The organism is Nocardia sp. IFM 10818 (assembly GCF_054655275.1).
In genome coordinates, this window is sequence record NZ_BAAHJH010000001.1 from 3,114,403 (window position 1) to 3,229,745 (window position 115,343).

Annotated in this window: 98 protein-coding genes, 1 tRNA gene and 3 pseudogenes (1 of these 102 running past the window's edge); 57 read left to right on the forward strand and 45 right to left on the reverse strand. The window is 68.8% G+C overall.

All coding sequences use genetic code 11. The features are described 5' to 3' along the window. From ACYQ5L_RS14450 to ACYQ5L_RS14460, 3 genes are all read left to right on the forward strand, one after another. Positions 1–1,824 carry the 3' portion of a non-ribosomal peptide synthetase gene (locus tag ACYQ5L_RS14450; RefSeq protein WP_459957851.1) on the forward strand. It extends 1,251 nt beyond the left edge of the window, so 1,824 of the gene's 3,075 nt are visible here — the last part of the coding sequence; its start codon lies off the left edge, out of view; it ends in the stop codon at positions 1,822–1,824. Then, positions 1,824–2,516, forward strand: a complete 693-nt coding sequence (locus tag ACYQ5L_RS14455; RefSeq protein WP_459957852.1) for a formyltransferase family protein — start codon at positions 1,824–1,826, stop codon at positions 2,514–2,516. The genes ACYQ5L_RS14450 and ACYQ5L_RS14455 overlap by 1 nt, the downstream gene beginning before the upstream one ends. A gap of 98 nt (positions 2,517–2,614) precedes the next feature. Then, positions 2,615–2,686 (forward strand) — tRNA-Val (locus ACYQ5L_RS14460). 125 nt (positions 2,687–2,811) lie between these two features. Here ACYQ5L_RS14460 and ACYQ5L_RS14465 read toward each other — a convergent pair. Continuing rightward, positions 2,812–3,606, reverse strand: a pseudogene (locus ACYQ5L_RS14465) (LysR family transcriptional regulator); the annotation flags it as partial. A gap of 81 nt (positions 3,607–3,687) precedes the next feature. Between ACYQ5L_RS14465 and ACYQ5L_RS14470 the strand changes: the two are divergent. Beyond that, on the forward strand, positions 3,688–4,413 hold the full coding sequence (locus ACYQ5L_RS14470) for an SDR family oxidoreductase (protein WP_459957853.1): 726 nt from the start codon (positions 3,688–3,690) through the stop codon (positions 4,411–4,413). A gap of 477 nt (positions 4,414–4,890) precedes the next feature. Here the strand turns inward: ACYQ5L_RS14470 and ACYQ5L_RS14475 are convergent, their stop codons facing one another. From ACYQ5L_RS14475 to ACYQ5L_RS14490, 4 genes are all read right to left on the reverse strand, one after another. Continuing rightward, positions 4,891–5,157, reverse strand: coding sequence for a DUF4235 domain-containing protein (locus tag ACYQ5L_RS14475; RefSeq protein WP_459957854.1), 267 nt, complete (start codon positions 5,155–5,157; stop codon positions 4,891–4,893). Between the two features lie 4 nt (positions 5,158–5,161). Beyond that, the gene (locus tag ACYQ5L_RS14480; RefSeq protein ID WP_459957855.1) at positions 5,162–5,557 is read right to left on the reverse strand and encodes a DUF3618 domain-containing protein; all 396 of its coding nucleotides are present in this window, start codon (positions 5,555–5,557) and stop codon (positions 5,162–5,164) included. Next, a complete protein-coding gene (locus ACYQ5L_RS14485; protein ID WP_459957856.1) occupies positions 5,554–5,991 on the reverse strand; it encodes a phage holin family protein in 438 nt (145 codons plus the stop codon). The genes ACYQ5L_RS14480 and ACYQ5L_RS14485 overlap by 4 nt, the downstream gene beginning before the upstream one ends. Before the next feature lie 268 nt (positions 5,992–6,259). Beyond that, positions 6,260–6,577, reverse strand: coding sequence for a DUF1330 domain-containing protein (locus ACYQ5L_RS14490; protein WP_459957857.1), 318 nt, complete (start codon positions 6,575–6,577; stop codon positions 6,260–6,262). A 155-nt stretch (positions 6,578–6,732) separates the two neighbouring features. On the opposite strand from ACYQ5L_RS14490, the gene ACYQ5L_RS14495 reads away from it, so the two are divergent. Continuing rightward, positions 6,733–7,635, forward strand: a complete 903-nt coding sequence (locus tag ACYQ5L_RS14495) for a LysR family transcriptional regulator (RefSeq protein ID WP_459957858.1) — start codon at positions 6,733–6,735, stop codon at positions 7,633–7,635. A 496-nt stretch (positions 7,636–8,131) separates the two neighbouring features. After that, positions 8,132–8,431, forward strand: coding sequence for a helix-turn-helix domain-containing protein (locus tag ACYQ5L_RS14500; protein ID WP_459957859.1), 300 nt, complete (start codon positions 8,132–8,134; stop codon positions 8,429–8,431). Between the two features lie 49 nt (positions 8,432–8,480). On the opposite strand, the gene ACYQ5L_RS14505 is transcribed toward ACYQ5L_RS14500, so the two are convergent. Further along, a complete protein-coding gene (locus ACYQ5L_RS14505; RefSeq protein WP_459957860.1) occupies positions 8,481–9,440 on the reverse strand; it encodes an alpha/beta fold hydrolase in 960 nt (319 codons plus the stop codon). Positions 9,441–9,620: 180 nt separating this feature from the next. On the opposite strand from ACYQ5L_RS14505, the gene ACYQ5L_RS14510 reads away from it, so the two are divergent. Both ACYQ5L_RS14510 and ACYQ5L_RS14515 read left to right on the forward strand, forming a co-directional pair. Beyond that, positions 9,621–10,598, forward strand: coding sequence for a LysR family transcriptional regulator (locus ACYQ5L_RS14510; protein ID WP_459957861.1), 978 nt, complete (start codon positions 9,621–9,623; stop codon positions 10,596–10,598). 168 nt (positions 10,599–10,766) lie between these two features. After that, positions 10,767–11,495, forward strand: a complete 729-nt coding sequence (locus ACYQ5L_RS14515; RefSeq protein ID WP_459957862.1) for a DUF3592 domain-containing protein — start codon at positions 10,767–10,769, stop codon at positions 11,493–11,495. Here the strand turns inward: ACYQ5L_RS14515 and ACYQ5L_RS14520 are convergent. Next, complete coding sequence (locus tag ACYQ5L_RS14520) at positions 11,483–12,004, reverse strand: winged helix-turn-helix transcriptional regulator (RefSeq protein WP_459957863.1); 522 nt, start codon at positions 12,002–12,004, stop codon at positions 11,483–11,485. The two genes, ACYQ5L_RS14515 and ACYQ5L_RS14520, sit on opposite strands and share 13 nt — an antisense overlap. Next, complete coding sequence (locus ACYQ5L_RS14525; RefSeq protein WP_459957864.1) at positions 12,001–14,250, reverse strand: molybdopterin-dependent oxidoreductase; 2,250 nt, start codon at positions 14,248–14,250, stop codon at positions 12,001–12,003. Before ACYQ5L_RS14525 ends, ACYQ5L_RS14520 begins: the two co-directional genes overlap by 4 nt. 66 nt (positions 14,251–14,316) lie before the next feature. On the opposite strand from ACYQ5L_RS14525, the gene ACYQ5L_RS14530 reads away from it, so the two are divergent. After that, positions 14,317–15,144, forward strand: coding sequence for a helix-turn-helix domain-containing protein (locus ACYQ5L_RS14530; RefSeq protein ID WP_459957865.1), 828 nt, complete (start codon positions 14,317–14,319; stop codon positions 15,142–15,144). 56 nt (positions 15,145–15,200) lie between these two features. Continuing rightward, positions 15,201–15,581, forward strand: coding sequence for a hypothetical protein (locus ACYQ5L_RS14535; protein ID WP_459957866.1), 381 nt, complete (start codon positions 15,201–15,203; stop codon positions 15,579–15,581). 282 nt (positions 15,582–15,863) lie between these two features. Here ACYQ5L_RS14535 and ACYQ5L_RS14540 read toward each other — a convergent pair whose 3' ends face one another. From ACYQ5L_RS14540 to ACYQ5L_RS14550, 3 genes are all read right to left on the reverse strand, one after another. Continuing rightward, entirely contained in the window at positions 15,864–17,816 is a 1,953-nt protein-coding gene (locus ACYQ5L_RS14540) for an aconitate hydratase (protein WP_459957867.1), read from the reverse strand. 28 nt (positions 17,817–17,844) lie between these two features. After that, entirely contained in the window at positions 17,845–19,347 is a 1,503-nt protein-coding gene (locus tag ACYQ5L_RS14545) for a xylulokinase (protein ID WP_459957868.1), read from the reverse strand. A 79-nt stretch (positions 19,348–19,426) separates the two neighbouring features. Continuing rightward, positions 19,427–20,056, reverse strand: coding sequence for a TetR/AcrR family transcriptional regulator (locus ACYQ5L_RS14550; protein ID WP_459963432.1), 630 nt, complete (start codon positions 20,054–20,056; stop codon positions 19,427–19,429). Positions 20,057–20,195: 139 nt separating this feature from the next. Here ACYQ5L_RS14550 and ACYQ5L_RS14555 point away from each other — a divergent pair, with 139 nt between their 5' ends. After that, entirely contained in the window at positions 20,196–21,086 is an 891-nt protein-coding gene (locus ACYQ5L_RS14555; protein WP_459957869.1) for an oxygenase MpaB family protein, read from the forward strand. A gap of 46 nt (positions 21,087–21,132) precedes the next feature. Next, positions 21,133–22,029, forward strand: a complete 897-nt coding sequence (locus ACYQ5L_RS14560; protein ID WP_459957870.1) for an alpha/beta fold hydrolase — start codon at positions 21,133–21,135, stop codon at positions 22,027–22,029. Here ACYQ5L_RS14560 and ACYQ5L_RS14565 read toward each other — a convergent pair whose 3' ends face one another. Further along, positions 22,030–22,413 carry a hypothetical protein gene (locus ACYQ5L_RS14565; protein ID WP_459957871.1) on the reverse strand — a complete coding sequence of 128 codons (384 nt, stop codon included), beginning with the start codon at positions 22,411–22,413 and terminating at the stop codon, positions 22,030–22,032. It abuts the gene before it with no gap. Between the two features lie 346 nt (positions 22,414–22,759). Between ACYQ5L_RS14565 and ACYQ5L_RS14570 the strand changes: the two genes are divergently transcribed. Beyond that, positions 22,760–24,421: a bifunctional 3'-5' exonuclease/DNA polymerase gene (locus ACYQ5L_RS14570; protein WP_459957872.1), complete on the forward strand. Its 1,662-nt coding sequence runs from the start codon at positions 22,760–22,762 to the stop codon at positions 24,419–24,421. A gap of 11 nt (positions 24,422–24,432) precedes the next feature. On the opposite strand, the gene ACYQ5L_RS14575 is transcribed toward ACYQ5L_RS14570, so the two are convergent. Together ACYQ5L_RS14575 and ACYQ5L_RS14580 are read right to left on the reverse strand one after the other, a co-directional pair. Next, positions 24,433–25,380, reverse strand: coding sequence for an alpha/beta fold hydrolase (locus ACYQ5L_RS14575; protein ID WP_459957873.1), 948 nt, complete (start codon positions 25,378–25,380; stop codon positions 24,433–24,435). A 140-nt stretch (positions 25,381–25,520) separates the two neighbouring features. Then, on the reverse strand, positions 25,521–26,147 hold the full coding sequence (locus tag ACYQ5L_RS14580) for a glyoxalase (protein WP_459957874.1): 627 nt from the start codon (positions 26,145–26,147) through the stop codon (positions 25,521–25,523). Between the two features lie 164 nt (positions 26,148–26,311). Here ACYQ5L_RS14580 and ACYQ5L_RS14585 point away from each other — a divergent pair, with 164 nt between their 5' ends. From ACYQ5L_RS14585 to ACYQ5L_RS14600, 4 genes are all read left to right on the forward strand, one after another. Then, a complete protein-coding gene (locus ACYQ5L_RS14585) occupies positions 26,312–26,542 on the forward strand; it encodes a hypothetical protein (protein WP_459957875.1) in 231 nt (76 codons plus the stop codon). A 75-nt stretch (positions 26,543–26,617) separates the two neighbouring features. After that, positions 26,618–27,058: a MarR family winged helix-turn-helix transcriptional regulator gene (locus ACYQ5L_RS14590; protein WP_459957876.1), complete on the forward strand. Its 441-nt coding sequence runs from the start codon at positions 26,618–26,620 to the stop codon at positions 27,056–27,058. Next, complete coding sequence (locus ACYQ5L_RS14595) at positions 27,059–27,481, forward strand: organic hydroperoxide resistance protein (protein ID WP_459957877.1); 423 nt, start codon at positions 27,059–27,061, stop codon at positions 27,479–27,481. It abuts the gene before it with no gap. Positions 27,482–27,497: 16 nt separating this feature from the next. After that, on the forward strand, positions 27,498–28,484 hold the full coding sequence (locus tag ACYQ5L_RS14600) for a zinc-binding dehydrogenase (protein WP_459957878.1): 987 nt from the start codon (positions 27,498–27,500) through the stop codon (positions 28,482–28,484). 12 nt (positions 28,485–28,496) lie between these two features. Here ACYQ5L_RS14600 and ACYQ5L_RS14605 read toward each other — a convergent pair. The 8 genes and pseudogenes from ACYQ5L_RS14605 to ACYQ5L_RS14640 all read right to left on the reverse strand — a co-directional run. After that, positions 28,497–28,643 (reverse strand): annotated as a pseudogene (locus ACYQ5L_RS14605) (hemerythrin domain-containing protein); the annotation flags it as partial. A gap of 204 nt (positions 28,644–28,847) precedes the next feature. Next, positions 28,848–29,663, reverse strand: a complete 816-nt coding sequence (locus ACYQ5L_RS14610; RefSeq protein ID WP_459957879.1) for a DUF72 domain-containing protein — start codon at positions 29,661–29,663, stop codon at positions 28,848–28,850. A 148-nt stretch (positions 29,664–29,811) separates the two neighbouring features. Beyond that, entirely contained in the window at positions 29,812–31,152 is a 1,341-nt protein-coding gene (locus ACYQ5L_RS14615) for an alpha/beta fold hydrolase (RefSeq protein WP_459957880.1), read from the reverse strand. 22 nt (positions 31,153–31,174) lie between these two features. After that, complete coding sequence (locus ACYQ5L_RS14620; protein ID WP_459957881.1) at positions 31,175–32,998, reverse strand: S8 family peptidase; 1,824 nt, start codon at positions 32,996–32,998, stop codon at positions 31,175–31,177. Positions 32,999–33,016: 18 nt separating this feature from the next. Continuing rightward, positions 33,017–33,934 carry a hypothetical protein gene (locus ACYQ5L_RS14625; protein ID WP_459957882.1) on the reverse strand — a complete coding sequence of 306 codons (918 nt, stop codon included), beginning with the start codon at positions 33,932–33,934 and terminating at the stop codon, positions 33,017–33,019. Positions 33,935–33,966: 32 nt separating this feature from the next. Next, positions 33,967–38,541, reverse strand: coding sequence for a hypothetical protein (locus ACYQ5L_RS14630; protein ID WP_459957883.1), 4,575 nt, complete (start codon positions 38,539–38,541; stop codon positions 33,967–33,969). Position 38,542: 1 nt separating this feature from the next. Beyond that, a complete protein-coding gene (locus ACYQ5L_RS14635; protein ID WP_459957884.1) occupies positions 38,543–42,361 on the reverse strand; it encodes a LysM peptidoglycan-binding domain-containing protein in 3,819 nt (1,272 codons plus the stop codon). A gap of 115 nt (positions 42,362–42,476) precedes the next feature. Then, on the reverse strand, positions 42,477–42,863 hold the full coding sequence (locus ACYQ5L_RS14640) for a hypothetical protein (RefSeq protein ID WP_459957885.1): 387 nt from the start codon (positions 42,861–42,863) through the stop codon (positions 42,477–42,479). Positions 42,864–43,129: 266 nt separating this feature from the next. Here ACYQ5L_RS14640 and ACYQ5L_RS14645 point away from each other — a divergent pair, with 266 nt between their 5' ends. Continuing rightward, complete coding sequence (locus ACYQ5L_RS14645; protein WP_379194982.1) at positions 43,130–43,744, forward strand: cutinase family protein; 615 nt, start codon at positions 43,130–43,132, stop codon at positions 43,742–43,744. Between the two features lie 18 nt (positions 43,745–43,762). Here the strand turns inward: ACYQ5L_RS14645 and ACYQ5L_RS14650 are convergent, their stop codons facing one another. Then, the gene (locus tag ACYQ5L_RS14650; RefSeq protein WP_459957886.1) at positions 43,763–44,308 is read right to left on the reverse strand and encodes a hypothetical protein; all 546 of its coding nucleotides are present in this window, start codon (positions 44,306–44,308) and stop codon (positions 43,763–43,765) included. Positions 44,309–44,606: 298 nt separating this feature from the next. Between ACYQ5L_RS14650 and ACYQ5L_RS14655 the strand changes: the two are divergent. Together ACYQ5L_RS14655 and ligD are read left to right on the forward strand one after the other, a co-directional pair. Continuing rightward, a pseudogene (locus ACYQ5L_RS14655) lies at positions 44,607–45,353 on the forward strand (M23 family metallopeptidase); the annotation flags it as partial. A gap of 44 nt (positions 45,354–45,397) precedes the next feature. Further along, positions 45,398–46,363, forward strand: coding sequence for a non-homologous end-joining DNA ligase (gene ligD, locus ACYQ5L_RS14660; protein WP_459957887.1), 966 nt, complete (start codon positions 45,398–45,400; stop codon positions 46,361–46,363). A 6-nt stretch (positions 46,364–46,369) separates the two neighbouring features. On the opposite strand, the gene ACYQ5L_RS14665 is transcribed toward ligD, so the two are convergent. Further along, complete coding sequence (locus ACYQ5L_RS14665) at positions 46,370–47,566, reverse strand: L,D-transpeptidase (RefSeq protein WP_459957888.1); 1,197 nt, start codon at positions 47,564–47,566, stop codon at positions 46,370–46,372. A 240-nt stretch (positions 47,567–47,806) separates the two neighbouring features. Here ACYQ5L_RS14665 and ACYQ5L_RS14670 point away from each other — a divergent pair, with 240 nt between their 5' ends. Continuing rightward, a complete protein-coding gene (locus ACYQ5L_RS14670; RefSeq protein ID WP_459957889.1) occupies positions 47,807–48,625 on the forward strand; it encodes an SGNH/GDSL hydrolase family protein in 819 nt (272 codons plus the stop codon). A gap of 48 nt (positions 48,626–48,673) precedes the next feature. Here ACYQ5L_RS14670 and ACYQ5L_RS14675 read toward each other — a convergent pair whose 3' ends face one another. Further along, positions 48,674–49,141: a MarR family winged helix-turn-helix transcriptional regulator gene (locus ACYQ5L_RS14675; RefSeq protein ID WP_459957890.1), complete on the reverse strand. Its 468-nt coding sequence runs from the start codon at positions 49,139–49,141 to the stop codon at positions 48,674–48,676. An 86-nt stretch (positions 49,142–49,227) separates the two neighbouring features. Between ACYQ5L_RS14675 and ACYQ5L_RS14680 the strand changes: the two genes are divergently transcribed. Together ACYQ5L_RS14680 and ACYQ5L_RS14685 are read left to right on the forward strand one after the other, a co-directional pair. Then, positions 49,228–50,007, forward strand: coding sequence for a dioxygenase family protein (locus tag ACYQ5L_RS14680; protein ID WP_459957891.1), 780 nt, complete (start codon positions 49,228–49,230; stop codon positions 50,005–50,007). A gap of 26 nt (positions 50,008–50,033) precedes the next feature. Next, complete coding sequence (locus ACYQ5L_RS14685) at positions 50,034–50,570, forward strand: DoxX family protein (protein ID WP_459957892.1); 537 nt, start codon at positions 50,034–50,036, stop codon at positions 50,568–50,570. 34 nt (positions 50,571–50,604) lie between these two features. Here the strand turns inward: ACYQ5L_RS14685 and ACYQ5L_RS14690 are convergent, their stop codons facing one another. After that, positions 50,605–51,255, reverse strand: a complete 651-nt coding sequence (locus ACYQ5L_RS14690; protein ID WP_459957893.1) for an HAD-IA family hydrolase — start codon at positions 51,253–51,255, stop codon at positions 50,605–50,607. Positions 51,256–51,482: 227 nt separating this feature from the next. Here ACYQ5L_RS14690 and ACYQ5L_RS14695 point away from each other — a divergent pair, with 227 nt between their 5' ends. The 3 genes from ACYQ5L_RS14695 to ACYQ5L_RS14705 are packed head-to-tail and all read left to right on the forward strand — an operon-like array spanning position 51,483 to position 57,135. Next, positions 51,483–55,430, forward strand: a complete 3,948-nt coding sequence (locus ACYQ5L_RS14695; RefSeq protein ID WP_459957894.1) for an amino acid adenylation domain-containing protein — start codon at positions 51,483–51,485, stop codon at positions 55,428–55,430. After that, the gene (locus ACYQ5L_RS14700) at positions 55,427–56,125 is read left to right on the forward strand and encodes a DUF6875 domain-containing protein (protein ID WP_459957895.1); all 699 of its coding nucleotides are present in this window, start codon (positions 55,427–55,429) and stop codon (positions 56,123–56,125) included. Before ACYQ5L_RS14695 ends, ACYQ5L_RS14700 begins: the two co-directional genes overlap by 4 nt. A 38-nt stretch (positions 56,126–56,163) precedes the next feature. After that, positions 56,164–57,135, forward strand: coding sequence for an alpha/beta hydrolase (locus ACYQ5L_RS14705; protein WP_459957896.1), 972 nt, complete (start codon positions 56,164–56,166; stop codon positions 57,133–57,135). Between the two features lie 4 nt (positions 57,136–57,139). Here ACYQ5L_RS14705 and ACYQ5L_RS14710 read toward each other — a convergent pair whose 3' ends face one another. Next, positions 57,140–58,471 carry an MFS transporter gene (locus ACYQ5L_RS14710; RefSeq protein ID WP_459957897.1) on the reverse strand — a complete coding sequence of 444 codons (1,332 nt, stop codon included), beginning with the start codon at positions 58,469–58,471 and terminating at the stop codon, positions 57,140–57,142. A 308-nt stretch (positions 58,472–58,779) separates the two neighbouring features. On the opposite strand from ACYQ5L_RS14710, the gene ACYQ5L_RS14715 reads away from it, so the two are divergent. Then, positions 58,780–59,076 (forward strand): hypothetical protein, encoded by a 297-nt coding sequence (locus tag ACYQ5L_RS14715; RefSeq protein WP_459957898.1) that lies wholly within the window; start codon positions 58,780–58,782, stop codon positions 59,074–59,076. Positions 59,077–59,090: 14 nt separating this feature from the next. Here ACYQ5L_RS14715 and ACYQ5L_RS14720 read toward each other — a convergent pair whose 3' ends face one another. Then, positions 59,091–60,278 (reverse strand): NAD(P)/FAD-dependent oxidoreductase, encoded by a 1,188-nt coding sequence (locus tag ACYQ5L_RS14720; RefSeq protein WP_459957899.1) that lies wholly within the window; start codon positions 60,276–60,278, stop codon positions 59,091–59,093. An 80-nt stretch (positions 60,279–60,358) separates the two neighbouring features. Continuing rightward, positions 60,359–61,303: an RNA polymerase sigma-70 factor gene (locus ACYQ5L_RS14725; RefSeq protein ID WP_459957900.1), complete on the reverse strand. Its 945-nt coding sequence runs from the start codon at positions 61,301–61,303 to the stop codon at positions 60,359–60,361. A 296-nt stretch (positions 61,304–61,599) separates the two neighbouring features. Between ACYQ5L_RS14725 and ACYQ5L_RS14730 the strand changes: the two genes are divergently transcribed. From ACYQ5L_RS14730 to ACYQ5L_RS14750, 5 genes are all read left to right on the forward strand, one after another. Then, positions 61,600–63,249: an ABC-F family ATP-binding cassette domain-containing protein gene (locus ACYQ5L_RS14730; protein WP_459957901.1), complete on the forward strand. Its 1,650-nt coding sequence runs from the start codon at positions 61,600–61,602 to the stop codon at positions 63,247–63,249. 89 nt (positions 63,250–63,338) lie between these two features. Further along, a complete protein-coding gene (locus ACYQ5L_RS14735; RefSeq protein WP_459957902.1) occupies positions 63,339–63,752 on the forward strand; it encodes an MTB12 C-terminal domain-containing protein in 414 nt (137 codons plus the stop codon). Between the two features lie 379 nt (positions 63,753–64,131). Then, the gene (locus ACYQ5L_RS14740) at positions 64,132–69,609 is read left to right on the forward strand and encodes an ATP-binding protein (RefSeq protein ID WP_459957903.1); all 5,478 of its coding nucleotides are present in this window, start codon (positions 64,132–64,134) and stop codon (positions 69,607–69,609) included. Between the two features lie 281 nt (positions 69,610–69,890). Further along, positions 69,891–70,457: a hemerythrin domain-containing protein gene (locus ACYQ5L_RS14745; RefSeq protein ID WP_459957904.1), complete on the forward strand. Its 567-nt coding sequence runs from the start codon at positions 69,891–69,893 to the stop codon at positions 70,455–70,457. Positions 70,458–70,462: 5 nt separating this feature from the next. Continuing rightward, positions 70,463–72,571: a catalase gene (locus tag ACYQ5L_RS14750; protein WP_459957905.1), complete on the forward strand. Its 2,109-nt coding sequence runs from the start codon at positions 70,463–70,465 to the stop codon at positions 72,569–72,571. A gap of 11 nt (positions 72,572–72,582) precedes the next feature. On the opposite strand, the gene ACYQ5L_RS14755 is transcribed toward ACYQ5L_RS14750, so the two are convergent. The 3 genes from ACYQ5L_RS14755 to pruA form a co-directional block, all read right to left on the reverse strand. After that, entirely contained in the window at positions 72,583–74,019 is a 1,437-nt protein-coding gene (locus ACYQ5L_RS14755; RefSeq protein WP_459957906.1) for an amino acid permease, read from the reverse strand. A 67-nt stretch (positions 74,020–74,086) separates the two neighbouring features. Continuing rightward, positions 74,087–75,052 carry a proline dehydrogenase family protein gene (locus tag ACYQ5L_RS14760; RefSeq protein WP_459957907.1) on the reverse strand — a complete coding sequence of 322 codons (966 nt, stop codon included), beginning with the start codon at positions 75,050–75,052 and terminating at the stop codon, positions 74,087–74,089. Next, entirely contained in the window at positions 75,049–76,701 is a 1,653-nt protein-coding gene (gene pruA, locus ACYQ5L_RS14765) for an L-glutamate gamma-semialdehyde dehydrogenase (protein WP_459957908.1), read from the reverse strand. Before pruA ends, ACYQ5L_RS14760 begins: the two co-directional genes overlap by 4 nt. A gap of 149 nt (positions 76,702–76,850) precedes the next feature. Here pruA and ACYQ5L_RS14770 point away from each other — a divergent pair, with 149 nt between their 5' ends. From ACYQ5L_RS14770 to ACYQ5L_RS14780, 3 genes are all read left to right on the forward strand, one after another. Beyond that, on the forward strand, positions 76,851–78,077 hold the full coding sequence (locus ACYQ5L_RS14770; protein WP_459957909.1) for a PucR family transcriptional regulator: 1,227 nt from the start codon (positions 76,851–76,853) through the stop codon (positions 78,075–78,077). 223 nt (positions 78,078–78,300) lie between these two features. Then, positions 78,301–79,125, forward strand: coding sequence for a hypothetical protein (locus tag ACYQ5L_RS14775; protein ID WP_459957910.1), 825 nt, complete (start codon positions 78,301–78,303; stop codon positions 79,123–79,125). Next, positions 79,122–79,559: a hypothetical protein gene (locus ACYQ5L_RS14780; protein WP_459957911.1), complete on the forward strand. Its 438-nt coding sequence runs from the start codon at positions 79,122–79,124 to the stop codon at positions 79,557–79,559. Before ACYQ5L_RS14775 ends, ACYQ5L_RS14780 begins: the two co-directional genes overlap by 4 nt. Before the next feature lie 170 nt (positions 79,560–79,729). On the opposite strand, the gene ACYQ5L_RS14785 is transcribed toward ACYQ5L_RS14780, so the two are convergent. Continuing rightward, complete coding sequence (locus ACYQ5L_RS14785; protein WP_459957912.1) at positions 79,730–80,167, reverse strand: hypothetical protein; 438 nt, start codon at positions 80,165–80,167, stop codon at positions 79,730–79,732. 372 nt (positions 80,168–80,539) lie between these two features. Between ACYQ5L_RS14785 and ACYQ5L_RS14790 the strand changes: the two genes are divergently transcribed. From ACYQ5L_RS14790 to ACYQ5L_RS14840, 11 genes are all read left to right on the forward strand, one after another. Beyond that, positions 80,540–82,753, forward strand: a complete 2,214-nt coding sequence (locus ACYQ5L_RS14790) for a SulP family inorganic anion transporter (RefSeq protein ID WP_459957913.1) — start codon at positions 80,540–80,542, stop codon at positions 82,751–82,753. Between the two features lie 244 nt (positions 82,754–82,997). After that, on the forward strand, positions 82,998–85,211 hold the full coding sequence (locus ACYQ5L_RS14795; protein WP_459957914.1) for a SulP family inorganic anion transporter: 2,214 nt from the start codon (positions 82,998–83,000) through the stop codon (positions 85,209–85,211). 162 nt (positions 85,212–85,373) lie between these two features. Next, a complete protein-coding gene (locus tag ACYQ5L_RS14800) occupies positions 85,374–85,835 on the forward strand; it encodes a TIGR02611 family protein (RefSeq protein ID WP_459957915.1) in 462 nt (153 codons plus the stop codon). Then, positions 85,832–86,539, forward strand: a complete 708-nt coding sequence (locus ACYQ5L_RS14805) for a (2Fe-2S)-binding protein (protein WP_459957916.1) — start codon at positions 85,832–85,834, stop codon at positions 86,537–86,539. The genes ACYQ5L_RS14800 and ACYQ5L_RS14805 overlap by 4 nt, the downstream gene beginning before the upstream one ends. A 194-nt stretch (positions 86,540–86,733) precedes the next feature. After that, entirely contained in the window at positions 86,734–88,791 is a 2,058-nt protein-coding gene (thrS, locus tag ACYQ5L_RS14810; protein ID WP_459957917.1) for a threonine--tRNA ligase, read from the forward strand. A gap of 70 nt (positions 88,792–88,861) precedes the next feature. Further along, a complete protein-coding gene (locus ACYQ5L_RS14815; RefSeq protein WP_459957918.1) occupies positions 88,862–89,488 on the forward strand; it encodes an ATP adenylyltransferase in 627 nt (208 codons plus the stop codon). Between the two features lies 1 nt (position 89,489). After that, on the forward strand, positions 89,490–90,161 hold the full coding sequence (gene pgsA / locus ACYQ5L_RS14820; protein ID WP_379195061.1) for a phosphatidylinositol phosphate synthase: 672 nt from the start codon (positions 89,490–89,492) through the stop codon (positions 90,159–90,161). Continuing rightward, positions 90,158–91,165 (forward strand): phosphatidylinositol mannoside acyltransferase, encoded by a 1,008-nt coding sequence (locus tag ACYQ5L_RS14825; protein ID WP_459957919.1) that lies wholly within the window; start codon positions 90,158–90,160, stop codon positions 91,163–91,165. Before pgsA ends, ACYQ5L_RS14825 begins: the two co-directional genes overlap by 4 nt. Beyond that, on the forward strand, positions 91,162–92,286 hold the full coding sequence (locus ACYQ5L_RS14830) for a glycosyltransferase family 4 protein (RefSeq protein ID WP_459957920.1): 1,125 nt from the start codon (positions 91,162–91,164) through the stop codon (positions 92,284–92,286). The genes ACYQ5L_RS14825 and ACYQ5L_RS14830 overlap by 4 nt, the downstream gene beginning before the upstream one ends. Then, positions 92,286–93,329: an NUDIX hydrolase gene (locus ACYQ5L_RS14835; RefSeq protein ID WP_459963433.1), complete on the forward strand. Its 1,044-nt coding sequence runs from the start codon at positions 92,286–92,288 to the stop codon at positions 93,327–93,329. The genes ACYQ5L_RS14830 and ACYQ5L_RS14835 overlap by 1 nt, the downstream gene beginning before the upstream one ends. Before the next feature lie 381 nt (positions 93,330–93,710). Further along, complete coding sequence (locus ACYQ5L_RS14840) at positions 93,711–94,379, forward strand: hypothetical protein (RefSeq protein WP_459957921.1); 669 nt, start codon at positions 93,711–93,713, stop codon at positions 94,377–94,379. A gap of 48 nt (positions 94,380–94,427) precedes the next feature. Here the strand turns inward: ACYQ5L_RS14840 and trpA are convergent, their stop codons facing one another. The 5 genes from trpA to ACYQ5L_RS14865 form a co-directional block, all read right to left on the reverse strand. After that, positions 94,428–95,243, reverse strand: a complete 816-nt coding sequence (gene trpA, locus ACYQ5L_RS14845; RefSeq protein ID WP_459957922.1) for a tryptophan synthase subunit alpha — start codon at positions 95,241–95,243, stop codon at positions 94,428–94,430. Next, positions 95,240–96,493, reverse strand: a complete 1,254-nt coding sequence (trpB, locus tag ACYQ5L_RS14850; RefSeq protein WP_459957923.1) for a tryptophan synthase subunit beta — start codon at positions 96,491–96,493, stop codon at positions 95,240–95,242. The genes trpA and trpB overlap by 4 nt, the downstream gene beginning before the upstream one ends. A gap of 151 nt (positions 96,494–96,644) precedes the next feature. Next, positions 96,645–96,860, reverse strand: coding sequence for a tryptophan biosynthesis modulator TrpM (gene trpM, locus ACYQ5L_RS14855; RefSeq protein ID WP_459957924.1), 216 nt, complete (start codon positions 96,858–96,860; stop codon positions 96,645–96,647). Positions 96,861–97,069: 209 nt separating this feature from the next. Continuing rightward, positions 97,070–98,203 carry an acyl-CoA dehydrogenase family protein gene (locus ACYQ5L_RS14860; RefSeq protein WP_459957925.1) on the reverse strand — a complete coding sequence of 378 codons (1,134 nt, stop codon included), beginning with the start codon at positions 98,201–98,203 and terminating at the stop codon, positions 97,070–97,072. A 67-nt stretch (positions 98,204–98,270) separates the two neighbouring features. Beyond that, a complete protein-coding gene (locus ACYQ5L_RS14865; RefSeq protein WP_459957926.1) occupies positions 98,271–98,483 on the reverse strand; it encodes a WLR motif membrane protein in 213 nt (70 codons plus the stop codon). 242 nt (positions 98,484–98,725) lie between these two features. Between ACYQ5L_RS14865 and pdxS the strand changes: the two genes are divergently transcribed. Beyond that, positions 98,726–99,646 (forward strand): pyridoxal 5'-phosphate synthase lyase subunit PdxS, encoded by a 921-nt coding sequence (pdxS, locus tag ACYQ5L_RS14870; RefSeq protein WP_379195080.1) that lies wholly within the window; start codon positions 98,726–98,728, stop codon positions 99,644–99,646. 173 nt (positions 99,647–99,819) lie between these two features. Here pdxS and ACYQ5L_RS14875 read toward each other — a convergent pair whose 3' ends face one another. Next, complete coding sequence (locus ACYQ5L_RS14875) at positions 99,820–100,572, reverse strand: MerR family transcriptional regulator (protein WP_459957927.1); 753 nt, start codon at positions 100,570–100,572, stop codon at positions 99,820–99,822. Positions 100,573–100,635: 63 nt separating this feature from the next. Between ACYQ5L_RS14875 and ACYQ5L_RS14880 the strand changes: the two genes are divergently transcribed. The 3 genes from ACYQ5L_RS14880 (at position 100,636) to ACYQ5L_RS14890 (ending at position 103,496) form a co-directional block, all read left to right on the forward strand. Beyond that, entirely contained in the window at positions 100,636–101,115 is a 480-nt protein-coding gene (locus ACYQ5L_RS14880; protein WP_459957928.1) for a DUF6194 family protein, read from the forward strand. 67 nt (positions 101,116–101,182) lie between these two features. Further along, positions 101,183–102,367 carry a metal-dependent hydrolase family protein gene (locus ACYQ5L_RS14885; RefSeq protein ID WP_459957929.1) on the forward strand — a complete coding sequence of 395 codons (1,185 nt, stop codon included), beginning with the start codon at positions 101,183–101,185 and terminating at the stop codon, positions 102,365–102,367. A gap of 274 nt (positions 102,368–102,641) precedes the next feature. Next, a complete protein-coding gene (locus ACYQ5L_RS14890) occupies positions 102,642–103,496 on the forward strand; it encodes an MHYT domain-containing protein (RefSeq protein WP_459957930.1) in 855 nt (284 codons plus the stop codon). 3 nt (positions 103,497–103,499) lie between these two features. Here the strand turns inward: ACYQ5L_RS14890 and ACYQ5L_RS14895 are convergent, their stop codons facing one another. Further along, positions 103,500–104,330 (reverse strand): helix-turn-helix domain-containing protein, encoded by an 831-nt coding sequence (locus tag ACYQ5L_RS14895; protein ID WP_459957931.1) that lies wholly within the window; start codon positions 104,328–104,330, stop codon positions 103,500–103,502. Between the two features lie 87 nt (positions 104,331–104,417). Between ACYQ5L_RS14895 and ACYQ5L_RS14900 the strand changes: the two genes are divergently transcribed. Continuing rightward, positions 104,418–104,831 carry an SgcJ/EcaC family oxidoreductase gene (locus ACYQ5L_RS14900; RefSeq protein WP_459957933.1) on the forward strand — a complete coding sequence of 138 codons (414 nt, stop codon included), beginning with the start codon at positions 104,418–104,420 and terminating at the stop codon, positions 104,829–104,831. A 197-nt stretch (positions 104,832–105,028) separates the two neighbouring features. Further along, on the forward strand, positions 105,029–105,238 hold the full coding sequence (locus ACYQ5L_RS14905; protein WP_459957934.1) for a hypothetical protein: 210 nt from the start codon (positions 105,029–105,031) through the stop codon (positions 105,236–105,238). Here the strand turns inward: ACYQ5L_RS14905 and ACYQ5L_RS14910 are convergent. Beyond that, on the reverse strand, positions 105,225–106,166 hold the full coding sequence (locus ACYQ5L_RS14910; RefSeq protein ID WP_459957936.1) for an alpha/beta hydrolase: 942 nt from the start codon (positions 106,164–106,166) through the stop codon (positions 105,225–105,227). The genes ACYQ5L_RS14905 and ACYQ5L_RS14910 overlap by 14 nt on opposite strands. Before the next feature lie 148 nt (positions 106,167–106,314). Between ACYQ5L_RS14910 and ACYQ5L_RS14915 the strand changes: the two genes are divergently transcribed. Genes ACYQ5L_RS14915 through ACYQ5L_RS14925 form a run of 3 tightly spaced genes read left to right on the forward strand, consistent with a single transcriptional unit; the run spans position 106,315 to position 108,877 of the window. Beyond that, entirely contained in the window at positions 106,315–106,974 is a 660-nt protein-coding gene (locus ACYQ5L_RS14915) for a hypothetical protein (RefSeq protein WP_459957937.1), read from the forward strand. After that, positions 106,971–107,972 carry a nucleotidyl transferase AbiEii/AbiGii toxin family protein gene (locus tag ACYQ5L_RS14920; RefSeq protein WP_459957938.1) on the forward strand — a complete coding sequence of 334 codons (1,002 nt, stop codon included), beginning with the start codon at positions 106,971–106,973 and terminating at the stop codon, positions 107,970–107,972. Before ACYQ5L_RS14915 ends, ACYQ5L_RS14920 begins: the two co-directional genes overlap by 4 nt. After that, positions 107,969–108,877 carry a nucleotidyl transferase AbiEii/AbiGii toxin family protein gene (locus tag ACYQ5L_RS14925; RefSeq protein ID WP_459957939.1) on the forward strand — a complete coding sequence of 303 codons (909 nt, stop codon included), beginning with the start codon at positions 107,969–107,971 and terminating at the stop codon, positions 108,875–108,877. The genes ACYQ5L_RS14920 and ACYQ5L_RS14925 overlap by 4 nt, the downstream gene beginning before the upstream one ends. A gap of 9 nt (positions 108,878–108,886) precedes the next feature. Here ACYQ5L_RS14925 and ACYQ5L_RS14930 read toward each other — a convergent pair whose 3' ends face one another. The 3 genes from ACYQ5L_RS14930 to ACYQ5L_RS14940 all read right to left on the reverse strand — a co-directional run bounded on the left by ACYQ5L_RS14930 (position 108,887) and on the right by ACYQ5L_RS14940 (position 111,336). After that, complete coding sequence (locus ACYQ5L_RS14930) at positions 108,887–109,750, reverse strand: P1 family peptidase (RefSeq protein WP_459957940.1); 864 nt, start codon at positions 109,748–109,750, stop codon at positions 108,887–108,889. A 166-nt stretch (positions 109,751–109,916) separates the two neighbouring features. Further along, a complete protein-coding gene (locus ACYQ5L_RS14935) occupies positions 109,917–110,474 on the reverse strand; it encodes a DUF1990 family protein (protein ID WP_459957942.1) in 558 nt (185 codons plus the stop codon). A 253-nt stretch (positions 110,475–110,727) separates the two neighbouring features. Continuing rightward, a complete protein-coding gene (locus ACYQ5L_RS14940) occupies positions 110,728–111,336 on the reverse strand; it encodes a nucleoside/nucleotide kinase family protein (protein WP_459957943.1) in 609 nt (202 codons plus the stop codon). Positions 111,337–111,452: 116 nt separating this feature from the next. Here ACYQ5L_RS14940 and ACYQ5L_RS14945 point away from each other — a divergent pair, with 116 nt between their 5' ends. Further along, positions 111,453–112,304: an acyl-CoA thioesterase gene (locus ACYQ5L_RS14945; protein WP_459957945.1), complete on the forward strand. Its 852-nt coding sequence runs from the start codon at positions 111,453–111,455 to the stop codon at positions 112,302–112,304. A gap of 165 nt (positions 112,305–112,469) precedes the next feature. Here ACYQ5L_RS14945 and ACYQ5L_RS14950 read toward each other — a convergent pair whose 3' ends face one another. Next, complete coding sequence (locus ACYQ5L_RS14950) at positions 112,470–114,161, reverse strand: APC family permease (RefSeq protein ID WP_459963434.1); 1,692 nt, start codon at positions 114,159–114,161, stop codon at positions 112,470–112,472. A gap of 473 nt (positions 114,162–114,634) precedes the next feature. Here ACYQ5L_RS14950 and pdxT point away from each other — a divergent pair, with 473 nt between their 5' ends. Next, complete coding sequence (gene pdxT, locus ACYQ5L_RS14955) at positions 114,635–115,258, forward strand: pyridoxal 5'-phosphate synthase glutaminase subunit PdxT (RefSeq protein ID WP_459957946.1); 624 nt, start codon at positions 114,635–114,637, stop codon at positions 115,256–115,258. The last annotated feature ends 85 nt before the right edge of the window (positions 115,259–115,343 follow it).

Below are 115,343 nucleotides of genomic sequence, written 5' to 3' on the forward strand. Positions count from 1 at the left end.
GTCGCCGAGCCGGAGTTCTCGCAGCTACCCGCGACCCTGGTGGGCGTCCTGCGCGAACAGGTCACGACGCGGCCGGACGCGGTCGCGATCACCGGACCGGACGGGTCCCTGACCTACGGCCGGCTGGGTGAGCGTTCCGCCGCGATCGCCGCCGTGCTGCGCGAGCACGGCGTCCGCCGGGGCGATATCGTGGCCGTTCTCGCGGGCCGGACCCTGGCGGGCCAGGCCGGACAGTGGGGCATTCTGGAAGCCGGTGCGGCCTTCCTTCCGCTGGATCCCAAGCATCCCCGGGATCGGATCAGCGAGACCCTGCGCGATTCCGGCGCACGCCTGTGCCTGGTCGAACGCCGCTACGCCGATATCGCCGGCGACGCCCTGCCCACGCTCGTGCTCGACGACCTGCCCGACAACGGTTTCGAGCCCGTCGACGCCGGAGTCACGCCCGCCGATATCGCCTACGTGACCTACACCTCCGGTTCCACCGGACGACCCAAGGGCGTGCGGGTCACCCACGACGGTGTCGTGCACTATCTGCGGGCCGCCCTGGACTGGTATCGCCTCACCCCGGCCACCCGGTACGCCCACTATCACACTCCCGCAGCCGATATGGCGTGCATGGCCATGGTCTCCCCGGCCGCCGCGGGCGGCACGCTGCTGCTCGTGCCGGGGGAGATGAACCATCTCAGCCTGTCGGCCATGCTGGGCGAGAACGGCGCGGACACCCTGTTCTTCACGCCCAGCCTCGCGGAAGTCGCACTGCGCCAGGGTATTCGGCCGGTCGGCATGCGCACCGTGGTACTCGGCGGTGAGCAGCTCAGCCGCGACCTGGCCGACCGGGTGCGCGAATTCTTCGGTCCGGCAGTGCGATTGGTCAACAGCTACGGTCCCACCGAGGTGAGCCTCGTGTGCACCTCGCACCTGCTCGCCGACGCGCTCCCGGCGGGCGCGGCCTCGGTCCCGATCGGCCTGCCGTCACCGGGCGCCACCGTGCACCTCCTGGACCCCGCCGGGCTGCCGGTGCCCGACGGCGAGGCGGGCGAATTGTATGTCGGCGGACCGCAAGTCGCCGCCGGCTACCTCGACCGGCCCGAGCTCACCGCCGAGCGGTTCGTCACCGTGCACGGCGAGCGCACCTACCGGACCGGCGATCTGGTGCGCCGCCTGCCCGGCGGCGCCCTCGAATTCGTCGGCCGCGTCGACCACCAGGTCAAGATTCGCGGCAATCGCGTGGAACCCGACGAGGTCGCGTGCGTGCTGGAAGCGCATCCCGATATCGCCGCCGCTGCCGTCGTGGGCCGCCGCCGCGAGGAACACAGCGACCACGTCCTGGACGCCTTCGTGGTGCCCGCGCCCACCGCGCCCGCGGGGCAGCCGGACGATCGGGCGCTGCGCGATTTCCTCGCCGACCGGCTACCGGTCTACATGATCCCCAACGCTTTCCATCGGCTCGCCGAACTGCCACTGACCAGCAATGGGAAGACCGACCGCACCGCACTCGCGGCGATGTACGCCGCACCGGAGCCGGATTCGAACCCGCTGCCCGCCATCGGCGAGGAGCCCGTCGGCGACATTCAGAGCCAGGTGGCCGAAATCTGGGCCCGCATCCTGCGCTGCGACTCCACGGACCTGGCCGCCGATTCCGACTTCTTCGCCTTGGGCGGCGATTCGCTCGCCACGGTGGAAATGCTCGCGCAGGTCTCCCGGCAGATCGTCGGCACCGCAGCCGAACAAGCCTTCGTGGCCCAGGTGGAGGGCCTCATCCACCACCTGACCCTGAACCGTGTGTGCGAGGCCGTGACCGCGGCGAACGGAGGAGCCAACTGATGATCTTCATCGGAAGCGGTTCCCTGCTCTGGCGCGCGGTCGACTTCACCACCGCCGCAGGACATCCCGTCGACCTTGTCGTAGTCCCCGCAGGCCAGGAAGCAACGGCCGCCCACCGCACGGTGCCAATCCTCGCCACCACCGATGTGAACACCGCAGCCGACCACGTGGCCGCCGCCTGCACCGACAACATCGTGTTCTCCATCAACAACGCCACCATCCTGCGAGACCCCTTGCTGGGCAAAGGCTTGCGCATCTACAACATCCACAACGGCCTGCTACCCCGCCACCGCGGCCTCCCCGAAGCCGCCATCGCCCACGCCATCCTCAACGGCGACCCCGCCTACGGCGCCACCCTCCACGAAATCGACGCCGGCGTGGACACCGGCGCCATCCTCGACACCGAACAATTCCCCATCACCCCCACCGACGGCTTCCAAGACATCATGCTCGAGGGCCTCCGCGCCTGCACCCTCCTCTTCGAACGCAACCTCACCCCCATCGCCGCCAACCGCGCCACCCCCCGCCCCCAACCCACCGAGGGCGGCAACTACTACGGCCGCAAATCCCTGCAATCCCTCCGTGACCTCACCGCCCACCCCGCCTTCCCCCGAGCCACCGACCTGGGCATCTTCTCGGCCTTCTACCCCGAACTAGCCGCCGCAACCCGCACCCCCGCACCCCACCCATAGCGGCAATTAGTCATTGGCGCGGATGTGGTGCTAATGTTCTCCCTCGTCCGGAACAGCCGAACAGCCGCCCGGACAGCCGCTTTCGAGCGGCGAGCTACGGTTCTATAGCTCAGCGGGAGAGCACTCGCTTCACACGCGAGGGGTCGCTGGTTCGATCCCAGCTAGAACCACTTGGAAGCAAGCCCGCAGGCCATCGGCCTGCGGGCTTGTTTGCGTTCGTGATGGGCCAGAGGCGTGTCGCCGTGCGGACGAGGTCGGCGACGGCTTTGGATCTGCTGTGTGGGGGCCAGGCGATGACGGTCGTGACGGCCGGCGCGTCCGGCACCGGCACGATGGCGTGGTCGTCGCGGAGGTGGGCTCGGAGTGATTCGGGCATGATCGCGCAGGCTCGTCCGAGTGCGATCAGTTGGGTCAGTTGGGTGTGGTCGCGAACCTGTGGGCCGGGGCCGTCCGGATAACTTCCATCCGGCCGCGGCCAGCGTGGCTGGGGTAGGTTCGGCAGGGCGTTGACCTCGGCCATCGACAGGTGGGGGCGGTCGGCGAGGTGGTGGCCTGCGGGCAGGACGACGATCTGCTGTTCGGTGTGCAGGTCCTCGGTGTCGAATCCGGCTGTCGTGTCGTAGGGGCGGTGGAGCAGGGCGGCGTCGGCAATTCCGTTGCGTAGCAGGGTTTCTGGTTCGCCGGGCCCGCACAGCACCACCTCGACCGCGACGGCGCCGGGTTCGGCGGCGTAGGCGTCCAGCAGTTTCGACAACAGTTCTCTGGATGCTCCTGCCTTGATGGCCAGCACCACACCGGGCCGTTCGGCGGCGGCGCGGCGGGTGCGGCGTTCGGCGGCGGCGACCGCTTCGAGGGCGAGGCGGGCCTCGCACAGCAGCACCGATCCGGCTTCGGTCAAGGTGATCGCGCGCGAACCGCGGTGCAGGAGAACGACTCCGAGTCGCCGTTCCAGCTGCTGGATCGCCCGCGACAGCGGTGGTTGCGCCATCGAGAGCCGTTGTGCCGCCCGCCCGAAGTGCAACTCCTCGGCGACGGCGACGAAGTATCGCAACTCCCGCGTTTCCACCACGGCATCGTATCCGGCGCTCACCGCGACCGATACCCGTGCGGTATCGCTGCTGACCTGATCGGTCTTGGACGCCGCACCCGGAACCGCAGCACGATCGGCGGTGTGAGTGAACAGGCGATCGCGCTGGTGACCGGCGCGAACAAGGGAATCGGATACGAGATCGCCGCCGGCCTGGGGGCTCTCGGCTGGCGAATCGGGGTGGGTGCGCGGGATCGGCAACGCCGCGACGCCGCGGTGGAGAAGCTGCGCGCCACCGGGGCCGATGCGTTCGGTGTGCCGCTCGACGTGACCGACGACGCAAGCGTGGCCGCGGCAGCCGAATTGATCGCCGACCACGCCGGAGGGCTCGATGTGCTGATCAACAATGCCGCGATCACCGGCGGCTCGCCGCAGACACCGACCACGCTCGATCCCGCGACCGTGCGAACTGTGGTGGAAACCAACGTGATCGGGATCCTCCGCGTCACCAATGCGATGCTGCCGATGCTGCGCGCCTCGGCCGCACCGCGAATCGTCAATATGTCCAGCAGCGTCGGCTCGCTCGGCCTGCAAACCACACCCGGCATCGATATGGGCCCGGTCCCGGCCGCCTACCTGGCGTCGAAGACCTTCCTCAACGCCATCACCATTCAATACGTCAAGGAACTGGGCGACACCAACATCCTGATCAACTCCGGCTGCCCCGGTTTCACCGCCACCGACCTCAACGGCTTCCGCGGCGTTCGCACACCACAACAGGGCGCCGCGATAGCGATTCGCCTCGCAACCCTGCCCGACGACGGACCCACCGGCGGATTCTTCGACGACGCCGGAACCGTGCCCTGGTGAGGGGAACCAAGAATCCCAAAAGCAGTCAGGTACAACGAATTCGGCGGAATCGACGTCCTGCCGATCGACGAGGTCACCCGGCCCGGCCCGAGGACAGGCAGCTCCTCGCGCACGTGGAAGCGACGGGCATCAACACCGGTGAGGCGGCCATCCGCACCGGCGCGATGGCGGACCTCTTTCCTTCGATCTTTCCGTCCGGGCAGGGCAGCGAGCTCGCCGGAGTTAAGAATGTCGCTTGGGGAGTGGCCGACGCCTGTACGTCGCCGGCATGACCGCATGAACCCGTACATCTGAAGCAAGGCGAGAGCGTCGTAGTCTCCGGAGCAGCCGGAGGAGTCGGCTCGCTCGCCGTTCAGCTTGCGTGCCGCACCAGCCATCGACTGGGCTCCGACCGGCCCGAGCCGACCGGTAAGCGGCTAGAGCCAGGGCCTGGCCTTGAAGTGGTTGTTGGAATTGCGTTTACGGCGCGTCGGCGTGTCAGCTGGGCCAGGTGCCGGTCAGGCGGCGGGTTGCGGTGGCGCCGGCGCGGTCGACGGCGGCTTTCACTCCGGCGAAGATCGCGCCCTGGACAACGGCGGCGAGAAGTACTTCCTGCCAGCTCCGGTCCTCGTCGGTGGCTGCCGGTACGTGCTCGTCGTGGCCCAGCATCTTCCAGGTCTGCTTGAATACCGCCCCGGCGAGCAGGCCGCTGATCGCGCCCAGGATGAGACCGACCGGCTTGTAGGCAATCGTGATTGGTTTCACCTGCTCATCCGTTTCGTCGCCGGCGGACCGCCCACACCGTGATCACCGCGCCAGCCGCACCCGCGAGCACGAGGCCGGGGTGACTGCGGGCCTGGTCGGCGAGCTGGGCGGTCCTGTGCTGCACCGGTTTCGGTGTCTTGGCCTGCAATGTGTGGCCGACCTGCACGGTTCGGGCGCGAGCCTGCTCGGCGACGTCGGTGGTTCTCTCCTTCAGCTGCTCGACCTTGGCGGCGGCCTGTTGTCCGGCCGCCTCGGCCTTGTCCTGTGCGCGTGCTTTGACGTCGGCCTTGGCCGAGAGCGCTTCGACGGTCTGCGCGAGTTCTTCGCGGGTGTGCTCGACCTGCTCACGCAGCTCGTCGACGGCGGCCGTGGTCTTCTTCTCCGGGTCCGGCTGATTCATCGGTGTGAGCTTTCCTTGATCTGAGCGATATCGGCTTTGACGGTTTCGATGGTTTGCTCGGGGGTCGGCGGGGTGGCCTGACCGACTTCCTTGCGGCCGATCAGCGCCAACACCGCGGTGATCACGGCGAGCACCGCCGTGACGATCAGCGCCGACGCCCACACCGGCAAGGCCACGGCCAACGCCGCGATCATGGTGAAGACCAAGGCCTGCAAGGTCAGGAATCCGGCGACGCCGGCGCCGCCGAACAGCCCGCCGCTGATCCCGTACCGTTTGCCCTTCTCCCTCATCTCCGCCTGTGCCAGCCTCAGCTCCCCACGCACCAGCTCGGTCAGCTGCCGCGAGGCTTGCTGCACCAGCTCACCCACCGTCTCCTGGCTCGGGTCGCGGGTAGCCGGCCCGGGTCCGATGTGCTGCGATTGCGCACTCGACACGACAATCACCTCCGCATTCACTGTCGCTCAACGGTCGTCACGTCCGGGCAGCCCCGAACGCCTCTGTCAACCGCCTACCCAAACCCGTGCGTCTGACACCGCAATAACGACCTGTTCGCGAGCGGCCCTGAATACCCGGAACTCGGCAGGTGCGGGCGTATCGATCGCATCCAGCTGTGAAACACCGTCCACCGGGAACTGGTGGCGGACCCTTCTCGGCGTTTGCCGCCACCAGTTCCCGGTCGACGTCGTTTCACATGCCGGAGGACTACTGCGCGGGCCCGCCGGTCAGGCCTATGCCTTCGACAATGCGGAAGTCGCGCTGGACGTCGTCGGGAAGGGCCACCAGTGCCTTCTGGTATGCCTCGCTCTCGTAGGCCGCGACGGCCTGTTCGAAGCTGTCGAACTCGATCAGGATGACGCGCTGCGGGATTCCGGCCTCGTGGGCGACGACTCGGCTACCGACATGGGACAAGAGGCGCCCGCCCCCGGCCTGGACGGCCGGACCCGCCAGCTTGTTGTAGGCACTCAGCCTCTCAGGGGCGGAAATGGCGGGGTAGACACTCACCCAGTAGCCCTTAGGCATGAAAACCTCCTGTGGTCGGACGGACACGTTCGACGTCGGGTACTGCGGTCGGTTGAATCGTCATATGCGCAGGTTAGGGCTTGGTGTGCCGTCGAGGGAAAGACCGATGCGCGATAGGCTCAGAACGGATCGTTATCAATCGGCAGGGAGGGCATGTGGCGCCGGATACGGTGAGCCTGCGGTACTTTCTGGTGCTGGCGCAGGAGTTGAACTTCACCCGCGCGGCCGCACGGATCGGTATCGCACAGCCCGCACTCAGCGCCCGGATGCGCCGATTGGAGGCGGAGCTGGGTACGGCCCTGCTGGTCCGCAACACGCGTAGCGTCGTATTGACCACGGCCGGTGCGGCTTTGGCGGAGTCCGCGCCGCCCGCGCTGGCGGCGCTGGACCGGGCATGGGAGACCGCCCGGAGCGCGGCGGCCGGTGAACTGGGCACGCTCCGCATCGGATACAGCCTCAGCGCCGGCGCCGAGACGGCACCGGCCCTGGTGGACAGGCTGATTCGCAGCAGCCCGGGACTCCAGGTCGGCGCAGCCCCGATGCCGACACCGGAAATTTCCCCCGCGGTCGCCGACGGCCGCCTCGATGCGGGTATCACCCGCGGTGAACAGCCGGGCCGTGGCGTGCGCCGGTACCTGCTGCGGCGTGCGCGCGTCGGAGTCCAACTGGCGCAGCATCATCCGCTGGCCGAACACCCGGAGATCGAGATCGCCGACGCCGCCGCCTATCCGCTGCGGCTCCCGGACCGTGCGGCCAACCCCGTGATCCACGATCAGCTGTCCGCACTGTTCCGCAACACCCAACCACACCCCCGATTCCACACGCCCGCAGTCTCTTTCGACATGACTCAGCACGACCTGCGCGACGGCCTCACCCTAGCCCCGGCCAGTGAAGCCGCGGTAACGACACTATCGGCCGGTCTCACCTGGCGACCGCTGCGAGGCGCACCCAGCCTGACACTCCACCTGGTACTCCCGCGCGAGCAGTCACCAGTCCACCGCCGCATCCGTGCCGTCGCCAAAACCCTGGCGCACGAACTGCACTGGCTGCCGAACTGACGCGCAAAAGGTCGAGCGAGCCGCACATCTGTGGTGGCGAGGCCGAAGACCTTGCGCCCGGCAGACTTCGCGGTGACGACGACGGTGGTCTCGCTGTATGTTCCGACACGACCTCGCTAAGCCGACGGCTCAGCATCCGATGATGACCCCTGCGATCCGCTTGCCTGGCGGTCGGGTCGCTGCGTCCTGTATTCGAATATCGATCGCATCCAGCTGTGAAACACCATCGACCGGGAACTGGTGGCGGCCCCTTCTCGGGCTTTGCCGCCACCAGCTCCCGGTCGACGTCGTTTCACATGCCGGAGGGGATTATCACGCGTTCGGGTCACAGGGCTGATCACCCGGACCCGCTCGTGCGTGGCTGATTCGGTCAGCGCGATATGCGGCAGTAGCGGAGGTGCCGTGATCGGTGGTCGCAGCTGTCCTTGCCGTGAAGGTCTGGCGTTGTGGCGACTTGGACCGGTGGGTCGTCCACTGTCACAGCCTCTTTCGGGCGATGACGTGGCCGCCCGTCGCAACGTTTCCCCGAACCGTGGCCCGTCGCTTCACCGATCAGCTCGGAACCAGCCCGGGCGCTTGGCTCCTGCCCCGCCGCACAGCCGCCGCCCGCATCCTTCGCGAGGACACCGGCCTTACTGTCGAGGCGATCGCCACCCGGGTCGGCCTCGTCTCGGCGGTCAACCTCCGCCGCCGCGTCCGCACCCAGGTCGGGGCCACTCCCGGCGCTTGCCGCCGCGCATTCCCGCACGTGAGGTTCCGGTCGGCGAACGCTGTGTCTGCGGCTTTGCCGAGGTAGCGAATTGCGATGGGGCCCACTGTTTTCGCGGTGCCGGGCGCGGCGCCGGTCACGAGGTTCGCGCGAGGATGCGGAGGATCGTGCGGGTGAACTCCTTTGGGTTCTCCAGGAACGCGAAATGGCCCGCTCCGTGGAGCGTGTACACCTCCTTCATCGGAGCCGTGGCCTTGTCGGCGTACTCGGTGACGAGGGGCAGCGGGGTGACGCGGTCGTGTGTGCCCATGATGAAGAAGAGGGGTACTTCGAACGCCGCGGGGTCGGGTGCGGCCAGCTTCCAGAAGTTCTCGCCTTCGTTGCGGGCCAGGCTGTTCAGAGTGAACGACGCCCCTTTCGGGAAGTTCGCCATGTCCCGCAGCGAATACGTGCGGGACAGCAGCATGTCCCGCACGAGGCGGGATGGTCCGCGCCGTCCGCTGAGCATGTGACCGAACTTCCACATCCAGGAGTACTTGGCACCCAGGTCGTGCGCGGGCTGCGGGTAGGGCGGGTGGCCGATGCGCTCGAGCGCAGCGCGGGCGGCGGTCCGGTGGCGTCGCGCGGCCTCGTCGAGCAGGCGGTGGTGCGAGAGTGTTTCCTGCCGCAGCAGGTCGATCAGCTGGCCCGCGCCGATGTACGCATGGAGGTTCTCCGGGTGCCGCCTCGCCTCGGTCAGCCCGAGGTAGGCGCCCCACGAATGTCCCGCCAGGTAGATCTTCTCCGCACCGAACCGCTTGCGCAGCAACAACACCAGTTCGTGGGTGTCCGCTTCGAACTGCGCGACGGTGATGGACCCGCTCGGAGTGCCGGGGAACGATTTGCCGCTGCCCCGCTGGTCCCACTGAACCACCACGAAATGCTCCTCCAGCTCCTGCTGGAAGCAACGCGCGAAGCCCATGTAGGGACTGCCCGGGCCGCCGTGCAGGAACAGCAGCACCGGGTTGCGGCGATCCCGGCCCCGGATGAGCAGCCACTGCGTGGTTCCGCCCAATAGGACCGGTTCCACGAGCGCGATCCCTTGTCCGCCGGTCATCGACCCACCGTCCAGGAACGGTGGGAGTCGGCTCGGTGGCGGTGGACACCGAGCGCAACCCATTCTGCTGAGAAGTTGTCAACGCAGGTCATGGGTCCAGTGAACGGACCGGGCCGGAGCCCGTCCAACAACTGTTCCAGCCGGTTTGACAACCATTGGTTGTCACGCCAGGGTGGCCGCATGGACCTCGACACCGCCCTGCTCCGGGCGTTCGTGGCGACCGCCGAGGAAGGCCATTTCGGTCGGGCCGCCGGCCGACTGTTCGTCACGCAGCAGGCGCTGTCGAAACGGATCGCGCGGCTGGAGCAGCTCCTCGGCGCGCCTGTGCTGGAACGAAACACGCGGACGGTGCGGTTGACCGCCACCGGCGAACGGCTCCTGCCGTACGCCCGAGACGTGATCGAGGCCGTCGACGCCGCCGCGTCCGCCGCCGGGATCGGCGGTCCGGTGCGCGTGGACGTGATGGACCCGCACACCGCAGCCGCTGGCCTGATCCGGCGCGTGATCGACCAGGACCCGAACCTGAGCCTGCGGATCACCGCACGCGGCGCCCGCGGTACAGCGATCGACGCCTTGCGATCCGGAGACGTGGACGTCGCCTTCGGCCGAGCCTCGGCCGTACCGTGGCCCGCCGAGATCCGGCGCCGGTGCGCACTGATGGAACCCGTCGGCCTGCTGCTCAGCACCGGGCACGCGCTCGCGGCGTGTTCCCGGGTCGCCATGGCGAACCTGGCGCACCTCGCGCTGCGGTTCCCCATGCACGACGCCCCGCCGGACTGGGTGAACCTGGTCGACGAGTTGACGGCTACCCTCGGCATCGTGGTCGATCGTTCCGGGTCGAACCTGGGCTTCGACCATTTCCTGGACCAGACCGCCGACGATCCCACCACCGCGACGTTCTATGGGCTGCACATGCCGCCGCCGGACGATGACCGCCTGCGCCTCGTCCCGATCGTCGCGCCGACACCGGTGTTCGCCTGGGCGGTCATGTGGCGGCGACGCATCCCCGACTCCCTCGTCAACCGGCTGGCCCGCCCTGGATCGGCGACTCTTCCCGACGACGCCTGGCTACCCGCCGCCGACCGGGCCTGGCTCGCCCGCCGATCTATCGGCGTATCCGACCCCGTCGCAGTCCACACCTCAGACGACCACCTGTGACGCGAAGGTACTGACTCGCGCCGCCAGTGGACCCTTGACCCTGGAGCGATCGATGAGGCGGCGAAGGCGACGCCCGCAGTAGTCACCGCCAGGCGGTGGGGATGCGGAGGTTTTGTGGTTCGGTGGTTGCGGGTGCTGCGTTCGGGGTGGTGTGTGCGATAACTCGGTGTGGAGAAGTCACAGTTCGAGTCGGGGGCGTTCGGGGAGCGCGTTGGATTGGTTCCCAGGGCTCTGCCGGTGATGCGTAATTCGTTGTTCGCGGTTGGGGTGGGGGTGGTGATTGTGCTGCTCGGTGTTGGGTTGGGGCTGTGGAACAGTTCGCAGTTGGCGGGGAAGACGCGGACCGATGGGACGGTGGTGTCGGCGCCGGACAGCGATGGTGACGGCGGGGCGGTGCGGTTTACCGCTGCTGACGGGAGGGGGTATCTGGCTGAGATCACTTCGTGGAGTGTTTTGCACCAGTACTGGCGGGGCGATGTCGTGGCGGTCGCTTACGATCCGGATGATCCCAATGATGCTCGGGTGGCGGACTTTCATGAAACCTACAGTGGGACCGTGTTCATTGGCGGGTTCGGGGGGCTGATCATTCTTGCCGGGGGGTTCGGATTGGTGATGGCGCGGCGGCGGCGGCGACTGATGGCTTGGCTCGCCGAGCACGGTCGGGAATTGCATGTTCCGGTGCGGTCGGTTCGGGTGAAGGAGGGTGGGCGCGCGAGGAGGTCGGGGGAGGTGCTCAGCTATACGCTCGAAGCGAGCTGTGTCGATCCGGTCACCGGGCGCGGGTTCACGGCGAAAAGTGGAGCGTTCGAACAGCATCCGGGTTCTTATCTCGCTGCTCGTCAACATGTGCGGGTGCTCTACGACCCCGCCGATCCGCGCCGCAGTCAGTTGCTCTGAGCGCCGGTGTCGGGGTCGCCGTCGAAGCGGCCGGTTTCCAGTGCGGAACGGCGGTGTCGTTGCGGGAATCCCGGGCCCAGGCGGGCGGTGACATCGGGGTGGTGCAGCGGTTCGCGGCAGTGGGCGCAGACGACTTCGGCGTGGGTGTCGTGGTCGCAGGTGGTGTGGTGCAGGACGACGGGTGGGCCGTCGGGGGCGAGCCAGCGGTCGCCCCAGTGCATGATGGCGGCGATAACGGGGAAGAAGTCGCGGCCCTGGTCGGTGAGGCGGTATTCGTGGCGCGGTGGGCGGTCCTGGTAAGGGACCCGTTCCAGTAGGCCCTCGTCGACCAGGCGGGTCAGGCGCTGGGTGAGGACATTGCGGCTGAGGCCGAGCCCGCGCTCGAATTCGTCGAAACGCTTTGCGCCGTAGAAGGCTTCGCGCAGCACCAGCGGCGTCCACCAATCACCGATGAGGTCCACGGTGCGGGCCACGGTGCACGGCCAGTTCGCGAATGTCGTGCGTTTCATGCGTCCACGGTATCCAGGCGGGCGGGGACGTACTTGTGCCACGGGGTGCCGACCCATTCGTCCCGGGAGTCGAATGCGGTGAGTTCATTGGGCGCGACGCCCGTGGTGACCGGGACGCCGGTATCGTCGGCCACCGACAGGCCGAAGCCATTGGGCAGCGACAGGTGGCCGGGGCGCATGCGGTCGGTGGGCTCCACCGGGACCCGCACGCTGCCGCGGCGGGTGCTCACCCGGACGAGATCACCCGCGCGCAGGCCGAGGCGGTCGGCGTCGGTGGTGCTCATGCGGAGCGCGCCGCCGCGATCGCGGGTGCGCCACAGCGGATCTCGCACGATGGTGTTGGCGGTGAAGGCCCGGCGCTCACCGGCGGAGAGGATGAACGGCCAGGATCCCGCCTCGGGTTCGGGATCGGGCAGGGTGGCGATCACCCGCAGCAGCTCCGGGACGTTCAGCTGGACGGTGTTGTCGCGCAGCCGGTTCCAGGTCTCCTCGTAGTCGTCCTCGGTGATGACGATGCCGTGCTCGCCGGTGAGAATGGCCTCGAAGAGCCGTTCACCGGCTGCCGAACCCGTTCCGTATCCGGCGCGTTCGACGCTCTTCGGGAATTTGCGGGCACAGTTGTAGGCCGCCGCCCACAGCAGGGCTGCCGCGGCGGCTCCGCCGGGCAGGGTCGGGCCCAGGGTTCGATACAGCAGCACGGGTGCGAGTTTCGCCTTGCTCCGGTCGGCCAGAATGCCGAGAAAGGCCATGGCGAAGGCTTCCCGCCCCTGTGCGAGCGCGGCCCGCAGCGGAGCGTAATCGTCCTCGGACAATGCTCCGGCGGCCTCCACCAGCCGGGCGTGGATCTCCGGCTCGGCCAGCACCCCCTCGGGTGCGGACAGCACCGGATGCCGGAGGTGGAAGATATTGCGCGGAAAGTCGAAATTGAAGAACGTCGCCTCGTACTTCTCGAATTGCGTTGCCGCGGGCAGGATGTAGTGCGCCAGCCGGGCGGTCTCGGTCATGGCCACATCGACGGCCACCACCAGTTCGAGTGACTCCAGGGCCTCTCGCATGCGCGCCGAATCGGCCAGGGAGTGCACGGGATTGCTGCTCTCGATGAACATGGCGCGATACCGGGCGGGATGGTCGGTGAGGATCTCCTCGGTGATCACATTGCACGGCACCAGCCCGCCGATAATGGGCGCGCCCGCCACCGGGCTGGTCGGCCACTGACCCGCCGGATGCCCGCGATCGTGCCCGATGGCCGACATGCCGGTGAACGCGTACTGCGTTCCGGGCTTGCCCAGATTGCCGGTGAGCAGCCACACCAGCTTCTCCACATAGCTGACCACCGTGGAGTACCGGTTCATCTGCACGCCGAGATCCTCGAGCGCGGCTACCGAGGTCGCCGCGGCCAGCCGCCGCGTCGCCGCTTCCACCAGCTCGATATCCACATCGGCTATGGCGCAATACTTTTCGATGGGAACCTCGCGCAGCACCGCCACGACCTCGTCCAGTCCGTGCGCGTGGGCGGCCAGCCAGTCGGCGTCGATCAGATTGTCGCGCACCAGGATCGACGCCATGGCCGACAGCAGGTACACATCGGTGCCCGGCCGCAGCTGGAGATGGAAATCGGCGAGCTCGGCGGTCTCGGTGCGGACCGGATCCAGCACGATCATGGCGCGCCTCGGATCCTTGGCGATCTCCTTGAGCACCGCGCGCGCCCTCGGAAACCCGTGCGACTGATAGGGATTCTTCCCGACGAAGAACGCCACCTCGGCGTGCTCGACATCGGCGCGCACCGGATGCCCGAACATACGCGCCCCCACCCAGAAATCCCCCGTCTTCTCCTGCGCCAGCGCACTGGACCGATACCGCATCCCGAACGCCGCCATGGTCGCCGGCGCGTACGCCCCGCCCAGGTGATTCCCCTGCCCGCCCCCGCCGTAATAGAAGATCGACTCCCCGCCGTACCGCGACCCGATCTCCCGCAGCCGCGCGGCCACCTCGGAAATCGCCGTCTCCCAGTCGATCTCCTCGAACGACCCGTCCGGGCGGCGGCGCAGGGGCGTGGTGACGCGCCCCGTGCGCCCGTTCTGATAGTGATCGAGCCGCAGCGCCTTGTTGCAGGTGTAACCCGCCGAGGCCGGATGCAATTTGTCGCCCCGGATCTTCTCGAACGTCCGGCCGTCCGCCCCCACCAGTACTTGAACACCGCAATTGCACTCGCACAGGATGCACGCCGTGGGCCGCCACTCCGTCATGGCAGCAGTGTAGGCAAGTAAGTTCACTTGCGCTACTAACTCCGGCGGACACGTACTCTGGTCGAGGTGAGTGCTGATCGCCTTGCCGAATTGCGCGGGACCTTTCAGGTGGGTTCGCGGCATGTGGTGCACGGTGCGCCGGGGATGTTCCGGGGGCTCGAGGTGGTGCGGTGTTTCGGGTTCGACGTGTGGGAGCCCGAACCGGTGCGGCGCAGGAAGATTCCCGGCGGGACGGTGAAGATCGTGTTCGCGCTGGACGGGGTGTTCGACGGGCGGCGGGTCGAGCCCATGCCGTTGGTGGTGGGGCTCCATGATCGGGGTGGGACCGTTGCGCACTCCGGGCGGATGGTCAGTGTCCAGGTGCAGTTGGATCCGCTGACGGCGCGGCGCGCGCTCGGGGTGCCGCTGCACGAATTGCGGAACAGCGCGGTCGATCTGACGGATCTGATGGGGCCCTCGGCGCGGCAGCTCGCGCAGCGGCTGGCGGAGACGGAGGAGTGGGATACGCGGTTCCGGCTGGTGTCGGAGTTCTTGCGCGAGCGGGTCGACGCGACCGAGCGGGACGGCGAGATCTCCGATGCGATCCGGCGGCTGCGGCAGTCGCGGGGCGCGGTGCCGGTTTCCGCGCTTGCGGACGAGTATGGCTGGAGCAGAAGGCATTTCAGCCGGAGATTCACCGATCGGGTCGGGTTGTCGCCGAAGTCGTACGGTTCGCTGATGCGGTTCTCGGCGGCGCTGGCGGCGCTGACCACATCGGGTGCGCACGAGCTGAGCAGGGTCGCGAGCGAGCTCGGGTATTTCGATCAATCCCACCTCAACCGGGACTTCCAGCGGTTCGCGGCGACCACGCCCGGACGGCTGCTGTCGATGTCCCAATCGTCCAATACCGGGTAGGGCCGACGTCCTTAACGTTTCGGCTGTCCAGACCGGAATCGAAAGGACCGCCCACCATGCCGGGATCGCCGTTATCGGTCCGCGTGGCCGCCGCAGGCGTCGGTATCCACGCGATCAACCACCTCATCGTGATTCTCGTTCCGCCCGTGAGCTGGAATCCCGGAACGATCTACCACCTGATCAGCGCCCCGCTCTACGCCGCCCTCATCCTCCCGCTGCTGGGCGGCCGCAACTGGGCCAGGATCACCATCTCCATCCTGCTGGCCTGCCAGTTCGCCGGACGGTTCGTGGTCTGGGTGATGTTCCCATCGATCGGAGTCCACTACGCGCTGCTCGCCGGATGGGCCATCTCCCTGATCGTGCTGGCGGCCTTGTGGATTCCGCGATCCGCGCGCGATCACTTCCGGCGCGGGGGAGTGGTGGCGAGCCGGGCGTGACCGCCGGGTCGCGCATCTAGTTCGCGGTCTGCCTGGAGCGCAGGAAAGCCCGCCATCCCGTGGCTGCTCGACGGCGTCGCGGCGCGTCCCGCGCGCACGCTGCGCACGATCTTCGACTGGCTGCACTTCGACATCAACATCCCCTGCGCCTACCAGCAAGCCCTGTCGGCCCGACTACCCACCGGACCGCTGCCGCGTTCCGGCTGTTTGGACGCGCTGGTGAATTCTGTTGTGGTCGAGACGGTTTGGCGGTGGGACTGAATTGTCCCCGGTGGTCCGCCGTCAGCCGGTGGATTTCACCCAAGGGATCACGCCGCCGGCGAGGACCGCGTCGACCTGGTTGCGGGACAGTCTGTGCGTCATCTGGTACCGGTGGTCGCGAGTGGTGTTGTGCACCGCTACCTTTCCGTCGCTGCCGAGCTGGGTTCGGATGTCGGGCACGGTGAGTTCGTCGCCGGGCTCGATGCGGGCGTAGTCGTCGGGATCGGTGAATTCGAGGGGCACGATGCCGAAATTGGCGAGGTTCTGCCAGTGGATACGGGCGAACGAGCGGGCCAGGACCACGCGCAAACCCAGGAAACGCAGTGTGATGGCGGCGTGTTCGCGGGAGGAGCCTTGGCCGTAGTTGTCGCCCGCGACCACCAGGTGGGTGCGGCCGGGGACCTCGGCCGCTCGCCTCGGGTAGTCCTGGTCGATGCGGTCGAAGGTGAATTCCGCCAGTTTGGCCAGATTCGATCGGAAGGGCAGCGCGCGTGCGCCGGCGGGGGAGATCTCATCGGTGGAGATGTTGTCGCCGAGTACGAGAAGGACCGGGCCGGTGACGGTTTCGGGTAGCGGGTCGAAGTCCGGCAGGCCGGTGATATTCGGGCCGCGGATGATCTCCGCTCGTGCCGCTTGCTCTTCCGGGAGCGGTGGGACCAGCATGTCGGTGTTGACGCTGGATTGTTCCGGGATCCGGGGGTGCGCCTCGGAAATGCCCCAGCGGGAGGCCAATTCGCGGGGGTCGGTGATCTCGCCGGTCAATGCGGAGGCCGCGGCGGTCTCGGGGGAGCACAGCCATACCGAATCCTCCCGGGTTCCGGATCGGCCCGGGAAGTTGCGGGGGAAGGTGCGCAGCGAGTTGCGGCCGACCGCGGGGGCCTGGCCCATGCCGATGCAGCCGAGGCATCCGGTCTGGTGAATGCGGGCGCCCGCGTCGATGAGATCGGAGGTGATGCCCGCCTTGGTGAGGTCGGCGAAGATCTGGCGGGAACTGGGGTTCACGTCGAAGCTGACCGCATCGCTGGTCTGCCGGCCGCGCACCAACTCCGCGGCTATCGCGTAGTCGCGATAGCCGGGATTGGCCGACGAGCCGATCACCACCTGGCTGACCGGTTCCCCGGCGACTTCCTTGACGGGTACGACGTTTCCGGGTGAGGAGGGGCGCGCGATGAGCGGTTGGACCTCATCGAGGGCGATCTCCTCGGTGTGGTCGTAGTCCGCGTCGTCGTCGGCCAGCAGTTCGCGGAAGTCGCCCGCGCGCTGCTCGGCGCGCAAGAACTCCCGGACCGCGTCGTCGGCGGGGAAAACCGTTGTGGTGGCGCCGAGTTCGGCGCCCATATTGGCGATCACGTGCCGGTCCATCGCGGTGAGGGTGGCGAGGCCGGGACCGTGGTATTCGATAATGCGGTGCACGCCGCCCTTCACGCCGTGGCGGCGCAGCATCTCCAGAATGACGTCCTTGGCCGACACCCACGGCCGCAACCGCCCGGTCAGCCGCACGCCCCAGATCTCCGGCATGCGCAGCCGCAGCGGCTTGCCCGCCATTGCCAGCGCGACTTCCAGGCCCCCGACGCCGATGGCCAGCATGCCCAGCGATCCGGCCGCGCAGGTGTGCGAATCCGAACCCGCCAGGGTCGCGCCGGGAATTCCGAAGCGCTGCATATGCGTCGGATGCGACACCCCATTGCCGGCCTTGGAGAACCAGATGCCGTAGCGGCGGCAGGCGGTCCGCAGGTATTCGTGGTCCTCGGCATTGCGCTCGTCGGCTTGCAGCAGATTGTGGTCCACGTACTGCACACTCACCGGGACCTGCGTGCGCCGCAGCCCCAGCGCCTCCACCTCCTGCATGACCAGGGTGCCGGTGGCGTCCTGGGTGAGCGTCTGGTCGATCCGCAGCCCGATCTCCTCCCCGGCGACCATAGAGCCCGTCACGAGGTGATCACTGATCAGTTTTCGGGCGACGTTGTACCCCATGCGGGTGGCTTAGCCGTCCACGGCCCCTTCAAACGCCGGCGTGCCGGGACCGCCAGCCCTCCAGCTTCGAATGCACGTCGCGTAGCCGGCGGTAGGAGTCGCGGTACACCTCGAACAAGGGGTCCAGCAGCGCCGTACGGCCGGTGTCGGGTGTGAAGACGCGGTCGGCCGTCGTGGTCCCGGCGGTCGCGGCGGCGAGGTCGGCATGGATTCCGGCGCCGACACTGCCCAGCAGCGCCGCACCCAGAACCGCGCTGTAGTCGCGCGTCGCCAGCCGCTGCACCGGCCGCCCGAGCACATCGGCGAAGATCTGCGCCCACAGCTCGCTATTGGAGCCGCCGCCGGAGAAGGTGATCGATGCCAAGGGTTTTCCGCACGCCGACTCGACGGCCTCCAGCACCTGTCTGCCCGACATGGCGACGCCCTCCAGCACCGCCCGGCCCAGATCCGCGCGCGTGGTGGTGGTGCTCAGCCCGAGAAAACTCCCGCGCACCGCCGAATCCCACAGCGGCGCACGCTCACCCATGAGATGGGGCGTGAACACCACACCGGAGGCGCCCGGCGCCGCGACTGCCGCAGCGGCGAGCACCTCCGCGACAGTTGATCCGGAAGCCCGGCTCCACCACCGCAAAGCGTCACCGCCCGCTTGCGTCGGCCCGGCATGGATGGTCACACCCGCCGAGGGCGGAAACGTCACGATGCCAGCCGTCGGAACCGCCACCTCGGCCGACCCGGCGACGACAAGCGAAGTGCCACAAGAGATCATCCCCCGTCCCGGAACGGTGAGGCCACACGCGTACATCTCGCTCAGCGCATCCATGGTGCCGACCACCGCGACGGCTGCCTCGCGCCGGTCCAGCGCGGAAACGGTAACCGGCCCGAGCGGATCGGTGGCGGGCCGCAGCGGAGGCAGCCGGTCGCGAAGCCCCTCGACCAGCCCGACCGCACCCTCGAGATACCCGTCCCCGGCCGCATCGACGAGCCCGATCGAGGACATGCCGTCACTGGCGACCACCCCGGTGAGCAGCGCATTGACGTAATCCTTGGGACTGAGCACCCACCGCGTCTCCCGCCAGACCTCCGGTGCGTTCCGTGCCACCCACACCACCCGCGGTATCAACCCCGAAGCATCGAAATCATAAGAACGCCCCCAGATCTCGGCCCTCCGCACCGCCGCGACCTCACGATTCAACTCCCGAGCGGTCTCCGCACATCGCTGGTCCTGCCACGTGATCGCAGGCAGCAACGGCCGCAACCGCGCATCGACGAACACATGCGTATTGACCTGACTGGTGACCCCGACCGCACGCACCGTCTCCATCGCGGCATCCGCCGAGACCTCCTCGATCCCGCGCAGGCACCCCGCCCACCACTCCCGTGGATCCTGTTCGGCCCAATTCGGATGCCGCCGAATCATCTCGTGCCCGGTGGTGTGCGAACGAACGACCTTCCCGCCTTCACCGAACAATGCCACCTTGACCGCCGTCGTCCCGACGTCGATCCCGAGAACCGACCCGCCTGCACCACTCATCGCACCTCCCGCGAACCTTCAGCAATTCGGAACATATCGCATTCCCCGTGGACGAGGCCGTGGCCTCGGATGCCGCCTATCAGGTTCCGGCATCTCCGGTGAATGCGAGAGCAGCGAGCGGGGCGATGAAGCGATGGGCGTAGCGGCGGAGGGCGGCGTCGTCATCGAGGTCGATCACGCTCTCGCGGTTGAAGACGAAGGACATGGCCAGGCGCACAGCTGTTTCGGCCAGCTGCTCCCGGGCTTCGGGGGCGCTGCCGCCGGCCGGGGACGCGGCGGTGAGGCGCTGGACGAGATAGGTGCGGGCGATGGTGACGAGCGAGCCGCCGCGCACGGTGAGAAAGGGCAGCAGTTCCTCGCTGTCGGAGAGCAGCAATTCACTCAGGATCGGGCTGGCGCGGATGAAACGGACGGTGGTGACGAAGCCCTCGGCGGCTGCCGTGGCGGGGTCGGCGATGGTCGCGGTGGCCGATTCCAGCTCGGTGAGGAAGCGGTGCAGTTCGCGCGTGAGGACCGCGGAGATCAGATCGGATTTCTGGCGGAAGTAGCGGTACACGCTGGAGCGCGCCAGACCGGCCTCGGCTGCGACCGCGTCCATCGGGGTGCGGCGAATCCCGTTGCGGCCGAAGCAGGTCAGCGCGGCATCGAGAATGCGCTCGGCGGTGGCGTCGAGCGGGCCCGCGTAGGTGACGCCGAACGGGGGAGCCATGTTCGTCACGTCGACAGGCTAGCCGGTACCGGGCGGCAGGCCGATGACCTCGTCGATAAGACAAATCCTGTGATACTGTCCGATAGGACAGTGAGAGAAATATTGTCCTATTATCTCGTTCGATGGTGAGGTGGAAGCGATGACCAGCAGCTCGACGGCGAGCCTGGCGGGGAATTCCGGAGCGCTCGCTCCGCCGGTCGAGGATCGAACTCGCCCGCTCGATGCCGACACGATCGCCTTCCGCATCGTCGGCGACCTGCGGCTCGGGTTCATGCTGGGCAGCGGTCTGCTGATGCAGACCCTGCACCCCGTGGTGGGTGCCGGTGTCGCCGAGCATTCCATCTACGAGAGCCGGCCGTGGGAGCGGCTGTTCTCCTCGCTCATGCCGATCCTCGGCTGCGTCTACGACGGACTCGATGCCGCGGACACGGGCAAGCGAGTTCGCGCCGCGCACAAGAACATCAAGGGCGTGGACGCGCAGGGCCGCAAGTATCACGCCATGGACCCCGACGCCTACGGCTGGGTGTGGGCCACCATCTTCGACGCCGTGGTGCGCATGCGTGAAGTCTTCGCCGAGCCGCTGTCGCCATCCGAACAAACCGAGTTCTACTGGGAATGGCGGTATGTCGGCCTGACCATGGGACTGCGGCCACAGGACATGCCGCCGTCGCTCGACGCGTTCCGCGTCTACTACGAGCGCATGATCCACGAGCGACTCGAACACGGAGAGGTGCCCGATACCGTGCTCGCGATGATCGCCTCGGTGCCGCCGCCACCGTATTGGCCCTTGGGACAGACGATTTGGCGTGTCGTCCGCACGCCGGTGTGCCGGGCGATGGTCAACACCACGAAGGGCACCCTGCCCGAGGAGGTGCGGCGCGCCATCGGCATCGAATGGTCCGGCCGGGACATGCTCGAATTCGCGGTGTACGCGACCGTCATCCGCGCGGTGTTCGCCCTTCTGCCGCGGCGGATCTCCTACTTCCCGCGCGCGGCGCGGGGCAGACGGCAAGCGCGACTCCCACTTTGACCGCATTCCAGCGCATCGCCCGCGGGCCTGCTCGTATCCTGCGGTCGTGACTTCAGCGGCGCAATGGACGATGACACTGCGGGGTGCGGTGGTGGGTGGTACGGAGTGCGGGGACCGAGAGGGGTATCCGGTCCTGGCTTTTCACGGCGCTCCGGGTTCGCATGTCGAAGCTGCCGCCTTCGCCGAGACCGCGGCGGTGGGGGCGGGTTTGCGGCTCATCGCGATCGATCGGCCGGGTATCGGGCTGTCGGGCCTGTCCAGGCGGCGGCAGGTCGTCGACTGGGCCGATACCGTGGCCGAGGTGGCCGACGGGTTCGGGCTGGATCGGTTCGCGGTGCTCGGCGCTTCCGGGGGCGGCCCCTACGCGATGGCGTGCGCACACCGGATCCCCGACCGCGTCAGCAGTGCCGTCCTGGTGAGCTCGCCCGCCCCGTTCGACGACCGCACGAGCGATGCGAACCACGATGGCATCAAACGCGCGGGCGGCCTGATGATCTTGCGGCGCTGCCCATTCCTGGCCCGGCCGGTGTCGGCACGCATGGCCGCGGTGACCCGCAACCCCCGCGGCCTCATGGCGCTCATCGCGCGGATGTCGCCGACCGACCGCGCCCGCATTGCCGACGACGACGAACTGCTCGGCAGGATCGCCGACAATATCCACATGGCCTTCGCCCAGGGCAGCCGAGGCGTGGCCGCGGACCTGCAGGCCCTCTTCGCCCGCCCCTGGGGCTTCGACCCCGCCGACATCACTGTGCCGGTACATATTTGGCACGGCGAAGACGATGCGAACGTGCCCGTGGCCGACGCCCGCCGGCTCGCCGACGCCCTCCCGAATCACCGGCTCGAAATCATCCCGGGCACAGGCCATCTACTGTTCGTCGACCACGCGGCGGCGATTCTGGACTCGATCACCGTCGGCGGGCCGGAGCAAGCCCCGCACTGATCAGGTCGCGTCCAGGACGCTGGCGGGGACGCCGTAGGGGAGGAAGCGGACGCGGCGGCGTTCGTCGGTGTTGTCGCGGTGGGCGCGCAGGGCTTCGAGTTCGGTGGGGAAGACCTGGTCCACGCGGGCGGCGCCGGTGTCGTCGAGGGTGTAGATGGCCCAGACGCCGCTGCCGGTCTCGCCGGTGGTCTCGCCTTCGGATTTCGGGGGGCGGGTGCGTTCGGGCTGAACGAATTGGGCGAAGAGGGCGCCGAGGGGGTTGGCGCTGGTGCGGTCGATGTATTCGCCGGCCTTGGCGATCAGGTCGCGGACCTCGATGCCCGCCTCGCGCAGGGCTCGTTCGAATTCTTCCGGATCGATCCCGAACGGGCCGTTGGTTGCCATCGAATCTGCTCCTGGGGACGAAGTCGGCGCTACCTCCCTCAGTGTCCTCGCGGAACGCCGACTTCGCCAATGGCTCAGGGCACGGGCCCAGGACACCGGGGCTGCTTCGCCGATTCGGTCAGCCGCACGATGCACAGGCCGCTGCGCTCGGCTGTGACATCGGTGACCTCGAGCGGGTACGGCTGCGCAAGCCCCTTCGCGCAACTCGACGATATCGAGAACGCGCCCGCCGACTAGCGCGTCCGCCCCGCGCGGCCGGCGCGGAAGCGCTGATCGCGGCCGGTCCGCGGCCGGCCGCCGCCGTCGCTGTCCGAATTTGTCCGTGCCCGGTGCGAGACTCTGGGACATGCGATGGGCGGTGGCGGAAGCGAGCGACGGGGGTGTGCGGCTGTGCCCGCTCGATCAGGACGGCCGCCCCGCGGGCCCGGTGCTCCGCGAACCGTCGCTCGCCGACGCGGTGCGCGCCCGGCCCGAGGTGGAGCGCTGGGTCTGGCGCTCGACCGCCGAGATCCATCGGCGGCTGCTGGCCGCCGGTGTGCGGGTCGAGCGCTGCTATGACGTGGAGGCCGCGGAGGCGCTGCTGATCGGCCATGAGGAAGGACAATCCGGGCAGGCCCGCTCCCTGCCGGCCGCCTGGGCGCGCCTGCACGATCTGCCCGTCCCGCCCGACGCCCCCGTCCGGGCCGCCGACACCCAGCCATCCTTGTTCGAATCGGGCCCACCGCCGCTGCCGCCGGGCACCGACGAATTCACCGCGCTGCTGGAGGTCTACGCCGATCAGGTGGCCCGTACCGCGAGAACCGAGCACCCCGAGCGCATGCGGCTGCTGCTCGCCGCCGAATCGGCCGGCATGCTGGTCGCCACCGAAATGCATCGCGCCGGAATCCCTTGGCGCGCGGACGTTCACCGGGAGCTGCTGGACGGGATGCTCGGTGAGCGCATCGCGGGCGGGGAGCCGCGCCGGATGGCGGAGCTGGCCGAGGAGGTGTCGAAGGCATTCGGCGACGGTGTGCGCGTCCGTCCGGATCTCCCCAATGACATTGTCAAAGCCTTTGCCCGCGTGGGCATCTCGCTGTCCTCCACCCGGAAGTGGGAACTCCGGGAGATCGATCATCCCGCGATAGCCCCGCTGCTGGCCTACAAATCCCTCTACCGCCTCTACACCGCCCACGGCTGGTCCTGGCTCGAACAGTGGGTCCACGACGGCCGCTTCCGTCCCGAGTATCTGCCCGGCGGCACGGTCACCGGCCGCTGGACCACCAATGGCGGTGGCGCACTGCAGATCCCGAAGGTGGTTCGCCAGGCGATCCGCGCCGACCCGGGCTGGCGGCTGGTGGTCGCCGACGCCGACCAGATGGAACCCCGCATCCTCGCCGCCATCTCCCGCGATCCGGGACTGATGGAGGTGGCCGGCCGCGGTGAGGACCTCTACGCGGATCTCGCCGCCCGCGCCTTCGGCGGCGACCGCGCCCAAGCCAAAATCGCCATGCTGGGCGCCATTTACGGCCAGACCTCCGGTGACGCCCTCACCCATATGGCCGAACTGCGCCGTCGCTATCCGGCCGCGGTGGCCTATGTCGACGACGCCGCCCGCGCCGGGGAGGAGGGGCGCCTGGTGCGAACCTGGCTGGGCCGCACCTGCCCTCCGCTCTCCGCCGACCAGCCGGACCACGACGCGGAGAACTCCGGCGGATACGGCAGCACACCCAGAGCGCGCGCTCGCGGCCGCTTCACCCGCAATTTCGTCGTCCAGGGCAGCGCCGCCGACTGGGCGCTGCTGGTCCTGGCGGGCTTGCGCCACACCATGTCCCGCGCCGGTCTCCGCGCCGAACTGGTCTTCTTCCAGCACGACGAAGTGATCGTGCACTGCCCGGAGGAGGAGGCCGCCACCGTCGCCGAGGCGATCACCGACGCCGCGGACACGGCGGGCCGAATTGCCTTCGGCCCCATGCCGGTTCGCTTTCCCTTCACCACGGCGGTGGTGGAGTGTTATGGGGACGCCAAGTGAGAGTGCGGATCTCAGGCGATCCGCAGTAGCTCGCGCTCGGACGCGGCGTTCGCCCGCGTCAACAGCCGGACAACGGCCTGCGCCACGTGCTCCGGCTGCTCGAGGATCACCGAGTGACCGGCGCCCTCGACCAGCACGAGATCCGAGTAATCGATGCCCGCCGCCGTCGCGACCGAGTGCGAGGGCGGTGTCATCAGATCCGCCGAACCGCACAGGACCAGCGTCGGGATCCGCGACAGGACCGGCAGCGCATCGGTGCGGTCGAAGTCGATGAGGGCGCTCAGGAAGGTCGCCATCGTCAGGATCGGCGTCGCATTGTGCATGGCATTGAATAGGGCGACGATCCGGGGACTGACCTGCCGGTCGCCGAATTCGGCGATCCGGATGATCGGCGAGAAGACCTTGCAGGCCAGCAGTTTCGCATGACGCATGAGGGTGGGAGCGCGCCGGACAGCGGCCTGGAACAGCGACACCAGCGGATGGCGCAGCAACCGGCCGAAACCCGCGTCGGCGAGTCCGCTCGCGGCGGTGGCGATGAGCGCGACGCCGACAATGCGGGCGCCGATCTCGTGCGGGTTCTGATGGGCGTAGGTCAGCACGGTCATACCGCCCATCGAATGGCCGACGAGGACCACCGGTCCGGCGGGAGCCACGGCATCGAGCACCTCGCGCAGATCGCGGCCGAGCTGTTCGATGGTGTAGGTCCGCGGCAAGGCGGCGGCGGACTCGCCGTGGCCGCGATGGTCGTAGCAGACGATCCGGGCCCCGGAATACCGCCGCAGCAGCGCTTCGCGGATATCGGACCAGGATTCGGTGCGCATGCAGTGGCCGTGCACGAGCACCACGGTGAGGTCGGCATCGCGCGGGCCGGTGATGCGAACGGCAAGCGCCACACCATCCTTCGTCACGACCGTGGCTCGACGCTCGGTCGCGGCGGCGATCGTGCGGATGGTCGGCATGGCGGGCTCCGGGTTCGGTGGGCTGTGTCTTCCCACTGTCCGCCGGATCGTTCGCCGATATCAGGACCCCGAGTGCTGTGATCGCTCCCTCGAGGGTGAACGAATCACCACCTGGGTGGGGCCCCGATCCGCACGCGCGGTCAGGCCGCCTCCCAGGCGAACCCGTCCGGATCGGTGAAAGAACCACCGCGACCGCCGATGACGATCCGATGCGACCCGCTGCCCTCCGGCGCGACCCCGGCGTCCTTGGCCGCGGCACGGTGCCCGTACAGCGCCAGCTTGACCGCCGAGGACGGCGCGGCGAACTCGACGTACTTGCCGCCGAAGCTCTTCGCCACGGTCAGCCCATGGTCGATATAGAACTGCTTGGTCGCCTTCACATTGGCGACGCCGAGCAGCACCACGAAGTCGTCGATCTCACGAGTGGCCGGACCGGTGTCCTTCTTCGCCGAGGTCGCGATCTTCCAGATCGCCCCGTCCGGCGCCTGGATGACGCCGCCGTAGCCCCAGAAGCTCTTCTTGGCGGGCTTGAGCGCGGTCGCGCCCGCCTCGAGCGCGGTGCCGATGAGGCTGTCGACGGTGCTCGGCTGGGACACCACGAGCGAGAGGATGTAGCCGCGGAAACCGGTCGTGGGGGAGTCGGTGGCGCGGAAGCGCAGCTTGTCGCCGAGACCGAACGCGGCGTCGTAGAAGGCCGCGGCGGCCGCGGGATCGATCACCTCCAGGGTGACGGCGTCGATGGTGTTCTGATCAGCGGTGATGTTCATGAGAGCAACGCTATTCGCCGCCCGGCGCCCGGTGCTTCTCGATTCCTGACGGGTCCGAGCGCGCCGTCGCGCGCCGCCGGACCGGGCGCTCCCGCCGCGGGTGGGATGATCGAGGTAGCCGCCGAAAGGGCAGGGTCCGCCCGTTCGACCGGGACGTCCGCACCATGATCTACGAACGCGCCAAAGGCATTCACGGCGACCTGTCCTTCGGCACCGAACGCGATGTGGACCCGGCGCAGCTCACCCCGCACATGCTGCGCAAGCGCATCTCCACCACCGAGCAGCTCTCCTATGCCGAGCTCTACGACTGGCTGGAGCCCGGCCGGCTGCTGCAGGAACCACCGCCCGACTGGTCCGCAGCCGATGCCGACACCTTCCGCCCGCTCGTGCGGTGACGGTGTCGGAGCAGCGTGATAATCGACACGCACAATTAGATTGTGCACAACTAAATTGCTGTCTACAGTCTTGGTATGGCCGATCCGATGGCGCTCGAGCAGCAGGTGTGCTTCCCGCTCTACGAGGCGATGCGGGCCATGACCGCCGCCTATCGCCCGAAGCTGGAGGCGCTCGGGCTCACGTATCCGCAGTATCTGGTGATGCTGACGCTGTGGGAACGCGACGAGCGCACCGTCGGTGACCTGAGTGCGGCGCTGGCGCTGGACTCCGGCACGCTGTCGCCCTTGCTGAAACGGCTGGCGGCGGCGGGCCTGGTCGAGCGCAGGCGCTCGGCCGCCGACGAGCGGCGGGTCGAGATCCGGCTGACCGAACGCGGTCGTGAAATGCGCGATCGGGCCTGCGATATTCCCGCGCAGATGGCCGCGGCCACCGGGCTGTCGGTGGACGAACTCGTCGCCCTGCGCGACACCCTGCGCCGCATCACGCGGGCGCTGAACCATTCCGAGGAGAGCTGAATGAACGTCCTGTACACCGCCGAGGCGCTGGCCACCGGCGACGGCCGCAACGGCCGTACCCGCACCACCGACGGCAAGATCGACGCGCACCTGTCGACGCCGAAGGAATTGGGCGGCAATGGCGAGGGCACCAATCCCGAGCAGTTGTTCGCCGCCGGGTACGCGGCGTGCTTCCATTCCGCGCTGCGCCTGGTCGGCACCAAGGCCAAGGCCGATATGACCGATTCCGCCGTGGGTGCGAAGGTCGGCATCGGCCCCAATGACAAGGGCGGTTTCCAGCTGGCGGTGACGCTCGAGGTCTCGCTGCCGCATCTGCCCGTGGATCAGGCGCGGGCGCTGGCCGACGCGGCGCATCAGGTGTGCCCGTATTCCAATGCGGTGCACGGCAATATCGACGTCCAGGTCCTGGTCGCCGAAGACTGAGCAGAAGGAGCGGAGCATGCGTGCGGTAACCATCGAACAGTTCGGCGAGCCCAAGGACGTGCTGGTCGCGACCGAGCGGCCGATTCCCGAGCCCGGCCCGAACGAGGTGCGGATCGAGCTGATCCTCGCGCCGATCCACAATCACGATCTGGCCATTATTCGCGGCGTGTACGGCTATCGCCCGCCGCTGCCCGCCATCCCCGGCACCGAGGCCGTCGGCCGCATCCACGCCGTGGGTGCGGACGTCACGGGGCTGGAAATCGGTCAGCGCGTGACGGTTTCGGGTATCCAAGGCGCGTGGGCGGAGTACTTCCCGGCCCCGGCGGCGGCGGTGATCCCGGTGCCCGACACGGTATCCGACGCCACCGCGAGCCAGCTGCTGGCCATGCCGCTGAGCGCGCTCATGCTGCTGGAGGACTTGAATGTCGCTGCCGGCGAATGGATCACGGTCAATGCGGCCAATGGCGCCGTCGGCCGCCTGCTGAACGTGCTGTCCCGGCAACGCGGTATCAATGTACTCAACCTGGTCCGCAGCCCCGAGTCCCGGCAGACGTTGCAGGACTTGGGATTCACCCCGGCCTTCGACACCGAATCCGCCGGCTGGCTCGAGCAGGCCACCGCCGCCACCGCGGGCGCTCCCATCGCGCGCGCCGTGGACCAGGTCGGCGGCCGCGCGGCCGATGACCTGCTCGCCCTGCTGGGCCCGCGCGGCGAACTGATCTCCTTCGGCGCCCTGTCGGGCCGGCCGCTGCTGATCGACCCGGGCAAGATGATCTTCAAACAGGCTGTGGTCAAAGGCTTCTGGGGCTCCAAGCGGGCCGAGGAGATCGGCGGCGCCGACCGGCGCCGCCTGATCACCGAACTCGTCGAGCTGGCCGCCCGCGGCGTCCTGCGACTCGAGGTCGAGGAGACCTTCCCGCTGCGGGCCGCCGCCGACGCCGCAGCCGCGAGCGAACGCCCCGGCCGCAATGCCAAGATCGCGCTGTCCCCGGCCGAGCTCTGACGAGGCTTCCGATCACGACCGCGGTGTGCTGATGGCATCCCGGGCGCGGTCGAGCATGGCCGCGAACGGACCGACGAGCAGGTTCGCTCCGACCGATTCCACGCCCGCGTGCGGGCGGGTCGGCGCGAGCGCCTCGGCGATCTCCACGGCGCGGCGCATGCTGCAACTGCCGGTGCTGGCCCGACCGCCCTTGCGAGCCTGTTCCACCGTGTCCTCGCGATTGCCGAACTGTCCTGGATTGCTGCTGTCTGCCATCGGATCTCACTCCTCTGTACGGGCTGCTGTTCCGGCGCGATGCCGGTGTGCTCGCACTACCCCGAACGGATGGCGGAAATCATCGCCCGCCTGCGGAGTCCGGCCGTATCACGGCCAGGGCGTGTTCCACTCCCGGGACACCTCGGAGGGGTCGGCGACCCGTGCCGGGGGCTCGGGGGTGCGGGTGACCGGCCGGCCTGTGGCGCAGGCGAGTTCGGCGAAGCGAACGACATTGTGAACGGCCGCGCCGCCCGGGTCGTTGTTGAAGTAGACGTAGACGTCGCACTCCTTGTCCCAGGTGTCGTCGAGGCGGCGTACCCAGTCGGCGAGGACGTGGTCGTCGTAGCACGGCCACGGTGCGCCCGTGCCCTGGTGGAATCGCAGATAGCCCCAGTCGGCCGTCCGCCACAGCGGCGTGACGGGCCGGTCGAGCTTGTCGGCCCAGCACAGCGCGGCATTGTGGCGCTGCAGGATGTCGCGGACCTCGCCGGTCCACCAGGTGTCGTGCCGGGGTTCGACGGCCACCCGCAGATCGGCGGGGAGCAGCCGGAGCACGGCGTCGAGCCGGTCCGGCGCGACGGGCAGGGTGGGCGGCAATTGGATCAGCAGCGGCCCGAGTTTGCCGCCGAGCCCGCGCGCCGCGTCGATCATGCGCTCGAGCGGCGGATCCGGGTCGAGCAGCCGGCGGCGGTGGGTGAGCACGCGGCTCGCCTTGACCGCCATGACGAAGTCGGCGGGCGTGCGATCCCGCCAGCCTTCGAAGGTGGCGCGCGGCACCGGCCGGTAGAAGGAGGCGTTCAGCTCGACCGTGGCGAACGAGCGCGCATAGTGTTCCAGCCAGCGCCGCTGGGCCAGGCCGCGGGGATAGAGCACCGCGCGCCAGTCCGCGTACTGCCATCCCGAAGTGCCGGCGAGCATCGTCATATCCGCGGAGATTCCCGCGCACACGATCCGCAATCACGATTACGATCGGCCCGCGGGGCCGTGCGGGAATTCCCGATCCGAGGGAGAACGATGCGGACGATCGAAAGCCTCGATGAGCTCACCGGCTTCGTGGCCGGTGTGCACCGGGCTACGGCTGCGTGAGCCCGCCCGCGGCCGCGACCACCCAGGCGAGCTGGGTCTTGAAGATGTCGCTGTGCGCACCACTGGGCGGCCCGCCCTGATTGACCACCTCCGACGCGTCGAGGTTGAGGATGCGGTGGGGCTGGAACGGATAGGCGGTCCCGGCCGCGCCGAGAGGCCGGCGATCCGCTTCGAACGCGCCGTGCGACCCCATGGCGCGGAAGCGGAACAGCCTGTCGTCGGCGCCGCTGGAATCGTCCTTGGCGGCGAGCGAGGCGAGCGGGTACATGGTGCTCAGGGCCGAATCGTGACTCGAGTGGCAGACGGTTAGCGGGCCGTCGAGCCGGGTCAGGCGGCCCGCCAGCGCGCCGCCGCCGTCCCGGAAGGGCAGCCTGTCGGTGAAGGTGAAGCGCGAGAACGCGCCTTGCAGCAGGGTGATCGACTTGACCGGCGAGGGGCCCTCGGCGAGACCGTCGAGCGCGTAGGCCACGACGCGGGCGCCGAAGCTGTGGCCGACGAGGTGGATGCGCAGGCCGTTGTGCTCGGCGGCGAGTCGCGCGACCACCGGCCCGAGACCGGTGCGGCCGACGACGCCGGCGCGGTTCTTCATCTTCCAATAGCTGAGCTGGCGCAGCGCCTCCTTGGCGCCGTGCAGGGCCTTGTCCAGGAAGCTGCCCGCGGCGGCTTCGCCACCGCCGGACTCGAATTCGACGCCGGTCGTGGCCAGCGTGGCCGCGAACTTGTCGAACACCTCGGTCGGTGTGCGGTTGGTGTCGAGCATGCCGGGTTCGTCGGGGGCCTCGGCCTCGCCGTCGTCGAATCCCTGTCGCGTCGCCGCGTGGAACGAACGCAGTTGCGCGAACAGTTCATTGACGCTCTCCTGGCTGGGCGGTGCGGCGAGCAGTCCGGCGATCGCGTCGAGTTGCGTTGCGCCCGCGGGGAACATGGCCTTCAGGTCGGCGAGAATCGCGGGGTCGATGGTCGGAGCGCCGGCCGGCACCACCGGTCCCGCGTCCAGCGCGGCCGCGCCGCCGCCGTCGGCGTGCCGGGTGATGGTCTCGAAATCCGGGATCGGTTCGTCGCGCCAGAGCTGCGAGGGCCAGAACACGCCGACGAACCCCACCTTCCGGGCCGCGGCGATATGGGCGGCGAGCAATTCGAACCAGCGCTTGTAGAGCCGAATCGCGGTGTCCTCACCGTTGTTCCAGCCGTGCGAGAACAAGACGACATCGCTCACCCCGGACTGCCGGATCTCCGCGGTGAGGGTGGCGATGAGCTGCGGGTCCACATCGCCGTCGTCGTCGAACACCAGCCGCCAGAACGGGCGGCCGGCCACCGTATCGGTCATTGTCCTTGTCCTTTCCGGAAATTCACACCGATTGCAGAGCACGCATGAGATCGACCAGGCCGCCGCCCTGGAAGGCGGGGTCACGGCCGAGTGAAGTCGCCGACTCGACGAAGATGCGTTTGACGGCCTCCGGGTCGCCGATGAATTCGCGCTGTACCGACAGAAACGCCGCGATCGCGCCGGACACATGCGGGGCGGCCATGCTCGTTCCGCTGTCCTCGATATAGATCGCCATGTCCTCGGCTTTGTCTGCGCTCTCGCCCTCCAGCGTGCGCAGCACCGGCCGCAGCAATTCCCCGGCCGCCGCCGACGCGATCCGCTCACCGGGCGCGACGAGATCGGGTTTGCGGCGGCCGTCGGCGGTGGGGCCGCGCGACGAAAAATACGAGATGCCATAGGAATGCGGTGCGTCCTTGTGCGTCGATCCCACGGTGATCGCGCGTTCGGCATTGCCCGGATCATTGATGGTCATGGCGGCGCTGAACTGTGTCACATCCGACTTCTTCGCGACGACGGTGATGAACGCCGAATTGCCCGCCGCGACCACCACGACCACGCCGGTGCGCACCAGCTTGTCCACCTCGAGGCAGAGCGGGCTGCGCCCGCAGGCGAACCATTCCGGATTGAATCCGTAGCCCAGGCTCAGGTTCACTCCCTGGATGCGCGGCAATTTGCCGCTGGCGGCATTGATCTCGCGGACATAGGCCAGCGCCTCGATCACCCGGGTGGTGCGGGCCTCCTCGTCCCCGCCGCCGCCGAGCACCTTGAGGCTCACCAGTTTCGCCCGCGGCGCGATCCCGGCCAGGTCCTCCCGGCGCTCGAACGGCCGCGGCTTGACGATCGGCATCTCGGGTTCGGCGACATTGAACCGCCGCTCGGTGACCAGGATCTTTTCCGTCGGACCTTTCCAGAGTTCGAGCCCGCCGGCGATGATGCCCGCGACGTGGGTGCCGTGGCCCTTCTCGTCGATCAGTGCGGCATCGGGGCCCCTGCCGGCGCCGGTGAAGTCCTTGTGCAGCTCACGGACGCTGGGATCCTCCAGGGTCCGATAGCCGGCGAAGTGCGGATGCTTGCCATCGATACCGGAATCGATGACGGCCCAGACGATTCCGTCGCCGAAGCTGTTGAACGCGCGCTGCGCGGCCGTGGCCTTGATCGTCCGCGCCGACACGTCGATCTGCGGCTTGATCGGGAAGTCCGGCCAGATCCGGAAAATGGCGCGGGTCTCCCACTTGCCGTCGACCGCGTCCGCGGAGATCAGGCCCTCGATCTCGGTCGTGGTCAGCTCGCCCACCGCGTATTCGTCGGCCAGGTGCCGGGGCTTATCGGTTCTGCCGAGGTAGCGCCACAGTTCGGCGATCCGCTTCATGGCCTTGTTCGGACCCGTGCGATACCGCAGATTCAATTCGATCATGATCGGAATCGGCTCGGCGGAGCGCTCCGCCCCGACGCGCCTTTTCGCGAACTCCTCGCGCATCGGCGGCGTGAGCACGCCCGAGACCAGGATGTCCGCGCGCTGCGGCGTCTCCGGCGCGGCGGTGAGCTCCCGCTCCGGTACCGCGTGGGCGCGCTCGCACGCCTCGGCGAGCGTGCGCTCGCCTTCCTCGGTCAGGCTCAGATCGCGGACGAGCCCGCGTTCGGCAAGCGTTGTCAGCGCTGCCTTGACCTGATGCTGCCAGGCGGGCTTCTCATCTCTGTAGAGCCGATCCGTGGCATCGAATCGCGACGCGTACCGAGCGGCGACCATGATGAGCACAGACTTCTCGGTGCGCTTGATATAGCGCGTGGAGATCTCGCCCAGTGCGCAGTGCACGCGCGGAATCCACACGGTCTGGTCGTCGCTCATGATTCCGGCTCCCTCGGGCTACGGTGCGGGTAAAGGGGGAATCGCGGGCTCATTGCCATCGGAATTCACCTGGCGGAACCGATCGAAAAGAAATGCGACGATCTGCGCGATGGTGTTCGCGTTTCGCAGGGCCTCATCGAGATTGCTCACCGAGTTGTCGCCGATCCCGATCACATGGAAATACTCGTGCGTCATGACGTCCCGTTGCAGATCCGCCGGCGCCGCGAAGAACGGCGTGCACAGACTCACTTTGGGATCCGGATCCTCGGCCAGCGTGGCGGCGAAGGGCGGCGGGGTGGACGCGCACCTGCCGAGCACGCCCTCGTCGATGACCGTCACCGGTTGGGCGAGGTTCTGCCGGATCAGATTGATGACGGACGTGAGGCCCTGCCGCAGCAGCGCGTCGAGCGGGTCGGCGCTGACCACCAGCCGCCGCGCCAGCACCTGGAGGTCACGCGCGTGCGCGACGCCGATGATGCCGGCCTCGAAGGTCCGCGCCGGTTCCGGGAGCGCCGCGGCGATATCGATTTCGGTGCGCAGCCCCACCAATCGAGCGAGGACGGCTTCCTGCGACTCCCGGCTGCGCCGGTGTGCCTGCGACATCTGGGTGCCATGGGTGATGCCGCCGGCCGCGAGATCATCGTCCATGCTGCGAATCGTTCGTTTGCCGACAATATCGTCGGCGTCCTGTTGGATGGCAAAATTGATGATGCGCCGAATACGCTTGTAGTGCAATACCGCGGCGGCGGTCTCGGGACCGTACTTGAAATTGTCTTTCTCATCGCTGGGCAGCGTGATTCCTTCCAGCACTTCGAGAGCCAGTTGAATCTTGAGAACGTGCGCACCGGTCTGGCCGGGGGTCACATGTGCCGCGTCGTCGGTCAGGACGGCCTCGAGGCGGGCGTCACCGGCGAATTGGGGTGAGTTGAGAGGCATCGGAATCGTCCTTTGCTGTCGGGTGTGTGGAATCACAGGTACAGATGATCGGCGTAGACCAGTCGCGAAATCGTGGCCTTGCCTTCGGCTCCGGGTTCCGGATCGGTGGGCAGCAGCTCGAATTCCTCGATCAGGACGCGGAGTTCGGGTGCGGTGCCCGGGGTCCGGAGCGGGTGAGCCGGGTCGAGTTGCAGGACGCCGCTCCAGCTGGCAGCCAATTCGGTGATGCGCGAATCGCCGGGGTCGAGGTGCACGCGGACGCCTTCGACGGTGCAGTGCACCTGTTCGACCTTCGTCCACCCGAGGTCGCTGTCGGAGCCGGGATCCTTGGCCTGCAATGTCGCGACCACGCGGCGGCTGGTGGGCAGCGCCCAGGCGGCGAATTCGGCCGGATCCACCGGCTGCGGTGGGGGATTCGGCGCGTCGAAGAGGCCGGGGAGATTGGTGAACGCGGTGGAACCGGAGACGGTCACCCGGACCTGTCCGGCCTCGGGGCGGCTCAGGGTGGCAATACGTTCCGGCAGCAGCTGCACGAAATCGGTGGCAACCGTCGGGGAGAGGAAACAGCCCGCGACCGAATTCGGCTGGTAGCGGGCGAGAGTCAGCCGGACGAACGGCCAGGCGGTGTCGGCGGCGTCGAATACCACGTCGACGAACCGGCGCTTGCGGCCCGTGTGGTTCTCGGGGCGGAACAGGTACGCGCCGCGCTGGGCATCGAGTTGGACGTAGGACACCGGTCGTCCGGGTCGCTGCTGTGGATCCAGGCCGAGCTGGAGGGCGCGCTGTTGCCAGGCCGGAACGACCTGCAGATCGGTGGAATTGCGCAGGACCGGCGTCACGAACGCGGGATCGCGTCCCCACAGGCTGATGGCCTCCGTGGTGGGGGTATCGGTGGGCTTGTCGGGATCGCCCTTGCCCGGAACCGGGAAGTCGACCGCGCCGACGATGACCGCGAGCAGTTCGCCGTCGCCGCTGGAGAACCACGGTTTGTCGAGCCAGATCCGCACGCCGCTGCGGCGGGTGCGGCGGCGGGCGAACGGATGCTCCGGTTCGCTGTCCTCCTCCCACAGGAACATCGGCATGACATCGCGCACGCTCGGCGGCAGCGGCGGCGCGGAGTTCAAATGCGTGACCTGCCAGGTGTTTCCGGCCGAGGCCGCATCGTCGGGTGCCGGCAGGTCCGCGGCGTCGAAGAACTCGCGGTACCGCGAGGCGCCGTGCAGTCGATAGTCGACCTTGCGGTACTTGGTGTCGGGCAGGGTGTGCACGATGGGGCGCACCGGCACGCCGGGTGGGCGGGTGCCCGCCGGGGGAGCGCTCGTGGTGGTGATCAGCGATTCCTTCTCGTCCTGCCCGACGGGGAAGGCGGCGACGATTTCCCGATGTTCGACGGCTGCGGCATCGCCGGCGCTCTCGTCGTCCACCAGATCGGACCAGCTCGCCCGCAGCTCGGCGCGCTCGGTGCTGTCGCCGTGGATGTCCAGTGTGCCGACCAATTCCGCGGTGACGACGCCCTTTTGGCGGCCGAGGGCGGTGAGCGCGGTGATGGCGGGCGGGACGGCGGGACGCATGGTGGCGTGCACCAGGCGCAGGTCGATGCTCGGGGTCAGCCACCACAGCCAGCCGTCGAGGGCGGCCCGCTCGAGCAGCTGCCGATCGGACTCGGCGACATTCGGGTCGTGCACCGCGTGGAATCGCCACAGCCCCAGGCGATCCAGGTGCTCCTTGTCCAGGGTCGTGGAGACCGCGACGGCGATCTGCTCGCCGGGCGGAATGCCGACGTCGATCACGGACCCGTCCTGCTTCGCCCGCAACGCCGGTGCGCCGTGCACCACCAGGCGCAGCGGTTCGATGCTCGGCCATTGCCCCGCAAAGGGAATCACCACCGATTGCAGGATCTGAGCGGTGCGCAGGTGATGGCCCGCGCCCGCGCGGTAGAAGACCAGCGCGATGCCATGGGCCATGGAGTCCGGCAGATACGGCACCACCAGGTTGTCGACATCGTGGACGACGTACTGGCCCTCGGCGGGCTGCTTCTCCGGGTCGGCCTCGAGTTCCTCCAGGGTCACGAAGGCGCCCGGATCCGCTCCCGGGGAGGCGTGCAGCGAAACACCCGGCTGTGCAACGGTTCCCGCCGGATCGTCGAGATTCTGGATGCGAATGTCGAACAGGCTGCCGCGCTCCTTCAGCGCGATGGCGTAGCCGCGGCGGCGGTCGTCGAGATCGGCCGAACCCATGAGCGCGTCGAAGCGCCCGTCCAGCTCGGCGTCGAGCTGGGTCGACTTGGGTGGCACCAGGTGGCGCTGCGAGGTCACCGAGCCGTCCACGCTGTCGCGAATCACCAAGCGGTTCAGCGACTCTCCCGCGGTGTAGGGATGGCGCGGCACCACCGCCGGCGGCAGCACGGCCTCCCACCGCAGGAACAACCGCGGGGTGGTGACGATATTCGGGTCCTCGGCTTCGGCGGCGAACAGACCGGCGAACTGGACGGGCTCGACGTCGAATTGCGGCCGGGTGGTCAGCCGCGCGGCCTTGGCCTCGATGGCCGACACCGCGGTCTCGACCTGGGCGACCTGCTCGTTCGCGGGCGGCACGGCGATGGCGTCGCCGCGCTGCTGCTCGAGCAGCCCGGCGGCGTCGCGGGCGTCGGCATCGGCGCGCAGGGCCGCGATATGGGCGGTCGCGGTCGCGACCACGGCATCGCCCGCGGCCACCGAGCGCGTGGTCATGCTCCGTTCGACGCTATTGCCCGCCAGGTCGACACCGACGACCCGGAAGGCGTACCGGCGGCCGTAGCGCAGGGCGGGCAGGGTGCCCGTCGCGGCGACGCTGCGGATGCCGATGCCATCGGCGTCCGCTGTCGGGCGCTCCTGCTTGTCGGTGAGCATTTCCTTGCCCGGCTTCCCGCCCTGGCCGCTGTCGTGGACGATCTGGAGGCCGGGGCGCGGCGCGGCCAGACTCCAGCCGTCCCAGCCCGCGATCACTTCGTGCACGTAGTACGGGTTCGCCGGATCGCCCGGCGCCCGGCTCATGGGCGCGTTCTGCAGGTACCCGGTGTCGGGGACGTCCGAAAGTAGCTCCGTGCCACGGAAATCCGCGTGGACGCGCCGCCGGTGCAAACTGTGCCAGCCCTTGGTGACATCGTCCCAGACCTCCACGCGGTAGCCGCGGGCGAGGGAGTCGAAGCCGAAGCTCGGGCGCTCGCCGATGGGGGTCTGCCCGGCCGAGACCCGGGGCGTCATCTGCTCCGCGGCCTCGACCCGGGCCCGCAGCTCATCGGGCCGGTCGATGTGTGCCAGGGAGAACCCGGACGACCGCAGCGTGCCCGGAGCGAAAGTCGCCGGGTCGCCGTTCAATTCGGTCGCGGTGGCGCGCACGACGCCGCGCAGCAGCTGTTCGAGTTTGAGCCCGGAGGCGTCGGGATCGAGATCCATGACGCGGTAGCGATCGGGGCGGCCGATGGTGAGGAAGCCGTTGACCCACTTATCCGATTCTGGGGTCGCCAGGAACCGCTTGCCCGCCACGACGCACCGCGTGGCCGGTCCGATGAGCAGCTCCACACCCGGTGCGGTGACATCGCAGCAGATGAGCGTGGCGGTGGCGAGGGTCGCGAGGTCGGCGACCTTCAGATCCAGGACGAATCCCAGCTGCCGCGCCAGCACGGGCGTGCTGCCGATGGCGGCGGCGCGGGCGTGGAAATCGGGGACCACCGGCGTCGGCCGCGGCTCGTGCACCTTCTCGGTCGGCCGCGGCTGGTACGGGGTTTGCTCCTCGGCCCGGTGGTAGAAGCGCTGGGTGGCATGGGCATCCCGGACCATGGCGAAGGTCGGATCCTCCGGCGCGCTGTCCTGCAGCGAATTGTCGAGAAATTCGGTGACCTCCCGGTCGCAGTCGTCCAGCGGGGCCTCGATCGGGGAGCGCCACGGCTGTTCGCCACTCGCGAAGGTCAGGTTGACGTCGGGTCCGGCGGGGCCGGGCTCCGGTCCGGGTTCCGGCGCATCGGCCGGCGGATCCGGCAACTCGAACCGCACCGCCGCAGCGGCATTCGTGGTCGCGGAGTCCGCGAATCCGGCGCGCCGCCGCCGCTGCCTCTCGGCATAGGAGTCCAGCAGCGCCAGCGTCTCGCGCAGCTTCGGCGAATGACCGTCGCCGATCACCCGCTCGCGCAACAGATTCAGGACACCCTGCGCCAGCCGGTTCCCGGCCACGCCCGGCCTGGTGACCGGCGAGGAGAAGGCGGAGGAATAGTGCGCGGCCAGCGCGTGCTCGGGCAGGCGATTGGCCGGATAGGTCTTCCACGGCGCCTCGGAGGTCTTGGGCGATGGAAAACCGCGCACCGGCGTCGTGCCCGGAAACGCCGTCTGCCAGGCCGATTCGCTGAGCGGGCCGAACAGGGGCGTGCACGCGATCGTCCCGGCATCGGTGTGCAGGGTGATCCGCGCGCTCTTCAAGGTGGTCACCCAGTTGCCCATGGCCGTCAGATCGGCCAGGGTCTCCGTCGCGCCCGGCGTCAGCCGGTGGGTGAAGAACAGCGACACATGGAAATCGGCATTGGGATCCACCGAGTGCGGCAGCACCGTGGTCATCAATTGGACTGCGCCGGCCATGTCAGGCTCCCATCGCGAACGAGTCGAAGTACGAATTCCACGTCGACTGCCCGCCGGCATGCGGCGGCATGATGTCGAGCATCGAGGGATCGCCCTTGGATCCGGCCAGTTGACGTTCACAGGTGATCTCCACCGACGCGGAGAAGAACAGCACCTCGACCTCCACGGTGAGGCTGGCGCGGCCGATCATCTTGCCCGACTCGAAGTGATAGGTCAGCGACAACTCCAGCGTGATCGACGCCGAGATCAGGCCCAGCACATCCACTTCGCCGCGAATGCGGAAGTATCCGGTCAGCTGGCCCTTCTTGTCCTCGAGCCGCAGATAGACCCCGATGGACACCGACACCGACCCGGAGGCGACGCCGAGATCGACGCTCAGGCTCGCACAGGCTTCCAGGCCCATCTCGAGCACCACCATCTTGGCCGGGCTCAGCCGCAGCGCCACCCACCCGCCGCCGCCGATGCACATGACCGTCAACCGGAACGGGGATTCCTTGCTGCAGAAGCCGAATCCGACCGTCACGGCCTCCCCGAGGAACGGGATGCGGCAATCCGCGGCGAGGGCGATGTTCTCCAGGCTGAAGACACCCACGGCCACACTGGGCAGAGCCAGATCGAAACCGGCGGTGACGCCCTCGGTGGAGATGTCCACATAGGGAGGGTCGGCGAAACCGTCGAACGGGATGAGTTGGCGGATCTTCTCGATGAAGGTGAGCGGGCCGAGGAATTCGAGTTTGTCGAAGACGACGTCGATCTCCGGCTTGCGCCCGGTGGCGACCCGGAACCCCAAGCGGCCGAAGCGCATCGACACGAGCTGCTCGCCCGGCATGAGGATCAGCTCGAAGGCCCGCAATTGGGCGCTCACATCGACCTGCGGCTCGTCCTCCTCGGTGATGCGGACCTCGACTGCGATGGTGAGGCCGTCCTTGTCCGGCTTGAACACCGTGGGGCCGCCGGGGGGCCAATCCATGATCTCCGGCTGCCATTCGAAGCGCATGACATCGGACAATGTCGGCGCTTGCAGCGCGGCGAGCAGATTCGCGCCTTGTGCCACGGTGGCGATATTGCGCAACGCCGCCGCCGGCTTCTCCACCGCAGCGCGGACGGCGGCGGGCAGAATCGGGTCCGAGACGACCGCGTCGACACTCGCCAGCTTCCCGGCGAACGCCGTCGCCGCGCCGGCCGCATTGTGTGGTTGCCCGGCAAGCGCATCGGCGAGTGCGGCCTGGAGGTCGCCGGCCGCACCCGCCAGCGTGGTGCGGGCATTGTCGACCTTCCCCCGCAGCGCTTGCAGGCGCTGTCCGGCGGCGGCGCTGGCGGCATGGCCGATATCGTCGGCGAGATCGGTGCTCGCCGTGTCGAGCGCAGCCACCAGGCGGGCGAATTCCGAAGCAAGCGAACCGATCATGCCGAGTTGCTCGGTGATGAGATTCGGTGCGCGGTCCAGACCCGTCCTATTGATGATCTTCATGAGGTCGAAGAGACCGAACAACTTCGGCAGTGCTCCGGCCAGGAAGGCGGACGGATCGAAATCGCCACGGCGGAGCGCGCTTCCGGGATCGGCATTGGCATCACCGATCGCGCCCAGGGTCCGCGACAGAGCCGCGACGCCGACGCTCGGTTCGATGAAACCGCCACCCTGGTCACTGCCTTTGGCGAAGTCGAGCCGCTGCCGTTGCGTCAGGGTGAGGAAGACCTCGGCCTGGTCGCCGAGCTCGAAACCTTTATCCTTGTAGTTCTTTTCGTAGACGACCTCGACCGGTGCGCGCCCGCCGTTGATCGCGTTGAGCGCCGGGATCGCGATGAAGGCCCGCGCCATGGAAGGCGTGCTGGTGAGCTTACCGGGCTCGTAGGAGCCGTCCAGGTCGAGCTTGTGCACCTTGAAGGTCGTATCGCCCTTGGCCGTCGGCGGAGCCATGGCGACCTCGGCGTCGTTGACGTCGATCCGCCGCTGTTTCACCTCCCACTCCGTCCGGATTTCTTGAATGGTCGTGGGCTTGTCATCAGCCGTCAGTGTCACCAGGACGAGTGGAGCGAGCATGGTGATGGGCTGACCGGCGTGATCGACGCCGGTGACCTTCCAGCGGTAGGGCTCGCCATTGATCCTCGGAACGACCGGTTTCGAGGTATTGACGTCGATGAAGTCGAGGTCGGGGGTTACCGGCGGATCGATGGCGACGACGTCGAACGGAAGCGTGTGCAGCACGAGCCTGTTCTGGGGGTCACGGTAGGACCTGGTGCGCTCGCGTACCACGATGAACGACCGCTGCTTCAGGAATGCGACCGGGTTGTCGCCGACGCCGATGCGCCGTTCGGTGATGTTCACCAGGGTGACCCGATGGCCGAACGGAAACAGGAACGCCGGAACATCGACCCGGATGTAGGCGTCACGGCCCATCGGAGCCAGGTGGCGATATGCCTCGAGTATGGTGGTCGCGTCCTTGGGCGGGTAGGACTTCTCCGGCTTGTCCCACGTGACGTTCCAGTCCACCCAGGCGCCGACCGCGCTCAGATACAACCGCCGCACCTCGAGCGGTTCAGGCTGGAGCGGCGTGCCGTTCTCCCGGTGCCGCACCGTCCGGTCCGCGGTTTGACGCACGATCCCCCTGCGGAGCGGCTTGTCCAGCGACGCGCTGAGACCCTGGGGCGCCACGCCGCCTTCGTCGTCGTCGCGCGTCCATACCGCTCGCACAACGCGTTGTGTGGTGTCCTTCTCGTCGACCTCGGTGAACTTGCCGTCGACCACCTTGCGCACGCCGAGCCTGGTCGTCCACAACTCGGTCCGGGCCCGATCATCCGGAGCCGACGACAGCTCTGCACTGTGCGCGAATCCGCCGTGCGGGCTCGGCGACACGATCAAGCGGAACGGCGCTTCGATGGCCGTCTGGTCCGCCTGCGGCGGCGCGGGTGCGCTCGTCGTATCACCGGTCTCCCCGGCGGGCAGCGCCAGCTTGGACACCCGCAGCGGAAACGTGGTGAGCGCGGTGAGCACGCCGGCGATCGAGTAGTCGAACTCGCTGCCCTTGGCCACCGCGAACACCACCCGCGAATCGTGCGCCGCGAGTACCCGTGCCGGAGCGTTCGGCGCGACGTCGAACCGCTCCTCGAGCAGGTTCTGGCTGCCGAACCGCACGATGATGTGCGCGTCGTCGGTGACCGCGACCAGGCGCGACTGCCGGTCGCTCGGCGGGGCCGGCGGGCGCACGGCCGGAATGGTCAGCACCTGCCCGGGATGGATGACATTCGGGTCGGCCAGGTGGTTGGCGGCCGCGATGAGCGTGAACAGCGTCGGGTCGCCGTAGAACCGCGCCGCGAGGTCCCAGAGCGTATCGCCCGCGACCACGGTGTGAGTGGTGTCCGGCGCGGGTCCGGGGACGTCCGGGATGACGAGTACCTGCCCCGGGAAGATCAGGTTCGGGTCGGCGATGTGGTTGGCCGCCGCGATCAACGCGAACTCGGTGCCGTCGGTGTAGAAGCGCACCGCGAGGTCCCAGAGGGTGTCGCCCTCGACGACGACATGCGTCACCACATCCGGCTGCGGCGCCGGCGCGAACCGGAAACCGATTGCCTCGCAGCGCAGATCGACCAGATCGGCCGGGCGCAGCAGCCGGAAGGCGATTCTCTCGGGCGGTGGCGGGGGAGTGGGTTGCGGATCCGGCGCGGGGCCGGGCAGATCCGGGATCTGCAGAATATGGCCCGGATGAATCAAATGCGGGTTCGCTATTCCGTTGGCGGCCGCGATCACCGCGAATTTGGTGCCGTCGCCATAGAACCGGATTGCGATGGCCCACAACGTGTCACCGGATACCACTGTGTGCACGCGCGCCATCGGACTCTCCCGTCGCGTATCCCCGACCCCGATAGGACGAGATGACCGTACGGCCGCGCGGGGCCCGCGAGCACGAGTAGGGGACTACTCGTCTTTGCCCGCCGATTTACGCGGTGACCTGCGATTTTTTGGCCCCGCGCAGGAACATGGACAGGCCGGTTCCCAGCAGCGCCGCCAGCGGCAGCAGCGGAATGTAGGACACCCCGACAATGGGATCCGGCAGGGACAGGGCGACGATGGTCGCCAGGACGGTGACGATGAAGACGACGGCCGACCAGCGGTGGGTGCGCCGGATCCGGTCGGTGCGCGGCCTCGGGGTGCGCAGTAACAGGTACAGGCCGGCGAGGAAAAGCAGGGCGAGCGGGAACAGCGGTATATAGGACAGCCATTCCGGGCCGCCGGCCGTCAATCCGACGACGGTGATGACGACCGTCGCGGTGAATACGATCCCCAGCCATCGATGCCATTGCCGGATCGTCGTGTTCCAGTTCATCGAATCCTCCTTCGAAGGACGAGCAACCTGCCCGCCGCCGGTTCGTTCCGAGCGGGCGTCCATACGGAGAACGCTAGCCAGACCGCATCCGGCGGCGCTTCTCGATTCCTGACCGGCTGCGGGATCTGAAGCGCTACATTACGGCCTACGAATTCGGGGTCGAGGTAACTGTTTCGCCAGGAATCAAGAACGCCAGCAATTTCTGGGTACATGGTGCGCAAGCCGGGCCGGACCCGGAGATCCCATAAATGAAGAAAGTCACGACCATGCGTAGAGCAACGGCGCTCTTCGCCGCAGTAATGCTGGCCATCCTCCTTTCCATCACCATCGCGACGACTCCACGGGCCCAGGCCGATCCCTGCCTGGGTGACTGGGCCATCGGAATCGGCGGCCTGGGCGACAACACCTCCTCGGTGTTCACCGCCTTCGTGAATCAGCCCGTCGGGTACAACTCCGCCGATCCGATGTCGGGGTTGAACGAAATCGACCGGCTGTTCTGGTCGCATCGCAATCAATGCCCGGACGATCACATCAGGCTGATCGGGCACAGCGAGGGCGCGGCCCTCGTCCACGCGTGGGTCACCGCGCATCAGGACGTGGGCAATGCCAACGCCATTCTCCTGTCGGATCCCAAGCGGGCCGCAGGCCCCGGCGGACCCGGCCTGTCCGCGACTCCGGGCAACCATCTCATCGGATATCCGCTGGCCGGAGTCGATGATTGGTTCGGCGGTTTCCCGGTGCTGACCGTGTGCAACCACGACGACCAGATCTGCGACACCAACGCGGGCTGGTGGGGTTACTTCTTCGCGGGCGCGCACAGCCGATACGATTTCAACGTATGGAACTATGGCGCTTGGGATTCCGGGGTCTGGTACCGGTAATCGGTTGATTCGTGGGGATCAGTAGCCGTGCGGCACTGGTCCCCATTGGCTGAACCCGTGACCCATCGAGGTGCACACGGGAATGGCTTTGAAGGTGATTTGACACGTCGCCCCGGCATGGGTCACCGAGTACTGCGGATCGTGGTAGTTCACCGGTGTGATGCGGGGCAATGACGGATTTCCGCCCGGCAGTGTGTGACTGCCATTGGAGTTCCACTGGGGATGCGCCGGCCAGGTGGCCGAATCGATGACGATGGCGGGCACGTTCGGCAACGGCACCTGCATTCCGGCAATCAAAACATTCATGGACGCGGCCGGGACCACGAGATCGCAGCCCACCGTTCCGCCCGGATCGATCGAGCAGTTCCAGTCGCCCAGAGCGAAATACGCGGTGCCGTCCACGAGCACCGGACCGGGTGGGTCCTCCGCGTGCGCGGTGCTCACCCCGAACAGGCACAAGACAATCCCGAGAATTCCCCCGCAAACCCGTGCGGCGGTAAGTTTCACAGCCCTGGACACGGCATCTCCCTCGATGCACAGAGAGTTTTCGGTCGAATCGACCATAGAGAAAAACTATCACCATACGGAGAAAAGGCAAGATATTTGTCGAGGGGGCTAACGCAATTTCCGCGGCCCCGTCCGGGTGCTCGCAGCCGGATCCGGCGACGCGACAGCAGATTCGGATTCACAGGTTCGGGTGGTAGGGTCTCGCACCCGAGTCAGGGCGAGGCGCAGCCGATGCTGGATGAGTGGTGCGGCGCATGGGCGGCGCTCGCCGGAGCAGCGTGGGTTGGAGGGTGCAATTCTATTGCGGGGCAGTGCTTCCGGGGATTCCAATGGGGTGGCGGAGCGGGACGGGTGGAGTGATCCGCAGCGGGGCAGGCATCGGAAGCCCTCGGCCATCAAGGCTTTGCAGGGGCGCGCCGTGCTGGCGGCCATGGCACTGGGAGCCACGGTGTCGGCCGTGCAGGCGGGCATGCAGTCGGCGTCCGCGCACGAGACGGTCGAACTCCTGGCGCAGGGCATGCCGCACTCGAATGCCGGGGCCGCCGCCCAGCCGGCCGCCGGGCTCGCGGGCACGGATGCGCATTTCCCCGAAATCCTCAGCGCGGCACCCGTGGAGGATCCCGAGGAGATCCGGAACCTGTTGCGCAACGGCCGGCATTTCGCGGCCGATGACGAGGCGCGCGCCACCGCGAATCTGCGTCCGCTCTTCACGAAGTTCGCCGAGGGCGTGTTCACCTCGGGTTTCGGAGCACGCTGGGGCGTCACGCATTACGGGGTGGACGTCGCGGCGCCCATCGGAACCCCCATCGAGGCGGTCGAGGACGGCACCGTCATCAGCGCGGGCCCGGCCTCCGGCTTCGGCATGTGGGTGCGGCTGCTGCACGACGACGGCACCATCACCGTCTACGGTCATGTCGACACCACCACGGTCACGGTCGGCCAGCGGGTGCTGGCCGGCGATCAGATCGCCACGGTGGGCAATCGCGGCTTCTCCACCGGCCCGCACTGCCATTTCGAGGTGTGGCTCAATGGCACCGACAAGATCGACCCGCTGCCCTGGCTGGCCAGTCGGGGCATCTCGCTGGGACCGGAACGGGACTGAGCCGAACGGCACGAAAGATCGCGGTGCCCGCTATTGTCGGACGGGTGGCCAGTAAGTCGGCCTCGCCGGCCGTGGAACTGACGGTGGGCGAGCACACGGTGCGCGTCTCGAATCCGGATCGGGTGTATTTCCCCGAGACCGGGGCGACCAAATTCGACCTGGTGCAGTATTACCTGAGCGTCGGCGACGGCATCGTCAACGCGTTGCGCGACCGGCCGTGCATGCTGCATCGCTTCCCCAAAGGGCTGCCCGGCGGGAAGGTGCATCAGAAGCGGCTGCCCGGCGGCGCTCCGGACTGGATTCCCACCGTGGAATTGTATTTTCCGCGCTACGGGCGCACCGCCGACGAACTGTGCGTGGAGAAGCTCGCCGACGTCATCTGGGCGGTGCAGATGTCGACGGTGGAGTTCCATCCCTGGAATTCCCGCCGCTTCGACACCGAATTGCCCGACGAGTGGCGCATCGATCTGGATCCCATGCCCGACTGCCCGTGGTCGCGGGTGCAACGGGTGGCCGGCGTCGTGCACGAGGTGCTCGACGAGCTGGGCGCGGTCGGCTGGCCGAAAACCTCCGGCGGCACAGGGTTGCACGTCTATGTGCGCATCGACCCGCGCTTCGGCTTCCAGGAGGTGCGCCGCGCCGCCCTCGCCTTCGCCCGCGAGGTCGAGCGGCGCGCCCCCGACGACGTCACCACCGCCTGGTGGCGGCGCGACCGCGACCCGCGGCAGCTGTTCGTCGACTACAACCAGAACGCCCGCGACCACACCATCGCCGCCGCCTACTCGGTGCGCGGCATCCCGGAGGCCACCGTCTCCACTCCGGTCCGCTGGGACGAGATACCCGACGTGCATCCCCGCGACTTCACCATGACCACCGTGCCCGCCCGCTACGCCGAGCTCGGCGATCTGCACGCCGGGATCGACGACGCGGTCTTCGACCTCGAACCGCTGCTGGAATGGGCCGATCGCGACAAGGTCGACGTCGACCTGGATGCGGACACCGACGACTGAGCGGCCTCAGATGGCCGCGCCGCCGCGCAGCCAGTCCGGCCAGGGGATGGTCCAGTCGCCGTTCTGCCAGATGTCGAGCGGGTCGCCGCCGGTATTGCGCACCTCGACCACATCGCCGGGGATGACGAAGTCGTAGAACCAGGCGGCGTCGTCGGGGGAGAGGTTGAGGCAGCCGTGGGAGACATTCGTATTGCCTTGCGCCCACATGCTTTCCGCCAGGGCGTGGACGAAGATGCCGTCGTGGCTGATGCGCACGGCGTGGTCGATGACCGAGCGGTAGCCGAGACGGGAGTTGACCGGCAGGCCGTAGCTGGAGGAGTCCATGGTGACCGGGTGCTTGCGGTCCAGGACCGTGTAGACGCCGGGGCGGGTCCAGAACGACAGCACCTTGCCGCCGGCCACCGCGGTGCCGCCCATGCCCATGGAGGTGGGCATGCTGCGCACCAGGTTCCCGTTCTCGAACACGTCGATGTGCTTGGTGTTGTCGTCGGCGACGGCGATATGGGCGGGGCCGATGATCACCGAGACGCGTTGATCGCGCAGCCCGTAGGCGCCGGATCCGAGTGCGGCGCCGAAGAGTTCGGCCGTGACCGTGATGCGCGTGCCCGGCGCGTGATAGCGCTCCGGACGCCAGTGCGCGTTCTGATCGTCGAGCCAGTACCAGGCGCCGGTGACGGCGGGCTCGGTGACGACCTTCAGATGGGGTTCGACCGCCATCCGGTCGACGGGTTCGTCGAACCGCGCGACCAGGACGAAACCCACTCCGTACGTATCGTTTTCGGCGAGTTCCACGAGATTGCCGGAGCGCAGCGAGACGTCGACGAGCCGCTCGGGCCAGACCGTGGAGCACACCGTCGTCGCGGTGACCTCACCGGTTTCGCCCTGCGCCACGGCCTTCGCGGTATAGGTGTGGCCGTAGCCGAGCGGTTCGGAACTGATCCAGCCGCGATTATCGGGCGCCGGTGTTCCCGGCAAGGGTCTGCCCGTCTCGTCGAGCCATTCGACCGAGCGCAGCGTGCCGTCGGTCACCGTGACCCTGCCCGGCGTGCGCGGGTGGACGCCGTGCGAATCCGGCGGCGGATCGAAGCGGATGACCGCGGGCTTGGGTGGCGGCGGCGGTTGCCGTTCCCGTGCGCATCCCGCGAGAGCGAAGCCGCCCGCCCCCGCGAAGCCGATCAGCAGCTCACGACGTCGCACCGCCACCGTGTGTCTCCCTTCGCCGGGCCAACCCCCAGCAGCCCAGCACATCGGGGCGATCTCGGTCGCGGCGACGAGCGAACCTCCACCCTTCCGTCGCGGAACCGACACCGTTCCTTTGCCTGCTCCGCCGTGTCCCGTGCCGGTTGCGCCGGGCTCGCTACACCTCCGAACAATGTGATTCCCGGATCATTCGCACTACCGACGGTCGCGTAACCAGACGGTTGGTTGGCAAGATCGAACACCATGCCGGACATCGAACTACCGAAAGACATCGTGTCCTTCGTCGCTCTCGGCGACAGTTTCACCGAAGGCATGGACGATCCGTATCCCGACAGCGGGCAGACCCCCAACGGGCGGTACCGGGGCTGGGCGGACCGGGTCGCCGAACATCTGGCCGGGCACGTCGGCGAGGTCCGATACGCCAATCTCGCGGTGCGCGGCAAGCTGATTCGGCAGATCGTCGACGATCAACTCGCCCGCGCCGTCGAATTGCGACCGGACCTGGTGACCTTCTGCGCCGGCGGCAACGACCTCATCCGGCCCGGCGGCGATCCCGACGAGCTCGCCGAGATCTTCCGCGACGCCGTCGCCGAATTGCGCGGCACCGGAGCGACGGTGGTCGTGTTCACCGGATGGGATCCGGGATTCCAGCCGGTCATGCGCCATCTGCGCGGCAAGATCGCCACCTACAATATGAACCTGCGCGCCGTCGCCGACGAATTCGACTGCCCGGTGGTCGATCTGTGGGGCATGAAGCCGCTGCGCGACCACCGCGCCTGGAGCTGGGACCGGCTGCACCTGTCCGCCGAAGGCCACCGCCGCCTCGCCCTGCGCGTCTGCGAGGTGCTCGGCGCGCCCGTGGCCGAGGACTGGCGCGCCCCCTGGCCGGCCGAGGAGCCCATGCCCTGGCAGGCCGCCCGCCAGCAGGATCTGCACTGGGCCAAGGAATTCCTGCTGCCCTGGATCCACCGCCGCCTCACCGGCCGCTCCTCCGGCGACGGTCTCGACCCCAAACGGCCCGACCTGGAACCGGTCCCGGCCTGCGGCGGCGACATCGGGTAGCTCGGGCGGGCCACCTGCCCCGATCCGCACGCCCCGTCGTGCGGATCGCTACGCCGGGTCGCTGTCCCGGATCCTGCGGGCGACCTCGCCGAGACCGTCGGCGAGGGCGGTCCGCTGCGCGGGCGTGAGCACATCGATGAGCAGATCGCGGACCAGGGTGACGTGCCCGGGCGCGGCGTCCTCGAGCTTGCGGCGCCCGGCCGCGGTGAGCACGGCGGCAATGCCGCGGCTGTCGGTCGGCAGCGATTCGCGGCGGACGAGGCCCGCCTTCTCGAGCTGATCGACCTGGTAGGACAGCCGGCTCTTGGAGTTGATCAGGGAGTCGGCGAGCTCGGTCATCCGGATGCTGCCGTCCGGGGCCGCGGCCAATCGGACCAGCACCTCGTACTGGGTGTGCGAGAGACCCGCGTCACGCTTGAGCTGCCGCTCGATCTCCCGCTCCAAGAGCGCCCAGCCGGACAGCAGCGCCTTCCAGGCGCGCATTTCCTCGTCATCGAGCCACTGGGGTTCGGGCATGGGCCCAGCCTATCGGTGTTGTTCGAATTTGAACAATCACGTACGCTGTGGTTCTCGTTCAAATTTGAACAAGAGGAGATCCGGTCATGATCGAGGACGCGCACCGTATGCCCGTGCTGTACCTGTCGCACGGCGCACCGCCGCTGGCCGATGACCCGGTCTGGCCCGGACAGCTCGCGGCCTGGTCGGCGAGTCTGCCGAAACCCGAAGCGGTGCTGATGGTTTCGGCGCACTGGGAGGACGCGCCGGTGGCGCTCGGGGCGATCGCGACGGTGCCGCTGGTGTACGACTTCTGGGGATTCCCGCAGCGCTACTACGAGGTCCGCTATGCCGCGCCGGGCGCGCCCGCGCTGGCGGAGAAGGTGCGAAAGCTGTTGCGGGGTCCCGGGACCGCGGTGCAGGACGTGCCCGGGCGCGGACTGGATCACGGGGCCTACGTGCCGCTGGTGGAGATGTATCCGGACGCGGATGTGCCGGTGCTGCAGATGTCACTGCCCACCCTGGACCCGGGAGCGCTCCTCGACCTCGGGCGCAGACTCGCGCCGCTGCGCGAGGAGGGCGCGCTGATCGTCGGCAGCGGCTTCTTCACCCACAATCTGCGGGCGCTCACCGTCGACGGTTCGGTGCACCCCGTCATGGCCGAGTTCGACGAGTGGGGCCGCGAGGCGCTGGCCGCCGGCGATATCGATGCCCTCCTCGACTTCGAGAACAAAGCTCCCGCACCGCATCTGGCGCATCCGCGCACCGAACACTTCGCCCCGCTGTTCGTCGCGCTCGGCGCGGGCGAATCCGAGCCGGCCGGGCCGCGCACCGTCATCGACGACTTCTGGCGCGGCCTGGCCAAACGCTCCATCCAGCTCGGCTGATCACCCCATCCCCACAAGGAGTTCCAATGAGCACCACCACCCTGACCCGCACCGCCACCGCGACCGAGGGTTCCGGTCAACTCGGTTATGACGCAGGCTTATTGGTGCTGCGCCTGGCGCTGGGCCTCACCATCGCCGCACACGGCGCCCAGAAGCTGTTCGGCTGGTTCGGAGGCGGCGGCATCTCCGGAACGGGGAAATTCTTCACCGGCAGCGGCTATCCCGCCGGTGACGTCATGGCCGTCATCGCCGGTCTGAGCGAAACCCTCGGCGGCCTGGCGCTGGCCCTCGGCCTGTTCACCCCGCTGGCCGCGGCCGCCGTCCTGGGCACCATGATCAATGCCATCGCCGTGCACGGCACCGATTCCTTCTTCGCCCCCGAGGGCTTCGAATACGAACTCCTGCTCGCGCTGGGCGCCGCCGCCCTGGCGCTCGCCGGTCCGGGCCGCATTGCCGTCGACCACTACCTGCCCGCCCTGCGCAACCACCGCTTCGGCTGCGGCGCCGCCGCCATCGCGCTGGCCGTGATCGCCGCGGGCATCACCCTGCTGCTGCGGAGCTGACCGGCGTTCGATCTCGGGCGCGGGCCGGGGCGGCTCACTCGATGTGCAGCCCGATCCGGCCATCCGCCATGGCCTCCACCCGCACATGGGTGAGATCCGGCAGGTGGGCATCGGGTCCGAGGGCGGCCGCCCGCGGCCCGACGCCGATCACCCGCATGCCCGCCGCCCGGGCCGCCGCAACGCCCGCCGGGGAGTCCTCGAACGCCACGCACTCCTCGGGCGCGAAACCCAGCTCCGCCGCCCCCTTGAGGAAGCCCTCCGGTGCGGGCTTGCTGGCCCCCACGTGCTCCGCGGTCACTCTGACCTCGGGCACCGTCAGCCCGGCCGCCCCCATGCGAGCCTGGGTCAAGCCCTCGTCGGCCGATGTCACCAGGGCATGCGGCAACTCCGCGATGGCCCGCAGGAAGGCGGGCGCACCCGCGATCGGCACCACCCCGTCGACATCGGTGGTCTCCTCGGCCAGCAGTGCCGCATTCTCCGCGTAGTTCTCCGCCATCGGCCGATCCGGCAGCAATTCCGCCATGGTCGAATACCCCTGACGCCCGTGCGCCACCCGCAGGGTGTGTTCCGGATCCAGCCCGTGCTCGAGGGACCACCGCCGCCAGATGCGCTCCACCACCGCATCGGAGTTGACGAGTGTCCCGTCCATATCGAGCAGCAGGGCACGGGTGATCAGGACGGGCATGCGGAACTCCCTGGGACGTGTGTGCGCGGACGGCGGACCGATTGCCACGATACAAATTTCCGCGGCGGGCGGCCGGGGCGCTCGGGCCGATGGCCGCCCGGGCGGCCGATTCCCGCCGTATCAGTGCGGGGCGTGCACGGCGGTTCTTCCATGATCGACACGAGTGGATGCCGTAGGTTGCCAGCGGGACGGTTCGATCACTGGTGTTCGGGGCGTGAGGAGGCGCGTTGGCGCGAGCCGATGGGGACCTGGAGGTGTCACGATCCGGGGCGGCGGTCGCCGCCACGCCCGCGGGGCTTCCGCTGTCGGTGGCGCAACTGCGCTGGTGGGTGGCGCAGCAGCTGTATCCGGAGGTGCCGAATACCGTCGCCCTGTCGCTGGAGTTGTGCGGACCGGTGCGGGCCGAGCTGTTGCGGGAGTGCGCCGGGCGGGCCGCACGGGAGCTGCAGTCGCCGTGTGTGCGGTTCGGGCTCGACGGCGGTTATCCGAGGCAGTTCCTCGATCCCGGCGCGTTCGCGCCCATGGCCTACGCCGACCTCACCGACCGGCCCGACCCGGCGGCGGCCGCGCTGGAATGGATGGAGCGCGATCACGCCGCGCCGCTGGATCTGTGCGCCGATCGGCTGACCGTCGCGCGGTTGTTCCGCATCGACGCGGAGGTGCACCTGCTGTATCTGCGCAGCCATCACATCGTGCTGGACGGTCTGGGGGCGGCGGCGGTCTTGCAGCGGACCTTCGAGTTGTACACCGCCGCAACCGATTCGGTGAACGGATCGGCGGCGAACGGGGCGCGACCGCTCACGATCGCCGAACTGCTCGAGGAGGAAGGCGGCTATGCCGCCTCGGCGCGGGCGCGGGCCGATGGCGCCTATTGGTCCGAACAGCTGGCGGGCGCGGGCGAGCCGGCCCGCCTGGCCGGGCGTCCGGCTTCGCGGCCCCGGCCGCCGCACCGGGTCGCGGCGACCGTGCCCGCGGGCACCGCCGCGCGGCTGGCGGCGTGGCGGGAGCGCTGCGGGCACACCTTTCCCGAGCTGACCATCGCGGCCTTCGCCTGCTACCTGGCGGCCGCGACCGGTGCGGAGGAGATCCTGCTGTCCCTGCCGGTGGCGGCGCGCCCGACGGCGGCATTGCGGCGTTCGGCCGGGTCGGTGTCGAATGTGGTGCCCCTGCGGCTGTGCGATTTTCGCGGCGCCACGGTCGCCGAGACCGTCGAACTGGTGCGCGCCCGGCTCATCGGCGCGCTGCGGCATCAGCGCTACCGCTATGAGGACATCCAGCGGGATCGCGGCGAAAACCAGGCCGCGCGAGGCGGTTTCGGCCCGGTGGTGAACATGCTCGGCGCGGTGGAGCCGCTGCGGATGGGATCGTCCACCGCGCGGATCCGGTTGCTGGCGCTGGGGCCGGTGGAGGATCTGCTGGTCAACGGCTATCAGCTCGGGCCGGACGCGGATTCCATCACCATCGATATGCAGGCCAATCCGGAGTTGTACTCCGCGGCCGACATCGCCGCGCATCATCGGCGATTCCTGCGGTACCTCGACGAGTTCCTCGCCGAGCCGCAGCGGGTGGTGCGGACCTTGGATCCGGACCGCGCGATACCGGTCGCGGCAGCCGGGTCTGCCGATCGGCTGCTGCCGGATCTGCTGCGCACCAGGCTGATCGGCGCCGGTGATCGGGCGTGGGCGCCGGATCGGGTTGCGGTACAGGACGGTTCCCGCACGTGGACCTACCGTGAGCTGGACGAGCTGTCCTCGCGGTGGGCGCGCGAGCTGATCGAATCGGGCGCGGGTCCCGGCGATGTCGTGCTGGTGGCGGTGCCGCGTTCGGCCGAATCGGTACTGGCGCTGTGGGCGGTGGCGAAGACCGGGGCCGCCTTCGCACCGGTCGATCCCGGCGGCCCGGTCCGCCGATCGGCCGCCATCGTCGCCGATTCCGGCGCACGCCTCGGGCTGACCGTGGACTCCGCCCGGCCCGCGCTGCCCCCCGGACCCGCCTGGTTGTCGCTCGACGATCCGGGCACGCTGGCGCGGGTGCGGCAGCGGTCCGGCGAGCCCGTCGGCGATACCGAGCGCACCCGGCCGCTGCGGCCCGACAACCCGGCCTATCTGATCCACACCTCGGGCACCACGGGCGTGCCGAAAGGCGTGGCGGTCACGCACCGCGGGCTCGGCCCCCTGACCGATTACATCGTCGGACATTATGGCGTGGCACCGGATTCACGTGTTCTGCACGCGCACGCTCCCTCGTTCGACGCGCACCTGCTGGAACTGCTCGCCGCCTTCGCGGCGGGAGCCCGGCTGATCGTCGAACCGCCGTCGGTGATCGCCGGAGCGGACCTGGCCACCTTGTTGCGCACGGCCGCGATCACCCACTTCCTCACCACCCCGGCGGTACTGGCGACCCTGACCCCGGCGCAGGTTCCGGGATTGCGGGTCGCGGTGGTGGGCGGTGAAGCCTGTTCGGCCGACCTGATCGGCCGCTGGGCTCCGGCGCTGCGGCTGTTCAATGGCTACGGGCCCACCGAAACCACGGTCATGGCAACGCAATCCGATGCCCTGACAGCCGGCGACCCGGTGCCCATCGGCCCGCCGCTGCCCGGCGTGCGGGCGCTGCTGCTCGACGACCGGCTGCGTCCCGTCCCGCGCTGTGGCCGCGGCGAGCTGTACCTGGGCGGTCCCGGTGTGGCGCAAGGCTATCGGGGACGACCGGGTGCGACAGCCGAGCGTTTCGTCGCGGATCCGTCCGGTACCGGCGAACGCGTCTACCGCACCGGCGATCTCGTCCGCGCGGGCGCGGGCGGCGGGTTCGAATTCCTCGGCCGCGGCGACGACCAGCTGAGCGTGCGCGGCCGCCGCGCCGAACCGGCGGAGGTGGAGGCGGCGCTGACCGGACTGCCCGAGATCGCGCACGCCGTGGTCACCGCCCACACCGGGCCGCGCGGCCTGCGGCTGATCGGATATGTCGTTGCCGCGCAGGGGGTCCGGCTCGACCACGCCGATATCATCCGCCGCCTGCGCGACGTGCTGCCGGCCGCGCTGGTGCCCGCGCAGCTGGTCGACCTGGATCGGCTGCCGGTCACCGCGCACGGCAAGGTCGACCGCTCCGCACTGCCCGAGCCGCCGGCGGGGGAGCGGCCCTATCGTGCCCCCGAATCCGACCTGGAACGCCTGGTCGCGGAGCAGTTCGCCGCGATCACCGGCGCCGAGCGGGTCGGCCTCGACGACGATTTCTTCGAACTCGGCGGGAATTCCCTGCTGGGCGTGGCGCTTTCGGCCGAACTCGGCGCCGCCACCGCCCTGCCGGTGACGGTGCGCTGGCTCTACGCCGCCCCGACTGTGCGCGAGCTGGCGGCGCGCCTGGCCGCCGGCGACGACGCCCCCGGTGATGCGCTCGGCGTGGTGCTCACCCTGCGCCGCAATGGATCACGACCGCCCCTGTTCTGCGTGCACTCGGCCGTCCCGCTGGCCTGGTGCTATTCCGGCCTGGCGCGCCAGGTGACCGATCGCCCCGTGTACGGGCTGCAAGCCCTGACGCTCGAGGGCGCACCGCGCGCCGATGCCGGCATCGACGAGCTCGCCGACCTGTACGCCGACGAGATCGTGCGGGTGTGGCCGGACGGTCCCTACCATCTGCTGGGCTGGTCGCTGGGCGGGCAGATCGCGCACGCCATCGCCGTGCGATTGCGCGCCCGCGGCCACACCGTCGCCACCCTGGCCATGCTCGACAGCGTCATCTTCCCCGACGACATGCCGCCACCGCCGGTGCCGCGCATGCGCGATCTGCTCACCCATCTGCTCGGCGACGAACCCGAGGACGGCGATGCGCTCGCCGACCTCACCGCCGAGCAGGCCGCCGCCGAATTGGCCGCCGCCGCACCGTCGTTCGGCACCGGACTGACCGCCGACCAGCTGACCCGCCTGCATCGCGGCTACGCCGACGGCGTGCGCCTCTCACACGGATACCGGCCCGGCGTCTTCGACGGTGACCTGCTGTACTTCTCGGCCACCCGCGGGGTCACCGAACTGCTCGACGCGCAGATCTGGCGGCCCCATGTCACCGGTGTGCTCATCGAGCATCCGGTGGACGCCACCCACGCCCAGCTCTGCAATGCCGATGTGGTGGCGGTCATCGGCCCGCTGCTCGCCGCCCATCTGGACCGCGAGGACGCGCGATGAGGACCGGAGCGCGCTCGGGCGTGCGCTGGTGCAATGTGTACGCCGACCCGCAGGACTGGGTGCGGCAGGGACCGGCGGCCGCGGTGCTCACGCAGTGGATGGCGGACCATCTGCTGCAACCGCATCCGGACCTGGGCCGGCCGGGACCGGTGTGCCCGTTCATGCGGCACAGTGCCGCACGGGAACTCGTCTGGGCCGGATGCGCCGCCGGCGGCGACGCCCTGCCGATGGAGGGACTGCACGAGATCGTCGAGGACGCGGTCGAGGTGTACGGCGGCCTGCGGCGGGAGGATCCGGCGGGCGCGGCGCGGTCGACGCTCATCACCGCATTCCCGGAACTCACCCGCTACGACCTGATCGATGCCGTGCATCGGGCGCGCAAGACCGAGGTGGTCGCCCAGGGCTTGATGCTCGGGCAGTTCTATCCGGGCTGCGCGGTGCCGGGACTGTGGAATCGCGACTTCCATCCCCTGGACGCGCCGGTGCCGATGCTGGTGCTGCGCCCAATGATGACCACCGACTTCCCCTTCCTGGTGGGCCGTACCGACTGGCTGTTCGCGTACTTCACCCGGTTTGCGCCGGATCTGCCGCGCAGGCTGCGATGGGCTATTGCTGAGCGAATGCACGTCGAAGGTCCGGAAGCGGGGGAAATTACGGCGTTGCGCATACATTCCGCCGATGAACACGCCCGTTGATCACAGGAAATCACTCCTTCTCGCGCGATACTCCATTCATGCATCGGCTCGCGCGCTGCCTGATCGTCTTCGTTTCGGCATTCGCTGCCCTGTTGCCGCTACCGGCTGCTGCCGATCCCGGATCCGCGATTCTCGAAGTCCGCCCGCTCGGCGGCCGCCAGTTCGAGGTCGTCGTCTATTCGGCGGCCATGGGCCGGGCGATCCCGGTGTGGGTCTCGCATCCGGGCGGCCCCGCCCCCGCGCTGTATCTGCTCAATGCCGTCGACGGCGGCGAATCCGGCGGTCCCTGGACCAATCGCACCGATGCCGCCCGGTTCTTCGCCGACAAACCGGTCAATGTGATCCAGCCGATCGGCGGGCGCGCCTCGTTCTACACCGACTGGATGTCCGACGATCCGGTCCTGGGCCGCAACAAGTGGTCGGCCTTCCTGATCGACGAACTGCAGCCGCTGCTGGACTCGCATTTCGGCATGACCGGCCGCAATGCCGTTGCCGGAACGTCGATGTCGGCGACCTCGGCGCTGAATCTGGCCATCGAGGCCCCGGGCCGGTTCCAGGCGGTGGGCTCCTACAGCGGTTGCCCGCGCACCAGCGACCCGCTCGCCCGCTTCTACGTGCACTCGCAGCTGCAGCTGTTCGGCGCGAATGCCGACAATATGTGGGGCGCGGCCGACAATCCGGCCTGGAGCGCCCACGATCCGGTCCTCAATGCCGACCGGCTGCGCGGTGTGGCGCTGTACATTTCGGCGGGCAATGGCGCGCCGGGCGTGCACGACACCCTCGCCGCGCCCTCCATCGCGGGTGACGCCGCCCGGCTGGCGGACCGGATGGCGATCGGTGGCGTCATGGAAGCCGTTGTCCGGCAATGCACCGCATCGCTGACCGACCGGCTGGCGGCCCTCGGCATCCCGGCCACCGTGGTGCATCGCGACGGCACGCACGCCTGGCCGTACTGGGAGGACGATCTGCACAACTCCTGGCCGCTGTTCGCGGGCGCTCTCGGGGTGTAGCGAGTCAGCGCCGATCCGCCGGTTCGGGCAGGGCGAGGGTCAGGGCACCGGTGGCGATCGCCACCACCGCGATGGCCGCGAACATGGTGACGCTGCCGGACAGCGTGTGCGCCCGGAAGAACACCGCACTCAGCAGCGCCAGCCCCAGCGCGTTCCCGATCTGCTCGATGGTCGGCACCAGCCCCGAGGTGGCATCCAGCTGCCGCTGATCCAGGCCGGACAAAATGACCGGTTGCAAGGGCACGGAGAACAATCCGACCCCGAGCCCCGCCAGCACGACCGGACCGACCACCAGCGGCACCGATAGCGCGCCGCCGGTGAGGTGGAGGTATCCGGCCCCGATGGCGACCCAGGCGCCGAATCCGGCGATCCCCGCCGCCAGCACGCGAATTCCCCAGCGCCGCACCAGCATCGGTGAGGCGAGCGCGCCCGCACAGGCGCCGATCGCGAACGGGGTCATGAGCAATCCGGTCTGCCACGGCGAAAACCGCAGCACCTCTTGCAAAGTGATGGAGATGGCGAGCACGAACGCCGTGAACAAGCCGAAGAACACGGTGATCAGCACCGATCCCAGTGTGAAGCCACGGTCGCCGAAAACATCGAATCGCACCAGCGCGGCCCCGCCCCGCCGTGCGGCCTGCCGCTGCTGCGCCACGAACACCGCCGCTCCGGCCACCGCCACCGCGATCATCGCCAATGGCCCTGCCCGCCAGCCGTTCTGCTGGATATCGGTGAGCGCGACCAGCAAGGTGAACAGGCACGCTCCCGACAGCACGGCCCCGGGCAGATCCAGCCGCTCCCGCCGCTGCGGCCGCCCCAGGCGCAGATAGCGCAGCGCCAGCCCGAACGCGATCAGCCCGAGCGGCACATTGATCAGGAATATCGAATGCCATCCCAGCCCGAACACATTCGCCGTCACCAGCGCCCCACCCAGAATCGGCCCCACCATCCCCGCGAATCCGGCCACCGCCCCGTACATGGCGAACGCCTGCGCATGCCTGCTGCGCGGAAAGCTCGCTCCCACAATGGCAATGGTCTGCGCCGCCATGCCGCCCGCCGCCCCGCCCTGCACCACCCGCGCCGCCACCAGCTCGCCCGCGCTCCCCGCCATCCCGCACCACACCGACGCCGCGGTGAACCCCACCACCGACCCCAGAAACATGGCCCGCCGCCCCACCAGCTCCCCGAGCCGCGCCGCCGTGAGCAGCGTGCACGCGAACGCCAGCGCATACCCGGACACCACCAGCAACTGCGCCTGCGCCGACGCCCCCAGATCCGCGGTGATCCGCGGCAGCGCCGTGGTCACGATGGTCCCGTCGACCATCTGCATGAACACCGCTATCAGGCAACCCGCGAAGCACAGCCAGGCCGCAGTCCCGCCGCCCGGCCGAGCCTCGGCGGCGACCTCCCGGGAACTCTGCGGTGAGTCGATTTCGCCAGCTTAACGGCACTGGATACGGGCGCGGGTGATCTCCTGCGCGGGTCCTGATCCGGCCGCTGCCGCCCGCCTCGTCAATGCCGCTGGACTCGGACGAATGGACACCGGGGATTGACCTGCGCGGAGCGCCTTGGTGAGCTGTGGGGCGACGGTGTAGCAAACGGCACGGCCTGTTCGGTGTGCCGCCAGATGAGGGGATCACGGGTATGAGCGACGGCTTGCGGTTTGTGTCGACCACCGGCGAACTCGAGGAGTTGCCGTTGCTGTCGGTGATCATGGCGGCAAAACCGTCGCGGTCGGTTTTTCAGAAGTGGATCGACCGGCAGGGTGGGACGCCGACCTGGGTGCGCACCATGAGCGATGATCGCTACACCTCCGAGGAGCTGGCCGTCGGCCCGTTTCCACTATCGGCGCCCCAGCGATTCCGGTTCGTGGTGCTCTACGACCCGTCCCTGCACGGCCATCCGAACGAGTGGGAGAGCGAGCTGTCCGCCGCCGAGTGAGCGGCGCGAGCCCGTCACCCGGCGACGACAGTGGTCTGCGCTTCGCGCGCCGTCACGAGGTGGCGGCGACGGCTGGGCAGCATCAGGGTCGGGTGGTTGACGCTCCACACCGTCGACGCGCAGATGAGTTCCTTGATGCGCGCACCCATGCGGCCCGTGGTCACCTTGGTCGTGGGCTGATCCTCGGGTGTCACATGCTGGATGACGGCATCGCGGCGGCCCAGGCTGATGCACTGCTTGGCATAGCCGATCGGGGCATCGGGAACCTTGCGGCCGGTCAGGCGCGCGGCGAGGGCGTCGGCGCCCTGCCAGGCCATGGGAATCGCTGTGGCGCAGCCCATCCGGAGCGGCTTGCCGCCCTCCCCGATGACGAACGCGGAGTCGCCGAAGGCGTACACATCCGGATGCGAGACCGAGCGCAGCGTGGCGTCGACGACGATCCGCCCGTTTCCGGATACCTCCAGGGTGCTGGCGGCCGCGATCGGGTGCACCTCGAAACCCGCGGTCCATACGGTCAATTCGGCCGGAATCTCCCCGTCCGGAGTGACAACGCCGTTCGCTGCCACGCGAGTGACCTCGGTCTGCTCGTGGAGGGTGATGCCGAAGCGGTCGAAGGCGGCGCGCAGGTAGCGCTGCGCCTTCTCGTCCAGCCAATCGCCGAGACCGCCGCGGGCGGCGATCGCGACCTTCAGGTCCGGGCGCGACTCGGCGATCTCCGCGGACACCTCGAGGCCGGTCAGGCCGCCGCCCACGATCAGCACCCGCGCACCCGGCGCCAGCTCGTTCAGCCGTTCGCGCACCCGCAGCGCGGCCGCCTTGCTCGCGACATTGTGCGCGAACTCGGCGACACCGGGAACGCCGTAGTCGGCGATGGTGCTGCCCAGGGCGTACACGAGGGTGTCGTAGCCGAGGGTCTCGGCGCCGCGCTCACCGGTGAGCTCCACGGTCTTGCGGTCCGCGTCCACCGCGGTGACCCGCGCGATCCGGACCCGCACGCCGGTGCCCGCGTAGATCTCGCGCAACGGCCGCCGCGGCAGGTCCTGGCCGCTGGCGAGCTGATGCATGCGCACGCGTTCCACGAAGTCGGGATCGGCGTTCACGATGGTGATCTCGACGTCGTCGCGGTGCAGCCGCTTGGCGAGGCGGCCCGCGGTGATGGCTCCGGCGTACCCGGCTCCGAGGACGACGATGCGGTGCTTCATGGCTGGCTCCTATCGGGTTGGACTCACACCCTGAACCGGACAGCTGCCCGAACCCTGACAGGAAAGCGTTGTGATGTGGGTCACCACCCCGTGCGGTAGGGCCGCTGAGGCCCGGCGGCGGCCCACTGACGCTTGATGTGCACCAGCTTGTCCGGGTTGACCTGGATATGGATCGCCGCGACGCCGTCGGCGGTCGCGTCGATGCCGAAGACGCCGTACACCTGCCCGCCGATCTCGAGCAGCACGCCCGGCCCGCCGTTGATCTCGACGGCGTAGATGCTCGGGACGCCGTCGACCAGTGCCTGCTTGGCGGCGTTGGGATGGAACAGGTTGTGCAGGTAGCGGGCGACCCGGGCGACGCCCAGGACCGGGGTCCGGCGCGCGTGCACCTTGCCGCCGCCGTCGGCGATGCTGAACGCATTGTCGGTGAGCAGCCGGATCAGCGGCTCGGTATCGCCGCTGAGCGCCGCGGCCAGGAACTCCTCGACGATCTTGCGCGCGGCCTCGGCGTCGACCGTGGTGCGGGTGCGCTCGCTGCCGACATGCTGTTTGGCGCGGCGGTAGATCTGCTGGCAGTTCACCTCGGTGAGGTCCAGGATCTCGGCGATCTCGCGATGGGAGTGGCCGAACGCCTCGCGCAGCACGTACACCACGCGCTCATTGGGGGTGAGCCGCTCCATGACGGTGAGCATGGCCATGGAGACCGATTCGCGCTGCTCGGCGGTGTCGGCCGGGCCCAGCATCCGGTCACCGGCCAGCACCGGTTCGGGAAGCCATTGCCCCACATAGGTTTCCCGCCGGGCGCGCGCCGAGGTGAGCTGATTGAGGCAGATATTGGTGAGCACCTTCGTCAGCCACGCCGCGGGCGTCTCGATGAGCTCCCGGTCCGCGGCGTGCCAGCGCAGGTACGTGTCCTGCACCGCGTCCTCCGCATCGCTCGCCGAACCCAGCAGCCGATAGGCGATCGCCTCCAGGCGACCTCGGGAGGTCTCGAACAGATCGGCTTCGTACGTGCTGAGCGACATCTGCCCATGGTCGGCCACGGAGCCGGGCCGCGTCCACTCGCGCCCGGTCCGGAGCGGGGTGGCGGCGGTCACGGGAATATTCGCTGGCCGGTCACCGGCGACCCTTGTTAGGGTCGGTCCCGTGAGCTACCAGTTCTACCTCTGATTCCCTCGAGTCCCGCACCGCCTGAGCGAGCCGTGCGGGACCGTCTCGTGACGTCCTGACGCGCCGAGGTGCGCGCGACTCATCGAATCACGGCACGCCATTCTCTTTTTCGCGATTCTTCGCGGGGTACGGGCGTGCCCGGAGGAAGACCATGACCATCTGGACTCAGCCCGCCCGTGAGCGGGCGCAATTGACCTGTTCGGCTGTGCGCGTGGAGCGCGGCGGCCACCTCGTGCTCGACGGCGTCGACCTGAAGGTGTCGCCGCGCTCGCGCTGGGCGATCGTCGGCGAGAACGGCCGCGGCAAATCCACGCTGCTGCACGTGCTGGCCGGGGAGCTCGCCCCGGATTCCGGTGCGGTGCAGCGGATCGGCACGTTGGCGCTGGCGACGCAGGAGCTGCCCGATCACGACGAGCGCAGCATCGGCGATGTCATCGACGAACAGCTCGCCCCGGCGCGGGCCGCGCTGGAGCGGCTGGACGCGGCGACGGCGGCGCTCACCGCGGAGTGGCCGGGCGCGGACGAGGAATACAGTGCCGCACTGGATCTCGTACAACTGCTCGACGCCTGGGACGCCGACCGGCGGGTGGAAGTCGCGCTCGAAGGACTCGGCGCCGTCACCGACCGGCGGCGCCCGCTCGCGACGCTGTCGGTGGGACAGCGATATCGGGTGCGCCTGGCCGTAATGCTCGGCGCCGGACACGATTTCCTGCTCCTGGACGAGCCGACCAACCATCTCGACAGTGCCGCACTGGAATTCCTCACCGCGGCGCTGCGCGGCTTCGCCGGCGGCGTGGTGCTGGTGAGCCACGACCGGGCGCTGTTGTCCGATGTGGCGGAGACCATCATCGATCTCGATCCCACCCGCGACGGCCGCCCGCGCGTCTACGGCGGCGGCTATGCCGGATACCGGAAAGGCCGTGCGGCCGAACGGGAACGCTGGGAGCAGGAGTACAAGCAGCAGCGCACCGAGGCCGAGCGGCTCGCCCAGGATCTGACCGCGGCCCAGGACCGCCTGGTCACGGGCTGGCGGCCGGACAAGGGCACCGGGAAACACCAGCGCGCCACTCGCGCGGGCGCCCTCACCCGCGCGGTCCATCGCCGCCAGGACGCCCTGGACCGGCACAGCGTCGACGGACCGCCGCCGCCACGGCGATTCACCATGCCCGCCATGCCTTCCCGGCCCGGCGTGACCCTGATCCGCGCCGAGGAGGTGACGGTGGATCAGCGGCTGCGCGCACCGGTCGGCGTGACACTGGATTCCGGTGACCGGCTGGTGATCACGGGCGCCAATGGCGCGGGCAAGTCGACGTTGCTGGAGGTGCTCGCCGGGACGCTGGAACCCACCACCGGTTCCGTGCACCGGGCGCGCCGGGCGCGAATCCGGTTGCTGCGCCAGGAATCCGCGCAACAACCGCAACGCCGGGCCCGGGACGCCTACGCCGCGTTCACCGCCGGTCTGGTGTCGGGCGGCCTGCTCGCCGCCGACGAGGTCGTCGATCTCGCCGAACTCGGCGTGCTGTCGGGCGAAGACGCGAACAAGCGGCTGGGCGAGCTGTCCATGGGGCAGCAGCGCCGGCTCGACCTGGCGTGCGCGCTGGCCGCGCGCCCGCATCTGCTGCTGCTCGACGAGCCGACCAACCACCTGTCCATCGCGCTGGTGGACGAGCTCACCGAGGCGCTGCGGGCGAGTGCCGCGGCGGTGGTGGTGGCCACCCATGATCGGCAGTTGCGGCGCGATATCCGGCAGTGGCCGCACCTGCACCTGCCGGCCCGGCCCCCGGCCCCCGCGACTGCCTGATGCGTCACTTTTCGGGATTCGGGTGGTTGACCGGCCGCCGATATCGTGCAATATGCTTAGGCTTACCTACCTAAGAGGAGTTTTACCCCATGATCCGTTCACTCGTCGCGGCCTCGCTGGCGACCGCCGCCCTGCTGTCCCCGGTCGCCGCCGTCGTCGTCGTCACCGCTCCCGCCGCCGTCGCCGCTCCGGCCACGCCGAGCCCGGGTGAACTTCAGGGCAAGCTGCAGGCCGCGCTCAATGGCTCGGCCGCCGAGCTCGAGTCCGGCGATGCCGCGTCGATCGCGGTGGTCGGCCAGACCATCAACCGCATTCCCGGCTACTCCTGGGATGTTTCGGGCCCGGTCACCGTGGACGGCGATGTCCTCCATGCCACCCTGAACAGCCGTCTCGGCTCCTACACCTTCCCGATCCCGTTGACCTGGAAGAACATCGGCGGCACCTGGAAGCTGTCGCAGGAGAGCCAGGACACCCTGGTGAGCTACGCCAATATGGCCTGGTAGCGAACCGGACGGTGCGCCGAACTCTCCCCTCCTCCACGAGTTCGGTGCACCGGACCCCGCGGCGACGATGTGCGGACCGAAACGCGAATCCTGTCCGCGCTCGCGGCGCAGTGGTCGATATGACGGCCGTCCCGCGATAGGGGTCGGCCGATCGCGCGGTGAATTGATAATTCTCACCCCTGTTTCGGGATTTCCTCTCGTTGCTGGTCACGCAGGTGTATTGCGGCGCAACGGGGTTCGGATAGGGGTGGGGAGCAGCGGGTAGGGGTTGGCGAGCCGATCGCGGGAATGATATTTCTCGGTGGCCGCGGCGGCGTCGCCGATCGGAACTCTCTTTGTCGAAGTCGACGAAATCCCGCTCATTATTGGAGGAGTCTCCATGTTCACGCGTATCGCCATTGTCAATCGCGGTGAAGCAGCGCGACGGCTGATTCATGCGGTGCGCGAGTTCAATGCCGAGCACCGGGACCGGGAACCCTTGCGGACCATTGCCTTCTACACCGAGGGGGAGCGGCACGCCGGATTCGTGCGGGAGGCCGACGAGAGTCACTGCCTGGGACCGGCCGCCGCGCGGCCCTATCTCGACCTGGAGGTCCTGGAGCGGGCGCTGATCGCCACCGGGGCCGAGGCGGCTTGGCCCGGTTGGGGTTTCGTGGCCGAGGAGCCCGCGTTCGTGGAGGTGTGCGACCGCGCCGGGGTGACCTTCATCGGGCCCAGCGCCGCGGCCATGCGGGCGCTGGGCGACAAGATCGGGGCGAAACTGCTGGCCGAGGCGGCCGAGGTGCCGGTCGCGGCGTGGAGTCGCGGGCCGGTGGAGACCCTGGAGGCGGCCCTGGACGTGGCCGAGCAGGTGGGGTACCCGCTCATGCTGAAGGCGACCGCGGGCGGCGGCGGGCGCGGGATTCGCATCGTGACCACGCCCGCGGAGTTGCGGGAGGCCTACGCGCGCACCGGGGAGGAGGCGGCCCGCGCCTTCGGCAATCCGACGGTGTTCCTGGAGCGGCTGGTCACCGGTGCGCGTCATATCGAGGTGCAGGTGATCGCGGACGCGCACGGCGGGGCGTGGGCGCTGGGCGTGCGCGACTGCACGGTGCAGCGGCGCAATCAGAAGATCATCGAGGAGTCGGCGTCGCCGCTGCTGGACGCCGCCCAGATCGCGCAGCTCAAGGAATCGGCCGAGCGGCTGGTCGCCAAGGTCGGCTACTGCGGGGCCGCGACGGTGGAGTTCCTGTACCAGCCGCAGGAACGCCTGTTCGCCTTCCTGGAGGTGAACACCCGCCTGCAGGTCGAGCATCCGGTCACCGAGGTGACGTGCGGAATCGACCTGGTCAAGGCGCAATTGGAGGTGGCGGCGGGACTGCCGCTGACCGGGGAGCGACCGGTCGAGCGCGGGCACGCCGTCGAGGCGCGGCTCAATGCCGAGGATCCCGACCGCGACTTCGCGCCCGCGCCGGGGCGGATCGAACTGCTGCGCTGGCCGGCCGGACCGGGCATTCGCATCGACACCGGGGTCGTCGAGGGCGATGAGATCCCACCGGATTTCGACTCCATGATCGCGAAGATCATTGCCTACGGCCGGGATCGGGGCGAGGCGCTGGCGCGGCTGCGGCGCGCGGTGGCCGAGACCACCGTGGTCATCGAGGGCGGCGCGACCAACAAGAGCCTGCTCATGTCGCTGCTCGAGGCCCCCGAGGTGGTGGCGGCGACGGCGGACACCCGCTGGGTCGACCGGGCGCGCGGCGCGGGTGAGCTCATCGCGCCGCATCACACCGGCATCGCCCTGGCCGCCGCGGCCATCGCCGGCTACGAGGACGACGAGGCCGCGCGCCGGATCCGATTGTGGGAGACCGGGCGCGGCGGCCGACCGCAGCTGCTGGACGAACCGGTCCGCGCGGTCGAGGTGAAACTGGCCGGTCGCGGCCATCGCGTGACCGCGGAGCGGATCGGGCCCGCGCGATTCCGGATCGGCATCGACGGCGACGCGCGCTTCGATGTGGATTTCCTGCGGCGCGACCGGTATTCGAGCCGGTTGACCGTGGGGGAGCGCAGCTATCGGATCGTCACCGCCACACACGGAATCGTGCAGGTGGTCGAGGTGGACGGTGTCACCCACCGGGTCAGCCGCGACGAGGGCGGCGCGGTGCGCGCGCCGGCCCCGGCGCTGGTGGTGGCCACACCGGTGGCGGCGGGCGCCGAGATCGCCGCGGGCGCACCGGTACTGGTGCTGGAGAGCATGAAGATGGAGACCGTGATCCCGGCGCCCTTCGACGCCCGGGTGCGGGCGCTGCTGGTCTCGGTGGGCAGTCAGGTCGCCACCGGAACGCTGCTGGCGCAGCTGGAACCGCTGGGCGAGGCCGCCGACGCCGAGTCGGCCGAGCCCGTCGATCTGCTGCTGCCCGCGCTCCTCGAGCCGCCGCTGACCGCCGCGGCGCTGGCGACCCTCAGCGAAATCAACTGGACCGTCCTGGGTTTCGATCGCTCGACCGGCCCCGAGGGCGCGCTGGCGCAGTACCTGCGCGATCGCGCCGCGCTGGCCGCCGAGGCCGGCGAGGTGCACGCCGCCGAATGCGAGATCCTAGAATCGTTCTGCGATATCGCCGAACTGTGCGACTCCCGGCCCGAAGCCGACTCCCATCGCAGCCGCCGCGAACAGCTGCACATCTACCTGCAGAGCCTGGACGTGAACCGCGGCGCGCTGTCGGCCGGATTCCGGCAGGCGCTGACCAGCGCGCTGCACCGCTACGGGGTCGGCGGCTTCACCCGCACGCCCGAGCTCGAGCAGGCCGTGTACCGGATCGTGCTGGCCGCCAAGAACTTCGACGCCCATGTGCACACCGTGCAAGAACTGCTGAAGATGTGGCTGGGCGATCCGGCGCCCGCGAGCGAGCCCGTGCGCGCCACCTTGGAGCGGCTCATCACCGTGCTGGGCGGGCGCGCGCCGCTGCCCGCGGACCTGGCGCGCAGCGTCGTCTCCCGCTGGTACCTGCATCCGGAGGCCGAGGCGGCGCGCACCGCCCTGCTGGCCGCGGCCGCCGACGAATTGCGCGCCCTGGCCGCCATTCCGGCCTCCCGCGAGCGCGCCGAGCGCCTCGCCGCGCTCGCCGAGGTGCCCGAAACCCTCGACGGCATCGTGCTGGCGCGGCTGCGGCAGCAGGGTTTCGTGCCCGATCAGCCGCTGCTGGAGGTGCTGTGCCGCCGCCGCTACGGCGAGCAGCAGCTGGGTTCGGTGCGCACCCTGGTGGTCGGCGGGCGCGTCTTCGCGACCTGCGACTACCAGCTCGAGCTGCGGCCGCGTCACACGGTGCCCACCGTCTGCGTCGCCGGTATCGGCCGGATGGCGGATCTGCGCTCCGGTGACGACAGCTCACTGGTCGCCGGGGTGAACGCCATCCTGGCCGCCGGACCGGAGAATCACGTGCCGGTCGTCGACCTGCTGCTGGCCTGGCCCGATGGACCCGGCTCGGTGCCCGAGCGCGCGGAGGAACTGCTGAACGCCCTGCGCGCCACCGGGATAGCGCAGCAGGCGCGGCGCATCACCGTGGCGGTGCCGCCCGCCGAGGACGGGCCGGTGGAGCATTACACCTTCCGCCGCCGGGACGGAGAGCTGGTGGAGGACAGCGTGATCCGCGGCGTGCACCCGCTGGTCGCGCGACGCCTGCACCTGTGGCGGCTGCGCGAATTCCACCTGAACCGGCTGCCCGCCGCGGCGGATTCGATGCTGTATCACATCGAGGCGAAACAGAATTCGTCCGATCAGCGGCTCGTCGCCATGGCGCAGGTGCGGCGCTTCGAACCGGTTCGCGACGAGACCGGGGCGATCGTCGGCGTGCGCGGCGCGGAGGCCATCCTGGAAGGCTGCGCCGAGGCCATCGCGCGGGCGCGCCGCGAACTCGACCCCTCCGGCACCCGGCTCGAACCCAATTCCATCTGGCTCGATGTGCGCCCGGTCATCGAGGCCGAGCCCGAACTGCTGGCCGAGTGGTTGCGCACGGCCGCACCGCATATCGTGCGCGCGGGCCTCGGCGAGATCGTCGTGCACGGCCGGGTGCGCCGCGCCGACGGATCGCACGACCTGCGCATGGCGCGGCTGCGGTCCGCCCGCGACGGCGGCACCGAGGTCACGGTCGGCGCCCCGCCGGAGCAGCCGCTGCCGCCGCTGGACGACTACCACCGCAAGGTGCTGCGTACCCGCCGCCGCGGCGCGGTGTACCCCTACGAGCTGATCGACCTGCTGACCGGGCCCGACGGCAGCTACACCGAACTCGACCTGGCCGGGGACGCGCTGGCCGAGGTGGATCGGCCGCGCGGGCTCAACCGGGCCGGCATCGTGGTCGGCGCGGTCAGCACGCCCACCGCGCTGCATCCCGAGGGCATCCGGCGCATCGTGCTGCTCGGCGATCCGCACGCGGCGCTGGGCGCGGTGTCGGAACCGGAGTGCGCCCGCATCGTGGCCGCGCTGGATCTGGCCGAACAGCAAGGGATTCCGGTGGACTGGTACGCCATCTCGGCGGGCGCGCGCATCGCCATGGACTCCGGCACCGAGAACATGGACTGGGTGGCGCGGGCGCTGCGCCGCATCGTGCGGTTCACCCAGGCCGGCGGCGAGATCAATATCGTGGTGGCGGGCATCAATGTCGGCGCGCAGCCGTACTGGAACGCCGAGGCCACCATGCTCATGCACACCAAGGGCATTCTCGTCATGACGCCCGCCTCGGCCATGGTGCTCACCGGCAAGCAGTCCCTGGACTTCTCCGGCGGCGTCTCGGCCGAGGACAATTTCGGCATCGGCGGCTACGCCCGCGTCATGGGACCCAATGGCCAGGCCCAGTACTTCGCGCCGAATCTCGCCGCCGCACAGGACATCCTGATGGCCCACTATGCCCACACCTACGTGGCGGCGGGCGAATCCGGTCCCCGCCGCGCCCCCACCACCGACCCCGTCACCCGCGACGTCACCGTCTACCCCCACGAACACCCCGACAGCGAATTCACCACCGTCGGCGCCATCTTCTCCGCGACCGCGAACCCGGATCGCAAGAAGCCCTTCTCGATTCGCGCCGTCCTGCGCGCCGTCTCCGACCAGGACCACCCCCTGCTGGAACGCTGGGCCGATATGGCCGAGGCCGAAACCGCCGTGGTCGCCGACGCCCGCATCGACGGCCGCCCGGTCTGCCTGATCGGCATCGAATCCCGCCCGGTCGCCCGCCACGGCTTCCCGCCCGCCGACGGCCCCGAATCCTTCACCGGCGGAACCCTGTTCCCGCTGTCGTCGAAAAAGGTGGCTCGCGCCATCAACGCCGCCAGCGGCAACCGCCCCCTGGTCGTCCTGGCCAACCTCTCCGGCTTCGACGGCTCCCCGGAATCCATGCGCCGCATCCAGCTCGAATACGGCGCCGAAATAGGCCGCGCCGTAGTCAATTTCGAGGGCCCCATCGTCTTCACCGTCATCTCCCGCTATCACGGCGGCGCCTTCGTGGTCTTCTCCAAGGCCCTCAACCCCGCCATGACGGTCCTGGCCGTGGAAGGCTCCTACGCCTCGGTGATCGGCGGCGCCCCCGCGGCCGCGGTCGTCTTCTCCCGCACCGTGGACGCCCGCACCGCCGCCGACCCCCGCATCCGCACCCTCGAAGACCGCATCGCCACCACCGACACCCCCGAAAAACGCGCCGACCTCACCACCGAACTGGCCGATCTGCGCACCCAGGTCCGCGCCGAACACCTCTCCGCCCTCGCCACCGAATTCGACCGCATCCACAGCATCCAACGCGCCGTGGAAGTCGGCTCCGTGGACGCCGTCATCCCCGCCGCCGCCCTGCGCCCCCGCATAGCCGCGGCCATCGAGCGCACCCACGGGTGACGCCGCGACGGCCTCAACGGCAGAACTCGGCGACGAGGCCGGTCCAGGTCCTGATCTCGTCGCGCAGCGCCGGTGCGAGCGACTCGTCCGGGACATCCGGGGTGAAGTGGAACTGCGGTCATTGGCGTTCACTCCGCCCGTCCGACCGGCGATCCATACCCGTCAAGGGTGTGGATGATATCGGGGAAGAATTCCGGATTCACGTGTGAGTGGCCGAGGGGCGGGTATGGCGGCGGTGCGGAGACGGCCGCTTCGCACTGTCCGATCGGAGGAGGTTGGCCATGACCACAGCGCCGAAAGAGGATGTCGTCGTGTTGCTGCTGGAGCAGCACGAGCAGATCAAGGGGTTGATCCAGCAGGTGGAGAGTGCGGCGGGGGAGGCCAGGCGGGAGCCGTTCGAGGAGCTCGTGCGGTTGCTGGTGGTGCACGAGGCCGCGGAAGAGGAAGTGGTGCACCCGGTGTCGCGGCGGGCCGCCGTCGCCGACGCGGTGGTGGATCACCGGCTGGAGGAGGAGGGGCAGGCCAAGCAGATGCTGGTCGAGCTCTATGACATGGGGGTGCAGCACGAGCAGTTCGCGCAGCGATTCCACACCTTCGCCCTCGCGGTGGTCGAGCACGCCGAGATGGAGGAGAAGGAGGAGTTCGAGCAGCTGCGGCAGCGCCTGTCCGAGGAGGATCGCGGGCGGCTGGCGACCGCGGTGCGGGTGGCCGAGGCCGTCGCGCCCACCCGGCCGCATACGCAGGCGGGGGAGTCGATGGTCGGGAATATCGTCGCGGGGCCGCCGCTGGCGCTGTTCGACCGGATTCGCGATGCGCTGCGCGACTGGCGTCGCAAGACCGAAGGGTGACCGGCATGGAGAACGGAGCGAACGACAAACAGCGGCAGCTGGACGCGTACCGGGTCGATCGCGAGCAGGGCAAGCTGACCACGCAGCAGGGCGTGCGGGTGGACCACACCGACGACGCGCTGTCGGCGGGTGCGCGCGGGCCGACGCTGCTCGCGGATTTCCATGCGCGCGAGAAGATCACGCATTTCGATCACGAGCGCATTCCGGAGCGGGTGGTGCACGCGCGCGGCGCGGGCGCCTACGGAAGTTTCCAGCCCTACAGTGACTGGCTCGGCGAGTACACCACCGCGCATTTCCTGACCGATCCGAGCATGGAAACCCCGGTGTTCGTGCGGTTTTCGACGGTGGCCGGATCCCGCGGCTCCGCCGACACGGTGCGCGACGTGCGCGGCTTCGCGACCAAGTTCTATACCGACCAGGGCAATTACGATCTGGTCGGCAACAACTTCCCGGTCTTCTTCATTCAGGACGGCATCAAGTTCCCGGACTTCGTGCACGCGGTGAAACCCGAGCCGCACAACGAGATTCCGCAGGCCGCCTCCGCCCACGACACCCTGTGGGACTTCGTGGGCGAGCAACCCGAGACGCTGCACGCCATCATGTGGCTGATGTCGGATCGCGCACTGCCGCGCAGCTATCGCATGATGCAGGGCTTCGGGGTGCACACCTTCCGGCTGGTGAACGCCGCGGGCCGGGCCACCTTCGTGAAGTTCCACTGGAAACCCGAACTCGGCGTGCACTCGCTGCTGTGGGAGGAATGCCAGCAGGTCGCCGGGCAGGACCCGGACTTCAACCGCCGCGACCTGTGGGACTGCATCGAGGCCGGCCAGTATCCGGCGTGGGAGCTGGGCGTGCAGCTCATCCCGGATGAGAACGAATTCGGCTTCGACTTCGACATCCTCGACGCCACCAAAATCATTCCGGAGGAACAGGTCCCGGTACAGCCCGTCGGCCGCCTGGTCCTCGACCGCAACCCGGACAACTTCTTCGCCGAGACCGAGCAGGTGGCCTTCCACACCGCGAACCTGGTGCCCGGCATCGACTTCAGCGATGATCCGCTGCTGCAACTGCGCAACTTCTCCTATCTGGACACCCAGCTCATCCGGCTGGGCGGCCCGAATTTCGCGCAGCTGCCGGTCAATCGGCCCATCGCCGATGTCCGCAACCATCAGCAGGACGGCTACGGCCAGCACGCCATCCCGCAGGGCGAGGCGGCGTACACCAAGAACACCATCGGCGGCGGCTGTCCGGCGCTGGCCGAGGAGGGCGTGTTCCGGCATGTGGCCGAACGCATGTCGGGCGCCGCGATCCGGCAGCGCGCCGAGAGCTTCCGCGAATACTATTCGCAGCCCCGCATGTTCTGGCGCAGCATGTCCCCGCCCGAGGCCGAGCACATCGTGTCCGCCTTCGCCTTCGAACTGGGCAAGGTGACGCGCCCGGCCATCCGGGAGCGGGTGCTCGAACACCTGGTCCGCATCGACGCGGAACTGGCGGCGCGAGTGGCCGGGGAACTCGGCATGCCCACCCCGCCGGTCGAGGCCGACACGACCGAGGCCGTCCTCTCACCCGCCCTGTCCCAGATCGGCACCGGCGACGCCGGCATCGCGACCCGCAAGATCGCCCTGCTGGTGGCCGACGGCGCGGACCTGGACGGGGTGCTGGGCATCCGATCCCAGCTGATGGCCCGCGACGCCGTGGTCGATGTCATTGCCCCGCACGGCGGTTCGGTCACCGGCGAGGGCCGGGACGGCGACACGCTCACGGTGGACAAGTCGCTGGCCACCGTGGCCTCGGTGCTCTACGACGCCGTCCTGGTGGCGGGCGGACCGAAGTCGGCCGATGTGCTCGTCGGCATGGGTTCGGCCGTGCACTTCGTCCTGGAGGCGTTCAAGCACGCCAAACCCATCGGGGCCTTCGGCGGCGGCGCGGCATTGCTCCGCATTGCCGGGCTCATGCCCAATATCGCCGTCGACACCGAATTCGCCGCCGAGAACGGCGTGGTCGTCACGTCCGCCTCCGGGACCGAGGCCCCGGGGCAGTTCGTCGACACGTTCGCGGAATTGCTGTCCCAGCACCGGATTTGGCGGCGCGCCACCGCCGCCGTTCCGGCCTGAGGCCCGCCGGCTCAGTGCGGTGCGGAAATCCCGGCCGCACTGGGCTTCTCGAGCTTGGAATGGGTGCGGGAGTACAGGAAGTACACGATCAGGCCGGCGATCAGCCAGACCGCGAACCGCGCCCACGTCTGCCAGGGCAGCGACCAGATCAGATAGATCGAGAAGCCGATGCCGATCAGCGGAATGACCGGCATGAAGGGGAGCGTGAACTCACGCGGCTCATCGGGCCGGGTGCGGCGCAGCACGATGACCGCGACCGACACCACGATGAACGCCATGAGAATGCCGATATTGGTCAGCTCGGCGACCACGGTGATATCCAGCAGCCCCGCCATGGCCGCGGACCCGATGCCCACGATCCAGGTGACGCGGGTCGGAACCTTGCGCGTCGGATGCGTTTTGGCGAACCATTCCGGCAGCAGCCCGTCGCGGCTCATGGCGAACCACACCCGGGTGACGCCGAGCATGAATGTCAGCACGACGGTGACGATGCCGACAATGGCGCCGACCGCGATGATATTCGCGATGCCGGGCATGCCGACGGATTCGAACGCGGTGGAGAAGCCGCTGGTCGGGCTGATCTCGGTGTACTTCTGCATACCGGTCAGCACCAGGGTGGCCAGCACGTACAGCACCATGGCGATGGCCAGCGAATACAGAATCGCCTTGGGCAGATGCTTCTTCCCGTCCACCGATTCCTCGGCGGCAGTGCTCATCGCGTCGTAACCGAAGACGGCGAAGAACACCGTGGCCGCACCGGTCCACACCGCGCCCGCCCCGAACGGGAAATACGGGGTGTAGTTGGAGCTGTCGATATGGAAGACGCCCAGCACGATGATCAGCACCACCAGCGCCACCTTGATGCCCACGGTGACCGTCTCGAACCGTCCGACACTGCGAATGCCGCGCGAGAGCACGAAGGCGGTGCCGAGGCAGAACAGGACGGCGAACACGTCCACGACATGGCCGTCGCCGGTGCCGGACGCGCCCATCATCCAGTTCGGCAGGTCGATATTCACCTGCTCCAGCAGGAATTTGAAATATCCCGAGACCCCGATGGCGACCACCGCCGCGACCGCGATGTACTCCAGCAGCAGATCCCAGCCGATGAACCAGCCCGCCAGCTCACCGAGGGACACATAGCCGTAGGTGTAGGCCGAACCCGCCTTCGGGACCATGCCCGCGAATTCGGCATAACACAGCGCGGCCGCGGCACTGGCGACGCCGGCAATGAGAAACGAGATCAGCACCGAGGGCCCGGTGACGGAATGCGCGACCGATCCGGCGAGGGTGAAGATGCCCGCGCCGATAATGCCGCCCACGCCGATCGCCGTGAGCTGCCAGAGCCCGAGGTGCCGGGCCAGCCGTTCATCGGCGGGCGTGTCCTCCTCGACTTCCCGGAGGGGTTTGCGGCGCAACATCTGATTGCGCAATTCCGCGAGGGGCATATGCGGATGTCCTTTCCTTGCTGCGATACCCGGGGATGCGTAACGCAGGTGACACTATTTGCTGGAGTCAGCGCCGATTGCCAGGCGTCAGGGAGCGCAGGAAAAACGCCAGGTTGGCGGGTCGTTCGGCGAGTCTGCGCATGAAGTAGCCGTACCACTGGTCGCCGTAGGGCAGATACACCCGCAGGTGGTAGCCGTCGCCGGTGAGCCGCAGTTGTTCGGCCTCGCGAATGCCGTGCAGCATCTGGAACTCGAAATCCTCCACCCCGCGTTCGCATTCACCGGCATAGCGCTGCGCGGCCGCGATCATGGCCGGATCGTGGGTGGCGACCATCGGATAACCCTGGCCGTCCATGAGAATGCGCAGGCAGCGCAGATACGACAGGTCGACATCGGTGGCGCTCTGATAGGCGACGCTCGCGGGCTCCCGGTACGCGCCCTTGCACAGCCGGATCCGCGATCCCGGACCGGACAGGTCCCGGCAGTCGTCCGCGGTGCGCCGCAGATACGCCTGCAAGACCGTGCCGAGGTTGGGGAAGTCCGCCCGCAGCTCCCGGACTATGGCCAGGGTGGAATCGGTGGTGGTGTGATCCTCGGCGTCGATGGTGACCGATACTCCGGATGCCTCGGCGGCGGAACAGATCTCGTGCGCATGCTGGAGTGCGATGGCGTGCCCGTCGTGCGGCAGCGACTGTCCCAGCGCCGACAGCTTGAGCGAAATCTCCAGTGGCCCGGTGATTCCAGGGGACATATCGGTCAGCTCGGCCAGCGCGGGCAGCAGCGCCAGGTAGTGCGCCACGGTAGTGCGGGCCTGCGCGATCTCGGTGGTGTCCTCACCGAGATAGTCGATGGAGATGAACCGCCCCGAGCCCAGCAGTCCCCGGGCCGCGGCGATGGCGGCCGCCTCGGATTCACCGGCGACGAAGCGATCCACCAGCTTCCGGGTGGCCGGCAGCCGGCTGATGGTGCGCTCCAGGCGCGGGGAGCGGGAGGCGGCCAGCATGGCGGGCCGCAGCAGTCCGGCGGTGGTCATCGGTTCTCCTGATCGGCGGCCTGGTGCGGGTACAGGTGGTCGGTCGGCGGGACGAAGGTTTCCTTGATGGTGCGAGCCGAGGTCCAGCGCAACAGGTTCTGCGCCGAGCCCGCCTTGTCATTGGTGCCCGAGGCGCGACCGCCGCCGAAGGGCTGCTGCCCGACGACCGCTCCGGTCGGCTTGTCGTTGATGTAGAAATTGCCCGCGGCGAAGCACAGCCGCTCGGTGGCCCGGGCGACCGCGGCGCGATCGTCGGCGATGATGGATCCGGTGAGCCCGTACGCCGAGCCCTGATCGATCGATTCCATTGCGGCCTCGAAGGATCCGGCCACCGCGTCGTCATAGACGTGGACGGACAGGATGGGCCCGAAGTACTCGGTCCGGAACGCCTCGTCGGAGGGATCCTCGCCGAGCAGGATGGTGGGATCGACGAAGTAGCCGACGCTGTCGTCGGCGCTGCCGCCCGCGGCGATGGTGAGCCCGGGCGTGGCCTTGGCGCGCGCGATGGCATCGGCATTGCGCTCGAAGGCGTGCCGATCGATCACGGCCCCACCGAAATTGGCGAAATCGGTGACATCGCCGTAGCGCAGCGCGGCGGTCTTGCCGATCAGATCGTCACCCATGCGCGCCCACACCGACTTGGGAATGTAGGCCCGCGACGCCGCCGAGCACTTCTGGCCCTGGTAGTCGAAGGCGCCACGCAGCAGCGCCGTGGTCAGCACCTCCGGATCCGCCGAGGGATGCGCGAGCACGAAATCCTTGCCGCCGGTTTCGCCGACGAGGCGCGGATAGGTCCGGTACTCGGAGATGTTCGCGGCGACGGCCCGCCACAGATGCTGAAAAGTCTTGGTGGACCCGGTGAAATGCACCCCGGCCAGCCGGGGATCGGCCAGCACCACATCCGACACCTTGGGCCCGGCGCCGTGCACCAGATTGATCACCCCGGGCGGCAGGCCCGCCGCCTCCAGCAGCTTCATGGTCCAGTAGGCGGCGACCGACTGCGTCAGCGCGGGCTTCCAGATCACCGTATTGCCCATGAGCGCCGGCGCGGTGGGCAGATTGCCCGCGATGGCGGTGAAGTTGAAGGGGGTGACGGCGTAGACGAACCCCTCCAGCGACCGGTACTCCATCCGATTCCACACCCCGGGCGTCGAGATCGGCTGCTCGGCCAGGATCTGCCGCGCGAAATGGACATTGAAGCGCCAGAAGTCGACCAGTTCGCAGGGTGCGTCGATCTCGGCCTGGTACGCGGTCTTGGACTGCCCGAGCATGGTTGCGGCGGCGATGGTTTCGCGCCACGGCCCGGCCAGCAGATCCGCCGCCCTCAGGAAGATGGCGGCCCGGTCCTCGAAGGACAGCGCGCGCCACCCGGGCGCGGCGGCGGTGGCGGCCGCCACGGCCTCGCGCACGTCGTCCGCGGCGGCCGCGGTGACGGTGCCCAGGATGGCGGCGTGATTGTGCGGCTGGACGACATCGATGGCCGGACCGTCGGTGCGGCGGTGGCGGCCGCCGATGACGTTGTGCACCTCGGTGGGCGTGGCGGCGAGTTCGGTGAGCTTCGCGCGCAGCCGGGCCCGTTCGGGGCTGCCGGGGGCGAAGGTTCCGACCGGTTCGTTGGCCGGTGGGGGCGTGGTCGCGATGGCGTCCATGAGAACTCCTGTCGATAGCGCGTTCGGGTCTGTGCGCTGGGACACATTCCGGTGACCGCGAGTCAACTACGCGAAGCGCCGCCGAAAATGAGCCGGATGGACAAGGATCGACTTAGTTTGTTGTTCAGTTGGATGAAGGACGGTGTCGCATGACCGCGGAAGCACTCACCGCCGACACCGATCTGTACGGTCTCGCGCAACTGGTCGCCGATCAGGCCGGCGGCATGGTGTCCATCGAGGATCAGGCCTCCCACGTGCTGGCCTACTCCGCCTCCGGCGAGGCCGCCGATCCGCTGCGCATCCAGTCGATCCTCGGCCGCGAGGGCCCGCGCGACTATCTGCGGGTGCTGCGGGAATGGGGCGTGTTCGACAGCATCCGCCGCACCGACGAGGTGATCGATGTCCCCGCGCACCCGGAGCTGAACATCAAGCGCCGCTTGGTGGTCGGCATCCGCCGCGCGCCCGGCGGCGGCGCCGCGCCGGACGTGCTCGGCGCGATCTGGTTGCAGCAGGGCGACACCCCGTTCGCCCCGGAGGCGGCGCAGGTGCTGCGCGGCGCCGCGGCCATCGCGGCCCGCATCATCACCCGGATCCTGGACGCGCCCTCCACCGAGGCGCTGATGATCCAGCGCCTGTTCGGCGTCCGCGGCGAGGGCGTCGACGTCCCGTCCATCGCGGGCGCCCTGAACCTCCCGGTGACCGGTCCGGCCGCGGTACTGGGCTTCGCGGCCGCCGACCTGCGCGCCGGGCCGGAACACGCGAATCTGGCGAGTGTGATCCGCTTGCACGCCAGTGCTTTCCGCCGCGATTCGGTCACCATGGCCACCGCCGAGCGGGTGTACGTCCTGCTGCCCGGCTATCGCTCCGAGCATGCCGTCACCGCCTGGGTCCGCCAGCTCGTCGACCAGCAGGAGCCGCGCGTGGCCACGCTGCGCGCCGCCATCGCCATCCCGGTCGCCGACCTGCACGGCGTCGCCGCCGCTCGCGCCGAGGTCGACCGCGTGCTCGACAGCACCGCCGCCACCTTCCCCAAGGGCCGCGTCACCACCCTCGCCGAATCCCGCACCGCGGTCCTGCTCGGCGAGGTCCTGGATCTGCTGCGCGCGCATCCGGAACTGCACGACCCCCGGCTGCGCGCGCTGTTCGACTACGACCGCAGGCATGCGGCGAACCTGCACGAGAGCGCCGAGACCTATCTGCGCGAGCACGGCGACGTCCGGCGCGCCGCCGCGGCGCTGCGCGTGCACCCGAACACGTTGCGCTACCGCATCCGCCGCGTCGAGGACATCACCGGCCTGGCCCTCACCGATCCGGCCGACCGATTACTGCTCGAACTCCAGCTCGCCCTGCACCGGCGCGGGCAACGCTCCCGTTAAGCGGGATTAACGCGCCCGCGCGCGAATACCTCCTCTACGACCACCGGTAGCGGGCGTGTCGCGGGGCGACGCCGCGTGCATTCGCCGGGCAATTCCCCGGAATTCATTGCTCCAAAAGAGCCGGCCTGCCAGGATATGTCGCACGCGACCACCTCGATATAGAGCGGCCGTGCTCGGTTTTCCTTCCTTTTATCGGCTTGTGTCTGTATTCAGGAGTTCGAAGATGACCGCGGGGCGCTTCTCCGAGACGGGAGAACTGCTGACATTCGGTCGGGAAGCCACTCGCGAATTGGTCCGTGAATTGTCCCTGGGCGCCGCGCAATCGCGCACGGGAGTATTGCGGGTGACCGGTGATCCGGGTGGCGATTTCTACCTCGTCGACGGGAACATAGCGATTGTGGCCTCGGCCGGCGCGCCCGGCGTGCGCGATCTGCTGATGCGGCCCGGGCGCACCTCCACCGGTGCGGCGGATCTGCGGCTGGTGGCCCTGATGGCGGCGCTGGACGGCGCCTTCGCCATTGCCTCGGGCTGGCTCGGCGGCTGCTGCTGGCAGGACTCGCCGAACCTGCCGCCCGACATGCCGGCGATCCCGACCGTCGATCCGGGCCGGCTGCTGCTCGAGACCGAGCGCCGGCTGCGCGCCCTGGCGCACGGCCCGGTCTCGCCGCACCGAAATCACCTGTCGCTCACCGACCGCGGCCGCGCGCTGCTGGCCGGACCGGAACGAACGCCCTGGCAGGACATTCTGTTCTGGGTCAACGGCCGGCGCACCTGCCGGGATATCGCCCTGCTGCTCAGCCGCGGGCTCTACGCGGTCACCGTCGAGGTGTCGCGCATGCTGGACGCCGAGGTCCTGGTGATCAGCCCGCCCCTGCCCGTGGCCGTGCAGCCGTCACCGCCGCGCATCGGCATGCCCCGATCGGTGCTGCCGCGCCGCCGCCGCGGCGCCAGCGGCATCAACGACACCCTGCCCACGCCGTCACCGCGCGCCGCCCGCGCGGGCCGCCAGAATTCCCTCCCCGTACGGGAACAAGAAAGGACGATATGAGTACACCGACCAGCACAGGTGCCGGCAGTCTTTCGGACCGGGTCGCGATTCTGGTGAAGGCGCTACGGTCCGAAGCGCCGGAATGCATTGCCGCCGGGGCGATCGATATGGCGACGGGAATGCTGCTGTCGGTGGACACCGTCGACAATCATCCGCCGGAAGTCCTCGACCTCCTCGCGGCGGCCACGCTGGATATCTTCCAGGGTCGCAATGTGACCATGATCGAGGATATTTGGAAGGAGCGGCGCGGAATACGAACCGACCGCCATTATTTCCTGGAAATTCTGGTGAACAGCGATAACCTCACGCATCTTTTCATTCGCACCGAGAGCCGCGAGGACGTCGTGGTGGTGGTCGTGTGCCGCAAGACCGTCAATGTCGGCATGCTCTTCGCCCAGACCCGGCGCGTGCTCAAAGACGCGGGCCGCCTGTGAGTTTCCCGCCCGCAATCCCCGGGCCGCGCGGCGCGCGCCCGCCACGATCTCCGGTGGCCGCCGGTGACACGTCGGGTTTCGTCGCCTGACGTCGGCCTCCGGACGCGCTCCCGGCCGAATGCCCCTCACCCTCGGCCGGGAGCGCCCTGTTCCTCAGCGGGAGGGCGTGCTCACTTGGCCTCGTGCCAGTTGCTGCCGCCGGCGCCCTGGATCTTGTAGCCGATGGACTTCTTGGTTCCGTAGAAGTCGCTGCCGGAGGTCAGATCGCCGAGGCTGGTCTTGAGGGATTTGGCGAACTCGAAGGAGTTGCAGGTGGACAGGTAGATATCGCCGGTGTAGCCGGTCGGGATGATCGGCTTCAGGATGCCCGCGAGGGTGGCGGGGGTGAAGGAGAGCGCCGGGCCCGTGTCGTCCTCGTCGCCGATCTCCTCGTCGTTGCCGTGGGCGGTGATGAAGAGGTTCTCCTTCTTCTCCAGCCGGATGCCGCCGGGCCACAACTTCTTGTTGTAGGCGTAGGCGATGCCGAACCCATCGCTCTTGTCGGTGTAGGAGTCCTTGTACCCCTTGTCGACGATTCCCATGTCTTTGGCTACGAAGACCAGAATCATTGTCTTGCCGTTTCTTTGGGAACGAAAGGATATCCGAACGGAACCTGTTGCGTCCGTTCGGCTTTCGCTCGATCTGGTGGATCGAGTGTAGCTCCGGGACCGGAGGCGCAGGCGTGGTTCTGGACATCCGACCGACAGGTCTGCCGCCAATCCGCGCATCCGTGCAGAGAGTGGCCCAGGTCACATTTTGGCCGCAGTTCGCCCCAATTCTCGAAAACCCTTTTCAGCTTCTTTGCACTGTCTTTACGATTGTGCCGTTCGATCTTCTCCATAGCGTCGTGCTGTCACAGCTTCGCCCGCCGCTCGCTCTCGATGCCAGTACATGTTGACCGATGAACCGGACCGGTCCAGGCCGTCCGGCGAAGGAGAAATATGTCCACCGACACCGATCAAGCACTCCGGACGTCGCTTCCGCGATTGGCAACAGTGGTGCGATACGACCTGCCCGCCTCGGTCGTGGTCTTCCTGGTCGCACTGCCCCTGTCCCTGGGGATTGCCGTCGCTTCCAATGCCCCGGTCGAGGCCGGCCTCATCGCCGCCGTCGTAGGCGGTGTGGTGGCCGGATTGCTCGGCGGATCGAATCTTCAGGTGAGTGGCCCGGCGGCCGGCCTGACCGTGGTCGTCGTCGAGACCATCGACAAGTTCGGCTGGCGTGGAGCCTGTTTCATTACCGCGGCGGCGGGCGTGTTGCAGATTGTCTTCGGGCTCAGCAGGATTGCGCGCGCGGCACTGGCCATCGCGCCCGTGGTGGTGTACGCGATGCTCGCGGGCATCGGCATCACCATCGCGCTGCAGCAGGTACATGTGCTGCTGGGCGGATCGTCGCACAGCACGGCGGTGCAGAACATCGCCGGGCTGCCCGCACAGGTGCTCGATGTGCACGGGGAGGCCGTGGTCATCGGCTGCGCGGCGATCGCCATCTTGGTCGGCTGGCGCTGGATGCCGCCTCGGGTGCGGGTGATCCCCGGACCCCTGGTCGCCGTATTGGGCGGCACCGCACTGGCATTCGCGTTGCCGGGGGACGCGGAGCGCGTACGGCTGGACGGTTCGCTGTTCGATGCCATCGGCCTGCCGGAGATCCCGGACCAGAGCTGGGGCGTCATCGCACTGTCCGTGCTGACCATCGCGCTGATCGCGAGTGTGGAAAGCCTGCTCTCGGCGGTCGCCGTCGACAAGATGTCGGGCGGGGCCCGCACCAACTTCGACCGCGAGCTCGTCGGGCAGGGCGCGGCCAATCTGACCTCCGGGCTGCTGGGCGGACTCCCGGTCACCGGCGTCATCGTGCGCAGCGCCACCAATGTGCAGGCCGGGGCGCGCACCCGCGCATCCGGTGCGCTGCACGGGATCTGGGTGCTGGTCTTCGCCGTCGCGCTGGTCGGCATCGTGCAGCAGATCCCCAAGGCGGCCTTGGCCGGTCTGCTTATTGTTGTCGGCATCCAATTGGTGAAGCTGGCGCACATCAAGCTCGCCCACCGCACCGGCGACCTGGCCGTGTACGCCCTCACCATTGCCGGGGTCGTCCTGCTCAACCTGCTCGAAGGCGTGGTGATCGGCCTGGCGGCGGCCTTCGCGCTGCTGCTGTGGCGGGTGGTGCGGGTGGCGGTGTCCGCCTCGGCCATTGATGCGCGCCGCTGGCTGGTGACCATCGACGGCGTCTGCACCTTCCTGGCGCTGCCCAAGCTCACCAAGGAATTGGCGAAAGTCCCCGCGGGAGCGGAGGTCACGCTCGAGATGACGGTCGACTTCCTCGATCACGCCGCCTGCGAGGCGCTCGAGGAGTGGATGCGCCGCCATCGCGCCGACGGCGGCACGGTCGAGTGCGTCGAAATGGGTTCCGCGCGCATGGCCAATGCCGGTTCCGGCCCGCCGGCGCGCGGGCACGGCCGCCGCATTCTCAATGACGTGCTGGGCCCGCGGCGGCGCACCGGCGCACAGGTCGATCCGATCGTGGCCGGCATCGCGGCCTATCACCGCAGCCACGCCCACGTCATGCGCCCGCACCTGGGCGAACTCCTGGATGGCCAGGAACCCGATGCCCTCTTCCTGACCTGCGCGGATTCCCGGATCGTGCCCAATGTGATCACCAATAGCGGTCCGGGCGATCTGTTCACCGTGCGCAATGTCGGCAATCTGATTCCCGCGCACGGCCGTGATTCCTCCATGGAGGCCGCCATCGTCTACGCCCTCGACAAACTCGATGTGCGCTCGGTGGTGGTGTGCGGGCATTCCGGTTGCGGCGCAATGGATGCGCTGTATCGCGAGGCCGTCACCGGATCGGGGCTGGACGACTGGCTGGCCAATGCCCGGCCCAGTCTGGACGCCTACCGCGGTGGGCATCGGGTGGCGCGGGCGGCCGCGGCGGCCGGATTCGGGCCGGTCGATCAGCTGGGCATGGTGAATGTGGCCGTGCAGCTGGAGACGCTCTACGCCCATCCGGTGGTGCGGCGCGGGGTGGACGAGCGCGGGGTGGTGCTGTCCGGGCTGTTCTTCGATATCGCGACGGCCAGAGTGGTGGAGGTCACGGTCGACGGCATTGCCGAGATCGATGACCTGCACCACCGGGCGGCCGAACCGCAACCGGCGTGAAAATCCGGGTTGACCGGCTGGATGTCGCAGAGTTGCCAACACGGTGCGGGCGTGACCTCACACAAGGTTCACGCCCGTTTTACATTGTGGCTCATGTTTTCTCAGCCTTTGCTAAGGCTTTACTTTTAGCCTTGCCTCAGCTCGTCCGGTGAGTCTGTGGCCAGCGCCGCCCACAGCATCAATTCGATGCCCGCAGAACATGTTCGACGTCTTACGGAGCCGCAGCTCCGGAGAAGGAGCCGAGATGTCCCTCGACACCGATTCACCGCCAGGCAGACCGACTGACCGGTTCAACACTTGGTTGCGCCACGATTTGCCGGCCTCATTAGTCGTCTTCCTCGTCGCCCTGCCCCTGTCCCTGGGCATTGCCGTCGCCTCCGACGCCCCCATCGCCGCCGGCCTCATCGCCGCCGTCGTGGGCGGCGTGGTGGTGGGCGTGCTCGGCGGATCCGCCCTGCAGGTCAGCGGCCCCGCCGCCGGCCTGACCGTGGTGGTCGCCGAGACCATCAACCAATTCGGCTGGAAGACAGCCTGTTTCATTACCGTCGCGGCCGGCGCGCTGCAGATCGTGTTCGGCCTGAGCCGGATCGCCCGCGCCGCGCTGGCTATCGCGCCCGTGGTGGTGCACGCCATGCTCGCCGGCATCGGCATCACCATCGCGCTGCAGCAGCTGCACGTGCTGCTCGGCGGCTCCTCGCACAGCACGGCCTTCCAGAACCTGGTGCAGCTGCCTGGCGAACTGACCAGCCTGCACGGCAACGACCTCCTCATCGGCGCGGTCGTCATTGCCATCATGCTGGGCTGGAAGTACGTGCCCGGGAAGCTGAGGGTGCTGCCCGGCCCGCTGGTCGCCGTGGTGGCCGGCACCCTGCTGTCGCTGGCCGTGCCCGGCAATGTCGAGCGCATCGTGCTCAGCGGCTCGCTGTTCGACGCCATCGGGCTGCCGGAGATTCCCAGCGGGGGCTGGGGAGCCGTCGCGCTCGCGGTGCTGACCATCGCGCTCATCGCCAGTGTCGAGAGCCTGCTGTCCGCGGTCGCCGTGGACAAGATGCACACCGGCCCGCGCACCAACTTCGACCGGGAGCTCATGGCCCAGGGCGCGGCCAATATGACCTCCGGCCTGCTCGGCGGCCTGCCGGTCACCGGCGTCATCGTGCGCAGCGCCACCAATGTGCAGGCCGGGGCCCGCACCCGGGCTTCGGCGTTCCTGCACGGCATCTGGATCCTGGTGTTCTCGGTGCTGCTGGTCTCCGTCGTGCAGCAGATCCCCAAGTCCGCGCTGGCCGGTCTGCTCATCGTGGTCGGCATTCAGCTGGTCAAGACCGCCCACATCAAGCTGGCGCACCGCACCGGCGATCTGCTCGTCTACGTCGTCACCGTGCTGGGCGTGGTCTTCCTGAACCTCCTGGAGGGCGTGCTCATCGGCCTGGTGCTGGCCTTCGCGCTGCTGCTGTGGCGCGTGGTCAAGGTCGTGATCGTGGCCGGTCCGGTGGAGGGCACCGAGAACTGGCTGGTCAGCGTGGACGGCACCTGCACCTTCCTGGCGCTGCCCAAGCTGTCCAAGGAACTGGCCAAGGTGCCGGCCGGGGCCGACGTACTGGTGGAGATGAGCGTCGACTTCCTCGACCACGCCGCCTACGAAGCCATTCACGACTGGGCGCGTCAGCACGAAACCACCGGCGGCCGAGTCGATTTCGTGGAGCTGGGCACGGTGCCCATGGCCGATGCGGTGACCGGCCCGCCGGTGCGCGGCCACGCCCGCAACCTGCTGCACGATGTGCTGCGCCCCTGGCGCAAGGGCGAGGGCAACCCGGTCACCGCCGGGGTGGCCGAATACCACCGCCGCCACGCCCACGTGGTCCGCCCGCACCTGGACGAACTGCGCAACGGGCAGAACCCGCACTCGCTGTTCCTCACCTGTGCGGATTCGCGGATCGTGCCCAATGTCATCACCAATACCGGTCCGGGCGATCTGTTCACCGTCCGCAATGTCGGCAACCTGGTGCCCCCGCAGGGCCGGGACAGCTCCATCGAGGCGGCGCTGTCCTTCGCACTGGACGAACTGCACGTCGATCACCTTGTGGTATGCGGACATTCGTCCTGCGGAGCGATGAACGCCCTGCTCGCCGGTGCGCCGAACGGCCCGGGACTGGGCGCCTGGCTGCGCAATGCCGCACCCAGCCTGGACCGCTTCCGGCGCGGCCATCCGGTCGCCTTCGCCGCCGCCCGGGCCGGTTTCGGCGTCCCGGACCAGCTGGCCATGGTGAACGTGGCGGTCCAGCTGGAAACGCTCGCCACCCACCCCGTGGTGCGCCGGGCCGTGCACGAACGCGGAGTCACGCTCTCGGGCCTGTTCTTCGATATCGGCACCGCCCGCGTCCTCGGGGTGACCGCCGACGGTATCGCCGAGATCGACGATGTCGAGCTATCCGCGGAACTGGCCGCGGCCATGAGCTGACGCTCCGGCAACCGAATACGCGGCGGCCGCGCACCCCGAATCCAGGGTGCGCGGCCGTCGCGTTCGTCCTCCCGGTGGGTACCGCGTACCTCCTCGCGGTGGATATCGGTTTGGGGGCTTTCCCGGAGGCCGCACCGGGCGGCCGGACGTAACCTGGCCTGTGTGAGCACCGAGATTGATCCGAGTCCGCGGACCGCGGGGGAGTCGCCGGAAAGTGCGACGGGGAAGTGGCGGCGCTGGCGCGCCTTACGTGGACATGTGGCGGATCGACCTACGCTGAACGTCGTCTACCGCATCGCGGTGGGCGTGCTCGGTGTCGCGGTGCTGGTGGTCGGAATTCTCGCGATTCCGTATCCGGGCCCGGGCTGGCTGATCGTTTTCGCGGGGCTGGGGATCCTGGCCACCGAATTCGCCTGGGCGCATCGGACTCTGCACTGGACGCACCGGCGGTATCGGCGGGTCATGGACTGGTATTCCGCGCAGGGATGGCTGGTCAAGGGGCTCGGCGCGGTACTCACCCTGGCCGTCGTGCTCGTGACGCTGTGGCTGCTCGGAACCTTCGGTGTCGTCGGCGACCTGATCGGAGTCGAATGGGAACCATTGCGCAGTCCGCTGTTCCAGTGAACACCGGGCCGGTGTTCGTGCCCGGCACGGAATTGCTGCGCCCGGAATGGCTGGACGAGCGGATCGCCGATATGGGCGTCTCCTGGGGCACCGGGGACACCCGCGTGGCGGGCACGCTGTGGTGGTGCATGGCCGCCTCGTCGCTGGTGAACCCGATCGTCACCGCGTACGCGCGCGACGACGACGATTTCGATCCGACCCTCGAACGCCTGGCGCTCGAGATGCGGCCCGACGGCGGTATCGAACGGGTCGTCCAGTCCGCCGCGCCGCACGAACCCGCCGGATCGGCGCTGCTCGAACCCGGCGTGCGCCTGGAGCCCGGTATTCAGCTCGAGTCCGCGGCGGAAGCCTTCGCGCGCACCGGCTCGGGTCCGGTGCTGCGGCACACGCTCGCGCAGGTCGTTCCGGTGGTGGCCCGGGTGTCGGGCGCCGGGGAGGCGTCGCTGTGGGCGATCGTCGCGGACGCCATCGGCAACCGGGCGCTGGACGCGGGCGATCAGGAGGCCGGTGCGCACCTGGCCCGCGAGGTGGCCGGACGGCTGCCGGTGCCGCGATTCATTGATATCGGGGAACGGACTTTTGTGCGTCGCATCTCCTGCTGCCTGGTGTTCGAGGTGCCGGGGTGCGAGATGTGCACCAGCTGCCCGAAACGTCCCGCGGCGCAGCGGGAAAAGCTGCTCGCGGAGCTGGCCGCGCGCGGCTGAGGACGGTCCGGCGCATCTCGGAATGATGGCGGTGCACCCGTGGCCGACGCCACGGGGCGGTCCATCGGCGCGCGGCCCGCACCGTGCCGATAGCATGGTGCGCGCCGACGTCGCGCGTTATCGGACGTGTGACCGGCCATCCGAACAAGATCGGCGGGGCAGCCCGCCACGACACTGCCAAGGAGTGCGCAGCCGTGAACACCTCACCCCCGAAGACCCCAGCCGCCCTCGTCCGGGTGCCGGCCGGGACTACGGCGGGTGCCGCGGTGCGCGAGGCGGACCTGCCGAGCAAGGGCCCGAACGCGGTCATCGTCGTGCGCGACGCGGAGGGCAACCTCAAGGACCTGTCCTGGATTCCGGACACCGATGTCGAGGTCGAGGCCGTCACCGCCGACTCCGAGGACGGCCGCAGCGTGATCCGGCACTCGGCCGCGCACGTGCTGGCGCAGGCCGTGCAGCAGGAGTTCCCGGAGGCCAAGCTGGGCATCGGCCCGTTCATCAAGGACGGCTTCTACTACGACTTCCAGGTCGACCGCCCCTTCACCCCCGAGGATCTGGCCAAGCTGGAATCCCGGATGAAGAAGATCGTCAAAGGCGCGCAGCGGTTTTCACGGCGCGTGGTCGAGGTCGAGGACGCTCGCGTCGAACTGGCCAAGGAGCCGTTCAAGCTGGAGCTCATCTCCGATAAGTCCGGCATCGACGATCCGGAGGTCATGGAGGTCGGCGGCAAAGAGCTGACCATCTACGACAACCTGGATCCGCGCACCGGCGAGAAGGTGTGGGGCGATCTGTGCCGCGGCCCGCACATCCCGACCACCAAGTACATTCCGGCGTTCAAGCTGACCCGCTCCTCGGCCGCCTACTGGCGCGGCGATCAGAGCCGCGAGGACCTGCAGCGCATCTACGGCACCGCGTGGGAATCGCAGGAGGCCCAGGACGAGTACCTGCGTCTGCTGGAAGAGGCCGAGAAGCGCGATCACCGCAAGCTGGGCCTGGAGCTGGACCTGTTCTCCTTCCCCGACGAGCTCGGCTCGGGCCTGCCGGTGTTCCACCCCAAGGGCGGCATCATCCGCAAGGAGCTCGAGGACTACTCGCGCCGCCGCCACATCGCCGCGGGCTACGAGTTCGTCAATACCCCGCACATCACCAAGGGGCATCTGTTCGAGGTCTCCGGCCACCTGGACTGGTACCGCGACGGCATGTTCCCGGCCATGCACCTCGATGCCGAACTCAATGAGGACGGCACCGTGCGCAAGCCCGGCCAGGACTACTACGTCAAGCCGATGAACTGCCCGATGCACAACCTGATCTTCCGGTCGCGCGGCCGGTCGTACCGGGAACTGCCGCTGCGCATGTTCGAGTTCGGCTCGGTGTACCGCTACGAGAAGTCCGGCGTGGTGCACGGCCTGACCCGCGTGCGCGGCATGACCCAGGACGACGCGCACATCTACTGCACCAAGGAGCAGATGCACGCGGAGCTCACCTCCACGCTGCAGTTCGTGCTCTCGCTGCTGCGCGATTACGGCCTCGACGACTTCTACCTCGAGCTGTCCACCAAGGACCCGAAGAAGTTCGTCGGCTCCGACGAGTTGTGGGAGGAGGCCACCGAGACGCTGCGCAAGGTGGCCACCGACTCCGGCCTGGAGCTGGTGCCGGATCCGGGCGGGGCCGCCTTCTACGGCCCGAAGATCTCCGTGCAGGCCAAGGACGCGCTGGGCCGCACCTGGCAGATGTCGACCATCCAGCTCGACTTCAACCTGCCCGAGCGCTTCGAGCTGGAGTACACCGGCCCCGACGGCGCCAAGCATCGCCCGGTCATGATCCACCGCGCGCTGTTCGGTTCCATCGAGCGGTTCTTCGGCGTGCTCACCGAGCACTACGCGGGCGCCTTCCCGGCCTGGCTGTCGCCGGTGCAGGTGGTGGGCATCCCGGTCGCCGAGGCCTTCGCCGAGCACCTGGACAACGTCATCGAAGAGCTTGCGGCACAGGGTATTCGGGCCGAGGTCGATCGCAGCGACGACCGCATGCAGAAGAAGATCTTCAACCAGACCGCGCAGAAGATCCCGTTCATGCTGCTGGCCGGCGCCCGCGATGTGGAGGCGAACGCGGTGAGCTTCCGCTTCCGCGACGGTACCCAGGTCAACGGCGTGCCGGTGGCCGATGCCATCGCCACCATCGTGGATTGGATTCAGCGGCGCGAGAACACCTCTCCCACCGCGGAGGGTTTCGAAGTTCGGAGCGCCACGGCATGAATGGTCAAGGCCCGGAGGAGGCAGCCTGCGTAACCATGGAGGGCCTCCAGTCATGCCTCGGGGGCACAGCATGAGTGAGCGTACGGCGTCCGGCAACTTCTCCGATGAGGTTGCCGCGCGACAAGATTCGGCACCGCGCGAGCAGATCGTGGACACCGGTGCGGGGGATCCGGATCGGCTGCAGCGGCTGTGGACGCCGTACCGCATGTCCTACATCACCGGGGCGGCCGAGGAGCGCGTGGAGCCGAATGCCGACGCACCCAAGAAGACCGGGCATCCCTTCACCGACATCCCGCAGATGACCGATGAGGACGGGCTCATCCTGGCGCGCGGCCAGTGGGTGTACGCGGTGCTCAACCTGTACCCGTACAACCCCGGCCACATGATGGTGGTGCCTTACCGCCGCGTGGCCAACCTGGAGGACCTGACCGCCGAGGAGAGCGCCGAGCTGATGGCGTTCACCCAGCGGGCCATTCGGGTCATGAAGCGGGTCTCCCGGCCCGAGGGCTTCAATGTCGGCCTGAATCTCGGTGGCGTCGCCGGGGGTTCACTCGCCGATCACCTGCACCAACACATCGTGCCCCGCTGGAGTGGAGACGCGAACTTCATTACCGTCGTCGGCGGAGTGAAGGTCATGCCACAGCTGCTACGGGAAACCCGGGCGCTGCTGGCGGAGGCATGGAAGGAATCCGAGTAGCGTGCTGAGCTTCTTCGGTCGCGAAACGTTCGCCAAAGCGACTGCGCCGCTGGGCAAAGCCTTGGTGAGCACCGGTCTCACACCGGACGCGATGACGCTCATCGGCACCACCGCCTCGATCGCCGCGGCGGTGACTCTGTTCCCCACCGGTCACCTGTTCTGGGGAACCATGGTGATTTGGCTGTTCGTCATGTTCGACATGCTCGACGGCGCCATGGCGCGCGCCCGCGGCGGCGGCACCAAATACGGTGCGGTGCTGGACGCCACCTGCGACCGGGTGGCGGACGGGGCCATCTTCGCGGGGCTGGCCTGGTGGGCGGTCTACCACGAGGGTTCCAAGCATCTGTTCGCGGCGACGCTGGTGGTGCTGGTGACCTCGCAGGTCATCTCCTACGCCAAGGCGCGCGCCGAGGCCAGCGGGCTGTCGGCCGACGGCGGCATCATCGAGCGGCCGGACCGCCTCGTGATCGTGCTGGTCGGCGCCGGATTCACCGGTATCGGCGGGCATTTCGGCATCGAGTGGCTGAGCTACGCCGTGTACGCGGCCATGTACATCCTGGCGGTGCTGAGCATCGTCACCGTCTTCCAGCGGGTGCTGGCGGTGCGCAATTCGCCGGGCGCGCGCGATGTGATCCCCATGGCGGCCAAGGCTCCGGAGGAACCGCAGCGGTGAGCACCTCTTTCACGTCCGCGATGACCGACAAGGCGTACGCGGCCGGGTGGCGGCTGGTGCGCGCCCTCCCGGAAGGGATGGCGCGCAAGGGATTCGACGCCGGCGCCGACTTCGCGGCGCGCAAGGCCAACAAGGCAGCGCACCGGGGACAGCGGAATCAGCTGCGGCGCAATCTGGCTCGCGTGCTCGGCACGACTCCGGAACAGGTGCCCGACAGCCTGATTCGCGACAGCATGCGCTCCTACGCCCGCTACTGGCGCGAGGCGTTCCGGCTGCCTTCCATGGATTACGCCGCCATCGGCCGCCTGACGGTGGACGGCGTCGAGAATCTCGAAGCCGCCCTGGATCGCGGCCGCGGTGCGGTGCTGGTGCTGCCGCATTCCGGAAACTGGGATATGGCCGGCGTGTGGCTGGTGCAGAACCACGGTGGGCTGTCCACCGTCGCCGAACGGCTGCAACCGGAATCGCTGTTCGAGCGCTTCATCGAATACCGCGAGAGCCTCGGATTCGAGGTCTTCCCCCTGACCGGCGGCGAACAGCCGCCCTTCCCGATCCTCGCGGATCGCCTGCGGCAGAACAAAGTCGTGTGCCTGATGGGCGAACGCGACCTCACCGGCAAGGGCGTGCCCGTCGACTTCTTCGGCGAGCGCACCTGGATGCCCGCCGGCGCGGCCAAACTCGCCATCGAGACCGGGGCGGCGCTGATTCCGGTGCACTGCTGGTTCACCTCCGACGGCCGCGGCGGGGAATCCTGGGGTATGAAGACCGAGGCGCCCCTGGATGTTTCGGCCGGCGTGGCCGCGGCAACCCAGGCATTGGCGGACCGGTTCGCGGCCAATATCGCCGCCCATCCCGCCGACTGGCATATGCTGCAACCGCTGTGGGAAAGTGACTTGTCGCAGGCCCGCCGCGATCGGATCGCGGCGGCCCAACAGGCACTGGGGCATCGGGAACCGGCCGCCGACACCGGAACCGAGGGGCACAGGGGAGACGGCGCGCTATGAGAATCGGCATGGTCTGCCCGTACTCGTTCGACGTTCCGGGCGGTGTGCAAGCCCATGTCGTGGAATTGGCGCAGGTGCTCATCGAACGCGGGCACAAGGTGAGCGTGCTCGCGCCCGCCGCCGAGGACACGCCGCTGCCCGATTATGTGGTGTCGGCGGGGCGGGCGGTGGCCATCCCCTACAACGGGTCGGTGGCGCGGCTGTCCTTCGGGCCCACGGCGTACACCCGGATCCGGCGCTGGATCGCCGAGAACGATTTCGACGTGCTGCACATCCACGAGCCGAACGCGCCGAGCCTGTCCATGCTGGCGTTGAAGATCGCCGAGGGGCCGATTGTGGCCACCTTCCACACCTCGACCACGAAATCGCTGGTGCTCAGCACTTTCCAGGGCGTGCTGCGGCCGTATCACGAGAAGATCAGCGGGCGGATCGCGGTCTCGGAACTGGCGCGGCGCTGGCAGGTGGAGGCGCTGGGCGGGGATGCCGTCGAGATCCCCAATGGCGTGGACGTGCCCTTCTTCGCGCACGCCCCGCTGCTGGAGGGGTATCCGCGGGCGGGCGGCACGGTGCTGTTCCTCGGCCGCTACGACGAACCGCGCAAGGGGATGGAGGTGCTGCTCGGGGCGCTGCCCGCGCTGGTGGCCCGCCATCCCGATATCGAGGTGCTGATCGTGGGCCGCGGCGATGAGGAGCGCCTGCGCCGCGAGGCCGGGTCGAATGCCTCGCACCTGCGTTTCCTCGGGCAGGTCTCCGATGCCGACAAGGCGTCGGCCATGCGCAGCGCCGATGTGTACTGCGCGCCCAATATCGGCGGTGAGAGCTTCGGCATCGTGCTGGTGGAGGCCATGGCGGCCGGTACCGCCGTGGTCGCCAGCGAGCTCGACGCCTTCCGCCGGGTGCTGCGCGACGGCACCGCGGGCATGCTGGTTCCGGTCGGCGACTCGGACCGGCTGGCGACCGCCCTCGACACCATGCTCACCGACACCGCGCGCCGCGAGGAGTTCATTCGCACCGCGAATCAGGTTGTCGGCGAATACGATTGGCCCGTGGTCGCCGAGCAGATCCTGCGCGTCTACGAGACCGTCACCGTCGGTGACGTGCGCGTGAGGACCGCCGGATGATCACCTTCTCCGCGACCGGCATTCTGGTCGTAGCGCTCATCGCGGCGATCATCATCACCATCGGCGTCTGGGCCTACACCACCGCCAACCGCCTCGACCGCCTGCACGTGCGCACCGACCAGGCCCGGCACGCGCTGGACGCGGCGCTCGCGCGGCGGGCCGTGGTGGCGCGCTCGGTGGCCACCACCATTTCCGGTCTCGGCTCCGATCCGGAGCTGCTCGACCAGGCTCGCCGCCTGGTGGCGCTGGCCGATCGCGCCGAGCGCGCCAACTGGCGCGACCGCGAAGCCGTCGAAAACCAGCTCGCCGCAGCCCTGTCCGCCGTCGATATCGCGCTGCTGCCGCCGCAGCTGGTGGCCGAGCTCGCCGATGCCGAGGCCCGCGTGCTGATCGCCCGCCGCTTCCACAATGACGCCGTGCGCGACACCCTCGCGCTGCGCACCCGCCGCCTGGTCCGCACCCTGCACCTCGGTGGTACCGCGCCGCTGCCGACCTATTTCGAGATCGCCGAGCGCGTGACTCCGGCGGCCTCCACCGGTTTGGATGTGGACACCGTCCGCACCTCGGCGCGGGTCGTCCTGCTCGATGAAGAGGATCGCGTGCTGCTCTTGCGCGGATGCGATCCGAAGGTGCCGGACGTGCCGTTCTGGTTCACCATCGGCGGTGGCGTGAATCCGGGGGAAACCTTGCGTGAGGCCGCCATTCGCGAACTCTACGAGGAAACCGGCCATCCCGCCGATTCCTCCATGCTGCGCGGACCGCTGTGGCGGCGCGTCGCCGTTTTCCCGTTCAATGGCGAGCTGATCCGTTCGGAGGAACTGTTCTTCGCCCTGCGCACCAAGAACTTCGACCCCGTCCCGGCCAATCTGGACTATGTCGAACGCCGCTCCATCAATGGCAACAAATGGTGCACCCCCGCCGATATCGCGGCCCTGGATCATTCCGGCGAAACCGTCTACCCGTACCACTTGGACCAGCTCTTGGACGAGGCCATCGCCGCCGCCGATGCCGACACCGATCCGGAAGTGCGCTCCATCCGCTGATCCATTCCCCTCCGCATGGCCGAGCGCCAACCAGATAACGCGTGGTTACCCTTGGTGGCGTTCGGATCGGATATATCAGTCCCCGAAAGTCGGGGAACCGTGCGCGCGTCGCTCAGAGGAATATTCCGATTCCAGTGAGCGCAACGACGACCGCGAACACAATTGCCGCGACCACCAGATCGATGATCATTGGATCTTCCTTTCTTGCGTTCCCGCACGGTGCGGGTATGGAGTAAATCTCCAGCAAAATGTGATGCGTTTCACTGTTCGGCCCGCCAAAGCAAAATGGTTGTCTAACGGGTGGGCCTTTCCCGGTCCGATGGATGGGATCGGCCGCCGAAACCGTGCGGCTGCACGCATCGCAGGGTCTACGGTTCCGGCATGAAACTGATGTACGCGCTATGGGGTGCGCACGCGGGGGAGCGCTTGCACTCCGCCGAGTTGCGGACCCGATTGGCGGATCTCGGCGCGACCGAGCTACAGGTGAACGTGCGGGACGCCGAGGTGGCCGGCGCGCAACTGCGGCACACGACCTATGCCGAGCCGATCGATGCGATCGTGAGCGTCCGCACCGGCGGCGACCACGAAACCGTCACCGCCGCACTGGCTTCGGTGGCCGATACGGTGAACGGCTGGATCGTCGACGAGCGCACGCCCCTCGTGCCGCCGCCGGTCGAGAACGGGGTGCGCACCGACGCGCTGGCCAATATCGCGTTGCTGCGCATTCCCGCCGAGCTCACCCGCGAGGAGTGGCTGCATCGGTGGCACGATCTGCACACGCCGGTCGCCATCGAAACCCAGGACACCTTCGGGTATGTCCAGAACACCGTCCGCGCGGCCATTACCGCCGGTAATCGCGTGGACGCCCTGGTCGAAGAGCTCTTCCCCATGGCGGCCATGGCCAGTCTGCACGCGTTCTACGGCAGCGGCGGAGACGACGCCGAACTGCAGCGCCGCATGACCCGCATGATGGAGAGCGTGGTCGGCTTCGGTGCGCATCTCGACCTCGATATCGTGCCCACCAGCCGCTACGTGTACAAGCTGCACTGAGGCCCGCGGGTGCGGGATGCCCGGCGTGGGCACCCCGCACGGACCGGTCTAGCCGCGGGCGCGGACGCCGGTGGCGAGATCGGCGGTGAGCGCCGCGATCGCGGTGCGGCCCGCCTCCGCGCCGGGGGCGTCGAGCATGGCCTTGACCAGCGCGGAGCCCACGATGACGCCGTCGGCGAAGGTCGCGACCTCGGCGGCCTGGGCGGCGTCGGAAATGCCGATGCCGACGCAGATCGGGAGGTCCGTGACGGATCGCAGGCGGCGGGTCAGCTCGCCGGCCGTCGCGCCGACGGAGGTGCGGGTGCCGGTGACTCCCATCAGGGCCGAGGCGTAGATGAAACCGGAACCGGCCCTGGCGATTTCGTCCAGACGCTCGGTGGTGCTGCTGGGCGTCGCTACGAATACGGTGGCGAGTCCGTGCGCGGCGGCATGGCGTCGCCACTCCTCGGACTCCTGGACCGGGAGGTCGGGCAGGATGCAACCGGCGCCGCCCGCGTCGGCCAGCTCGGCGGCGAAGCGCTCGATTCCGTAGCGGTCCACCGGATTCCAGTAGGTCATCACCAGAACGGGTTTGCCGGTGGATCGGTACGCCTCGCGAACCGTGCGCATGACATCGGCGATGCGGACGCCGCCGCGCAGGGCGATATCGTCGGCGGTCTGGATGACCGGACCGTCGAGCACCGGATCACTGTGGGGCAGGCCGACTTCGATAATGTCGGCGCCGCTGGTGAGGACGGTCTCGACGGCGGCGATGCCGCCGTCCACGGTGGGGAAGCCCGCCGGAAGATATCCGATGAGCGCGGCCCGGTTCTCCTGCTTCGCCTTGGCCAGGGTGTCGGTCAAGAGCTGGATATTGCCGCTCATTCGGCAACGCTCCCTTCGGCCGCGGCGGCGGCCTCGTTCTCGAAATAGCGTGTGGCCGTGTCCATGTCCTTGTCGCCGCGGCCGGACAGGTTGACCAGGATCAGGCCGTCCGGGCCGAGTTCCCGGCCGACGTCGAGGGCGCCTGCCAGAGCGTGCGCACTCTCGATGGCCGGGATGATGCCCTCGGTGGCGGAGAGCAGCCGGAAGGCCTGCATGGCGGCATCATCGGTGATCGGCCGGTATTCGCCCCGCCCGGTCTCGAAGAGGTGGGCGTGTTCCGGCCCGATGCCGGGATAGTCGAGTCCCGCCGAAATGGAATGGGCCTCGGTGATCTGCCCCTCGTCGTCCTGCAGCACATAGGAGCGCGAACCGTGCAGGATCCCCGGCTCGCCCGCGGACAGCGTCGCCGCGTGCCTGCCGGTCTCGATTCCGTATCCCGCTGCCTCACAACCGATCAGCCGCACGCTCTCATCGGCGAGAAAGGGATGGAACATGCCGATCGCGTTCGATCCGCCGCCCACGCAGGCGATCACCGCATCGGGCAATCGCCCGGTGCGCTCCAGCAGCTGCCGCCGCGCCTCCACCCCGATGACCCGCTGGAAATCGCGAATCATCGCCGGAAACGGGTGCGGCCCCGCCACCGTCCCGAAAATGTAGTGCGTGGTCTCGGTATTGGCCACCCAGTCCCGGAACGTCTCATTGATCGCATCCTTGAGCGTGCGCGACCCGGTGGTCACCGGCACGACCTCGGCCCCCAGCATTCTCATCCGCGCCACATTGAGCGCCTGCCGCTGTGTATCGACCTCACCCATGTACACGGTGCAATCCAGGCCGAACAGGGCGCACGCGGTAGCGGTCGCCACCCCGTGCGATCCGGCCCCGGTCTCCGCGATCACCCTCGTCTTGCCCATCCGCTTGGTGAGCAACGCCTGCCCCAGCACATTGTTGATCTTGTGCGATCCGGTGTGGTTCAAATCCTCCCGCTTGAGGAAAACCCTTGCCCCACCGGCATATTCAGCGAACCTCGTCACCTCGGTCAGCGCACTCGGCCGCCCCGCGTAATTGCGCAGCAAGGCATCGAACGCGGCCCCGAACGCGGGATCCACCTTCGCCTTCTCGTACTCGACGGCCACCTCGTCCACCGCCGCGACGAGCGCCTCCGGTATGAACTTCCCGCCGAACCTGCCGAAATACCCTTCACCACTGGGGAATCGCCCCTCGGGATCCGGAATGAAGAACTCGTTTGTCATGGTCGGAACACTCCTCTAACCGGAACCGCAGTCCCGGTCGCATACCTGGTCAGTGTCGCGAAAACGCGCCGACGCACGACGAAGCGCCCCGGCCCAGCCGGAACACGTCATCCTCGATCAGAGAAAACAGGGCAAGGGAGAAGCTCCTCCCTCACGCACCCCGCACCATGCGCGGCGCGCAAAGCCATCGCATTCCATTCACCTGACCGGGCTCCGCCCCGATCACCCATCGAACCCGCCGCCCGTGCACCCGCCGCGCAGGCGCCCGGCAGCCACGCGGCCGGCAACCACGGGCGAGACGAGCGGCAATGGGCATGTCCGCACGGTAGCGCATCCCGTCGCCCGAAGCACGCCGCCCCATCCCCATCGTCGCGACGAAGGCGCGGTTCGTTTGATCGGGATGTGACCGCCGCCCTTCTCGGTTAGGGTCGGTGGCGGTTCGCCGGACCGGGCGAACCCTCGTGTGGAGGTGAGTGGTTTTGTCCTACCTGTTGTATGACTTCCTGGTGCCGTATCTGGGGCCCTCGGGCGCCGAGTACTGGGCGACCATGCTGGTGGTCGGCTGGCGCTGACGGGTCAGCCGAGCGGGCTGTGTCCGAGCAGGGCACGGCCGGTGAAGCGGGTCTGTTTGGCGCGGGGGAGGGGATGGAACAGGCAGCCGTGGACGTCGCGGTACCACATCTCCAAGGGGAGGGCGCGGGAATAGCCTGCGCCGCCTACGGTTTCGATGGCCAGGCGGACGGTGGCGACCAGGGAGTCCGCCACCACCGTTTTGCGGCTCAAGGTGCGGGCGGCGTGGGCGTCGGTATTGGGGAAGCGGAGATTGTCCGCGTCGGTGAACATGGCGCCGAGGAGGTCGGCGGCCGTGGTGTAGGCGTTCATCATCTCGCCGGCGAGGGCCACCATGTGCGGCTCGGTGCGGCCGCGCAGCAGCTGGGCGACCAATTCGACACTGCGGTCGGCGATTCCGAGGTAGGCGGCCATGACCAGGGGGAGGGCCGCGCCGATCACCGAATTGAGGATCGGGGGCCACAGGTCGGCGGGGCGAACGAGAGAGACGGCGGCGTCGGGTACGAAGACGTCGTCGAAGACGATGGTATGTGATCCGGTCGCGCGCAAACCGATGGTGTTCCAGGTCTTTTCGATGCCGACGCCGGGCGCGCTCAAGGGGATCGCGCAGTGCAGTACCTGCGGCCCGTCCGGTGCGTCGTCCCAGCGGATGCTGGTCACCGCGACGGTTCCGGCCTCGCAGCCGCTCGCCGGGGCCTTGCGGGCGCTCACCCGGTAGCCGCCGTCGACCTTGACCGCGCTGCCATTGGACTCCACCCAGTCCGAGGCCCCGGTGCTGGCCAGAATCGCTCCGGCGACCACCTTCTCGAACACCGCGCTCGCGTCCATGCCGTGCCGATGCCGCCACACCTGCAGGGCCACCAGATGCGTGTGCATGGCGAACGCCACCGCGGTGGACGGGTCGTGACGACCCAATTCCCTGAGCGCATCGCCCATTTCGCGATGGGTGGCCCCGCCGCCGCCCGCCTCGGCCGGCACCAGCGCCCGGCTGAGCCCGGACGAGCGGAGCAGATCGTAGGCCGCGAGCGAGAGTTCGCCGCTGCCGTCGCGCTCGGCGACACCCTCGGCCAGAGCGGTCCCGACGGCGGTGGCCGCGGCGACCCAGTCGGTGGTGGGAGTTACGGATTCGGTGATCGTCATACCGCGGAGCTACGCGGCGCGTTCGCCGCGGGTTCGACGGCGGTGCGACTCGTGACCCGAACTCGGGCTAGCCGCCCGGCAACCAGATGTAGGCCGCCCACGCCCCGGCCCAGACCGCCAGCATGATCAGCGTGGAGATGCGCGGCCCGCGCCGCCGCGGTTGCGGGTGCGCCGGACCCAGCCACACCGAATACGCGTCCGGATATCCGCGGCGCACCGGATCCGGCGCGTCGGCGGCCTCGGCACTGCCGCTCACCGAGATCTCCTCTCCGGAATCCATATCTGAACGGTATCTTCCCTGGTCCGCAGCTCGCCACCGGCGCGGCCGGTCAGCCGTAGCGGCAGAGTAGCCGTCCCACCCGGCGCTCCCGAGCGGCCAGTGTGATGCGGGCTACTCTGCCGGTGGCAGCAGTCCTACTCGGCCCGTGGTAGCAGTCCAGTCGTGTCCGACTGGCTATGAAGTGGCCTGATGTGGACGCCTAGAATCGGGTTGTTCGATTCCGAGCGATCCGATTGGCCCAGATGACACAGGAGTTTGCCGTGACTACGCCCGAGTCCACCCCGACCATCGGCACCGCCCGCGTGAAGCGCGGTATGGCCGAGATGCTGAAGGGCGGTGTGATCATGGATGTCGTCACGCCGGAGCAGGCCAAGATCGCCGAGGACGCCGGCGCCGTCGCCGTCATGGCCCTCGAGCGGGTGCCCGCCGACATCCGCGCCCAGGGCGGCGTGTCCCGCATGTCGGATCCGGACATGATCGACGGCATCATCAGCGCCGTCTCCATCCCCGTCATGGCCAAGGCCCGCATCGGCCACTTCGTCGAGGCGCAGATCCTGCAGTCGCTGGGCGTCGACTACATCGACGAGTCCGAGGTCCTCACCCCCGCCGACTACGCCAACCACATCGACAAGTGGAACTTCACCGTCCCCTTCGTCTGTGGCGCCACCAACCTGGGCGAGGCCCTGCGCCGCATCACCGAGGGCGCGGCCATGATCCGCTCCAAGGGCGAGGCCGGCACCGGCGACGTCTCCAATGCCACCACCCACATGCGCAAGATCCGCGATGAACTGCGCCGCCTGTCCTCCCTCCCCGAGGACGAGCTCTACGTCGCCGCCAAGGAACTCCAGGCCCCCTACGAGCTGGTCCGCGAGGTCGCCGAAACCGGCAAGCTCCCCGTCGTCCTCTTCACCGCCGGCGGCATCGCCACCCCCGCCGACGCCGCCATGATGATGCAGCTCGGCGCCGAGGGCGTCTTCGTCGGCTCCGGCATCTTCAAGTCCGGCAACCCGGCCCAGCGCGCCGCCGCCATCGTCAAGGCCACCACCTTCTACGACGACCCGGACGTCCTGGCCAAGGTCTCCCGCGGCCTCGGCGAAGCCATGGTCGGCATCAACGTCGACGAGATCCCCCAGCCCCACCGCCTCGCCGAGCGCGGCTGGTAACCAGATCCGAAACATCGCCGACCGGGAACTGGTGGCGGCAAACGCCGAGAAGGCTCCGCCACCAGTTCCCGGTCGCTGTCGTTTCACACGTTGGCCTGGCGGACGCCGGCGCGCCAGACCTCCGCGATGCCGGTGGTCGCGGTGGTGACTCCCGACAACACCGTCCGCGGCATCTACTCGGTGACCAATCCGGACAAGCTGACCGGCGTTCGCTGAAGGGGCCCGAGCAGGGGCACGAGCTCCGCGGAGGCTTCGAACAGTGCCCGGGACCGGGTTTCGATGGCGGTTCGCCGGGTGTCCAGCGCGGCGTGGACATCGGCCCAGCGGCGGGCGTCGCGCAGATGGGGCAGGAGGGTCTGCAGCGTGGTGATCCCGTAGCCCGCGAGCCGGAGCTGATGGACCACCCGGGCATCCCGGACATCGGCGGGGGCATAGACGCGCGGTGCGCGCGGAGCGGTGCGCGCGGGAGTGACGAGTCCGGTTGCGTCCCAATGCCGCAGCGTGGAGGTGCGGACGCCCAGGGCGGTGGCCAGCTCGGCGATGGTCATCGAATCCGACCGCCGGACATCGGCGATCGGTTCCGCCGAGATCGATTCGACGGCGGCGCGGGCGGATTCGAGGTCTCGGCGCTCCCGGTCGAGCCGCGCGTGCGCCGCGTCCAGCAACGCCAGCAGTATCGGCGGGGGTTCGGTGCGGGCCGTGCGCACGATGCGTTTGGCCTCGACCGGCCCGACTCCCGCCGCCAGCACGCGGTACGCCCGAGCGGCCCGCACATGGACCTCCCCGTACATGCGATATCCGCTGGGCGTGCGCCCGGCCGGCGGGAGCACGCCGTCCCGCTCGAGATTGCGGATCTGCTGGACGGAGTAGCCCGCCCGGCGGGCCACCTCGGCGGTGCGCAGTCGATGCGAGTCGAGACTTTTCACCCCTGTATCTCCCGATTGCCGCGTGAAACTCTCCACAAGCACTTCAATGTAACGCTGGAACACATGACAGTCGACGACATCACCGAGTTCATCGAAGCCCTGGGCGGAGTGCTGACCCTGAAGCCGGGTCCGGGCGACGGCACCCCCGAGATCGCCTGGGGTGATCGCTTCTTCTACTACGCCCCGGACGGCCGGGTCCCGTCCACTCAGCCGTTCGCGACCATCGTCACCAAGGACTACCCGGACGACACCGCCTCCCGCCTGGACCGTCCCGGCGCCTTCCGCGTCAACGTGAACGCGGGCAGGGACGCCTTCACCCGCTGGACCGGCCACACCCCGCGCGAAACCGCCGACCGCGGCGCCGATCCGAGCCTGCCGGACACCCTGGTGGCGCACCCGGTCTACGGCGGAGTCGCCTGGCTGGCCGTGGTCGAACCCGGTGCGAACACCGCCGAGCCACTGCGAGAGCTCTTGCGGGCCGCCCATGATCGCGCCCGGACCCGCTACGACCGCCGCGCCGCAGACAGACCGATCGGTCACTGAGCGATAGCCGCGACTGCTAGTTTCGAAACGGATCTTGTCCGCCCACACGCCGATTCGGGAGTACGCAGTGAGCCTGTCGATTGTCAACGCCGCGGTCTTCGATGGTGAGTCGGCGGAGCTGGTCGAGGGGCCGGTGCACCTCGAGGACGGCCGGATCGTCGCCGTCGGCGGCGATTTCGACGCCGAGCGGGTGATCGACGCACGCGGCCGGACGGTCCTGCCCGGATTGATCGACGCCCACTGCCACGCCTACGGCACCTCCCTGGACCTGCTCGGCATCGAGAGCAGCCCGCTGAGCTACGTCGCCCTGCTGGGGGCGCGCCGGCTGCGCGCGGCGCTGCATCGCGGGTTCACGACCGTGCGGGACGTGGCGGGCGGCGATGCCGGGCTGGCACGCGCCATCAGCGAAGGCCTCATCGAGGCGCCGCGCTACCTCTACACCGGGGCGGCGCTGAGCCAGACCGGCGGACACGGTGATCCGCGCGGCGTCGACATGGACGTGTGCGGATGCCACTCGAATATGACCGAGGTGGTCGACGGCGTCGACGCGGTGCGCCTGGCCGTGCGCGACCGGTTCCGCCGCGGCGCGCACGCGATCAAGATGATGACCTCCGGCGGCGTCATGTCGCTGACCGATCCGATTCGGATACCGCAGTATTCGGCCGAGGAAATCCGCGTCGCCGCCGACGAAGCCGCCCGTCGCGGCAGTTATGTTGCCGCTCACGCCTATTCGCCCGAGGCGATCCGTCACTCGGTCCGCAATGGCGTGCGCTCGATCGAGCACGGCAATCTCCTGGATGCCGAAACCGCCGCCCTGATGGCCGAACACGGCGCGTTCCTGGTGCCGACCCTGGCCACCTACGACGCCATGGCGCGCCGCGGCAAAGAGGTCGGCCTCGCGCCGGTGTCGGCGGAGAAGAACCTCGAAGTCCTCGATGCCGGCGCCGCGGCGGTGGCCTTGGCGCGTGCCGCCGGGGTGCGCGTCGGCTTCGGCACCGACCTGATGGGCGCGCTGGAAGACGAACAGCTGCAAGGCATCCGGCTCCAGGTCGAGATCGACGGCCCCTTCCTCGCCCTGCAATCGATGACCTCGGTGAACGCCGATCTGCTCGGCCGCCCCGACCTCGGCCGCGTCCGCCCCGGGTGTGCCGCGGACCTGCTCATCGTCGACGGTGATCCGTTCGCCGACCCGGCCGTGCTCTGGAAGGGTGCGCGCACGGTCATCCGAGCCGGTGTGCCGATCGGCGACTGAGCGGGACCGCCCGGGCCGTCCTGTGCCGCAGCAGGTTTCGGGGGCCGCCCAGAAGTTGCGGGCCGGGAGCGGGACGTCCAGGGAGCTAGACGGGGAATCGCGGGTGGCGGCGCGGCCGCGCGCAGTCCCGCTACCTGCGCGCATAGGACTCAGCAAACTCGAAATCTTTTCCAGGATTGTGCTGCGGCAAATTTACTACCTGGAGTTTTGTGGTTAGTCTTCGGCGCTATCACCGGTGAACAGTCGACCTCAGAGCTTCTGGCAAGGAGTCCGCATGCTGGAAATCGACCAATTCACCTATGGCTGGCTGAATCCGCTGCTGGCCTATCTCATGTCCGTCACCGGGTCGTTGCTGGCCTTGCGCTGCATGGTGCGGGCGCGCAATCAGCACGGGCACGGGGGATGGGTGGCCATCGGGGCGGTGGCCCTGGGCGGCACCGGGATCTGGGTCATGCATTTCATTGCGATGCTGGGGTTTTCGGTGCGCGAAGCCCATATTCGATACAACGTGCCGATCACGGTGGCCAGCGCGCTCATTGCCATGGGCGTGGTGTGGATGGGGCTGTCGATCGTGGTGCACCGGCACGGCGGTGAGGGATTCGCGCTGCTGGTGGGCGGGACCGTCACCGGGCTGGGCGTGGGGGCCATGCACTACTCGGGCATGTACGCCATGAAAACCGATGCGGCGGTGCGGTACGACTCGTGGATCGTATTGCTGTCGCTGCTGATCGCGGTGGTGGCGGCGACGGCGGCGCTGTGGTTCGCGCTGCACGTGCAGGGGATCGTGGCGACCGTGGGCGCGGCGCTGATCATGGGAATCGCGGTGTGCGGCATGCACTACACGGGGATGTTCTCCATGCGCGCCCATGTGGCCGAGCACATGCACATGCCGTCGGGGGCGCAGCCGGCGCAATTGCTGACCCCGCTCATCATCGCGGTCAGCATGGTCACCCTGCTCATGCTGCTGCAGGTGGGCATCACCGATGTGGACGAGCCGGATCTCAGCCGCATCCGCGGGCAGTACGCCAGCCGGTACTGGCCGAGCACGGGCGGCCGCGGCGCGCACCCCCGATTCGATCCCGACGACTTTCCCACCGAGACCTTCCGGGCCAAGCGCCGCCGCGAGTGAGGGTCAGCGCGGTGCGGGGGCCCCGTCGGGGGCCGCTTCGCCGGCGAGGACGCGCAATGCGTTCGCGGTGAAATCATCCAGGGGATAGAACAATTCGATCGCCAGCTCGGACAAGGTGACATCGGCGGGCGCGCCGAACGCCACCATGGTGCTGAACAATCTCAGCTCGCCCAGCGGAGTGCGGATGCGCAGCGGCACCGCGAACGGTCCCGCGATCTCCTCGTCGTCCTCCTCCAGCTCGGGCGGGTACGGATACCCGGACACCTCGTCGTACAACTCGCGCAGCACCGGATCACCGGTGGCCTTGACCTGCCGGAGCAGGCGATCCAGCAGGTTCTCCCGCACCTGCCGGTAGTTGACCAGATGAGAAGGGGCGGAAGGGCTTTCCGGGTACAGGGCGAGCCGGTACATGTTCGGCGTCCGATCCGCGATCGGCTCGGGCACCGCGCCCTCGAACAGCCCCATCGCGCGATTGGTGGTGACCACATTCCAATACCGGTCCACCGCCACCGCCGGATACGGCTCGTGCGTGGCCAGCATGGTCTCCAAGGCCGTTCGCGCCGCGGCCATTTCGGCGTCGTCGAGACTGCTCTCCCGATACTCCGGCGCGAACCCGCCCGCCATCAGCAGCGTATTGCGTTCGCGCAGCGGCACATCCAGCACATCGCTGAGCCGCAGCACCATGGCGCGACTGGGCTGCGCCTTCCCGGTCTCGATACAGGACACATGCCGCGCCGAACTATCGGCCGCCAACGCCAGATCCAGCTGGCTCAACCGCCGCCGCTGCCGCCACTCCCGCAACAACACGCCCACCGCAGACCCCTGACCCGTCACCTGCCCAGCCTATCCACCCGCGGTGAACCCCTCCATGACCTCCGAGGTCATTGAGACCATGACCACGCGGCTGGCACGGTCGATCCCATGACCACGAACCAGCACGACGAAACCGCCCTGCTCGCCCTGCTGCGCGCCCAGGCCGATGCCTGGGCGGCCGGTGACGGTGCGGCCTTCGCCGCCACCTTCACCGAGGACGCCGACTTCGTCTCGGTGATCGGCGAATTCATCCACGGCCGGGCCGAAATGACCACGGAGATGCAGAAGGGCTTCGACGGTTTCATGAAGGGGACCCGGATGTCCGACCCCGGCACACTGAAAATCCGCTTCCCCGCGCCCGATACGGCGATCATGATCACCCAGGGGGTCCGGCCCAGTCGCCCGGACGATCCGGCCGGGCCCGATGAGCAGTCCATTCAGACGCGGGTCGCGGTGCGCACCAAGGGAACCTGGCTGTTCACCAGCTTCCAGAACACCCGTGTCACCCAATTCCCGGTCTGAGCTGCGCTGTCGCCCGGGTTGTCAGATCGCTGCGGCCGAGGCGGGGGTGGTCGGGCGGCAGATGTCGGCGAGGGTGTGGAAGGCGCGCTTCGGGGCCAGGGCGCCATCGGGCATGACCTTGACGACGCCGAAGGAGGCGAGGTGGCCGTGACCCCGACAGCAGACGCCAGCGCTACGTCATCGACGATGACGCGGGCATGCGCACCGTGCTGGCCAGCGCCCGCGCCAACCAGCGCCTCGCCGCCACCGCACAACGCGCCGCGAACACCTTCGGCCCCGACACCCCCGCCGGCGCCCGCCTGGCGGCAGCCGCCGAATTCCTCGAACAAGTGGGCAACGACATCATCCGCTCCGCCGAACGCTGGCGTGCCGGCCTCGAATCGGCCCGAGCGCTCAGGCCCCGATAGCTCGCGCCAGATGCGGCCACGAATCATGAAGATCGGTTTGGAATTGCCCCCACGTATGCGAGCCAACCGGCCTGTTGACATACACCGGAGACATCCCCAGCTGCGACAAGCGCGCCGCGAAATTCCCCGTGCACGAGGCCGCGATCGCCTCGATCACCGGTGACGGCAACCCACCCTGATCGATCGCCCCCGGAATCCCCGACGCCGACGACAGATAAATCACCTTGCCGCGCAACCGCTCCGCGCTCAGGACCGGATCATGCGACCGCCACACCTCCCCTCCCGGCGCGCCCCACATATTCCCCGGATTCCCACCCCCGCGCAGCACCACCGCACTGGCCATCGCCACCCCCGCCGAATCCGAAGTCCACGGACACCCGCTGTACGACGCGACCGCACTGTACTTCTCACCCGCCTGCACAGCCAGATCGATCGCCGACCCCCCACTCATCGAAACGCCCGCGACAGCATTGCGCCCCGTGGTCCCGAACCGCTCATCGATCACCCCCGGCAACTCCGTCGTGAGATACGTCTGCCACCGATTCCTCCCCATGATCGGATCATCAGCAACCCAATCGGTATAGAGACTGAACGCCCCTCCCGTCGGCAACACCACATTGACATTCTTGTCCGCGAAGAACTCCCGGATATCGGTGTCATCCCACCACGAAATCCCATCCTCCCCACCACCAGCCCCGGTAAGCAGATACAACGTAGGCGCAGCCCCACCCCCGGCAGCCCGGATCACCCGATTGGACACCACCCGATCCATCGCCGGCGAGTACACATCAACCTGCGAAATACGTTCATCGATAGGTCTTTCCCCAACCACGCGCGCCCCGCTCGGAGCAGCCGCAGCAGGCTGAACCAGGACAAGGGAGGCGGCGACGACACACGCGAACAAAGCCCAGATCTTGGTAGCGGTCACCACTCCGTTGTACCCACCGCAGCCTCCGAATCTTGCCGAATGTGTCGTAATCCCTTGTGCGAAGGTGTGATAGCACACCGACCCGATGGGCCGAGCGAGCAGCCCGCACGCGAAAATCCGGGCGACGCCGAGCCCATGGTTTGGAAACATGGTCCTGGTGACGACCACCGCACCACCGTCTTTCCACGGCGATTTCGAGGCGCACCTCACCGTCCGCGGTGACACCGCTGCCCGGATCGACGCCTTCGAAAACTATGCCGCCGCCCACGATCTGAAGTTCGTCCACATCGTGCTGGATCGAGGTCGGGTAGCCCAGCAGCCGATGATCACCGTGCGGCACTCCGGATCGTTCGAGACGGTTCGCGATGCGGTCGAACAGCTCGCGGCTCGCTTGTCCGGCGACGGATTCCCGGTGGTGCGCACCAAGATCGAAGCGACCCCGTGGGCCGAGGGCGTCCCGCTATCCGATGCCGAAGCCCTTGGCGCCCGCTACTACTTCGAACACCATGTGAAGCTCCTGCTTTCCCCGGCCACCGATATCGCCGCGCTGACCGCGCTCGCCGTGACCCACTCCGCGCACCTGTCCGCCAATGCCCGCCGCACCCGCCCCGACGGCCACGCCGAACGCTTCGTCACCCAGCGCTGCCGCCGGGTCGGCGACGCCACCGCGGCGGCACACCTGGAAACCCTGATGTCGGCCCTGCGCGCCGATGCTTACGAAATCCTGTCCGCCGAACGCGAATTCGTCGTCCACGACAGTGACGAGTCGATCGACGACGGCTGGATCGCCGAAGGAGTGAGGTCATGACCGCCGGTTCCTGGGAGAACTTCCAGCGCTCCCACTACGCGAAGGAATACCCCGCGCCGAACGCTCCCCTGTCGGACGCCACACGCGCGGACCGGCACCTGCCCCGCACCCTGGCCCCTGTCGTCGGTGACGGTGTGACCCAACAGCTGTATCACGACATCGCCTTGACCCACTACATCAATGGAATGCGGCTGACCGAACCGCATTTCGCCGACTCCGCAACAGGCGCGGCATGGTACGCGGCCCGCCGCGACGCCCTGGACCGGGTGCTGGACGCCGTCGCGACCACCCGCTGGGTTCCGCACCTGGTGCTGCGCGGCAGCATCCTGCTGCGCGCCTGGTTCGGCGCGGCCGCCCGCGAACCCGGCGACGTGGACTTCGTTGTCGTGCCCCAGGACTGGCAACTCGGCGACGAACGAGTCGAGGACATGTTCACCGAGATCGCCGAACAAGCCGAGACCACCTCCCGGGCCGCCGACAGCACCGTTCGCTTCCACGCCGAGAGCGCCACCACCGACGACATCTGGACCTACGGCACCGTCCCCGGCCGCCGCCTCCTGCTCCCCTGGACGGCTCTCGATCCGGCGATCCCCTCGGGCTCGATACAGATCGACTTCGTCTTCGGCCAGCCCCTGGTCCAACCACCCACCCTCACCGAGATTCCCCACATGGCCCGCCCGCACACTTCCGCCGTCCTGAACGCCGCCACCCCCGAAATGTCCCTGGCTTGGAAACTCCTGTGGCTGTGGAGCGACGAATACCCGCGCGGCAAGGACCTCTACGACGCCGTCCTCCTCGCCGAGCACTGCCACCTCCCGAGCGAAATCCTGGATCGAACCATGAATCAGGACGCCGACTACCGCCGCTACGGCGGATACGACGAGCTGGTCGCCTACGTCACCGCCGAAGTCGACTGGACCGCCTGTATCCGGGACTTCCCTCAACTGGCCGGCCGCGAGGAGGAACTCGCGCACCGCCTCCGCCGAGCCTTGACATGACCGGATCACCGTGGGATCGAGTCGTTTACGACCCGCTCGCCCGGCAGTCCGCACACCGGCGTCGCCCGACGGAACGCCCGTACTTCTACGACCCGGCGCGCGCCGAAGCCTGGGTCGCGGCGCGGCGAGAGGCGATGGACTGCGTCCTCGCCGCGGCGGTCGCCTCCACCTGGTCGAACAACCTGGTGCTGCGCGGTAGCGCCCTGCTCGCCGCCCGGTTCGGCGCCTGGGCGCGCGAGCCTGCCGATCTGGACTTCGTGGTGACTCCACGGCGGCTGCGCGCCGACCAGAGTGCGGTGGACCGGATGCTCGACGAAATCGCCTCGCGTGCTGCTGGACTGGCGCTACTCGACGACTCGGTACGAATTCTGGCGGAGTCGGATATCGCCGAGATCGAGCCGGTGTGGCCGTACCGTGGTACGGCGGGCCGCCGCCTGACCTTGGCGTGGGACTGTCCGCGCCGCGGCCGTGGGACCGTGCGGGTGGATTTCGCGTTCGGCGAGGAGCTCCCGGAACCCGCGCGGGAGATTCGAATGCCCCGATTGGGGCGTCCGGGGCCGCCTGTCGTCATGGCCGCGGCCACCGAGACGGCAAGCCTGGCGTGGAAACTGATGTGGCTCGACGAGGACGTCTCCAGCGGAAACCTCGCGCAGGGCAAGGATCTTTTCGACGCGGTCCTGCTCGCGGAACACGGTGAGCACCCCGGCGGGCTGTTCGAGGCGATGACGAGGCTGGGCGGCCTCGTCTACGACTGGAGTCCGCCGGGCTCCTATGACCCGGAAACACTGGCGGATTTCGGCCGAAGGGTGGATTGGTCCGGATTCGCCGTGGACTACCCACTATTGGTGGAGGCGCACGAGGAGTTCGTGCAGCGGTTCGTCGCCGCTGTCACTCGGGTGTACTAGGCGCTCGGGTCAGGTCGCCAATGAACGGATGGCCTCGGTGACCGTGGCGAGGGCCATCAGCCGGACGACGTCGACGTTGGATTCGACTTGGCCTGTCGCGGCGGCGATGAAGCCGTCGCCGTCGAAGCGGGTGTGGGGTGGGGTGAGGGCGCGGGAGAGGCCGTCGTGGGCGCCTTGGGCGACTATGTGGCAGGCGGTTTTGTCGAGGCGGGCGTTGGTGAGGATGGCGCCGATCGTGGTGTGGGCGCGGGGGTTTGCGAAGTCGAAGGGGCGGTTCAGTTGGGCTACGGCGTCCAGGGAGATGTCGGAGGTGCCGGGGTCTATGTCGCCGAAGGCGTTGACTACGCAGAGGGCGCCGACGATGACGTCGTCGAGGCGGCGTTCGGCGTAGGCGATGCCGCCGGGGCGGCGGAGGTCGGGGCCGCGCCAGTGGGAGGTGTAGGCGCCGGAGCCGGCGCCTATGCGGCCGTGCAGGATTTGCTCGCCGGTGGTGGCCAGGGCGGCGGCGTAGCCGTTGGCCGCGGTGGGGCGGGTGGCCGGATCGCCCGCGGCCAGGTCGAAGAGGGCCATGGTGGGGACGATGGGGACCGCGCCGCCGGGGGTGGGGACGCCGCGGCCTTGTTCTTCGAGGTAGCGCATGACGCCGTCGGCGGCGGCCAGGCCGAAGGCGGAGCCGCCGGTGAGGAGGATGGCGTCGACGGTGGCTACGGTTTTGTCGGGGGCGAGGGCGTCGAGTTCGCGGGTGGCGGGGGCGCCGCCGCGGACCTCACAGGAGGCGATGGTCCATTGCGGCAGGGTGAGGACGGTGCAGCCGGTTTCGGCGACCGGGTCCGACCAGTGGCCGATACGGACTCCCGGGATTCCGATGGTCATGCGCCCCTCCGTTCTCGCGCAGCGGCTTGCGATGCGCGCCTGTTGAATTCGCAGACTGGATCGATCATCTCACCGGGAAGGTGTGCCGGCGGCCGGCAGTGGCGAGTGCCACGCCGAGGCGCTCGGGCCGATTCCCGGGAACCCGCGCGGTGACCGCGCCGGGATGTCAGGCCCGGCGGGTGCGGAGCGCGCGGAGGTAGCGGCGGCGGTAGACGCGTTGGGCCAGGAGCAGGACCGGGAACACGGTGCGCCACAGTCCGGCAGGTGCGGGGCTCGTATGGGAACGCAGCGTCAGCCAGACTGTGCCGTCGGCAGCCCGATGCACGATGAACGCTTCCTCCCCGGATACGGGATGGCCGGGCAAGGTGCCGTAGCAGAAGCCCGCTCGCTCCGGCGTATCGACCACCGCGACCACTCGCACCGGCTCGTGCACGGTGAGCGGCCCGAATCCGGCGGTGATGCGGTACTCCGCGCCCTCGACCGCGCGAACACCGACGGTGGTCAAGGGCGTGATCCGAAAACCGCTGCGCCGCTTGACGCCCCACTCGAGCACGGCGGTCGACGCGGCCTGCCAGTCGGCATCGCCCTGGCCGATGACCACGGTCCGCTCGAACCGGCGGTAACCGGTGATCGCGGCGGGCCACTCGACCGCAGCGGGTGCGGTGACGCCGACCGGGGCGTAGGTGAAGGCGGAGGAACGCTGTGCCCGGCGCTCGGAAGTCATAGGAGTTCCTGTCGATGGCGGTATCCGGATCGCGACAGTAGCCCATGGTGCGGGATCGATGCTCCGCCACGGCCGGTCCCACACTCCGCTGCCCGGTTGCTCTGCTCTCTTCGCCGCCCAGCTGCCCTGCTACCCCGGCACTTTCCGGTGCCCGGTCGCTCTGTACTCTCCGCTGCCCGCTGCCCGCTGCCCGCTGCCCGCTGCCCGCTGCTCCGCACTCTCCGCTGCCCGGCGGCCGACCTCGCCGAATCGCCTAGCCGACTCGTACGGCGGGGCGGTCCGGGTGGTCCCAGGCGACCGTCAGATCGGGTTCTCCGGCATGTGCATGGTGCTCGCGCAGCGCGGCGAGGGTGAAGTGCTCGTCCGGGTCGGTTCCGCGCCGCAGCGCTGCGTCGGACATGCGCAGGCCGACGGTGAGGTCGAAGGCGAGGCCGCGGCCCAGCAGCATGGGCCCGGCGACGAGGAGAACCGTTCCCGCGGCGGCGGGGCGGCGGCGCGCGCGGGCGGAGCGGTCGGTGCGTTCGTTCCACAGCGCCGGGAGCCAGCGGTCGTGTTCGCGAAGCGCTTGCAGGACTTCGCGATCCAGGGCGGCGTAGTCGAACCACAGCGTGCGATAGGACAGTTCGTCGGCGTGGCCGTGCTCGTAGCGCAGGGAGGCGGGGCGGACGAAATCGTGCAGGGCGACGACGTCGGCGGGACGGCCCGCGGCGCGCAGTCGGTCGGCGACCGCGCGGGCGACGGAGACGGGATCGGCGGCGTCGGCGCCGTCGACGGCGATCACCGCGTGGCCCGGCAGGTCGGCGGCGCGCTGCGTGAGCAGATCGATCAAAGCGTCGGGGGTGATGGCGGCGAAGGCGGGCACGGGTCCATCATGATCGATGGGCGCGCCTGGCGGCGGATGGTGTTGTGGCAGGTCCTGCGGGTGGGTTCAGTGAACGGCTGTTAACCTGAGCCGACGATTCGGAAGGGAACGGGTGCATGGCGACGATCGAAGAGGCGCTGGAGATCGAGCGGCTCGAGCGTGACATCTTCCGGGGTGCGTCGACCAAGACGCAGCTGCCGCGCACATTCGGCGGGCAGGTCGCCGGGCAGGCGCTGGTGTCGGCGGTGCGCACGGTGGAACCGGAGTTCCAGGTGCATTCGCTGCACGGGTACTTCCTGCGGCCGGGCAACCCGCAGGAGCGCACCGTGTACCTGGTCGATCGCATTCGCGACGGGCGCTCGTTCTGCACGCGGCGGGTGACCGGCGTGCAGAACGGCGAGGCCATCTTCACCATGTCGGCCTCCTTCCACCGCGGCGACGAGGGCCCCGAGCATCAGGACGATATGCCGACCGTGCCTGTGCCGCAGGACCTTCCGGACGCCCGCACCTCCATGAGCCCGGAGCGGCTGTGGGCCATGCGGGAGTGGGAGCACTGGGATATCCGCACCATTCCGCAGGAGCAGGTGGACCGCCGCGACGGCCTGGCCGCACAGCAGCAGGTGTGGTTCCGCTACCGGCACCCGCTGCCCGACGATCCGCTGTTCCACGTCTGCACCCTCGCCTACATGAGCGATATGACGCTGCTCGGATCCTCGAAGGTGCCGCATCCGGACGAGCCGACCCAGAACGCCTCGCTCGACCACGCCATGTGGTTCCTGCGCCCGTTCCGCGCCGACGACTGGCTGCTCTACGACCAGCAGTCGCCCTCGGCCGGATTCGGGCGCGCGCTCACCGGCGGCCGCATCTGGAACCAGCAGGGCGAACTGGTCGCGGCCGTCGTGCAGGAGGGACTCATTCGCACCCCGCGCGACAAGAACGCGAAGTCCTACCCGCCGGGCACCAACTGACTGCTACTCGGGTCGAGGCGGCGACCTTCCCCCGTCATTCCGGCATGCTTGTGGCCGGAATCCACGAAACCGTGATGCGCGGAGGGTGTGGATCCCGGCCAAGAGCGCGCCGGGAGGACGGGGGTAACGCGCCGGGATGACGGGGTGTGAAGCCGCCGTCGGTGATCAGGCCGTCTGCACCCGCAGATGGCAGACCACCGTATCCGGCATCTTCCGCAGCACCCGCTCCAGCTCGTCACTGCGATGACTGGGCAGCACCCTGTTCCACCCCGCCGGCGGTTCGATCTCCGCGATCACCACCACCTTGCGCCGCCCGGGGAAGGTCTCGCGCACATACCGCGCGACCGGCCCGCCGACGGTGGCGTCGCCGTCCTCCAGCAGAATCAGCCGCACCTCGGGATGCCACGCCTCCCACTCCTTGGTGAACACGGTGATGTTCTCCCCGGGCAGGCACACGTGCACCGCGACCACATCCCGCCCCAGCGACATGGCCGCCGACAGCGCCTCGCGGCTCAGCTCCGACACCTCCGAGACCGGCACCACGATCGCGGTCTCGCTCGCCTTGGGCGTCTCCGGCACGCACCCCGCGCCCCGGCAGCCGTCGATCTTGCGGTAGGTCTTGCGAATTCGCTCCATGGCCACCACCAGCAGCGGCAGCACCACCACGATCAGCCACGCGCCCTCGGTGAACTTCATGGCCGTGGTCACGATGGCCGCCACGAAGGTCAGCAGCGCACCGAACCCGTTGAGCGCGATCCGCCACTTCCACCCGGCGCCACGGGTGGCCAGCCAATGCCGCACCATCCCGACCTGCGCGATGGTGAACCCCACGAACACGCCGATCGCGAACAACGGCACCAGCGCGTTCATATTCCCGTTGGATGCCGCCAGCAGCACCGCCGCCGAAACACCCAGCGCCAGCACGCCGAACCGGTACACCTGCCGCGGCGAGGCCACCGCGAACCGGTGCGGCAGGCAGTTGTCGTCGGCCAGGATCTTGGTCAGCGTCGGCAGCCCGCCATAGGAGGTGTTGGCCGCCAGCGCCAGCAGGATCACCGTCGCGAATTGCACCACGTAGTAGGCGATTCCGTGCCCCAATGCCGCCTCGGTCAGCTGCGACAGCACGGTGGTGCCCTCGCGGGGATGCACCTCGAACTTCTCGATCAGCGTCGCCAGCCCGAGCAGCATGACACCCAGCAGCACACCCAGCGCCACCTCGGCCCGCTGCGCCCGCCGCGCCTTGGGCTGCGCGAAGCTCGGCACCGCGTTCGCGATCGCCTCCACCCCGGTCAGCGCCGCGCAACCGCTGGAGAAAGCCTTGAGCAGCAACAGGATTCCAATGGTGTGCGCATCGGTCACCACCGCCGCGCCGGTGGCGACACCGGCCGGTTCCGCTCGCAGCAGCCCGCCGATGATCACCGCGAAGATGCCGAGCACGAACACGATCGTCGGAATCATGAAGGCGCGGGCGCTCTCCCGGATCCCGTACAGATTCAGCGCCGTGATGCCCACCAGCACCGCGAGACAGATTTCCACGGTATAGGCGTGCAGTCCGGGGAACGCGGAGGTCAGCGCGGCCACGCCGGCGGCGATCGACACCGCCACATTCAGCACGTAGTCGACGATGAGCGAGGCCGCCGCCACCAGGCTGGTGCGATGCCCGAGCCGCTGCTTGGCCACCGCGTACGCGCCGCCGCCGTTCGGGAAGGCGGCGATGACCTGCCGATACGAGGCGATGAGCACCGCCAGCAGCACCACGATGGCCGCCGTCACCGGCAGGGCGAAGCCGAGCCCCGCCGCACCCGCCGTGGCCAGCACCAGCACGATGGCTTCCGGACCGTAGGACACCGACGCCATGGCGTCCAGCGACAGGCCCGCCAAGCCGGTCGACACCGTCAGCCCGTGCCCCGCCTTGCGCCGCAACCCGATTGGCCCCCGCGTGCGGCGAGGCTCCGGCCGATGGCCCGCATCGCCGCTCCCGCCGGAATCCGGATGCGAGTCGCCACCTCGTCCGCCCGGATCCGAATGAGAGTCTCCGACCCGGTGCGCGGCCGGGTGCGATTCGGCCCCGCTCGAGATGGTCTCGCCCGGGGTGTCGGAGTGCCCGTCCGGAGTCTGGTTCAGCCCGTTTCGGGTGCTGGTTCGCTCGGCTCGGATCATTCCCCGGGAGCGGGGCGGCGGCATGTCGACTCCGCCGCGCGGCCCGGGCGTGGTTTGCGGTAACGCATCAGTCACTCGGGCGAGTGTGCGCGCCCCCTATCGGACTGGTCATCCGTCCTAACGGTTCCTTCACGCCCTGGGTGAGCAGGGCCACATCGCCCGCGAAAAGTATGCTCGACGGCGTGACTCCGAGGATTGGTGTGCTGGCATTGCAGGGTGACGTGCGCGAACATGTGCACGCGCTGGCGGCGTGCGGGGCCGAGCCGGTGGCCGTGCGCCGTGAATCCGAGCTGGCCGCGATCGACGGCCTGGTCATCCCGGGCGGCGAATCCACCGCCATCAGCAAGCTCCTCGAGGTCTTCGATCTGCTCGAACCGCTGCGGCGGCGGCTGCGCGACGGACTGCCCGCCTACGGGTCGTGCGCGGGCATGATCCTGCTGGCCTCCGAGGTGCTCGACACCCGCCCGGATATGCAGCCGCTGCACGGCATCGATATGACGGTGCGGCGCAATGCCTTTGGCCGCCAGGTCGATTCCTTCGAGACCGATCTGGAGTTCACCGGCCTGGACGACGGCCCGGTGCGCGCGGTGTTCATCCGCGCGCCCTGGGTGGAGCGGGCCGGTGACGGCGTCGAGGTGCTGGCCACGGTGCCTTCCGGCCCGGCGGCGGGGCGGATCGTCGCGGTGCGGCAGGGCAATGTGCTGGCCACGTCCTTCCATCCGGAGGTGACCGGTGACCTGCGCGTGCACAAGCTGTTCGTCGACACCGTGGTTCGGCCGCGCGCCGGAGTATGACTGGTACAAGATCATGGGTATGCGGCCGCTCCGGCGGCGCGCAGTAGACTGGGGCCTCGCTGTCCGTCCGCGGGCGACGTTGCCC

Bases quoted from the DNA above. Each gene is read 5' to 3' on its own strand.
- ACYQ5L_RS14455 (WP_459957852.1), top strand. From the start codon at position 1,824: ATGATCTTCATCGGAAGCGGTTCCCTGCTCTGGCGCGCGGTCGACTTC.
- ACYQ5L_RS14480 (WP_459957855.1), bottom strand. From the start codon at position 5,557: ATGAATCAGCCGGACCCGGAGAAGAAGACCACGGCCGCCGTCGACGAG.
- ACYQ5L_RS14490 (WP_459957857.1), bottom strand. From the start codon at position 6,577: ATGCCTAAGGGCTACTGGGTGAGTGTCTACCCCGCCATTTCCGCCCCT.
- ACYQ5L_RS14500 (WP_459957859.1), top strand. From the start codon at position 8,132: ATGACGTGGCCGCCCGTCGCAACGTTTCCCCGAACCGTGGCCCGTCGC.
- ACYQ5L_RS14505 (WP_459957860.1), bottom strand. From the start codon at position 9,440: ATGACCGGCGGACAAGGGATCGCGCTCGTGGAACCGGTCCTATTGGGC.
- ACYQ5L_RS14510 (WP_459957861.1), top strand. From the start codon at position 9,621: ATGGACCTCGACACCGCCCTGCTCCGGGCGTTCGTGGCGACCGCCGAG.
- ACYQ5L_RS14520 (WP_459957863.1), bottom strand. From the start codon at position 12,004: ATGAAACGCACGACATTCGCGAACTGGCCGTGCACCGTGGCCCGCACC.
- ACYQ5L_RS14525 (WP_459957864.1), bottom strand. From the start codon at position 14,250: ATGACGGAGTGGCGGCCCACGGCGTGCATCCTGTGCGAGTGCAATTGC.
- ACYQ5L_RS14535 (WP_459957866.1), top strand. From the start codon at position 15,201: ATGCCGGGATCGCCGTTATCGGTCCGCGTGGCCGCCGCAGGCGTCGGT.
- ACYQ5L_RS14540 (WP_459957867.1), bottom strand. From the start codon at position 17,816: ATGGGGTACAACGTCGCCCGAAAACTGATCAGTGATCACCTCGTGACG.
- ACYQ5L_RS14545 (WP_459957868.1), bottom strand. From the start codon at position 19,347: ATGAGTGGTGCAGGCGGGTCGGTTCTCGGGATCGACGTCGGGACGACG.
- ACYQ5L_RS14550 (WP_459963432.1), bottom strand. From the start codon at position 20,056: ATGGCTCCCCCGTTCGGCGTCACCTACGCGGGCCCGCTCGACGCCACC.
- ACYQ5L_RS14555 (WP_459957869.1), top strand. From the start codon at position 20,196: ATGACCAGCAGCTCGACGGCGAGCCTGGCGGGGAATTCCGGAGCGCTC.
- ACYQ5L_RS14565 (WP_459957871.1), bottom strand. From the start codon at position 22,413: ATGGCAACCAACGGCCCGTTCGGGATCGATCCGGAAGAATTCGAACGA.
- ACYQ5L_RS14570 (WP_459957872.1), top strand. From the start codon at position 22,760: ATGCGATGGGCGGTGGCGGAAGCGAGCGACGGGGGTGTGCGGCTGTGC.
- ACYQ5L_RS14575 (WP_459957873.1), bottom strand. From the start codon at position 25,380: ATGCCGACCATCCGCACGATCGCCGCCGCGACCGAGCGTCGAGCCACG.
- ACYQ5L_RS14580 (WP_459957874.1), bottom strand. From the start codon at position 26,147: ATGAACATCACCGCTGATCAGAACACCATCGACGCCGTCACCCTGGAG.
- ACYQ5L_RS14585 (WP_459957875.1), top strand. From the start codon at position 26,312: ATGATCTACGAACGCGCCAAAGGCATTCACGGCGACCTGTCCTTCGGC.
- ACYQ5L_RS14590 (WP_459957876.1), top strand. From the start codon at position 26,618: ATGGCCGATCCGATGGCGCTCGAGCAGCAGGTGTGCTTCCCGCTCTAC.
- ACYQ5L_RS14595 (WP_459957877.1), top strand. From the start codon at position 27,059: ATGAACGTCCTGTACACCGCCGAGGCGCTGGCCACCGGCGACGGCCGC.
- ACYQ5L_RS14600 (WP_459957878.1), top strand. From the start codon at position 27,498: ATGCGTGCGGTAACCATCGAACAGTTCGGCGAGCCCAAGGACGTGCTG.
- ACYQ5L_RS14610 (WP_459957879.1), bottom strand. From the start codon at position 29,663: ATGACGATGCTCGCCGGCACTTCGGGATGGCAGTACGCGGACTGGCGC.
- ACYQ5L_RS14615 (WP_459957880.1), bottom strand. From the start codon at position 31,152: ATGACCGATACGGTGGCCGGCCGCCCGTTCTGGCGGCTGGTGTTCGAC.
- ACYQ5L_RS14620 (WP_459957881.1), bottom strand. From the start codon at position 32,998: ATGAGCGACGACCAGACCGTGTGGATTCCGCGCGTGCACTGCGCACTG.
- ACYQ5L_RS14625 (WP_459957882.1), bottom strand. From the start codon at position 33,934: ATGCCTCTCAACTCACCCCAATTCGCCGGTGACGCCCGCCTCGAGGCC.
- ACYQ5L_RS14630 (WP_459957883.1), bottom strand. From the start codon at position 38,541: ATGGCCGGCGCAGTCCAATTGATGACCACGGTGCTGCCGCACTCGGTG.
- ACYQ5L_RS14640 (WP_459957885.1), bottom strand. From the start codon at position 42,863: ATGAACTGGAACACGACGATCCGGCAATGGCATCGATGGCTGGGGATC.
- ACYQ5L_RS14645 (WP_379194982.1), top strand. From the start codon at position 43,130: ATGCGTAGAGCAACGGCGCTCTTCGCCGCAGTAATGCTGGCCATCCTC.
- ACYQ5L_RS14650 (WP_459957886.1), bottom strand. From the start codon at position 44,308: ATGGTCGATTCGACCGAAAACTCTCTGTGCATCGAGGGAGATGCCGTG.
- ACYQ5L_RS14670 (WP_459957889.1), top strand. From the start codon at position 47,807: ATGCCGGACATCGAACTACCGAAAGACATCGTGTCCTTCGTCGCTCTC.
- ACYQ5L_RS14675 (WP_459957890.1), bottom strand. From the start codon at position 49,141: ATGCCCGAACCCCAGTGGCTCGATGACGAGGAAATGCGCGCCTGGAAG.
- ACYQ5L_RS14680 (WP_459957891.1), top strand. From the start codon at position 49,228: ATGATCGAGGACGCGCACCGTATGCCCGTGCTGTACCTGTCGCACGGC.
- ACYQ5L_RS14685 (WP_459957892.1), top strand. From the start codon at position 50,034: ATGAGCACCACCACCCTGACCCGCACCGCCACCGCGACCGAGGGTTCC.
- ACYQ5L_RS14690 (WP_459957893.1), bottom strand. From the start codon at position 51,255: ATGCCCGTCCTGATCACCCGTGCCCTGCTGCTCGATATGGACGGGACA.
- ACYQ5L_RS14700 (WP_459957895.1), top strand. From the start codon at position 55,427: ATGAGGACCGGAGCGCGCTCGGGCGTGCGCTGGTGCAATGTGTACGCC.
- ACYQ5L_RS14705 (WP_459957896.1), top strand. From the start codon at position 56,164: ATGCATCGGCTCGCGCGCTGCCTGATCGTCTTCGTTTCGGCATTCGCT.
- ACYQ5L_RS14715 (WP_459957898.1), top strand. From the start codon at position 58,780: ATGAGCGACGGCTTGCGGTTTGTGTCGACCACCGGCGAACTCGAGGAG.
- ACYQ5L_RS14720 (WP_459957899.1), bottom strand. From the start codon at position 60,278: ATGAAGCACCGCATCGTCGTCCTCGGAGCCGGGTACGCCGGAGCCATC.
- ACYQ5L_RS14725 (WP_459957900.1), bottom strand. From the start codon at position 61,303: ATGTCGCTCAGCACGTACGAAGCCGATCTGTTCGAGACCTCCCGAGGT.
- ACYQ5L_RS14730 (WP_459957901.1), top strand. From the start codon at position 61,600: ATGACCATCTGGACTCAGCCCGCCCGTGAGCGGGCGCAATTGACCTGT.
- ACYQ5L_RS14735 (WP_459957902.1), top strand. From the start codon at position 63,339: ATGATCCGTTCACTCGTCGCGGCCTCGCTGGCGACCGCCGCCCTGCTG.
- ACYQ5L_RS14740 (WP_459957903.1), top strand. From the start codon at position 64,132: ATGTTCACGCGTATCGCCATTGTCAATCGCGGTGAAGCAGCGCGACGG.
- ACYQ5L_RS14745 (WP_459957904.1), top strand. From the start codon at position 69,891: ATGACCACAGCGCCGAAAGAGGATGTCGTCGTGTTGCTGCTGGAGCAG.
- ACYQ5L_RS14750 (WP_459957905.1), top strand. From the start codon at position 70,463: ATGGAGAACGGAGCGAACGACAAACAGCGGCAGCTGGACGCGTACCGG.
- ACYQ5L_RS14755 (WP_459957906.1), bottom strand. From the start codon at position 74,019: ATGCCCCTCGCGGAATTGCGCAATCAGATGTTGCGCCGCAAACCCCTC.
- ACYQ5L_RS14760 (WP_459957907.1), bottom strand. From the start codon at position 75,052: ATGACCACCGCCGGACTGCTGCGGCCCGCCATGCTGGCCGCCTCCCGC.
- pruA (WP_459957908.1), bottom strand. From the start codon at position 76,701: ATGGACGCCATCGCGACCACGCCCCCACCGGCCAACGAACCGGTCGGA.
- ACYQ5L_RS14770 (WP_459957909.1), top strand. From the start codon at position 76,851: ATGACCGCGGAAGCACTCACCGCCGACACCGATCTGTACGGTCTCGCG.
- ACYQ5L_RS14775 (WP_459957910.1), top strand. From the start codon at position 78,301: ATGACCGCGGGGCGCTTCTCCGAGACGGGAGAACTGCTGACATTCGGT.
- ACYQ5L_RS14780 (WP_459957911.1), top strand. From the start codon at position 79,122: ATGAGTACACCGACCAGCACAGGTGCCGGCAGTCTTTCGGACCGGGTC.
- ACYQ5L_RS14785 (WP_459957912.1), bottom strand. From the start codon at position 80,167: ATGATTCTGGTCTTCGTAGCCAAAGACATGGGAATCGTCGACAAGGGG.
- ACYQ5L_RS14790 (WP_459957913.1), top strand. From the start codon at position 80,540: ATGTCCACCGACACCGATCAAGCACTCCGGACGTCGCTTCCGCGATTG.
- ACYQ5L_RS14795 (WP_459957914.1), top strand. From the start codon at position 82,998: ATGTCCCTCGACACCGATTCACCGCCAGGCAGACCGACTGACCGGTTC.
- ACYQ5L_RS14815 (WP_459957918.1), top strand. From the start codon at position 88,862: ATGAGTGAGCGTACGGCGTCCGGCAACTTCTCCGATGAGGTTGCCGCG.
- ACYQ5L_RS14830 (WP_459957920.1), top strand. From the start codon at position 91,162: ATGAGAATCGGCATGGTCTGCCCGTACTCGTTCGACGTTCCGGGCGGT.
- ACYQ5L_RS14840 (WP_459957921.1), top strand. From the start codon at position 93,711: ATGAAACTGATGTACGCGCTATGGGGTGCGCACGCGGGGGAGCGCTTG.
- trpA (WP_459957922.1), bottom strand. From the start codon at position 95,243: ATGAGCGGCAATATCCAGCTCTTGACCGACACCCTGGCCAAGGCGAAG.
- trpB (WP_459957923.1), bottom strand. From the start codon at position 96,493: ATGACAAACGAGTTCTTCATTCCGGATCCCGAGGGGCGATTCCCCAGT.
- trpM (WP_459957924.1), bottom strand. From the start codon at position 96,860: ATGGGGATGGGGCGGCGTGCTTCGGGCGACGGGATGCGCTACCGTGCG.
- ACYQ5L_RS14860 (WP_459957925.1), bottom strand. From the start codon at position 98,203: ATGACGATCACCGAATCCGTAACTCCCACCACCGACTGGGTCGCCGCG.
- ACYQ5L_RS14865 (WP_459957926.1), bottom strand. From the start codon at position 98,483: ATGGATTCCGGAGAGGAGATCTCGGTGAGCGGCAGTGCCGAGGCCGCC.
- pdxS (WP_379195080.1), top strand. From the start codon at position 98,726: ATGACACAGGAGTTTGCCGTGACTACGCCCGAGTCCACCCCGACCATC.
- ACYQ5L_RS14880 (WP_459957928.1), top strand. From the start codon at position 100,636: ATGACAGTCGACGACATCACCGAGTTCATCGAAGCCCTGGGCGGAGTG.
- ACYQ5L_RS14890 (WP_459957930.1), top strand. From the start codon at position 102,642: ATGCTGGAAATCGACCAATTCACCTATGGCTGGCTGAATCCGCTGCTG.
- ACYQ5L_RS14900 (WP_459957933.1), top strand. From the start codon at position 104,418: ATGACCACGAACCAGCACGACGAAACCGCCCTGCTCGCCCTGCTGCGC.
- ACYQ5L_RS14905 (WP_459957934.1), top strand. From the start codon at position 105,029: ATGCGCACCGTGCTGGCCAGCGCCCGCGCCAACCAGCGCCTCGCCGCC.
- ACYQ5L_RS14915 (WP_459957937.1), top strand. From the start codon at position 106,315: ATGGTCCTGGTGACGACCACCGCACCACCGTCTTTCCACGGCGATTTC.
- ACYQ5L_RS14920 (WP_459957938.1), top strand. From the start codon at position 106,971: ATGACCGCCGGTTCCTGGGAGAACTTCCAGCGCTCCCACTACGCGAAG.
- ACYQ5L_RS14925 (WP_459957939.1), top strand. From the start codon at position 107,969: ATGACCGGATCACCGTGGGATCGAGTCGTTTACGACCCGCTCGCCCGG.
- ACYQ5L_RS14930 (WP_459957940.1), bottom strand. From the start codon at position 109,750: ATGACCATCGGAATCCCGGGAGTCCGTATCGGCCACTGGTCGGACCCG.
- ACYQ5L_RS14935 (WP_459957942.1), bottom strand. From the start codon at position 110,474: ATGACTTCCGAGCGCCGGGCACAGCGTTCCTCCGCCTTCACCTACGCC.
- ACYQ5L_RS14945 (WP_459957945.1), top strand. From the start codon at position 111,453: ATGGCGACGATCGAAGAGGCGCTGGAGATCGAGCGGCTCGAGCGTGAC.
- ACYQ5L_RS14950 (WP_459963434.1), bottom strand. From the start codon at position 114,161: ATGGCGTCGGTGTCCTACGGTCCGGAAGCCATCGTGCTGGTGCTGGCC.
- pdxT (WP_459957946.1), top strand. From the start codon at position 114,635: ATGCTCGACGGCGTGACTCCGAGGATTGGTGTGCTGGCATTGCAGGGT.